The sequence below is a fragment of the Nonomuraea sp. NPDC051191 genome, assembly GCF_044455665.1.
Lineage (GTDB): Bacteria > Actinomycetota > Actinomycetes > Streptosporangiales > Streptosporangiaceae > Nonomuraea.
Map to the genome: position 1 here is coordinate 1 of NZ_JBITEZ010000025.1, position 112,385 is coordinate 112,385.

A 112,385-nucleotide genomic window follows, 5' to 3' on the forward strand; every position below is an offset into this window, starting at 1 on the left:
GCGGGGGCGGTGGCGATGAGCTGGCCCTGCTGGTAGATGTCGTAGGCCGCGACGCCGATGTTGTCGGTGGCGGGCGGCCAGTCGAGCTTCAGGCTGTTGTGGGTGATCTCGCCGCACACCGGTTGGCCGGGCGCGCTCGGCTTCTCGGTGTCGCCCGGTCCGCTGACGCGCAGCCGGTCGAGGTTGGGGCCGCCGTTCGCGGTGGTCGCGGTGGCCCGTACGGTGTTGGCGCCCGCGTTCAGGGTGGCGTTGAGCGTGACCTCGTTCCAGGTGGTCCAGGCGCCGGTGCCGGGGAAGGAGCGGGTGGTCGCCGAGCCGTTCACGGAGATGCTCATCGGCCGGTCGATCGTGGTGCCGTTGGCGTAGCGGAAGGTCAGGCTCTGCGGGCCGGTCGCCGCCGCGCTGACCTGGAACTCGACGTACGAGCCTGTCGCGTTGTCGTAGTTGACGAACCCGGAGCCGGTGTATCCGGCGTGGTTGGACTCCACCACGCCCTGGACGATCGTGGCCGTCTCGGCCTGGTGGTCGGTGAAGCCGCTGACCTGGACGTCGGCGTCCAGGTAGTCCCAGTTGGGGTTGCCGCCGGCGGTGGCGGCGGTGGCCCTGATCGTGTTGGGCCCCGCCTTGACCTGGGCGGCGAGGGTGACCGTGGCCCAGGTGTCCCAGTTCGCGGTCGGGGCGAACGCCCGGGACGCGGCCACCACCGAGCCGTTGACCGCGAGGTCGCTGGGCCGGTCGGCGCTGGTGCCGTTGGCGTAGCGCAGGGCCAGCGTGGCGGTCCCGGCGGCGGGCGCGTCGACGGTCCACTCGGTGTAGGCGCCGGCGACGTTGTCGCCGTTCACGAAGCCGCTGCCGGAGTACCCGGTGTGGTTGGACTCGACGGCCCCCTGCGAGACCGTCGCGTTCTCGGCCTCGTACCGGGTGGGGGCGGCGTCGGCTGGGCCGGCGGGTACGGCCAGCATGCCCGCGACCAGCGCGAGGACGCACAACCGGGACTTCCACAGGTTCATCGGGTGGCTCCTGGGGGGTGAGCGGCTTTTCATCGTGTTCCCACAGGGAGTCACACGCGTCAACAGATTATCGATCTTGGAACGATCCAAGTTTAGGAAACTTTCCTAACTCGGCCCTCCGGAGACATCGGAGGTGCGACCGGCTGTGGACAGACATCTGCCGGAGATGTATGCCTGGAGAAGGTGTGAGGTCGGACCTGTGATCGTCGCCGTTCGGCGGGAGGTTGAGATCGTGCCGCTCAGAAACCGACATCAGCGGTCGCCGCCCGCCGCCGCTGGACAGGCGGCCGACGGGCGCGACCGGGTCAAGGCGATCACCTCGCCGGTCAACAGCGCGTCCGTCGCCTTCCACGCCACGACGGGCTTCACCGTCACCGGGCCCGTCCCGGACCACGACGGTCCCGGCGTGGACCGCGTCGTCTTCGAGCTCCGGCTCCCGCCCCGATGACCCGCCGTTCATGAGATCGCGCATGCGAAGGCCGATGGCGGGGCAGGAGGGACGGTCTCCCCGACCGGAGAGGACCGGATGCGCGACACAGCGGCGGAATGCGAGCGGGTGGCCAGGAAGGCGCTCGGCCTGACCGACCTGCGGCCCGGCCAGCTACGGGCGATGACGGCCCTGGCCGAGGGCCGGGACACACTGGTGGTGATGCCGACCGGAAGCGGCAAGTCGGCCGTCTACCAGGTGCCGGCGCTGCTCCTGAGCGGCCCGACCCTGGTGGTCTCGCCGCTCGTCGCCCTGCAACGCGACCAGGTCGAGGCCCTGCGCGACCGCGACGAGGAGGCCGTCAGTCTCAACGCGGGGACGCGCGCGAGCGAGCGGTCGGAGCTGTTCCAGGCGCTGCGGGCGGGGGAGACGGAGTTCCTGTTCTGCGCGCCGGAGCAGCTCGCCCGTCCCGACGTCCTGAGCGAGCTGGCCGCCGCCGCCCCTTCGCTCATGGTGGTGGACGAGGCCCACTGCGTCTCGGCCTGGGGGCACGACTTCCGCCCCGACTATCTGCGGCTCGGCTCGGTGGCCGACGCGCTCGGCCGTCCGGTCGTCGCGGCCCTGACGGCGACCGCCGCGCCGCCGGTACGGGCGGAGATCGCCGAGCGGCTGGGCATGCGCGCGCCGGTGGAGATCGTCCAGGGGTTCGACCGGCCCGGCATCTCGCTGGAGGTGCGCCGGGCGCTGGACGACCCGGCGGACGACATCGTCGCGACCGTCGTGGCGGCGCAGAAGCCCGGCATCGTCTACACGACCTCGCGCAGGCAGACCGGCCGCCTGAGCGGGCTGCTGGCCGAGGCCGGCGTCCGGGCCGCCGCCTACCACGCCGGCCTGCGCAGGGCCGAGCGGGACGAGGTGCACGGCCGGTTCATGGCCGGTGACCTGGACGTCGTGGTCGCGACCAACGCCTTCGGCATGGGCATCGACAAACCGGACGTACGTTTCGTCCTGCACGCCGAGATCCCCGGCTCGCCGGACGCGTACTACCAGGAGATCGGCCGGGCGGGCAGGGACGGCGAGCCGGCCGCGGCCGTGCTCTTCTACCGGCCCGAGGACCTGGGGGTGCAGCGGTTCTTCACCGGCGGCGTGCCCGACGAGGAGAAGCTGGCGCGGGTCGCCGAGGCGGTCGCGGAGTCCGGCCCCGGCAGTGAACGCAAGGCGCTGGCGGAACGCGCCGGGCTGTCGGCGCGCCGCCTGACGGCCCTGCTGGACCTGCTGGAGAGAGCGGGCGCGGTACGGCTCGGCACCCGCAGGGTCGATCCCGTGCCCGGCCTCGACCCGCGGGCGGCGGCGAGCCGCGCCAGGGAACTGGCCGAGCGCCGCCGGGACGTCGACCGCAGCCGCCTGGAGATGATGCGCCGCTACGCCGAGACCACCGACTGCCGCCGGCGTTTCCTGCTCGGCTACTTCGGCGAGGAGCTCGCCGAGAACTGCGGCAACTGCGACAACTGCCGCGCCGGGACCGCCGGGCAGGCGCCCCAGGAGACCGGCCCCTTCCCGCTGCACGCCCGGGTGGAACACCGCGCGTGGGGGCCGGGCCAGGTCATCCAGCGCGGCGAGGACCGCCTGACGGTCCTGTTCGAGGACGCCGGATACCGGGAACTCCAGCTCGACCTGGTCCTCGAAGAGGGCCTCCTGACGGACTCCCCGCCGACGAAGGGACGCTGAGGCCATCCCCGGCGCCCCGGCGCCCCGGACCGCCGGGTCAGCGGCGCGGCGCGGGCCCCCGGTCGCCCGGCTCCGGGCGGACGGGCCGGGGGAAACGCTGGATCAAGCGGCGCTGCCACGGGGTCTCCACCGCCCGGGGGTGGTGGTGCTCGCGCGTCCAGGCGACGGCGTCGGCCGGATCGATGCCGGCCAGGACGGCGAGGCAGGCGACGACCGTGCCGGTGCGGCCCACGCCGCCCCCGCACGCCACCTCCACCGCCGTGCCCTCCCGCGCCCGCCGGTGCAGGTCGCGGATCGCCTCCACGGCGGCGTCCCGGTCGCGGGGCAGCAGGAAGTCGGGCCACTCGATCCACGCGTGCGGCCAGCGCAGCCCGTCCTCATGACGGCGGGCCAGCCGCGCCGACCCGAGGTAGAGGCCGAAGCCGGGCGCCGGGCCCTCGGGCAGCGGGTGGCGCAGGCCCCGGCCGCGGACCCAGGAGCCGTCCGGGAGCCGGAAGGAGCCCAGGAGCGGCGGCTCGCCGGTCACGCTCTCCGTCGGACCTGCCAAGGGAACCTCCTCGTGATCTCGGGGGCCGCCCTGATCTCAGCCCGCGGTCCCGCAGAATACCTTGACGGCCATGCCCATGATCTCCGCCGTGGACGGGTTCCTGGTCGAGGGGTTGAGCGACAGGGTCAGCGACTTGCCCGAGTCCGAGCGGAACGCGAACGTCAGGTACCCGATCAGCTCCCCGCTGTGCCCCCACACCGTGCCGCACGGCAGCGCGTACGCCTGGAGCCCGAGCCCGTAGCCGAACCCGGCGCCCGTCTCGACGGTCGTGCGCATGGCCTTCAGCGACGCGGCGCTGGTCAACTTGCCGCCCAGCAGGGCGGACATGAACCACTCCAGGTCCGCGGCGGTCGAGATCATCTCTCCCGCGGCCCAGTCCAGCGAGGGGTTCATGCGGGTGGCGTCCACGAGGGCGGGCATCGGCTCGTACCCCTTGGCGTGCGGGGACGGTACCCCCGCCCGGTCGCCGGGGACCAGCGTGTGGCGCAGCCCCAGCGGGCGCAGGATCCGGCGGGTGACCTCCTCGCCGTACGGGCGGCCGGTCAGCTTCTCCACCAGCAGGCCGAGCACCACGTAGTTGGTGTTGGAGTAGTGCCACTTGCCGTCGTCGGGGAGCTTCTTGGCGAAGGCCACCTTGAGCAGCTCGGCCGGCCGGTAGGAGCGGAAGCGGGCCTCGCCGCGCCAGCGGTTGGTGGAGTAGCCGGGCTCGCTCATGTAGTCGTACAGGTGGCTGGTGTGGTCGAGGAGGCTGCGGACCGTGATCCGGCCGCCGCCGGGGACCAGGCCGGGCAGGTGGGCGTCGATCGGGTCGTCCAGCTTCAGCTTGCCCTCGTCCACGAGCTGGAGCACCACCGTGGCGACGAAGGTCTTGGTCACGCTGCCGATCCGGAAGTAGCCGTTGGGCGAGGGGCGTCCGCCGCGCTCGACGTCGCGGACGCCCGCCGAGCCCGACCAGGTGCGGCCGCCGTCGGTGACCCGCGCCAGGGCGGCCGTCGCGCCCTGTCCCGTCACGATCCTCTCCAGCTCGGGGCCCACTCCGGCGCCCTGGCTCCCCGCCGCCATCGTCACCGCCACCAGCACGTTCATCATCGTCTGCATCATGCGGTCAACGTTAGGAAGATCGGCTCCACGGCGGAATGCGGTGCTCCGCCCAGTCCCCCTGCGGAAAACCACAGCCCCGCGCCGCGCAGGGGGGTTGTCCCTACCACCGGTTGGCGTGCTGGCGTACTGACCCGGCCGGATTCTTCGCAGATAGCGTCATTTCATACGAATCGCCCACTGAAATGGATATATCCGTTGTTCGGTAATAAATCCCTGCGTCGTGTCGTGACCCGTTCCGCTGTCGTCGTCGTGGCGGGCGCCGCCTGTCTCGCCGCCACCGCCGGCAGCGCCGGAGCGATCATCAACGGGACGAAGGCCACGGAGGCGTACCCGTTCATGGCCTCGATCCCGATCTCGGCCCCGGCCATGGGGCTCACGGACGGCGTGTGCGGAGCGGCGCTGATCGCCCCGCAGTGGGTGGTGACCGCGGCCCACTGCCTGGACATGGAGATCGGGTCGATCCCGAAGGGGACCGTCCGCGTCGGGAGCGACCGGCGGACGTCCGGCGGAGAGGTGCGCGGGATCGCCCAGGCCGTGCTCCACCCCCGCTACTCCCAGCACACGCCCAACAGGAACGACATCGCCCTGATCCGCCTGGACCGCCCGGTCGGCCAGCGGCCCGTCCCGATCGCCGCGCAGCCGGGACGGCCCGGCACCCCGACCCGGATCATCGGCTTCGGCGTCACCGTGGCCGAGCACGATCCGGCCCGCTGGAAGATGTCCCCGCGGCTCAACGAGCTGGACACGCGCAGGGGCGCGAAGTCCGAGTGCGGGCCCGGGTTCGCGGGCGGCACCCGGCTGTGCACGGTCAGCCGGGTGCCCAAGGCCATGGCGTGCAACGGCGACTCCGGCTCCCCGCAGCTGCGCCGGGGCCGGGGAGACCGGTGGGAGCTCATCGGCGTCACCTCGGGCCCCGGCGCCAAGAGCCCGTCCTGCGCGGAAGGTCCTGGGCTGTACACCAACGTGCCGGCGTACGCGGAGTGGATCAGCAGGACGATGCGCACGTACAGCTGACGCGACGGGTTCGCCCGGCGGTTGAGGGTTGCCCGCCCGCCCGTCCAGCGTCGTCCGCGGCGCTCGGGCGAAAGCTTCCGGGAACGGTTCAACGACAGCCTTGAAGTCATGAGTGCTGACCACGACGAACAGCCCGGCGGCCGCCGGCCCGCCACCGCCCCTCCGACAGGGCACGTCGCCGCCGGCTGGGGGGAGTTGCTGGGACGGGAGCATCTGGGGGCCGCGGTCGTGCTGGCCGGGGGCGTGCTCGCCGGGGCGATCAACATCTACCTGGCGGCGAGCCTGCTGCCGACCGCGGTGGCCGAGCTCGGCGGGGCGAGCTTCTACGCCTGGAACATGACGGTCTATCTGGTCGCCATGGTGATCGCGACGATGCTCACCGCCCGGTCGCTGTCGACGTGGGGGAACGTCGGCTCCTACCTCGCCGGGTTCGCCACGTTCACCGTGGGCTCGCTGGCCTGCGCGGTGAGCCCGGCGATGGCGGTGCTGCTGGTGTCCCGGGGGGTCCAGGGGCTCGGCGCCGGGCTGCTGTCGGGGCTCGGGTTCGCCGTCATCCGGTCGGCGCTGCCGTCCCGGCTCTGGACGCGCGGCACCGCCCTCATGTCGGCGATGTACGGCGTCGGCAACTTCGCCGGCCCGGCGCTCGGCGGGCTGTTCGCCCAGTTCGGGGCGTGGCGGCCGGCGTTCGCGGCGATGGCGGTGATCGGGGTCGGCTGCGGCGCGATCGTCCCCCGCGCCATGCCGCGCGACGGGCGCGGGGAGCGCGGCGAGCGCGGGGCGCCGGGTGCGGTGCCGGTGGCGTCGTTGGTGCTGGTGACGGCGGCCGCCGGGGCGGTCAGCGTGGCGGCGGTCGTGGCCGGGACGCCCGCCAAGGCCGCCGTCCTCGCCCTGGCGCTGCTGTTCGCGGGCGGGTTCGTCGTCCATGAGCGGCGCAGCGGGCGCCGGGTCTTCCCGGAGGCGACGTACCGGCGGGGATCGTCGCTGAAGTGGGCCTACCTGACGATCGGGGTGCTGACCTTCGGGGTCGCGGTCGAGTCGTTCCTGCCGCTGTTCGGGCAGCGGCTGGCCGGGCTGCCGCCGCTGGTGGCCGGGTTCTTCGCCGCGGCCGTCTCGCTCGGCTGGTCGACGACCCAGATCGGCAGCTCGTCCGTGACCGGGCGGCGCGCCGTGCGGCGGCTGCGGGTGCTCGGCCCGATGCTGCTCGCGGCCGGACTCCTCGTCCAGGGGCTGGTGCAGCGTGCGGACACGCCGGGATGGCTGGTGCTGGTCTGGGTGCCGGTGCTGTTCGCCGCCGGGGCTGGGATCGGCCTCGCCTACCCGCACCTGTCCGTGGCCGTGATGACCAGCACGCGGGATCCGGAGGAGGGCGGGCGGGCCGCCGCGGCGATCGCCACCGTGACCAGCCTGTCGATCGCGTTCGGCACGGCGGTCGCCGGGATCCTGGTCAACCTCGGCGGCGCCTCGATGCTCGACTCCGCCCGGTACGTGCTGTTCGGCTTCGCGGCCGTCTGCGCCACCGGCGCCCTCACCGCCCGCGCGGCCGGCCGTACGGACCGGGCGCAGCCGTAGGACGGGGCCACGCGGCCGGGACGGTGGACTCTCCCCCCGTGGGAGGCGTCATGCTGCTCGCGGGGCACGGACCGGCCGGCGGCCCCGCGCACGCTGATCGACCCGGCCACCGAGGAGAGCGACGCATGACCATCGTGGAAGGCATCGAGGCTCGCGGCCTGGAGCACTGCGAGACGACGGCACTGGGAGTGCTGCTGCGGCACCAGGGGCTCGACCTGTCCGAGCCCATGCTGTTCGGGCTCGGCTCGGGCCTGTCCTTCGTCTACTGGGACGCCAAGGGCATGGACTTCCCGTTCATGGGCGGCCGGGTCAAGCCGTTCGAGCTCACCAGGAACCTGGCCGGCAGGCTCGGGCTGACCCTGCGCGTGGAGGAGACCGGCTCGGCCCGCAAGGCATGGGAGAACGTGGCCGCCCGCATCGACGACGGCCTGCCGGTCGGCCTCCAGCTCGACTGCCACCACCTGGAGTACTTCGGCACGAAGGTGCACTTCGGCGGCCACGTCGTCGCCATGTACGGCTACGACGAGCGGCAGGCGTACCTGGTGGACACCGCGCAGCAGGGCGGCGCCGTGCGTACGAGCCGGGACAGCCTGGCGGCGGCGCGGTCCGAACGCGGCCCGATGACCGCCAGGAACCGTTCCTTCACCCTCGCCCTGCCGGACGGCCCGCCCGCCTGGCGGGAGCGGGCCGTCCCGGCGATCAGGACGTGCGCCGAGGCGTTCCTCGCCGCGCCCATCGCCAACCTGGGCCACCGCGGCATCGACAAGGCCGCCCGCCTGGTGCCCACCTGGCTGTCCCGCGCCGGCGAGCCCGCGCGGGACCTGCCGCAGGCCGCGCTCCTCATGGAGAAGGGCGGCACCGGCGGCGGCCTGTTCCGCGCCCTGTACCGGGACTTCCTCGCCGAGTGCGCCACGTTCGTCGACGACGACCGCCTGCGCGCCGGCCACCGCCTGTACGCCGAGGCCGCCGCCCTGTGGACGGACGTGTCCGCCCTGGTCGCCAAGGCCGGGGAGGGGCGCGACGCGGCGTACCTGGAGCAGGCCGGGGCCGTCCTGCGCGACCTCGCGCGCATCGAGCGGGACGCCATGCTGGCACTGCGCGAGCTGTGACCCCGGACCGCTAGAGCGTCGCGCGATCGACGGCGGTGAAACGGTCGGCGCCCAGCGACAGATCCAGGGACGCGAGGTCGGTGAGCACGGCGTCGGCCGCGCGCCGGCCGGAGACCAGCGCCCCCTGGAGGGAGCCGGTGTCGCGGTGGTCGCCGCACACGTACAGCCCGGCGCGCAGCCGTACCGGCTTGCGCAGCGGGTACGGCGGCCGCATCGCCGGCAGCGCCGCGGGCACCTGGTACGTCGCCACGTGCTCCCAGCCGGAGGTGTCGCCGTAGATCTCGGTCAGGCGCCGGCGCACCGGACGTTCGTCGTCGGCCACCCCCAGGACCGACGTGGACACCAGCGCCCGCCCGTCGGCGGAGTACCCGGGGGCCGCGTCCGTGAGGACCAGGGTGTCGGCGACGGCCCCGGTGGCGTCGATGACCTGGATCGGCTCGCGCATGGGGGAGCGGGGCGCGGCGTGGTAGAAGGTGGTCACCGCACGCATCTCCGGCGTGTCGATCTCCCTCAGCAGGCGGCCCGCGGCCGGCGGGTCGGCGGCCACCACCACCGCGCGGCCCCCGACCGTGGAGCCGTCCGCGAGCCGCACGCCGCCGGAGGTGACCTCGGTGACGCGCGCGCCGAACGTGACGGCGCCCGGCGGCAGCCGGAGGGCGAGCTGGCGCGGGATCTGCCCCATGCCGAGGGCGGGCAGCGCGATGGTCCCGCGCGCGAACGACCGCCAGAACAGGTGGAAGATCCGGCTGGAGGTCTCCAGATCGCGTTCCAGGAGCACCCCGGCCAGGAAGGGACGCATCAGGCAGTCGATCATCCGCTCGGACATGCCCCAGGCACGCAGCTCGTCGTCGGTACGCCGGTCCGGCCCGCCGCGCAGCCTGGACGCCGGCAGGACCAGGTCGCGGGCCGTGATCGCGGCGAGCACGGCGTCGTCGCGCGGCGTGCCGAGGCCGGTCAGCAGCCCGCTCAGCGCGTGCAGCGGGTGCCGCCACGGCAGCATCACCCTGGCCCGCGCCCTCGTCCCCTGGACGATCAGGCCTGAGGCGAACGGGCGCAGGTCGAGCGCGTCCAGGTCGAGCACCTGGCGGGCCTCGGGATAGGCGGTGTTGAACACCTGGAAGCCGCGGTCCAGCCGGAAGCCGTCCACGACGTCGGTGCGCACCCGGCCGCCCACCCCGTCGGACGCCTCCAGCACCCGTACCGGCACGCCCGCCTCGTGCAGCCGCACCGCGCAGGCCAGCCCTGCCATCCCGGCCCCCACGACGATGACGGCCCCCGACGTTCCCCGTTCGTTGTCCATGTCAGGACCCCTACCCACGACTCCGCAGGTCAGACGACCGGCCGCCGGTCAGGGCGGGGAAGGCCCTACGCCCAGCCGTAGACCGACCTGACGGCCGCGGCGACCTCGTTGACCAGCGCCGTGTCGTTGCCGTTGGACAGGACGGCGTAGCCCGCGCCCAGCTCCGGATAGCCCTTGAAGACCGACTTGAAGCCGTAGTTCGAGCCGTCGTGGGTGTAGGAGAAGTTCTGGGTGCCGGAGCCGGCGATGAACAGCCCGCGTCCCATCCCGGGCTGCGGGCCCTGGGTGAGCAGCGTACGCACGGACGCGCGGCTGAGCGGGCCGGCGATGTCGCCGGTGGCGGTCCAGGCCCGGTTGAGGTACGACATCAGGCGGCACAGGTCGAGCACGTTCGTGTACAGGCCGGCGGCGGCCGACTCGGGGTAGCGGTTGTGGCCGCCCGGGATCACCGTCCCGGTGGAGGTGTGGCCGGAGGCGAGCTCGAAGGCGGGGGAGAGCGCGTACGAGCTGCCCGCCATCCCCAGCGGGGCGAACACCTCCTGGCTCATGTAGTCGGCCAGCGACGTGCCGGTCAGCTCCTCCACCATGCGCTGCAGCAGCACGTACCCGGCTCCGGAGTAGTGGTACTCGGCGCCCGGTTCCGTGGACAGCTCGATCTTGGGGGAGTTGCCCTCGCCGTTCATGACCTGGAGCAGCGACGGGACCGTGGCGGAGGCGCCGTACCCGGCGAAGCCGCCGCCGGAGGAGTCGAAGCCGGAGCAGGCCCCGGCGGGCGAGGTGGAGCCGCGCCCGACGATCCCGGCCCGGTGCGTCAGGAGCTGCTCGACGGTCGGCTCCGCCGTCGGCGAGACGCAGGAGCGGGCCGGCAGCGTCCAGCCGAGATGCGGGCGGACGTCGGCGGTCAGCGCGATCTTGCGGACCTGGAGCAGCCGCAGCACGCCCACCGCGGTCACGGCCTTGCTGATGGAGGCGGCCTGGAACGCGCTCTCCGGATGCGCGGCCGCGGCGCCGCCGGCCGCGAGCCGCCCGTAGCCGGCAGACCAGGCGATCTTGTTGCCGACGACCACCGCGACCGCCAGGCCCGGCGTCTTGTACGCGCTCATCCGCTGCCAGACGGTCGAGCCGCCGACCGCGTTCTCGAACTGCCGCACCCGGTCGGTGGGCAGCGCGGGCGCCTTGCCCCGGGAGCACAGCGCCCATCCGCCGCCGGGCGCGAAGGCCAGGTTGTGCAGCTGCCAGCCGCCGCCGGCCACGGTCTTCATCTGCTTGAAGCAGGCGTCGGGGATGCTGCGGGCGTAGAACTCGTCCTGCGCGACCAGGGCCCAGCCGCCCGCCTTCGGGAAGGCGACGCGGGTCAGCCGGCGGCCGCCCTGGGTCAGGTTGCGCATCATCTGGTAGCACTCGTCGTCGACGCCGTTGGCCTGGAAGGCGTTCGCGGCGACGACCACCCAGCGGTCGCCGCCGGCGGGCGGGAAGGCCACGTCCACGACCTGCTGCCCGGCGGTGTAGAACGCCTTGATCCGGCTGAGGCAGGCCGCGGGCAGGCCGCGCGCCGACACGCCCTTGTCGGTGGTGATCACCCAGCGGTCGCCGCCCTCCGGGGGGAAGGCGACGGCGTTGACCTTCCGGCCCGCCTTGAGCAGCGCCCCCAGCTCCGTGAAGCAGGCGTCGGGGATGCCGCGGGCGAAGTACCGCCCGTCCTGCGTGACCATGACCCACCCGCCGGACGGGGTGAAGGCGAGCGCCGTGACGCCGTAGGGAGCCAGCTCGGCCAGCTTGGCGTGCGCCTCGGCGGTCAGGCCCGCGTCCGCGGACGGGTAGGCCGCCGCCAGGGCGGGCGTGGCCGGCACCGCGACCGGCACTGTGGCGGCCGCCAGTCCGGCGACACCGGTCAGGGTGAGAAAACGTCTCCTGTCCACAGGGCTCCTCGGTCAAGGCGGGGGAATCACGGCGATCTTGGCAGAGATGACCGGCCAGGGCCAACCGCGACCGGTCCTGGCGCGGGCCGGGGGTGTATCTAGGTCCACCCCGGCTCGGGGGCCAGATGCAGTGAACGGGTTCGTGCCGGGCGACATCGTGGTCCCGTATCTACCGATTCGACGAAAATGTGAGCACACATGCTGAGGACAGAACGCGGGACGGCCCGTGGCATCGCGGCGCCGACCGGGGTGTTCGTCGCGGTCGCCTTCGTGGCGGCGGGTCTGCTGGGCGTGGCGCAGGCGGGCACGCCGATCCCGCCCGAGGTCATCCAGCTGACCCAGTTCGGCCCGGCCCTGGCCGTGGCGGTCGTCGCCCTGCTGTGGCCGCGCACCGCCCGTGAGACCCTGGCCGGGGCCGTGGGCTGGGTCGACCGGACGGCCCTGTCCGGGGCGCAGGGCACGTCCGGGGCCGCCGGGCGCGCCGGGTGGGGTGCTGCCACCGGGGTGGCGTTGCTGGTCACGGCACCGCTGATCATCGCGGCGGCCGTCGGCGCGCACGGCCTGCTGACCGGCGACCCGCGGTTCACCGCTCCGGGGGCGCTGAACAACCCGTTCGCGCTGATCGTGGTCGCGCAACTCGTCGGGGCGTGCGCCGAGGAGATCGGCTGGCGGTGCCTGCTGCAGCCGCTGCTGCGCCGCCGGACCGGCCCGCTGACGGCGTCGGTCGTGGTGGGCCTGTTGTGGGGGGCGTGGCACGTCCCGGTGTTCGGCCAGGCGCCGGCGTACGCGGCCGCGTTCCTGGTGGCGACGGTGGCGATGTCGGTCGTGATGGGGCTGGCCGTCGAGCGGGTACGCGCCCACCGGCTGCTGCTGACCGGCGGCTTCCACACGCTGATCAACCTCGGCCTGCTGCTGTTCATGGACGAGGAGGCGGGCGCGGTCACGCCGATCATGTTGTTCGCCGCGTCGTGCCTGCTGGCGGCGGTGCTCTGGGTGTGGAGGGCACCGGCTAGAATCCACGTCCGATGAGGGCGAAGGAGAGGCTGGTCGCCGTGGCGCGCTGCCAGCTCGCGGGGCTGCTCGCCGTGGCGGGGTCGGCGGTGGGGTCGCTCGTCGTCCTGGCCCTCCTTCTGCTGCCGGTCGGCGTCGGCTTCTGGCTGCTCGTCCCCGGGGCGACGACGCTGCGGTCGCTGTCGGACCGCTCGCGCGAGCGCGCCACCCGGTGGACGGGCACCCGCATCACCCCGCCCGAGCCCTACGCCGGCGATCACTCATGGAGCAGGCGCAGGCGGGCGGGGGCGATCCTGGCCGCCGAGGGTTTCTGGCGGGACCTGGCCTGGGCCTGGCTGGAGCCGTGGGTCGGCGGCTTCCTCGTCGGCGTCCCGCTGGGCTTCCTCTGGTACGGCGGGTTCGGCGCGCTGGTCCAGCCGTTCGTGTGGCCGCTGCTCGGCCCCGACAACTGGTACGCGTTCGTCCCGGTGGAGGACACGCCGACCATGCTGGCGGCCCTCGTGCTGGGGGTCGCCTTCATGGCCGCCGGGCTGCTGCTGGCCCCGCCGATCCTGCGCCTGCACGGCCGCTGGACCCGGCGGCTGCTGTCGGTGCCCCGCCGTACGGAGATGGTCCGGCGGATCGCCCACCTGACCGACACCCGGGCCGAGGTGCTCGACGTGCAGGCAGCCGAGCTGCGCCGCATCGAGCGCGACCTGCACGACGGCGCCCAGGCCCGGCTGGTGTCCCTCGGCCTGACCCTCGACAGCGCCACCCGGCTCCTCGACAGCGACCCGGCCGCCGCCCGCAAGCTGCTGCTGGAGGTGGCCGAGACCTCCGCCCGCGCCCTGGAGGACCTGCGCAACCTGGTGCACGGCATCCACCCGCCGGTCCTCGCCGACCGGGGGCTCGGCGACGCCGTCAGGTCGCTGGCGCTGGACAGCTTCCTCGACGTCGGCGTGGACGTCCGGCTGAGCGGCCGGCTGCCCTCGCCGGTGGAGTCGGCGGCCTACTTCGCGGTCGGCGAACTGCTCGCCAACGCGGCCAAGCACGCCGCCGCGCGGGAGGTCGCCATCGTCCTCGACCACGACGGCGGGCGCCTGCGCGTCACCGTCACCGACGACGGCCGGGGCGGCGCCGACCCCGCGAAGGGCACCGGGTTGCGCGGGCTCCGCCGCCGTCTGGAATCCTTCGACGGCGTCCTCACCCTGCACAGCCCGCCCGGCGGGCCGACCACTGCCACCCTGGAGATCCCGTGCGCGTTGTCCTCGCCGAAGACCTCTTCCTGCTGAGGGACGGGCTGACCAGGACTCTGCGCGAACACGGCTGCGACGTGGTGGCGTCGGTCGACAACGGCCCGTCCCTGCTGCGGGCGCTGCTGGAGGACGAGCCGGACGTCGCCGTGGTGGACGTACGGCTCCCGCCCACCTACACCGACGAGGGCCTGCAGGCCGCCCTGGAGGCGCGCCGCCGGCGTCCCGGCCTGCCCGTCCTGGTCCTGTCCCAGTACGTCGACCAGCTCTACGCCAACGAGCTGCTGGCGACCGGCGACGGCGCCGTGGGCTACCTGCTCAAGGACCGGGTCACCGACACCGCCCAGTTCGTCGACGCGGTCCGCCGGGTCGCGGCGGGCGGGACGGTGATGGACCCGCAGGTCATCACCAAGCTGCTGACCCGCAGCCAGGCGCGCGGCATGATCGACAGCCTGACCCCGCGCGAGCTGGACGTGCTGGAGATGATGGCCGAGGGCCGGTCCAACGTCGCCATCGCCGCGACCCTGCACTTCAGCGAGAGCGCGGTCGCCAAGCACACCGCGAACATCTTCGCCAAGCTCCGCATCGCCCCCTCGGCCGACGACAACCGCCGCGTCCTGGCCGTCCTCGCCTACCTCAAACGCTGACTTTGACTTCGAGCGCGCTCGAATTCCTAGCGTCGCGTCCATGACGACGACGCTGATCACAGGGGCCAACAAGGGGCTCGGGTTCGAGACCGCCCGGCGGCTCGTCGCGGCGGGGCACACCGTCTACGTCGCGAGCCGGGACGCCGGACGCGGACGGACGGCCGCCGAACGGCTGGGCGCGCGGGCGGTGCCGCTGGACGTCACCGACGACGCGTCCGTGACGGCGGCGGCACGGGCCGTCGAGGCGGACGGCGGGCTGGACGTGCTGGTCAACAACGCCGGCATCCAGGTGGAGATGGAGGACGGCCACGTGGTGGCCGGCGCGGCGGAGCTGACCGCCGAGATGATGCGGCGCACGTTCGAGACGAACGTCTTCGGCATGGTCCGGGTGCTGCACGCGTTCCTGCCGTTGTTGCGGCGATCCGGCGCGCCGGTCGTCGTCAACGTCAGCAGCGGCCTGGCCTCCCTGTCCCGGATGGCCGACCCCGGCAGGGTCGGCCACGACTACCGGGGCGTGGCGTACCCGGCGTCGAAAGCGGCCGTTAACATGATCACCGTTCAGTACGCGAAGGCGTTCCCCGAGATGCGGATCAACGCGGTCGAACCCGGCTTCACCCGGACCGACCTGAACGGCAACAGCGGCCACCAGACCGTCGGGCAGGGCGCCGAGATCATCGTCCGCATGGCCCAGGTGGGCCCCGACGGCCCCACCGGCGGCTACTTCGACGCCGAGGGCCCCCTCACCTGGTGACCGACGCCCTCCGCGCCTCGGGGGTGATCCCGGCAGGCGCGGAGGGGACGGCGGTCAGTCCTTGATGACCGCGTCGCGGGGGCCGCCGTAGTAGGGGTTCTTGTCCAGGCGCTCCTCCGTCACGAGCAGCTGGATCACCCCCTTGGCGTTCTGCTCCGCCTCCCAGACGACCCAGTGGTCGCCGACGGGCGTGCTCTGGGTGTGGTCGATGGCGAACCCTCCCGGGTTGCCGGGCGGGACGGTGATGACCGCGAAGATCACCTTCCGGCCGAGCTTCCTCAGCTCGGGCAGCACCTCGCCGACGGTCTTCTCGTCCACCCGCAGACCGCCCAGCTCGCGGGTGCTCACGCCGCGGAACTCCGGCTCCTCCTGCTTCACCGTGGGGAGGGGCACGGGCTCGCAGGGCGCCACCGGGCCCTCCATCAGATACGTGCTGGTCAGGCCGCCCTTTCCGCTGAGGGTCCAGACGAACGTCTGCCCCGGGCCGAACAGCTTGGTGTTGATGCGCATCTGCACGCCCTCGGACTCGCCCGGGATGTTCTCCGGCAGGCTGTAGATGCCGCGCGGGATGTTCTCCACGTCCTTGCCGCGCGGCCGGCGGCACGTCATGCCCTTGGGCACGTAGTCCACCAGCGCGGGCACGCCCAGCTCCCTCAGCCGCTTCTCCAGCCCGGGAGCGTCGTCGAAGTCGCGGATCTGGATCGTCACCATCCCCTCGTCCAGGTTGACGGCCCACGAGCTGGGCGCGCCGTCCTCCAGCACGATCGGGACCGTCACCACACCCGCGGCCAGCGCGACCGCGGCGACCAGCCCGAACGCCAGGCGCCCGGGCCGGACGCCGCGCCGCGCCCGCCGGGCCGAGCCCGGCGCTGTTCCCGGCGCTGTTCCCGGCGCTGTGCCCGGCTCTTCGGCGGTGATCGCGGCCAGCAGCGCCCGCGCCCCCGCGCCGGACGGCTCGCCTCCCCGCTCACCGGGCGCGACCCGGGCCAGCCTCCCGATCGCCTCGATCCCGTCCAGGTTCCGCTCGGTGTTCTCAGCGTTCTCGGCGTTCTTCACAGCGCTCCTCCCAACGGCCTCTCCGCCGGGACCAGCCGGCTCTCTGCGGTGACGTGCACGCCCGCCGACGCCAGGGCGCGCGACAGGCGCTTGCGGGCGCGGTGCAGCCTGATGCGTACGGCGTTGCGCGACAGGCCCAGCGCCTTCGCGATCTCTTCGCGCTCCAGCCCCTCCCACGCGACCAGGGACAACAACTCCCGGTCGTCCTCGGACAGGCTCCTGAACGCCCGGCCGATCGCGTCCAGCTCGACCTGGCTGTCGGGCGAGTGGCCGTACAGGTCGGCCAGTTCGGCGTCGAGCTCGGCCGTGCGCTCCCTGCGGCGGTTGTCGCCCCGGAAATGGTTGGCCAGGACCTTGCGCGCCACGCCGTACAGCCAGAGGGTGGCCTCAGGGCCCTCGGGCAGCTCGTCCACCCGGCGCCAGGCGACGGTGAAGGTCTCCGCCACCACGTCGGCGGCGTCCTGAGGCGAGTCGCACCGGCGTACGGCGTAGGCGGTGATCTGGCCGTAGGCCCGGTTGTAGGCGGCCTCGAACTTGGCCGACCGCTCGTCATCCACGGGCGGTTCCCATGGCGAATCTCCTCATCGAATCATTTGCTCGGACACCTCTGCCTATGTGCGCGCATGCGCCATCATTTCGCCCTGAATCGCGGCGAACTTCGAGGGTCCCGAGCAAGGAGACGTGAGGTCAGTCGCCGGTCACCGGGTTCTTCGGCACGCGCTTCTCGGACACCAGCAGCCGTACCGCGCCCTGCCGGTACGGCTCGGCGGCCCAGACCACCCAGTGGCCGCCCACCTTCGCCGACTGCCCGCGCGGGTCCACCGAGAAGCCGTCCCCGCCGGGAGCGGGTTCGATGATCTGGAACGTCACCTCCAGGCCCCGCCTGCGCGTCTCGGCCAGCACCTCGGCGACCGGGCGGCCGTCCACGACGTAACCCTCCAGGGCCTCGCCCTTCCGGCCGGCGTCCGCGTTGTTCTGGTACAGCTCGCCGGGCCTGGCGGGGCGGCCCAGGTAGAGCACGCCCTTGCCGCCGAAGTCCTTGGAGACGGTGACGGTGAGCGCGCAGCCGGGCCGTCCGGGGGTGCAGCCCTCCGGGCGCAGGGTGCCGCCGATGCGGTCGCTCTCGGTCGTGCCGCTGAAGCCGAGCCGGAAGACCTCGCCGACCGCCGTGGGGGAGGCGGGCCGCAGGTCGAGGGCGACGTCCAGGCCCATCGCCCGGAACGCCTCGCTGTAGAGGGCGTGGTCGGCGAACAGGTCCTTGATCGTGGCCACGTACTCGTCGCCGCGCAGTTCGATGCCGATGGCGGAGTTGGCGTACGCGGTGGGGCGGGCGCCGGGGCCGGCCAGCACCGGGCCCAGGACGGCCGCGGCGGCGAGCGCGGCGGCGGCGAGCAGCCCGCCGAACAGGAGCCGCCCCCGACGCCCGCGCCGGGATGCGGGGAAGGCGCCGTGACGGCGGTCCTCCTGCTCGGCCGGCGTGGCCGGCGTGGCCAGCGCGGCCAGGAAGCGGTCCTCCTGCGCGGCCAGGGCCTCCGCGGTGGGCGCGGGCACCTCCGAGCGGAGGCGTCCGAGCTCGGTCATCTCATTCATGGACGGGCTCCTCGCTGACGACGGCCATCGGGTTGACTCCTCCGAGCTCTCCGCGCAACTTCTCCCTGGCCCGGTTGATGCGAGAACGCACGGTTCCGACCCGTACGTCCAGCGCCTCGGCGACCTCGGGGTACGTCAGCCCGGCCCACGCCACCAGCAGCAGCGCGTCACGGTGACCTCCGGGCAGCGTCGCCAGCGCCCCGGCCAGGCGGCGGCGGGCCGCCTCGGCGCTCACCCGGTCGTCGCTGCGGTCGGTGAAGGAGGCCGTCACCGGGTCCGTGCCGGTGCGTTCGAGCACGCGCAACTGGTGCACTTCGGTACGCACATGGCGGCTCATCAGATTGGTGGCGATCCCGTACAACCAGGGACGGGCGTGCGGACGGGACAGGTCGTAGCGGCCACGCTGCCTGAACGCCGTCAGGAACGTCTCCGCCACCACGTCGTCCGCGGCGTCCGCCCCCAGCCTTCTGGTGACGTACCGGGTGATGCCGGAGGCGTGCCGGCGGAACAGCTCCGCGAAGGCCTCCGGCTCGTGCAGGGAGCGTTGGACATGGGAGGCGTCATCACCTTCCGGATGGTTCGGGGCGCTCACTTTGTGGCCTTTCGGCGATGAATCAGGACAACAGTTGTTGCCTGGCCGGCCGCGAGCGGTTCCCGGCGACCGCGTACGGAACGCCCCTCATCCTCCCGGGAGGCGGTCAGCCGCCGTCGAGGGCCTGGTGGTCGACCTTGCCGTTGGGCAGGCGCGGCAGGGAGTCCAGCCGCTGGAACACCGTCGGGACGGCCACGATCGGCAACCGGTCCAGCAGGTGCGCGCGCAGCGCCCGGCGGTCGATCCGGTCCTGGTCGGTGACGAGGTAGCCCTTGAGCCGCACGGGGCCGGAGCCGGTCCGCGCGACCCCGACGGCGGCGGCCAGCACGCCGGGGAAGCCCGCCATGGCGTGCTCGATCTCCGCGCGTTCCACCCGCGCGCCGCCCAGCTTGAGCTGGTGGTCGGCGCGGCCGTGGAACAGCAGCTCCCCGTCCGGACGCCGGGAGACCAGGTCGCCGGTGCGGTAGGCGTCCCCGAGGCCCTCGGCCAGGCCGGGGCCGGAGATCAGCAGCTCGCCGACGCCGTCCGGGCCGGGGTCGGCGATGGTCACGCGCGCCCCCGGGACCGGGCGGCCGATCGGCACCCGGGCCGCCTGCGCGTCCTCGGGGACGCAGCGGTGGACCGTGCTCCAGACCGTGCACTCGGTGGGGCCGTACTCGTTGTGCAGGGCCGTGCCGGGCAGCGCGGCGTAGTGCTCCCCGACCAGCGCGGGCGGGCACGTCTCGCCCGCGACGATCACCGTGCCGAGCGACCCGAACGCGTCTGCCAGGCCGTTGCGGAGCGCCAGCCCGTAGAACGACGGCACCATGAGCAGGTGCGACGGCCGGTGCTCGACGGCGAAGCGCGCGGCGGCGGCCAGGTCGGACGGGCGCTGGCTCGGGATGACCAGCCTGCCGCCGCAGGCCAGCGTCCAGTAGATCCCGGCGACCGAGCTGTCGAACGAGATGGACGAGCAGAGCAGGAACCCGGTGACCGGCGACGCGTAGTGGGCCAGCCGGGCCGAGGTCGACCAGGCCAAGGCGGCGCGCGAGACGGTGACGGGCTTCGGCGTGCCCGTCGAGCCGCTGGTGAAGCAGGTGTAGGCGAGCCGCGCCGAGGTGGCGGGCACCGGCCCGTCCGGCAGGTCCGTACGGGCCATCTCGACGCGGAGGGCCGGGCCGGTCAGCGGGACGATCATGTCCGGCTCGATGAGCGCGATCCGCGCCCCGCACGCCTGCGCGACGTCCTGCTGCCGCTGGAAGGGGAAGGCGGCGTCGATGGCCACGTAACGGCCGCCGGCCCGCAGGACGGCGAGCATGCCGATGACCGCCCACCGGGACAGGTGCGCATGGATCACCACCGGCTCGTCGGGCCGCAGGCCCGCCTCCAGCAGCACCCGCGCGAGCCCGGCGCTGCGCCGGTCCAGGTCCCGGTAGGACAGCTCGCCCTCGCGGTCGGCGATCGCGGTGTGCTCGCGGCCCAGGTGGGGTTCGATGAGCTCAAGCATCGGCCAGCCGCTCCAGCACGCGCAGGAACCCGGCGACCTTCTCCTCCACCCAGTCCAGGCCGAACATCCCGGCCTCGTAGGCGACGACGCCGACCACCTCCTCGTCCACCCGCATCGACCACAGCAGGTGCACGGGCATCACGGGAGCGGGCTGCCGCTCCTCCGGCACCGGCGTCAGCAGCAGCGCCGGGTCCTCGGCGGTGGGGGCGAACGGCGTCCTCGGGATGAGCTGGAACACCGGGAAGGTGCGCTCGACGACCTCCGACGGGTCGAACACCACGGCCGCCAGCTCCGGCGCCTCGGGCAGCACCCGCAGCAGCGGCACGTCGTGCCGGTAGGCCGCCCGGCACGCCTCGTCGGCCCGGCGGCTCAGCTCGTCCAGGTCGGCGGGGTCGTCGGTGGTGATCCGCAGCCACAACAGGTTGAGCATGAACCCGGCCGTGTACCACTCCGACGGCTTGCGCCCGGCGGTGATGACCGGCACGACGGCGTCGCCGTGCCCCGCCCAGACCGACGCGGTGAACGCCGTCAGCAGGAGGGTGAACGGCGTGGTCCGGCGGCGGCGGGCCGCCCGGCCCAGGCGCAGCCACAGCGGGCCGGGCACGGTGAAGCGGCACGTCCGCTGGTCGCCGCGCCTGCCGGGCGTCGGCACCGGCATGGCGAGCTCCGCCACGCCGTCCAGCCGGTCCCTCCAGTACGGCAGCGCGTCGGCGATCGTCCTCTCCCAGGACGGCGAGAAATCGTCGGCGGCGACCTCGGCGTACCCCAGGACCCCGGAACCCGGCGGCGGGCCGCCGCGCAGGCGGGCGGTGTAGGCGTCGGACAGGTCGCGCGCCAGCAGCGGCAGCGACCAGGCGTCGGAGGTGAGGTGGTGGGCGACGATCACCAGCAGGCTCGTGCCGTCCTCGCACCGGCCCAGGTGCACCCACAGCAACGGCGGCTCCTCCGGCGGGTACGCCGAGCCGGTGGCCATCGCGAGGAAGGCGTCCTCGTCGTCCACGTCGTGCACCAGCAGGCGCCCCGGGACGCTTTCGTGCACCCGCGCCCGGACGCCGCCGTCCGGATCGCGCGACACGGTCGTGCGCAGGGCGTCGTGCCTGGCCACGACGTCGTCCACGGCCCGGCGCAGCACATCGGCGTCCACCTCGTGCGCCACGCGGTAGGCCGCCCGGACGATGAACGTCGAGTTGACCACGCTCCCCGGCACGGCCTCCTCCAGCCCGAGCAGCAACCGCTGGGCGTAGGTGAACGGGATCTCTGTCGTCATTGGCCTCTCCTGGGCGTCCCCGAGATGATCAGCTTCTTGAAGCCGGTGAGGAAGGTCGATCGCACCCGGACCGGTTCGCCGACCACCTCGACGTCGGCGAAGGTCGCGAACAGCGTCGCGAAGAACAGCCGCAGCGTCAGCCGGGCCAGGTGGGATCCGATGCAGTAGTGATGTCCGCTGCCGAAGGCGAGGTGGCGGTTGGGCGTACGGGCCGGGTCGAAGGTGTCCGGGTCGGCGAAGACGGCGGGGTCGCGGTTGGCCGAGCCGATCCAGGCGACCACGGGCTCGCCCGCCGGGAGGTCCACGCCGGACAGCCGCACCGGCCGGGTGGTGTGCCGCATGAAGTGGCTGCCGGGCGACGCCCAGCGCAGCGCCTCCTCGACCCCGTCGCGCAGCAGCTCAGGACGGCCGGCCCAGGCGCGGTAGCCGCCGCCGCGGGCCAGCTCGAACACCGTGGAGCTGACCACGTTCGGCAGGGTGACGCTCGCCCCGAGCAGCAGGCTGTAGCAGTTGGAGACGGCCGTGCCGGGGTTCATCCGGCCGCCGTCCGGCGACAACATCAGGCTGATCAGGTCCTCGCCGGGGGTGCGGGCGCGTTCCCGTACCAGGTGCAGGAAGTAGGCGAAGAGCTCGCGGTGCGCCCGGCGCAGCGTCCCGGACGCGTCGCCGGCGACCTGGTAGTCGGGGTCGTCCTCGGCGCTGGCCGCCATGACCAGGGTGAGCAGGCGTGGCCGGTCCTCGTCCGGCAGCCCCAGCAGCGGCCCGGCCAGCGCCAGCGGCAGTCCCCGGACGGCGGCGGCCAGGTCGAACTCCGGCCCGTCCAGGCCGGGCGCGAGCAGCCCGGTGATCGCGGTGATGACGGACGGCTCGTAGGCCGCGGCCGAGCGCAGGTCCATGACCTTCCGCAGCGGGGCGCGCATCCGGTCGTGCTCGGGCGGGTCGGTGGCGGCGAGCTGCCGTCCGGCCGCCGGGTCGTCGCGGCCCAGCAGGTTGAGCAGGGTGCCGCGCTCGCTGGTGAAGCACGTGTGGTCGCGCAGGACGCGGTCCACGTCGGCGTACCGGGTGACCGACCAGAAGCCCCGGTCGTGCCGGTGCACCGGGTCGTTCTCGCGCAACCACCGCCAGGTCCGGTGCTGCCCGCCCGCCTCGAACAGGGCGGGGTCGGCGAGGTCACGCATGGTCGAGGGGGGCCGGCGAGCCGATCACCTCGGCGAGCTCGGCGATGGTCGGCGACAGGAACAGCGTCCAGGCGGGCACCTCGAACCCGAACTCGCGGTCGATCGCGAACTGCACGTCGGCCGCCAGCAGGGAGTCGCCGCCCAGCTCGAAGAAGTCGTCCTCGATGCCGACGGGCGCGACGCGCAGTTTGGCCGACCACAGGCCGGCCAGCCGCCGTTCGATGTCGGTGCGCGGAGCCTCGTACGCCGATTCCAGTTCGAGGTCGTCCCGTGACGTGACAGTGGTCATCCCAACTCCGTGGTGAGGTGAACGCGAGGGCCCGGCCAGCCTGCCCCGCCGCTGTTGAGTCCTCGTTGAGGATGCGTTGATCACCCTCGCCCAGGTTCGGGAGATCGGCCGGACGGTGCGGCGACGGGCCGAATCTCCTCCTGATGAGGTCGCCGACGTGGAAGCAGGCGTCCCTCACCCTCGGCTCCCTGTGGAGCGCCGGCACCCACCAGATGCAGGCGGACGCCTACGCCGGTCGGCCGCGGGCCGGCGCGCTCGTGGTGGCGCGCCTGTGTGAAACGGCGTGAGCGGCACGCGATTGACGCAACCTGCGGAACTTGACGGCGCCCGCAATTTCGTTTCATAGTGAGCCGGTCACCTATTTACGTATTCCCGGAGGTTCGCAGCGACAATAATGTTAGCGATAACAGAGCAACTTCCTTTCCGTCCCTGACGGTTCGTCGCAGGTCAATGGGCATAGGGCTGTCCGCGTCCGCGCAGCGGCCGATCGCCTGTTTCCGTGCGTCGAATTACCTCGGCACCCCCTGAAAGGCAGCGGTTCATTGATGATGTCCCGGTCCGGATCAAGCATTCTCAAAAAGGCGGGAGCGGCCGTCGCGCTCGTCGCCGGGCTGCTCGCCGTCGCCCCCGCGGCGTCGCAGGCCGCCACCCAGCAGTCGTGCGACATCTACGCCGCCGGCGGCACCCCCTGCGTCGCGGCGCACAGCACCACCCGCGCCCTGTACGCCGCCTACAACGGCCCCCTCTACCAGGTGCGCCGCTCCTCCGACAACGCCACCCGCGACGTCGGCCTCCTCGGCGCGGGCGGCTACGCCGACGCCGCCGCCCAGGACGCCTTCTGCGCCGGCACGACCTGCCTCATCACCGTCCTCTACGACCAGTCCGGACGGGGCAACCACCTCACCCAGGCGCCCCCCGGCGGGTTCCCCGGCCCGGCGCCCGGCGGGTACGACAACCTCGCGATCGCCACCGCCGCCCCGACCATGATCAACGGCCACAAGGCGTACGGCGTCCGGGTCACCCCCGGCACCGGCTACCGGAACAACACCACCAACGGCGTCGCCAAGGGCGACCAGCCCGAAGGCATGTACGCCGTCTTCGACGGCACCCACCACAACGGCGGCTGCTGCTTCGACTACGGCAACGCCGAGACCAACAGCCGCGACAACGGCAACGGCACGATGGAGGCCATCTACTTCGGCGACATCAAGGTCTGGGGCTACGGCACCGGCAACGGCCCCTGGGTCATGGCCGACCTGGAGAACGGCCTGTTCTCCGGCGTGAACCCGGGCTACAACGCGAACGACCCCAGCGTCAGCCACCGCTACCTGACCGCCGTCGTCAAGGGCGAGCCGAACCACTGGGCGATCCGCGCCGGGAACGCCCAGTCCGGCGGCCTGTCCACCTACTACGACGGCCCGCGCCCCAACGCCCCCGGCTACAACCCCATGAAGAAGGAGGGCGCGATCATCCTCGGCATCGGCGGCGACAACAGCAACGGCTCCGCCGGCACCTTCTACGAGGGCGTGATGACCTCCGGCTACCCCTCGAACGCCACCGAGAACGCCGTGCAGGCGGCCATCGTCGCCGCCGGTTACACCACGACGGGCGGCGGCGCGGACGGGACGCTCACCCCCGGCGCGTCCGTCTCGCTGCGCGCGACCACGGCCTGCTGCACCACCCGCTACCTGCGCCACCAGAACGACCAGGTCGTCACGTCGGTGATCGGCTCCGGCAGCTCGTCGCTGGACAGGAGCGACGCCACGTGGATCGTCCGCGCCGGGCTGGCCGGGAGCTCGTGCCTGTCGTTCGAGTCGCGCAACTACCCGGGCGACTACCTGCGGCACCAGAACTACCAGCTCCACCGGCAGCACAACGACGGCAGCGCGCTGTTCGCCGCCGACGCCACCTTCTGCCCGCAGGCGGGGAAGAGCGGCCAGGGCACGTCGTTCGCCTCCGCCAACTTCCCCGACCGGTTCCTGCGCCACTACGACAACACCGTCTACATCGCGAGCAACGGCGGCTCGCACGCCTTCGACAGCGCCACCTCCTGGGCGGCCGACGTGAGCTGGGCCGTCAGCCCGCCCTGGGCGTGACGGGCCCCGAGCCGTCCCCGGCCCGCGACCGGGGGCGGCTCACCGCATGTCGGCCGGACGGGCCCGCCCGTCGAAGGGGAAACGGGCGCGGAAGTCGATCTCGGCCTCGGCCATCGACATGAACGTGACGCCCTTGTGTCCGCGCATGTGCGCGATGAGCCGCTCCAGCATCAGCAGCACCTGGGGACGCCCGCTGACGTCGGGGTGCAGCGTGATGGGGAAGACCGCGTAGTCCAGCTCGCGATAGACCCAGTCGAACTGGTCGCGCCACTGCTGTTCGAGGTCGCGCGGGTTGACGAAGCCGTGGCTGTTCGGCGAGCTCTTGATGAACATCATCGGCGGCAGGTCGTCCAGGTACCAGTTCGCCGAGAACTCCACCAGGTCCACCTCCTCGCCGGGCACCAGCGGCTTCATCCAGGTCGAGGCGGCCTGCTCGTAGTCGATGCGCGTCCAGCGCTCGCCCTTGCGGGCGTAGAAGGGCTGGAAGTCGCGGTAGGACTGCGAGTGGTCGTAGCCGAAGCCGTAGCGCAGCAGCAACTCGGCGGTCCGCGCGGACATCTCCCACCACGGCGCCACATAGCCGCGGGGCCGGACGCCGAGCACCTGGTCCAGCACCTCCAGGCTGCGCGCCAGGACGTCCTCCTCCTGCTGGGCGGACATCGAGACCGGGTTCTCGTGCATGTAGCCGTGCGCGCCGACGTCGTGCCCGGCCTCGACGATCCGCCGCATCTGGTCGGGGAACGACTCCGCCGAATGTCCAGGGACGAACCAGCTCGTCCGGATTCCCTCGCGGGCGAACAGGCGCAGCAGCCTCGGGGTCCCGACCTCGGCGGCGAACACGCCCCGCTGGATGTCGTTCGGTGAGTCCTGGCCGCCGTACGAGCCGATCCAGCCCGCCACGGCGTCCACGTCCACGCCGAAGCACACGTTGATGGCTTTCTTCATGGACCAGGACGTACCCCCGGCGTGACGGCCGGGCAACCGGGTTCGTCGGATCTTGGGTAGATCCTTCACGGGTGCCCTGACCTGGTCTGGTTCGCCTACAGTTACGGCGTGAACATCTGCGTCTTCTGCTCCGCCGCCGACCTCGACGAGCGTTACACCCGTCCCGCCCGCGAGTTCGCCGAGCTCATCGGCAAGGGCGGCCACACCCTGGTGTGGGGCGGCTCCGACACCGGCCTGATGAAGGTCATGGCCGACGGCGTGCAGGAGGCCGGCGGCCGCCTGGTGGGCGTCTCGGTCGAGTTCCTGGCGCACAAGGCCCGGCCGGGCGCCGACGAGATGCTGGTCACCCGCGACCTGGCCGAGCGCAAGGCGCAACTGCTGTCCCGCGCCGACGGCTTCGTGATCATGGTGGGCGGCAGCGGGACGCTCGACGAGGCCACCGAGATCCTGGAGCTGCGCAAGCACGGCCTGCACGCCAAGCCGGTCGTGTTGCTGAACACCGCGGGCTTCTACGACGGGCTGAAGCAGCAGTTCCAGCGCATGGAGGCGGAGGGCTTCCTGCCGCTGCCCCTCACCGAGCTGGTGTTCTTCGCCGAGGAGGGCGTCGGGGCCATCGCCTACCTGGAGGAACAGTCGGGCCTGATCCCGCCGGGCGACCGGGGCTGACCGGCCCGGCGGGGGGCGTTCAGGGACGATCGCGCGCGGGTAGGGGGGGAGGAGGCTGTGGCCGTCGGGGGAGGTCACGATGGGGGCTGACGGCGAGCCCGCAGGCAGCGGGCTGGCGTTCGAAGTGCTGGACCCGGCGCCGGTGGGCGTGGCGGTCGCGCGCGGCCCCGACCACCGCCTGGTCTACACCAACGCCGCCTACCGCTCCCTGTTCGCCGACAGCCGCACTGGGATGCCGATCGAGGAGGCGTTCGCGGAGTTCGTCGAGGTGCACTTCCGCGCCCAGTTCGACCGGGTCTACGCCACCGGCGAGCCGTTCGTCACCACGGCCGAGCCGGAGTACGTCGTCGGCGGGCTGGAAGGCACCGAGAAGCGGTTCTTCACCTCCAGCCTGTCGCGCGTCGTCTTCGGCCCCGGCGACTACGGCGTGCTGGAAGTGGTGATGGAGGTGACCGACCAGGTCACCGCCGCGCGGCGGATCGAGGCCATCGCCGAGGAACGCCGCCGCATCCTGCGCCGCTACGAGAGCCTGATGAAGGTCAGCGCGCAGATCATCTGGGTGACCACCCGCGACGGCTACGTGCACGAGCCCAGCCCGACCTGGGAGCGGGTCACCGGGCAGCCGTGGGAGGAGCACCGCGGCCAGGGCTGGCTCAAGATGGTCCATCCCGACGACCGCCAGGACACGATCAGGTCGTGGGCCCGGGCGGTCAGCAGGGCCATCGACACCTGGGAGCACGTCTACCGGCTGCACACCGCCGACGGCTCCTACCGGCACTTCCAGATGCGCGCCGTGCCCATCTGCGAGAACGGCCAGATCGTGGAGTGGGTGGGGTCGTGCACCGACATCGAGGAGCAGTGGCAGGAGCAGCGCCGGCAGCGCCTGCTCGACAACGCCGCGGCGGCCACGGCCCAGGCCACCAGCCTGGAGGAGATGCTCGGCGCGCTGTCCGACGTCATCGTGCCCGAGCTGGCCGACGGCTGCGGCGTCTACCTCGTCACCGACCTCACCGGCGAGCGGCACGGCGGGGCGCCGTTCGTCGTCGAGCGGCTGGTCACCGCGGTCCGTCGCGGCCTGGTGCCGCTGTCGCCGTACAGCGAGGAGCAGCTCGACGACGACAACGCCTTCGTGACGGCGGTACGCCGGCGGCGGCCCATGCTGCAGACGTTCCCGGCCGGGTCGCCGCCGCCCGGCCTGGCCCCCGCGAGCACGCGCGAGTGGCTGGCGGCCAGCGACGCCAACAGCCTGCTGATCCTTCCGGTCGTGGTCGACGGCACGGTCCCCGCCGTGGTCGGGGTGGTGACGTGCGGCGAACGCGCCGCGATCAGCCGGGCCGACATCTCGCTGCTGACCAACATGTTCGGCCACGCCCACGACGCCCTGAGCCGGGCCATCCGCTTCCAGCGCACCCAGCAGGTCGCGCTGGCCCTGCAGTACAGCCTGCTCGCCGAGCCGCCGCGGCTGCCGGGCCTGCGGATCGTGGCCCGCTACCGGGCCAGCCCGAGCGCCGCCGAGGTGGGCGGCGACTGGTACGACTGCTTCGTCCTGCCCGACGGCGTCCCGGCGCTGGTCATCGGCGACGTGGCGGGGCACGACCTGTCGGCGGCCGTCCTGATGAGCCAGTTGCGCAACATGCTGCGGGCGCTGGCGATGGACCGCTGCGAGCCGCCCGGCGAGATCCTGACCCGGCTCAACGTCGCGATGGAGTCGTTGTCCTCCGACGTCACGGCCACGTGCGTGTTCGCCCGCGTGGAGGAGTGCGAGGGCGGCCACCGGCTGCGGTTCGCGGTGGCCGGCCATCCGCCGCCCCTGCTGGTCACCGCCCAGGGCCACGGACGCTTCCTGGAGGGCGCGGTCAGCCCGCTGCTCGGCTTCCCCGACGACGAGACCCGCGCCTCCCAGACGGAACCGCTCCCGCCGGGCGGCACGGTGCTGCTCTACACCGACGGCCTCATCGAGCGGTCGGGCGAGCATCTCGACCTCGGCCTGGAGCGGCTGCGCCGGGTGGCGGAGTCGCTCGCCGCCGAACCGCTGGACAGCTTCTGCGACCAGGTGCTCAGCGGCCTGCCCAGCACCGGGCTCGACGACATCGCCATCATCGCCCTCCGGCTCCCGCCCGCCTCGCAGGAGTGATCAGCCGGGCAGCAGGCCCGTGACCGTGCACAGGCTGCGCAGCGCGGCGTGGGTGTTGAGGGCCCGCCCGTAGTCCCCGGCCAGCAGGGCGGCGGCGGCCTCGCGTCCCATGGCCTGGACGGCGGGGTCGCGCGCGGCCACGGCGTACCGGGCGCTCCGGGCCACGCCGACGACGATGCCGGTGGAGTCCAGGACGCGGAACACCGGCTCGGCGCCGGCCCGGTCGGCGGCCGCGCAGGCGCGTACGGGCGGCACCGGACCCTCGGAGGCCACGCTCAGCTCGCGGACCACGGCCGCCCGGTCGACCGGCAGTGGCTTGTCGCCGGCGGTGGACAACGCGGTGATGGCCAGCTGGCCGAACAGCAGCGAGCCGAGCACGGTGGGGACGAGCGAGAGCACGGCGCCGAAGGGCCGCCCGGCGGCGCCGTTCCATGGACGCGCACCCCAGGGACGTGCCTTCCGGGGAAGGGGACCCGCGTCGGACAGCGCCTGCACGCCGCCGCGCAGCACACTGCCCAGCCACGCCACGGCGGGGCCCACCAGCATCAGCACGGCGAACCCGATCGTGAAGAACGGCCCGTTCCGGGACAGTAGACGCGGCAGCGGGGCCATGCAGGACGAGAGCTGCCCGGGACCGCACGCCGCGATGACCAGGTGGACCAGGACCAGCGGTACGAGGCCGAGCACGATCAGCAGCATGAGGACCCCGGCGCCCGCCACGACCGGCGCCGTGCCGCCGCGCCCTCCGGCGGCCACGCCGAAGCAGAACGACCCGGCCAGGACCACGGCCGTCGCCACGATGAGCAGCGGGGCGAAGAGAGCCGCCGCGCTCGCCATGGGCACGTCCCCGGTGAGCGGCACGCCGCCGAAGGTCGAGCGCAGCCGGCCGTAGAAGGGGACCATCACCCCCGAGTACGCCAGGACGATCGCCAGCGCGGTGACGTTGACCGCAGGCAGCGGCATGCGCGGCGCCGCCAGGCGGCTGGGCGGCGCGTCCCGCCAGACGGCCGCGAGAGGCCGGGGTGGCAGCCCGCGGCGCGCCGCCCAGCCGGTCACCGCGACGGCGCAGGCCAGCACGACGCAGAGCTGCAACGTCGGGTTGACCGCGGTGGTGAACAGGCTGAACCAGAGGATGTTCCAGTCGGCCGAGCTGCCGGTCATGTTCGTGATGACGTCGAACCAGAAGCTCAACCACGTCCCGAAGATCAACGCCGACAGCGCCGAGCCGGCCAACGCGGCCGTGCGGACCCGCCGGGCCAGCGGCAGCCACACGGACGCGCACAGCAGCGCCCACCTGAGCATGAGCTGGAACAGGACGGCGAGCAGCAATGCCAGCACGGCCGCGATCACGGGCGACCTGGCGAGGATCGCGGCCCACGAGCCGTGGGCGGTCGCCAGCGGCGGCGCGACGAGCTGGCCGGCCAGCACCCCCGCCGTCAGGGCCGTCGCGGCGAGCAGCGTGGACGGCGGCCGCGTGTGCGTGGCCTGCGCCAGCAGCCCGGCCCGCCACACGGTGCCCGCGACCGCGCCGGTGGCCAGCGCCCCGAACAGCACCCCGACCGCCAGGCGCTCCGGAGTGAACAGGGAGACCCCGGACGCCGGGAACAGCAGGCTCATCAGGTGGACGCACGGCGTGTAGCCGAGCCCGAGCAGCACGCCGACGGCCGCCGACTCCACCACGCCGACCCGGAAGAGCAGCGGCGCGCCGCGGATGACGCCCGCCCGCTCGTCGTCGCCGGGATGGAACGACAACGGCTCCCACCGGCGCCGCCCGCTCGTCGGCCGCGACGGGCGCAGCGTGTCCAGGAGCAGCCGCTCGCCGCCCGGCGTGGCGCTGCCGCGCAGGTCGGCGTAGTACTCCCTGGTCCTGAGCACCGCGGTGCGGGTGAACCACAGGAGAGCGAGCACCGCCGCCACCCGCCACGGCAGGACGGCGCGCAGGCCGGGCTCGACGGCCGAGAGCAGCAGCAGGGGCAGGGCGACGACCAGCACGTACGCCCACCAGATCGCGAAGGCGAACGTCGTCAGGCCGACGTCCTTGTTGCGCAGATGGGCCAGCTCGTGGGCGAGGACGGCGTCGAGCTGCCCGGAGTCGGCGTCGGCCGCGCGCAGCAGCCCGAGGTCGAGGATGATCCGGTACCGGGGGCGACGGCCGAAGGCCCGGCCGCTCGCGCTCGCGCGCAGGGTCGCCACGTACACCTCGGTCCCCGGGGCCAGGGCCCGTACGGTGTCCTCGACGCGGCGCACCACGGCGGCCATGCCCTCGTCCACGGCGAGCCGGGCCAGCGGCCGTGGGCGGGAGCGCATGACCAGGCGCGGGTGGAGGAGGTGGATCACGACGGTCACGGCGAGCAGCACGGCCACCATGCCGATCACCGTCCACCCGGCACGGACCGACGCGTGCTGGAGGCACCCGAGGTAGTCCCGGACCAGGTCGCCGTCCGGCACGCGTCCCGCGCCGGAGTTCGCGGCCAGGGCGCAGGCGCGCGGGCCGAGGTCGGTCCTGGCGGTGAAGTACCGGTCGAGCAGCACCAGGTACAGGTGGACGGCGCTGGTGACGGCGACCACGATCATGAGCAGGAAACGCGCCGTGGTCGCCGCGGGGAGCGCGAACGGGTCCAGTCTCGGCGGCGACGGCGGCACCGGCGGACCGGCCGGCGCCGCGCCGTCCTGGCGCGGCCCGCTGGTGGTGGGCACGGTCAGGGCCGCGGGTCGATGAGGGCCGCGGCGAGCAGCGTGCTCACCCGCTGGGCGGCCTCCTCGGACATCCCCGCCGCCCGGACGATCTCCGCCGCCTGGGCGCCGATGGCCGCCGCGTCCACCGCGCTGACCCTGGGCAACGGCGTGCGCTCGGCCTGCGGGGCGACGGCCGAGGTCAGAGCCCTGCGACGGCGGCGCTCCCGCCACCGGCCGCGCAGCCGGTCGACCCGCTCGGTCGCCATGCCCGTCAGCACCTCGCAGGCCACGCCGTTGAGCAGGGTCAGGACCACGCCGAGGACGAGTTGCATGCCCTCGCCCGCGTCGAAGCCGGTGGGCTGGTCGCGTTCGCGTCCTCGCAGCACGGCGCGGACCGCGCGTCTGCGCGCGATCGGGTTGCCGAAGAAGTCCGCGCAGGCCAGAGGCAGGAACCGCGCGTCCTCGGGGGCCACGTCGAGCAGGATCGTCCGGGCGGCCTCCTCGATGGTCGGCGCCGTGGGACCTGAGCCGCCGGTTTCCAGGGGGCCGGTTTCTGGGGAGCCTGGTTCGGGCATGTCTCCTCGCCTGACTTGAACTGAGTCCCCGAATCACCCCTATGAGAGCATGTCCGCCGCTCTGCTGATACCTGACTGCGGAATGCGATCGACCTCTTTCGCAGAGGCGTCTCATCGCGGCCGCCGGGGGCCTTTTGCGCTGCGAGTGAAGGGCGGGGGCCCGGCCGGGGCGGGTGGGCCAGGATGGTGGGCATGCGGACACTTGTTCTGGGTGGCACGAGATTTCTGTCCAGGGAGATCGCGCGACAGGCACGCGATCGCGGGCACGAGGTGGTGTGCGCGGCGCGCGGCCTGGCCGGTGATCCGCCGCCGGGGGTGGAGTTCGTCCGGGTCGACCGGGCCGAGGACGGCGGGCTCGCGCCCGTGAAGGGCGCGTTCGACCTGGTCATCGACGTCGCCAGGCATCCGAGCCAGGTCCGGCGCGCGGTCACGGAGCTGGCGGGCCGGGCCGGTCACTGGACGTTCGTGTCGACGTGCAGCGTCTACGCCGACGCGACCCGGGTCACCCAGGTCCTCCACGACCCGCTGCCCGGCGACGCCGACGAGGGCGACCCGGAGAACTACGGCCCGGCCAAGGTGGCGTGCGAGCAGATCGTCGGTGCCGACGCGCTCCACGTGCGGGCCGGGCTGATCGTCGGCCCCGAGGACCTGTCCGACCGGTTCACCTACTGGGTCGAGCGGCTGGCGCGCGGCGGGCCCGTGCTGGCCCCCGGCTCGCCCGGCGACCTGGTCCAGTTCGTCGACGTGCGCGATCTCGCCGCCTGGACGCTCGACGCGGCCCAGGCCGGGCTCACCGGGCCGTACGACGGGATCTCCATGCCGTTCGGCAGGGGGGAGATGCTGGCGCGGATCGCCGAGGGGCTGGAGGTCGAGCCGGAGCTCGTCTGGGCCGGTCAGGAGTTCCTCACCGAGCACAAGGTCGAGCCGTGGATGGGGCCGCGTTCGCTGCCGCTGTGGCTGCCGCTGCCGGAGTACGCCGGGTTCATGACCCGGGACACCTCCGCCACGGTGGCCGCCGGGCTGCGCATCCGTCCGGTGGCCGACACGGCCCGCGACACACTCGCCTGGCTGCGCGACTCCGGCCACACGGTGACCCGCTCCGGCCTCACGGCCGAGGAGGAGGCCGGCCTGCTCCGCCTGCTCGCCTGAGCCCATCCGTCCCCGCCGCCCGCCCGGACGTCGGGGACGGGGCGTCAGACGGTGGCCTCCTGGTGGTAGACCGAGTGCCAGACCTCGTTCCTGATGCGGGCGAACTCCGGCGACAGCCGGATCTCCTCCGTGCGCGGATAGGGCAGATCCACCTCGATGACGCGGTGGATCCGGCCCGGCCGGGCGGCCATGACGACGACCTTGTTGGCGAGGTAGACCGCCTCGTCCACGTCGTGGGTGATGAACATGACCGTGCGCCGTTCCCTGCTCCAGGTGTCGAGGAGCTGGTCCTGCAACTGCACCCGGGTGAGGGCGTCGAGCGCGCCGAACGGCTCGTCCATGAGCAGGACCTGCGGGCCCACCGCGTACGCGCGGGCGATGGCGCAGCGCTGCTTCATGCCGCCGGACAACGTCTTGGGCAGGGCGTCGGCGAAGTCCGTCAGGCCCACCAGCTCGATGGCGTGCTCGGCCCGCCGCCTGCGCTCGTCGGCGGGCAGGCCGGCCAGCTTCAGGCCGAACTCGACGTTCTTGCGCACGGTCAGCCACGGGAACAGCGCGTACTGCTGGAAGATCACGCCGCGCTCGGGGCCGGGGCCGGTCACCGGGACGCCGTCGAGCAGGATGCGCCCGGCGCCCGGCTCGGTCAGGCCCGCGGCCATGCTCATCAGCGTGCTCTTGCCGCATCCCGACGGGCCCACGACGGTGACGAACTCGCGGTCGGCGATGTCGAGGTCGACCCGGTCGAGGGCGACGAACTCGGTGTCCTTGAGCGGGAAGGTCTTCGAGACGGCCTCGAAGGAGATCTTGGGGGTCATCGGCGCTCCTGCCATCCGGTCAAACGGCGCTCGGCGAGCAGCAGCAGCCGGTCCATGACCAGGCCGAGCACGCCGATGCTGATCAGCCCGACGAAGATCGTGGGCAGGTCGTAGTAGAGCTGCGCCTGCTGCATGCGGTAGCCCAGGCCCTCCTGGGCGGCGATCAGCTCGGCGGCGACCAGGGTGCCCCAGGCCGCGCCCAGCCCGATCCGCATGCCGACGATGATGAACGGCGTGGACGCCGGGACGATCACCTTCAGGAAGATCGTCCGGTCGCCCGCGCCCAGCACCCTGGCCGCGTTGATCAGGGTGCGGTCGACGTCCAGGACGCCCTGGAAGGTGGAGACCACGCTCGACAGGAACGCCGCCAGGAAGATCACGAAGATCTTCGGCGTCTCGCCGATGCCCATCAGCACGATGGCCAGCGGGATGATCGCCAGCGGCGGGATCGTACGGAAGAACTGCACGTACGGTTCGATCAGCGCGCGGGCGGTGGCGTACCAGCCCATGAGGAAGCCGATCGGGACGGCCAGCGCCGTGCCGAGCGCGAAGCCGGTGAACACGCGGCGCAGGCTGGCCAGCAGGTCGGTGGGGAGGGTGCCGTCGGAGACGAGCTCGGCGGCGCGGGCCGCCACGTCGGCCGGGCTGGACAGGCCCTGGATGCCGGCCAGGGACAGCCCGCTCCAGACGGCCAGGCCCGCCACGACGGCGGCCGCGTTGAGCACGAGCGTGCGACGGGGTCGCGCCAGGCGCCGCCTGCGGGCCGGGGGAGGATCGGTCACGGTCACGGCGGTCATGGTTCGGGGCTCGTCATCGTCGGGGGTCCTTCCGGGTGGTGCATGCGTGTCTGGGGCTTCCGTGGAAAAGCAGGTGCGGGCGGGGTGAAGGGGCGGGTGAGGTGAGCGGCGGGTGGGGTGAGGGTGGGGTGACGGTCAGGGGGTCAGGGGGCGGAGGTGGGCGGGGATCGAGGGTTCCTCGTGGACGAGGAGGGCGATCGCTCCCATGGCGGAGGCGTTCACCCCCAGGTCCGCCTGCGCGACCGCGATCTCCCGAGGGGCGCGCGGCAGCGCCAGCCGCGAGACCGCGTCCCGGATCGGGTCGAGGACGAGGCTGCCCAGCCCGGCCAGCTCACCCCCCACCACGATCAGCGCGGGGTCGAGCTGGGCGACGGTGCCGGCCAGCACGCGGCCCAGGTCGGCCGCCGCCGAGACGATGACCTCGCACACCGCCGGCACGCGGTCCTGGGCGGCCGCGACCAGCGCGTCCAGGCCGGACAGCCGCACCCCGCGGGCGGCGCACGCCCTGAGCAGGCCCTGCCCGCCGATACCGCCCTCCAGGCAGCCGCGGCTGCCGCAGTGGCAGGGCTCGCCGCCGGGGTCGAGGGAGACGTGGCCGATCTCGCCGCTGGCCCCGTGCGCGCCGCGCAGCAGCCGGCCGGCGACGATGAATCCGCCGCCGACGCCGACCGACCAGCGTACGTAGACCATGTCGCGCACCGAGCGGCCGACGCCCCACGTGGCCTCGGCCAGCGCGGCGAGCCTGGCGTTGTTGTCCACGGCCACCCGCACGCCGAACTCCTCGGCGACCCGCCGGGCCACCGGCAGGTAGGAGGCCGGGAGCGTCGGCGGGATGCCCGGGACGTCGACCGGCGCCGGCGCGGGGCTCTCGTCCACGACGCCGACCAGGCCGAGGCCGACGGCCTCCAGCGCGCCCAGGCCGATGCCGCGCTCGGCGGCGATCTCCCGGGTCAGCCGGATCGCCGCCTCGGCCTCCTCCAGCGGGGCCGCGTCCTCCGGCAGGGACGCGGAGGCGGTGGCCACCACCTGGTGGGCGGCGTTGGCCACGGCCAGCCGGACCCGTCCGCGGCCGAGGTCGAGGCCGAGGAGCAGGCCGGCGGCCGGGTTGAGCGAGACGAAGGCGGCGGGCCTGCCGCGTCCGCGCGGCTCGGCGGGCACCGAGTCCGTCTCGATCACCGCACCGCGGTCCATCAGGTCGGAGATGATCGCGAACAGCGTGCTGCGGGACAGGCCGGTGCGCTCGGTGAGCTGGGCCCGGCTCAGCGCGCCCGCCGCGCGCAGCGTGGCGAGCACGGCGTCCTCGTGCACCAGCCGCAGCCGCTGCAGCGCGTCAGTGGGTGACGACATGGGACCATGATGGTGGGCAAGGCATTGCGGTCAACTCTCCGTCCGGATCATCCGGCGGCGGCCGACGCGTACAGGTCGGCGGTGAAGTACGTGGACGGTTCGGGCGACTCGGTCAGCTTGCCCATGGTGACGAACAGGTCGGCCAGGCCCTTGTACCAGCCGGCCGCGGTGCCGTCCTTGGCCAGCTTGACCAGTTCGGCGGTCGGCAGGATCTTCGTCACCGCCGAGGCGCCCTTGAACTGCTGCGGCGGCGCCTTGAGGAAGGCGGCGGTCAGCGTCTCGGCCTCGGCCGCGTGCCCGGCGACCCAGTCGTTGGCCTCCTGGAGCACCTTCAGCACCTTGGTGACGGTGGCCGCGTCGCCGGAGACCAGCTCGTTGCGGGCGACGAACGAGCTGGGGAAGCTCAGCTTGGGGTAGAAGTCCTCGCTCTTGGTCAGCTCGACCAGCTCCGGCACGTTCTTCTTGATGGTGTCGATCAGCGGGTACCAGATGGCCGCCGCGTCGATCTGCTTGGCGCTGAACGCGGTCACGACCGTGCTCGGGTCCATGTTGACCTTCTGCACGTCCTTGCCGGACAGGCCGGCCTCCTTCAGGGCCAGCTCAAGGATCATGTCGCCGGACGTGCCCTCGGGCACGCCCACCTTCTTGCCCTTCAGGTCCTTGACGGAGGTGATGCCCGACTCCGGGTAGGTGATCACCCGGTCGGCCATGCCGAGCATGTTCGGCGCGATGATCTTGGCCTTGCCGCTGGCCGGGAGCCAGGTCGCGCCGGAGCCGATGTAGCCGAAGTCGATGTCGCCGGAGCCGAGCGCCTGGATCTGCAGCGGGCCGTTGGTGAACACCTTCAGGTCGGGCTCCAGCCCCCGCTTGGCCCACAGGCCCTGCTGGTCGGCCGCGGCGAGCGCGGCGGCGCCGGAGAAGTCGGCGATGTAGCCGAAGCGCACGCTCTTGGCTTCGGGGCCGTCGCCGGAGGAGGAGCCGCAGGCGGCGGCGGGGAGGAGGACGGCCAGCGCCGCGAGGGCGCTGACCAGGGTGCGAGGACGCCTCATCGGGGGGTCCTTTCTCGTCTCACGGAGGGATCGGGGGGTGACGGCGGCCTCATGCGACCTCGTCGGCGACGCCGTCCACGTCGGGGGCGCGGCCCTCGCCGATGTCGGCCATGTAGCTCATCCAGGTGTAGGCCGGGTCGCCGCGGCGCAGCAGTTCCCGGTACAGGCGTACGGTCAGCTCGCGCCGGACCGCCGCGTAGGCGGGCGCGGGGTAGACGTTGTGCAGTTCGTGCGGGTCGGCGTCCAGGTCGTAGAGCTCGTGCACGCCTTCCGGGTTGAAGACCAGCTTGTGGCGGCGGTCCCGGATCATGCGCTGGGAGTAGGGGAAGTGGTGGCCGTGGAACTCGGCGACCACCGAGTCCCGGCCCTCGGCGGGCTCGCCGCGCAGCAGCGGGAGCAGGCTCTCGCCGTCGCAGGGCTCCTGCGGCGGCAGCCCGGCCAGGTCCAGGATGGTGGGGTTGAGGTCGATCAGGGTGGCGAACGCGTCCACGGTCTTCGCGGGCGCGCCGGGCACCCGGACGATGCCGGGGATGCGGTAGATGTCCTCGTACATGGCCGGGCCCTTGTCGTTCAGCCGGTGGGCGCCGGTGAACTCGCCGTGGTCGGCGGTGAAGACGACCGTGGTGTCGTCCCAGAGGGACAGCTCGCGCAGCGCCGTCAGGAGCCGGCCGATCTGGTCGTCGATCATCGTCACGTAGCCCCAGTAGACGGCGATCAGCTTGCGCCAGGCGTCGGCGTCGAAGCTGTCGGCCGACCAGTACTCGGAGTAGCGTCGCTGCACCTCGGGCTTGCCGGCGAAGGTCTCGGCCATCGAGGCGGGCAGCGGCACGAGGTCCGGGTCGTACATGTCGTAGTAGCGGTCGGGGATGAGGTACGGCAGGTGGGGGCCGTACCAGTGGCAGGACAGCAGGAACGGGCGGCCGGTGCGGCGGAAGTCCGCGGCGTAGCGTTCCAGCAGCTCCAGGGTGCGGTCGGCGAGGAACGCCTCGATCGTGGCCTCGGCCGGCTGCCGGAGCCTGCCGGCGATGAGATGGCCGCGGCCGGTGCCGTTGGGGGCCTTGCCGAAGATCGGGCTGTCCACCGCGAAGGGGGGATGGCCGTGCTCCTTCAGCCAGCTTTCGTAGGAGGGGTGGTCGAAGGGGTTCAGCGCCCCGGGCAGGTGCTCGCCGTCCATGCCGTGGAACTCGGGCCCGCGTTCGCGGCCGATGTGCCACTTGCCGACGTGGCCCAGGTTGTAGCCGGCGGCCCGCAGCGGCGCGGCGAGGGTCGGCTGGTCGTCGGCGACCTCGTCCCGGCCGCCGCCGTTGCGCTCGGGGTTGACCAGCAGGCCGTGCCGGAACGGGTGCAGCCCCGTGAACAGCGACGCGCGGGCCGGGGTGCAGATCGCGGTCGGCGTGTAGAACCGGTCGAAGCGCGTGCCCTCCGCCGCCAGGCCGTCGAGCGCGGGGGTGCGGACGACGGGGTTGCCGTAGCAGCCGAGCGTGTCCACCCGATGCTGGTCGGTCATCAGGAACAGGACGTTGCGGGGACTGGTCACTCGCTCTCCGATCGCTAATTTTTCTTGAGGGTTTACGTTAAAGAAGGATCATGAGCTTCGCAAGGGGGTGATAGGGGAGAGATGTCGGTTTTTATTTCCGGTCTCTTGACGTAAATCGGTGAGGGTGATCACACTTTGCGATATCCCCCGCCTCCCGAAGGAGTCCGATGCGTCGACATCTCCTGACCGCCGCGCTCGCGGCAGCGCTCGTGGTCCCGGCTCTTGGGCCCGCTCCGAGCGCCTACGCCGCCGACGAGCCCGTCAACCTGGCCCTCGCGGGCACCGCCACCGCCTCCAGCGTCGAACTGGACCGCGCCGACTTCGCCGCCGCGCACGTCAACGACGGCGACACCGCCACCCGCTGGTCCTCCAAGTACGCCGACGACAACTGGGTCCAGGTACGCCTGGACGCGCCGGCCAAGGTCGACCACGTGACGTTGCGCTGGCCGAACGCCTGTGCCCGCGACTTCGTCCTGCAGACCTCCGCCGACGGCGTGACCTGGACCGACGTGGCCTCGCTGCAACGCGACACCTGCCCGCGCACCGACGTCATCGACGTGGCCTCGCAGACCCCGGTGTCCTATGTCCGGATGCAGGGCAGGAAGCGCTGGGCCGCCTTCGGCTACTCGATCTCGGAGTTCGAGATCTGGGACCGGCCGCCCGCGCCGCCCCGGCCCGTCCTGGGCCTGCTGCCGAAGCCGGTGGCGCTCCAGGAGCAGGGCGGGACGCCGTACACGCTGCACAGGAACACCCGGGTCGTCGCGGCCGGGCAGGACGCGCGGGCGCCCGCCGAATACCTGGCCAGGGCGCTGCGCCCGGCCACCGGCTACCGCCTGCCGGTCGTCGCCGCAGGGGACGGCCCCGCGCCGATCGTCGTCGAGGTCGGCCCCGGCAAGGGCCCGGCCGGGCACGAGGACGAGGGCTACCGGCTCACCGTCGCCCCCGGCCGGATCGCCCTGACCGCGAGCACGGCCGCCGGCGCGCTCAACGGCGTCCAGACGCTGCGCCAGCTCTTCCCGCAGTGGGTCGAGTCCGACTCCGTCGTGCCCGCCTCGTGGACGGCGCCCGCGGTGACGATCAACGACTACCCGCGCTTCGCGCACCGGGGCATGATGCTCGACGTCGCGCGCAGCTTCTACCCGGTGGCGGAGGTGAAGTCCGCGATCGACGCCGCCGCCCAGTTCAAGATCAACCGGCTGCACCTGCACCTCACCGACGACCAGGGCTGGCGCATCGCCGTCGGCGACCCGGCCACCAACCCCTCGGGCATCGACTACGGCCTGCTCACCCGGGTCGGCGGCGCCACCGCGATGACCGACCGGGGCACCGAACCGGGCATCACCGGCTTCTACACCAAGGCCGACTACACCGAGATCGTGCGGTACGCGGGCGAGAACGGCATGACCGTCATCCCCGAGATCGACCTGCCCGGTCACGTCAACTCGGCGCTGCACTCCGTCCCGCAGCTCAACACGGCGGGCGCGCAGCCGCGGCTCCAGCCGGGGGAGACCACCGTCCCGCACAACGGCACCGGCGCGGTCGGCTACTCCTCGCTGGACGCCGCCGCCCCCGTCACCTACGAGTTCGCCCGGCACGTGCTCGCCGAGATCGCCGCGATGACGCCGGGCCCGTACCTGCACATCGGCGGGGACGAGGCGCACGTCACCCCGCACGCCGACTACGTCAAGATGGTGGACGCGTTCACCGCCGCGGTGAAGGGCCTCGGCAAGACCGTCGTCGGCTGGAACGAGTACGCCGGAACCGCCCTGCCCCAGGGCGATGCCGTCGTGCAGTTCTGGAACGGCAACCTGGCCGCCGTCGCCAAGGCGGTCAACGAGCGCGGGGCCAAGGCGATCCTGTCCCCGGCGGCCAACACGTACGTCCCGCAGAAGCAGGACCCCCGTCAGCCGCAGGGCGGCACGTGGGCGTGCGGCGGGGTCTGCGGGCTGGACCGCCACTACAACTGGGACCCCGGCACGTACGTGCCCGGCGTCGCCGAGTCGTCCGTGCTGGGCGTGGAGTCGGCGATGTGGGGCGAGTTCATCAGGCGGCTCGGCCAGGCGCAGTACTACTCCTTCCCGCGCCTGATCGCGACGGCCGAGGTCGGCTGGACCCCGCAGGACCAGCGTGACTACGCCGGATTCAGCACCAGGTTGTCGGCGGTCGGCGGCCGGCTGACGGTCGCGGGGACCAACTTCTTCCCCACCGCCGACGTCCCGTGGCGGCTGCAGGTCCTCGGCCGGCCCGTCACCGTCCGTGCCGGACGTCCGGCGGGGGCCACCTGGACGGTCACCGCGCCAGGCCACGCCGCGGACGGGCTCAAGGCGTCGATCGCCTGGAGCGACGGGGTGACGGAGGAGGTCACGCTGACCACGCCACGCGTGGCGAGCATCTCGGACATGCGGGTCAACGACGCCTTCACGGCCCGGTCGGACCGGTCGTTCGCCGGGCCCGGCACGTACAGCGGCACCTTGACCGTGCGCCCGACCGGTCTCGCGCCGGTGCAGGGTGCTCTGACGGTCACCGTGAAGGACTGACCCGCGCCCTGGTCGATCGGCTCCCGTCCGGCCTTCAGCGGGACGGGAGCCGGCGGCCGGTGAAGGCCAGGAGGCGGCGGTGGGCGGGGTCGCCGGGGTCGGCCGGGACTTCGGGGCCGAACATGCCGGGCCGCCGGAAGGCGCCGAAATCCATGGCGAGCATGACCGTGAGCAGTTCGCCGCACGCGTCGTCGTCCACGAGCGTCTCCTGACCGGTGGCCAGGGCAAGGTCGGCGCCGTGGACGAGCACCTCGGTGAGGTGCACGAGCGCGGCCATCCGCGCGGGCAGCTCGCCGAAGCCCAGGCGGACCGTTCCGTCCAGGGCGCCGGGGCGGTGCCAGGCGTCGCGGTCGAGGCGGGCGGCGAGGGCGAAGGCCGCCCGCGGGTCGCCGCCGAGCCAGTCGTCCTCGTGCGCCGCGCCGGCGTCGGTGCCGGTGAGCTCGGCGGCGAAGATGCGCATGCCGCCGACCAGGTGGTTCAGCTCGGTCCGCACGTCCCAGGCCGGGCAGAGGGCGGGGGCGGCGAGCCGGTCGCCGGTGAGGCCCTCGACGATGACGCCGGTCATGTCGAGGGCGCGGTCGATCTGCTCGATCACGGAGGTCATCGTGCTCTCCTTCAGGTGCGTCGCCCCACCGCTAAAGCAGGATGTGGCTGCGTTTACGGCGAGGACTCTAGGGCGCGAGAAGCCGCAAACGCAAGTCATGGCTGCGTTAAGGTGAGGGCATGGAAGAGCGACAGCCCGCCAGGCGTCCCGGCGGGCGCAGCGCCCGCGTCCGCGCCGCGGTGCACCAGGCCGTCACCGACCTGATCGCCGAACGCGGCTACGGCAACTACACCGTCGGCGACGTCGCGGCGCGCGCGGGCGTGGCCGACACCAGCGTCTACCGGCGCTGGGGCACGATCGAGGCCCTGACCATCGACGTCGCGATCACCTGGCTCACCACCACCTCGCCCGTCCCCGACACCGGCAGCCTGGACGGCGACCTGCGCGCCTACGCGGCCAACGTGGCCAGGGACGTCACCGGCCCCGACGGCCTGGCCCTGCTGCGCCTGGTCATCGCCCTGTCGTCGGCGGGCGACGACGGTCTGCGGGCCCGCGCGGCGTTCCTCGCCGAGCGTTCCCGCCAGCTCCAGGTCATGCTCGACCGGGCCCGCGACCGGGGCGAGCACCCTCCGGAGGTCCTCGACGTGGTCGACCACATCCTGGCCCCGATGTACCTCCGCGTCCTGTTCGGAGCCGCCCCGCTGACCCCCGAGTACGTCGACGGCCTGGCCGATCGCCTGCTCGCACGCACGGCGTACGGTCCTTGACCGTGTCGACGAGGTCGAGCACGGCACCGCGCGGTGGAGGTACTGCTTCCCCCGGCCGGCGGCGACCGGCGAGGGCGAGGCGGTCGTGGGCGCGGTGCACCGACGGGCCTCGGACTTGTGGCGGGGGTGTGAAGGTCGGGGGCGGGTACCGTGCAGACCGCCCTACGGGAGGGGGAACCCGCCTAACGTCCCGAAATATGAGGACAGTGGATGTTCTGGTGGTGGGTGCCGGGCTTGCCGGGTTGAGCACGGCCCGGCTGCTCGCCCTGCGAGGGCTGGACGTCATGGTCGTCGACCGCCGCAGGTCGCTGTCGGCCGGCATCCGCACCACCGGGATCTTCGTCCGCCGCACGCTCGACGACTTCGACCTGCCGGACCACCTCCTCGGGCCCGGCGTCCGGGACGTGCTGCTGCACCCGCCGTCGCGGCGTTCGCCGATCCACCTCACCAGCGACAGGGACGAGTTCCGGGTGGCCGACATGGCGGCCGTCCACGAGCACGCCCGCCGCGCGGCCGAGTCGGCCGGGGCACGGGTCCTGCTGGGCACGCGGTACGCGGGCACGTCGGCGGGCCTCGTCCGCCTGGAAGCCTCGGGGCAGGGGGTGCGCGAGGTGAGGGCCAGGTTCGTGGTGGGGGCGGACGGTGCGCGGTCGCGGGTGGCCCGTGATCTCGGCCTGGACGTCAACCGGCGCTTCCTCGTCGGCGCGGAGATCGTCCATCCGGTCGCGCCGGGCCCGGCGGTCCCGGTGTTCCACTGCGTGCTGGACCCCCGGGTGGCTCCGGGTTACCTCGGATGGGTGGTGGACGACGGGCGGCACGCGCACGTGGGCGTCGCCGGGGAACCGGGGGCGATGCGGGCCGGCGTCCGGCGTCTGCTGGACGCCTTCGCCGCCGGCGCGCCCGGCCGCGACGCGCCGCCCACCGGGCCGGTCGAGCGGCGGGGCGGCCCGATCCCGGTCGGAGGCGTGCTGCGGCGGCTGGCCTGCCCGGCCGGGCTGCTGGTCGGGGACGCGGCGGGCGCGGTGTCGCCGCTGACGGCCGGCGGGCTGGACCCCTGCCTGCGGATGTCCGAACCGGCCGCGGCGGTGATCGCCGAGTATCTGCGCACCGGCGATCAAGGGGTGCTCAGGCAGTACGACGGGGCCGCGCTGCGGGCCCGGTTCCGTGGGCGGTTGCTGCTGCGGCGGGTGTTCGCGGGCATCCGGTCGCCGCTCGCGGCGGAGGCGGCGGTGGCCGCCCTGCGCAGCCGCGCCGGCCGCGCGCTGGCGGCGCGGATCCTGTTCGGCGACGGGTCCTTCCCCGAGATCGAGCCCCGGTTCACGGCGAGAACGGCCGCGCGCGAGTGACCGCGAAGTGGCGCGCCGGGAGCGGCAACGGGGGCGGGAACGGGGGGCGACCCCGTGCGGAGGCACGGGGTCGCGGAGATCGAACGGCTACGGCTTGGTGTAGCCGCCCGTGTAGGCGCCGGATCCGCTGTACGCGTACACGCGGACGCGGTAGGTGCCCGCCGTCCCGTTGTAGGTCAGGGTCTCGTCGGGCCCGCTGCTGGTGCTGCTGGCCACCGTGGTCCAGCCGAGGATGCCCTGCTTCTGCAGGTACAGGTCGAAGTCCACGCCGGCGGGCCCGTCGAGGCACGCGCGCTGCGTCCCGGCGGCGGCCGTGTACCCGGAGCTGTTCGGGTAGTACACGTTCTGCCCGCTGGTCAGGTTGCCGGAGAACGGCGTCTGGTAGCCGGTGCAGTTCCCGGGCGTGGTCCCGACCGTGATGCTCTTGCTGGTGGCGTTCGTGGCCCCGCCGTTGTCGGTCACGGTGAGGGTCACGTTGTACGTGCCCGCGGCGGCGTAGGTGTGCGACACGGTCGCGCCGCTGCCGGTGGCGCCGTCGCCGAAGCTCCACGCGTAGGAGGCGACGGTCCCGTCCGGGTCGCTGGAGCCGGAGCCGTTGAACGAGCACACCCGCGTGGTGTTGTCGCACGACTGGGTGAAGCTCGCCACCGGAGGCTGGTTGCCACCGGTCGTCGGCGGGTACTGGCTGGAGTCGTGCACGTCGAGCAGGGGCTCCTTGACCCCGTCGGTGGCGTCGTCGGTCCAGTTCAGGTTGCCGGTGTTCTTGAGCTTGTCCCGTACGGCCAGCGCCCCGGCCCGGGTGGTGGGCTTGTTCGCGCCGCTGGTCAGCACGGCCGCCGCGCCCGCGACGTGCGGGCTGGCCATGGAGGTGCCGCTGATGGTGTTGTAGCCGCCGTTCATCCACGTGGAGTAGATGCAGGTGCCCGGGGCCGCGACCTCGACGGTGGTGCCGTAGTTGGAGTACCAGGCGAGTGTGTCGTCGGTGTCGGTGGCGCCGTCGGTGCGGCACGGCACGGTGATCGTCCCGACGAGACCGCCGGGCTGGCCGTCGAAGTCGGTCACGGCCGAGACGGTGACGACGTCGGGGTGGTTGGCCGGGAAGAAGCCGGAGGCGTCGGCCGTGCTGTTGCCCGCGGCCACGACGACGACGATGCCCGCGTTGGTGGCGTTCGTGATCGCGTTGCTGATCGCGGAGCTGCTGCAGCCCTGGCAGCCGAGGCTCAGGTTGATGACCTCGATCGTGCTCGCCCTGGCCACGACCCAGTCGAGGCCCGCGGCGATGCCGGCCAGCGTGCCGGAGCCCGCCGAGTTGAGCACCTTGACGGCGTGGATGCGGGCGCCGGGGGCGACGCCGACCGCGCCGATCGCGTTGTCGATGGCGCCGATCGTGCCGGCCACGTGGCTGCCGTGCCCGTTGTCGTCGTCGCCGGTGCCCGAGCAGACGCCGCTGGTGCAGTTGGTGCTGGCCACCACGTTCAGGTCGGGGTGGTCGAGGTCGACGCCGGTGTCCACGACCGCCGCGTCCACGTCCACGCGGGCGTCGTCGGTGCCGTCGATGTCGAGGTTGATGTTCTGGTCGGCGTAGATGCGCTTGATGCCGCTGGGTACGGTCTGCGCGAAGGCGTGCACCTCCTGGTCGGGCTCGACGGTGAGCACGCCGGGCTCGCTCTTCAGCTTGGCGGCCTCGTCGGGGGTGAGAAGGGCCGTGTAGCCGTGGAAGGCGTACCGGTAGGTTCCCACCAGTACGCCCTTGTGCGCCGTGACCTGCTGCTGCGCCTCGTTCGCCACCTGCGCGCGCGACACGCCCGAGAGCTGGACGATGTAGCGCTGCTGGTCGGCGGCGGCCGGGGAGTTGGCCTCGGCGGCGGTGGCCCAGCCGGACAGTGCCAGGCAGACGCCGGAGGCCAGGGCTAACAGGGTTGAGATTCGACGCATGGAAAACGCCTTTCTCCGGGGGTGACATGAGCTGCGCTCATGCGGCTTGTGAGCGGAACATCGCATATGACAGTGAGTCAGGCAATACTGAAATATCTGTCATAGATCACATCGGTCTGGGTCGTTCCGACGAAGAATCGGGCCAGGCATAGTGGCAGTGGACGAACCGGGTTGTTCCCGTCGGCTCTAGGGTCGGGCGGAGTCGAGCCAGGGGGGACACCGGTGCCGGAGCTGGAGGAGATCGGTGCGTGGCTGCGTCACCGGCTGGCGGGGCTGCTCGCCGAGAACGAGGTGCCCGGGGCCGCCGTGGCGGTCGCCGCGGGCGGGGAGACGGTCGAGGTCGCGGCCGGGACGCTGAGCACGGCCACGGGCGTCGAGGCCACCACCGGCTCCCTGTTCCAGATCGGCTCGATCACCAAGGTGCTGACCGCGACGCTGGCCATGCAACTGGCCGACGAGGGGCGGCTCGACCTCGACGCGCCCGTGCGCGCCCACCTCCCGGAGTTCCGGATCGGCGACGAGCGGGCCGCGCGGCGGATCACCACCCGGCAGCTCATGTGCCACGTCTCCGGCTTCGAGGGGGACGTCTTCACCGACACCGGCAAGGGCGACGACTGCGTCGAACGCTTCCTGGACGCCCTGCACGAAGTGCCGCAGCTGTTCGAGCCCGGCGAGATGTTCTCCTACAACAACGCCGGCTACTGCGTGCTGGGCCGGATCATCGAGGTCGTCCGGGGCAAGCCGTTCGACGCGTGCCTGCGGGACCACCTGTTCACGCCCCTCGGCATGACCCACGCCGCCAACGACCCCTACGAGGCGATCGTCCACCGTACGGCGGTGGGACACGTCCAGCGCACGCCGGACGGCCCGTACGAGCCGACCCCGGTGTGGGCGCTGGCCCGCTCGAACGCGCCCGCCGGGTCGATGCTGGCGATGCGCCCGCGCGACCTGCTGGCCTTCGCCCGGATGCACCTGGCCGGCGGCACCGGCCCGGACGGCGTCCGCCTGCTGAGCGCGGAGAGCGTCAGGGCGATGCGCCGGCCGCAGGTCACGCTGCCCGACATCGGCCAGGGCACGGCCTGGGGCCTGGGGTGGGAGCTGTTCGACCTGCCCGGCGGCACGGTCTTCGGCCATGACGGCAGCACCGTCGGCCAGTCGGCGTGCCTGCGCGTCGTGCCGGGCCGCGACGTCGCCGTGGTGATCGTCGCCAACGGCGGCCGGTCGCGGCCGGTGTTCGCCGAGATCGCCGGGCGCGTGCTGGACGAGCTGGGCGGGGTCCGGCTGCCCGCGCCCCCGGCGCCCCGCGCGGTCTCCGTGCCGCCCGCCGACGCCGCCCGCTATGTCGGCACGTACACGTCGAGCACCTGCGAGACCGAGGTGAGCCTCGACGAGACCGGGCGGCTGTGGCTGCGGCGGACGCCCGTCGGGATCACCGCCGAGCTGGACGAGGTGCCGTACCGCACCGAGCTGGCCGCCTGGCGCGGGGACGTCGTGCTCCCGCTCGAACCCGAGCGCGGCGTGCACGCGCCGATCGCCTTCCTCGGCGACGACGGCACCGGCCGCGCCCTGTACCTGCATGACGGCCGCGCCGACCGCCGCGCGTCCGCCTGAACCACCCGAACCGGAAGGGCCTGCCCGCGCCACCCGCGCCGGGCGGGCCCTTCCCATGCCCGCCACCCGCCGATCAGTTGGTACGCCCGGACGAACCCGGTCCGCAACGTTCGATGACCGCGACGAACACCGCCGGGGGCGCGGGTCCCACTATCGTCGGATGGATTTGGAGAGCGATCGCGTGCTGGCGATCCGGGACCTGTCGGTCGAGATCCGGCGCGGCGACAGGGTCGTCCGCCCGGTCTCGGACGTCAGTCTGGCGCTGAACCGCGGCGAGACCCTGGGGATCGTCGGCGAGACCGGGTCCGGCAAGTCCATGACCGGTCTCGCGATCATGGGCATGCTGCCGGCCGGCGGCCGGGTGACCAGCGGCTCGATCGACTTCGGCGGCGAGGAGCTGGTCGGCCTGCCCGCCGCGCGCTACCGGGCGCTGCGCGGCAACGAGATCGCGATGGTGTTCCAGGACTCGCTGACCGCGCTGAACCCGACCCGGCGCGTCGGCGAACAGGTCGCCGAGCCGGTACGGCTGCACCAGGGCGCCTCCAGGCGGGCCGCCCGCGAACGCGCCGCAGAGGTGCTCGCCCTGGTCGGCCTGCCCCGCCCGGCCGAGCGCATGGACGACTACCCGCACCAGCTCTCGGGCGGCATGCGGCAGCGCGTGATGATCGCGATGGCGCTGGCGTGCGAGCCGCGGGTCGTCATCGCCGACGAGCCGACCACGGCCCTGGACGTCACCATCCAGGCCGAGATCCTCGACCTCCTGGACGACCTGCGCTCCCGGCTCGGCATGTCGATGATCCTCATCACCCACGACATGGGCGTCATCGCCCGGCACGCCGACCGCGTCGGCGTCATGTACGCCGGCCGCCTGGCCGAGACCGCCCCCACCCCCGTGCTCTTCGGCCGGACCCGGCACCGCTACACGCACGCGCTGCTGTCCTCGATCCCCTCGCTCACCCACGACAGGGACGAGCGGCTGTTCAGCATCCCCGGCGCGCCGCCCGACCTGACCGCGGCCGGGCCCGGCTGCCCGTTCGCGCCGCGCTGCGACGCCGCCACCGACCGGTGCCGCGAGGAGCGTCCGGCCCCCTCGGCGGAGGACGGCGGGCACGTCCACGCCTGCCACCACCCGGCCTCCGGACCGGCCGAGCGGGTCCAGGCCCGGTTCGTCACCCGCCCGGCGGGGTCGCAGGGGCGGGCGGAGGACCCGCGGTTGCGCGTCGTCGACCTCAGGCGCGAGTACCCGGTCGGCGGCAGGGGCCTGTTCGGCGGGCGCCGCACCCTGAAGGCGGTCTCGGGCGTCAGCTTCGAGGTGGCGGCGGGGGAGACGTTCGGGCTGGTCGGCGAGTCGGGCTGCGGGAAGTCCACCCTCGGCAGGATGCTCGTCGCCCTCGACCGGCCCACCTCCGGCGAAGTGATCTTCGACGGCGAGCCGGTCAGCCGGATGAGCGCGCGGGCGCTCGGGCCGCGCCGCGGCCGGCTGCAGATGATGTTCCAGGACTCCGGCGCCGCCCTCGACCCCCGCATGCGCATCGGCACGATCCTGCGCGAGCCGATGGCGATCCAGGGCTCGGGCGACCGCGCCCACCGCACGGCCCGCGCCCGCGAGCTGCTGCGGGACGTCGGGCTGCCCGGCAGCGTCATGGACCGCTACCCCCACGAGCTGTCCGGCGGGCAGCGGCAGCGGGTGAACCTGGCCCGCGCCCTGGCCCTCGACCCGGCGGTGCTGGTCGCCGACGAGCCGGTCAGCGCCCTCGACGTCTCCATCCGCTCCCAGGTGCTCAACCTCATGCGCGGCATCCAGATCGAGCGCGGCCTCAGCAGCGTGGTGATCTCGCACGACCTGGCCGTCGTGCGCTACCTGGCCGACCGGGTCGGCGTCATGTACCTGGGCAAACTGGTCGAGACCGGTACCACCGAAGAGGTGTACGGCGCTCCCGCCCACCCCTACACCGCCGGCCTGCTCGCCGCCGTCCCCGACGCGGACCCCGAGGCCCCGCAGCCGCGCGGCGCCCGCGTACGCGGCGAGCTGCCGAGCCCGATCGACCCGCCCAGCGGCTGCCGCTTCCGCACCCGCTGCGCCCTGGCCGACGACGTGTGCGCGCAGGCCGAACCCCTCCCACGGCAGGTCACCGGCACCCATCAGGTCGCCTGCCACCACCCGCTCCAGCCGCTCGAACCCGCGGCCACCTCGCTGAAGGGAGCCTCCCGGTCATGACCTGGTACGTCGTCCGGCGGCTGGCGATCTCGGTCGTCGTCCTGCTCGGGATCTCCGCGGTGGTCTTCCTGCTGCTGCACCTCGTCTCCGACAGCCCCGGCCGGGTCGTCCTCGGGCAGCGCGCCTCGCCCGAGGCGGTCGCCGACTTCAACCGGCAGCACGGGTTCGACCGCCCGGTCCTCGCCCAGTACGTCGGCTACCTGGGCCAGCTGGCCCACGGCGACCTGGGCAGGTCGTACAAGCTGAACGAGAACGTGGCGACCCTGCTCGGGCAGAACGCCGGCCGCAGCGCGATGCTCTCGGCGGCCGGGCTGGCGCTGGCGCTGGTGATCGCCGTGCCGCTCGGCGTGCTCCAGGCGGTCAGGCGCAACAGCGTCGCCGACCGGCTCCTCACGGCCGCCTCGTACGTGCTCTACGCGACGCCGTCGTTCCTGCTCGGGCTGATCCTGATCGCCGTGTTCAGCCAGGCGCTCCCGTTCTTCCCGGCCGAGGCGTCCCAGTCGCACTCGCCGTGGGTCGTCTTCACCGATCCGCGGGCCATGGCGCTGCCGGTCATCACGCTCGCCGCGGCCAGCGTGGCGGTGTTCGCGCAGTACCAGCGCTCCTCGGCGCTGGACCAGCTCGGTCTGGACTACATCAGGGTGGCGCGCGCCAAGGGCCTGCCGGAGCGGCTGGTCCTGCTCCGCCACCTGCTGCGCAACGCCTGCCTGCCGCTGGTCACGCTGGTCGGCACGCTGATCCCCACGCTGCTGGCGGGCAACCTGATCGTCGAGTCGCTGTTCAACTATCCCGGCCTCGGCCTGCTGTTCCTCAACAGCCTGCAACGCGAGGACTATCCGGTGCTGCTCGCCTACACCCTCGTCGGCGGCGTCCTGACCGTGGCCGGCAACTTCGTCGCCGACCTCGTGGTCGCCGCCGCCGACCGCCGAATCGAGCTGAGCAAATGACCACCCAGAACGTGGACGCGCGGCCCGAGGCCGAGACACCCTCCGCGCGGCGCCGGCTCCCGGTGCTGCGCGGGCTCCGGCGCAGCCCGCTCGGCCTGGCCGGCGGCCTGCTCCTGCTGCTGATCGCCGGGTTCTGCTTCCTGGGGCCGCTGATCTACCGCACCAACCAGATCGACGTGGACCTGGTCAACGCCGCCCTGCCCCCCGGCCCCGGGCATCCGCTCGGCACGGACGCCAACGGCTTCGACGTGCTCGGCCGGCTGATGGCCGGCGGCCGCCTGTCGCTCCAGATCGGCCTGCTCGCCGCCCTGTTCGCCACCGCGATCGGCACCCTGTACGGCGCGGTCGCCGGGCTGGCCGGAGGCGTGGTGGACGGCTTCCTGATGCGGCTGGTCGACGTCATGCTGTCGGTGCCGTTCCTGTTCTTCGTGCTGATCCTGTCGGCCCGCTTCCACGCCGACGCCCTGTCGCTGAGCCTGGTCATCGGCGGCTTCTCCTGGCTGGTCTCCGCCCGGCTGGTCCGCGGCGAGGTGCTGACGCTGCGGGTGCGGGAGTTCGTGCTGGCCGCGCGGGTGATGGGCGCCTCCCGCCGGCGGCTCATCCTCACCCACCTGATCCCGAACGCGCTCGGCGTGATCATCGTCAACATCACGTTCCAGGTCGCCGACGCGATCCTCGTCGTGGCGGCGCTGGGCTTCCTGGGGTTCGGCCTGACGTACCCGACCGAGGACTGGGGCAGCCAGCTCGCCGGCGGCGTCGCCTACATCTCGGCCGACTACTGGTGGCTGATCTACCCGGTCGGGGGCTGCATCATCCTGACCGTGCTGGCGCTCAACCTGCTCGCCGACGCCCTGCGCGACGCCGTCGGGCGGCGGGCCGACTGATGCGTTTCGTCCCCCGCGAGGCCGCGGCCCCTACGGCCCCTTCGCTCTTCTCCACCCCCACATTCTTCTCCACCCCCACATGTAGGAGCCCGCAATGACGCACGTGTCCGGAAAGCCGCGAGCACGCCTGGCGGTGGCGCTCGCCGCCGCGGTGGCGGTGCTGGCCACAGCGTGCACCGGCGGCGGAGGCGCCGCCAAGGACGCCGCCGCCGGCTACGCCAGCCAGCCGGCGCAGTCGGGCAAGCCCAAGGACGGCGGCACGGTCACGGTCGCGCTGACCCCCGGCCTCAGCCCGAACTACATCTACCCCTACCCGCCGGCCGCCGCCAACGGGACCGTCATCGCCCGCGGCCTGATGTGGCGCTCCCTCTACCGGCCCAGCGGCGAGGGCGACCAGGTGGCCGACGCCGAGCTGAGCCTGGCCGAGCCGCCCGACTACAGCCCCGACCGCAAGACCGTGACCATCAGGATGAAGGACTACAAGTGGTCCGACGGCACCCCGGTCACCGCCGATGACGTCGTGTTCTCCCTGACGCTGCTCAAGGCGGCGCTCGCGGAGAGCCCGGCCAACTGGAGCTTCTACACCCCGGGCCAGTTCCCCGACGGGGTCACCGCCAAGGCCGCCGCGCCCGGCACGCTGACCCTCGAACTGGAGACGGCCTACAACCCGTCGTACCTGATGTCGATGCTGACGCTGCTGTACGTGATGCCGTCCAAGGCGTGGGACATCGACCGCGCCGGCGGACCGCACCTCGACTACACCGAGCCGAAGAACGCCAAGGCGATCTACAAGTACCTGACGAAGGAGTCGGAGTCGCAGTCCACGTTCGCCACGAACCCGCTGTGGCAGGTGGTCAACGGCCCGTTCCGGCTCAAGAGCTTCGACCCGACGACCGGCTCGTTCTCGCTGGCGCCGAACGAGTCCTACAGCGGGCCGGGTGAGTCGCGGCTGGACCAGGTCGACTTCAAGGCCTTCACCTCGGCCGCCGCGGTGCTCAACCAGTTCAAGGCGGGCAACCTGACCGTCGGCACGCTGGACTCCAGCTTCATCACCCAGATCGGCGCGCTGAAGGCCAAGGGGTTCAACGTCTACGGCGCGCCCGCGCCCGCCCGGTTCGACTCGCTGACCATCAACTTCGGCAACACGGCGAACGGCTTCGACAAGATCATCGCCCAGCCGTACGTCCGGCAGGCGTTCCAGCGCCTGATCGACCAGCCGGGCTACATCGCCGGCCGGGGCATCTACAACGGCGCCGGCTCGCCCAACTACAGCACGGCGGGCAGCGGCTCGCCGTACCCGCCGGCGTTCGGGGACGCGCCGCCGTACCCGCACGACCCGGCGGCGGCGGCCAAGCTGCTCACCGACAACGGCTGGCAGGTGGTCCCGAACGGCTCCACCACCTGCGTGCGGCCCGGCACCGGGACGGGCGAGTGCGGCGCCGGCATCCCGCGCGGCCAGAAGATCAGCTTCACCCTGGCCTCGGCGAACACCCCCGCCTACGTCGGCGCCCGGGACGTCGCCTTCGCCTCGGCGGCCAAGAAGCTCGGCATCGAGGTCAAGATCGTCACCAAGTCCCTCACCTACATGTACGCCAACTACGGCAACACCTTCGCCCCCGCCACCAAGAACGAATGGGCGATGCAGGACTACGGCCCGCTCTACCTGGCGGCCGGCTACCCCAGCAGCAACACGGTGTACAACGCCAAGGGCAGCTTCAACCTGGGCAGCTACCGCGACGACGAGGTGGACCGGCTCATCGACGCCTCGACCTTCGGGGCCGACGCCAAGGCCCTGTCGGCCGAGGTGACCAGGATCGCCGAGGAGCTTCCCGTGCTGTTCTTCCCGACCCCGCACACCCTGGTGGTGTGGAAGGACACACTGTCCGGCCCGCAGTCGTCGTTCCGCGCCCTGCTCAGCTACCTGTACACGCCCGAGCTCTGGTACTACCACGCATGATCCAGGACGCCTTCGCCCGGCCGCTGCGCCACCTCGACCCGGCCGCCGCCTCCCTCGCGGACGACCGTACGCTGCGCGAGCTGGTCGGCGACGCCAGGGTGGTGGCCGTCGGCGAGGGGGCGCACAACGTCACCGAGTTCCACCGGCTCAAGGACCGGCTGTTCCGCGTCCTCGTGCGCGAGCTGGGGTTCTCGGCGTTCGTGATGGAGTCCGGCTTCGCCGAGGGCCTGACCGTGGACGCCTGGGTCCACGGCGGGCCGGGGGAGGCCGCGGCGGTCGCCCGCGACGGCATCACCTACCGGTTCGGCGAGTGCGAGCCGGTGCGCCGGCACCTGCGCTGGATGCGCCGCCGCAACTCCGGCGGCCCGGCGAAGGTCTCCTTCTACGGCATGGACCTGCCCGGCTCGTCCACCTCGCCCGGCCCGGCGGTGCGCGCGTGCCTGGACCGCATGCCGGCCGGGCCGGGCGACGAGGAGCTGCTGCTCCTGAGCGACCTGGGCGGCCGTACCGAGGCGGCGGTCCGGTACGCGGCCATGCCCGCCGCCGGTCGCGCCCGGCTCCTCGCGGGGCTGCGCGAGCTGGCCGGGCGCGCGCTCCTGCTGGACGACCCGGTGCTGCGCCGGTGCGCGGCCTCCCTCCAGGCGTTCGCCGACGAGGCCGAGGGCGACGTGCGGCCGGACGCGCCCTGGCCCCGGGACCGGTTCATGGCCGAGACCGTGGAATGGGTGCTCGAACGGGAGGAGCGGATCGTCGTCAGCGCGCACAACTCCCACGTCCGGCGCTCGCCCTTCCACGGCCGGCCGACGCTGGGCGGCCTGCTCGCCGAGTCCCTGGGAACCGGCCTGGTCGTCGTCGGCGCGACCTACGGCCGCGGCCCGGAGGTCCGTTTCACGCAGCGCTCCCCGCGCCCGTTCGACTGCGACGTCTCGCTGCAGACCCGGACGACCCTGCCGCCGAACTGCGTCGAGGCGTCGCTGGACCGTCTCGGGCCGCCGGTGACCGTGGTCGACCTGCGCCGCGCGCCGGCCGAGCTGTTCGACGGGATCGACGGCACGCTCGCGAGCGGCGGCCTCGACCCCGTGGACGACTTCCCGGCCGCCTACGACGCCCTCGTCCACGTCCGCCGGGTCACCCGGGTCCCCGGCGCGTTCGAACGGCTCCAGGCCGAGTTCGCCGCCGCCGCCCCGCCGGCCGCCCCGCCCGCCCCTCCGGAACAGCCCGCCTCTCCACAACAGCAGCCCGTCCGTTCCCGACCGTCGGAGGCACCGTGACTCTTCCCTACCCGCCCGCGCGCACCGTCGAGGTCGTCGAGGATGTCGCGGGCGTCCGCGTGCCCGATCCGTACCGGTGGCTGGAGGAGGAGACGCCCGAGGTGCGGCGGTGGCAGCAGCGGCAGGCCGACCTGGCCGCCGCCGTCGCCCACGACGGCCAGGACCCGGCCGCCGTCCGGGACCTGATCCGGGCCTACGACAGCGGCTCCCGCCCCACCCTGCCCAGGTACGCGGCCGGCCGCTGGTTCCGCCCGGTCACCCCGCCGGGTGGGACGGCGTCCGCCGTGGTCGTCGCCGACCGGCCCTACGGCCCCGGGCGGACGGTGGCCGACCTGGCCGGGTTCGGCGGCCAGGAGGGCCCGGCGGTGCTGTCCTGGCTGGCGCCCTCCCCGGACGGCCGCGTCCTGGCCCTCGGCGTGTGCGTCGACGGCAGCGAGCACAACACCGTCCGGCTCGTCGAGGTGGACACCGGCCGGCTGCTCGACGCGCCCGGTCAGCTCCTGCACAGCGCCTGGGCCGGCGGCGTCTCCTGGACGCCCGACAGCGGCGGCTTCACCTTCTTCGCGCTCACCGGCCCGCCCGAGGAGTTCCGGCAGGCGGTCTTCTCCCACCGGCTCGGGACGCCGGGGGAGACCGTCGTGGAGCCGGTCCCGGTCCCGGCGGGCTCGCGCGAGTACACGCTCGTCCAGTACTCGCCGGACGGCAGGTGGGCGGTGGCCGCGCACCGGGTGGGCAGTCCGATCCCGTGCGCGGTCCGCGACCTGTCCGAGCCCGGCGCGGCCTGGCGTCCCTTCGTCACCCGCTGCGCCGGCACGGTCGCCGGCCACATCGTCGGCGACCGCTACGTGGCCGTCACCGACGTCGGCGCGCCGCGCGGACGGGTGGTCGCCATCCCGCTCGACGCCGCCGACCCGGACGACCCCTCGGGATGGGCCGAGCTGGTCCCCGAGGGCGACACCGTGCTGCGCTCCCTCACACCGGTCGGCGAGCACCTGTACCTCAGCGAGTTCGACCGGACGTTCGCCCGCGTCCGGATCATCGACCGCGCGGGCCGCGTCGCCGGGGAGGTGCCCCTGCCCGGCCGGGGCGCGCTCGCCGCCCCCTTCTTCGCGCTGACCGCCCTGGCCACCGGCGTCCCCGCGGCCGACTTCGTCTTCGCCTTCTCCACCCTGACCAGCTCCTGGGGCGTCTACCGGCACCGCCCCGGCGAGAGCGCGCCGGAGACCCTGTCGGCCCCGGCGGTCGTCCTCGACGCCGAGGTGACGGCCGGGCAGGCGGTGGCGGCCGACGGGGTCGCGGTGCCGTACCACGTGGTGCGCCCGGCGGGCCTGGACCCGGCGCGGCCCGCGCCGACGCTCGTCTCGGCGTACGGGGCGGCCAACGTGCCCCTGCTTCCCCAGTACCAGCCCGACCTGGCCGCGTTCGTCGCCGCCGGGGGCGTGCTGGTGCAGGCGTACCTGCGCGGGGGCGGCGAGTTCGGCGGGGACTGGTACCTGGCCGCGCACCGGGAACGGCGGCACGTCCGCGACTCCGACCTCGTGGCGGTCGCCGAGCACCTGATCGCCGACGGGGTGAGCGCCGCCGACCGGCTCGCGCTGACCGGTGGCTCCGACGGCGGGCTCATGTGCGGGATCGCCGTCACCACCCGGCCCGAGCTGTGGCGGGCCGTCCTGCCGCGGGCGCCGCTGCTGGACCTGATCGGCGGCGTCCGCGACCCGTACCTCGACTTCGTCATCCGCAAGGCGTGGGCCGACCCGGACGACCCCGAGCAGGTCCGGCGGCTGCTGCGGATGTCGCCGTACGAGCTGGTGCGCCCCGGCGTCTTCCCCGCGGTCTACATCCAGGCGGGGGCGGCCGACCCGCGCTGCCGGCCCTGGCACGCGCGCAAGTTCGCCGCCCGCCTCCAGGCGGCCCAGCAGGGCGACGAGCCGATCCTGCTGCACGTCTTCGACGACGCCGGGCACGGCGCGGCCACCCCTCACGACGTTGCGGTCGCGCAGGACGCCGAGTGGCTGGCCTTCCTCATCGGGACGCTCGGCCTGCGCGGCGGCGGGGTCAGTCGTCCGGGGCCGACCTGATCGACATCAGGCGCAGTTGCAGCATGGCCGACAGGCGCGCGTCCGGGGAGCCGAGGTCGAGGCGGCCGACCTCGGCGGCGCGCCGCAGCCGGTAGCGGAACGTGTTGGGATGCACGAACATCGCGGCGGCGGCCACCGAGACGTCGCCGAAGGCGTCGAGCCAGGCGCCCAGCGTCTCGACCAGGCTCGTCTGGTGCTCCTTGTCGTAGGCGACGATCCGGGCGATCGCCCCGCTGGGCACGTCGCCGCGCGGCACGAGGTCGGCCAGCTCCAGCAGCAGCGCGTCCACGTGCACGTCGTCCAGGCGGGCCGCCTGCCGGCCGCCGACGCCCGACCGCAGCACGCGCAGCGCCCGGTCCGCGCCCGAACGTGAGCGGGCCAGCGCCGAGCCGTCCCCGGCCAGCCGCCCGACGCCGACCAGCGGGCGCAGGCGGGAGCCGACCCGGGCCAGGAACTCGGTGGCCACCAGGACCGCGCGCTCCTCGGCGTCCTGCCGGTTCTGCGGCAGCGGCAGGATGCCGTAGGCGACGTCGCCGACCAGCGCGGCGGCGGCCCGCGGGTGTACGGCGGACAGGTGCATGGCGAAGGCGTCGGCCAGCCGCCTGCGCTCGGCGGCGAGCTGCGCGGGCAGCGGGCTCTCGCCCGCCGGGCCCACGACGGTGAGCGCCAGGACGACCGCCGGCTCGTCCTTCAGGCCGAGGCGGCGCGCGGCCTCCAGGGAGCCGGGCCCGCTCTCCAGCGCGGTGCCCAGCAGCTCGGCCCGCAGCCGCCGTTCCATGTCGGCGTCGGCACGCTGCCACACCATGTGCATCGCGACCAGCTTGGACGCCTCGTAGAGCGCCTGGCTGCGCTCCTCGCCCAGCGGCCCGGGGACGATGACCCAGATCGTGCCGAGGATCTCGTCGCCGGCGCGCACCGCGATCGCCGTCCGGGGCAGCGCGGGCGGTTGGAGCGTTCCGCCGGGGTCGGGCAGGGGGGCCACGAAGACGGGCCGGTCGCTGCGGTAGATCGCCTGGAACACGCCGCGTTCCTCCAGGATGCGGGTGTACTGCTCGGGGACCTGGCGGCCGAGGATCGTGCGCACGCGGGAGGTGTCGGTGTCCTCCTGGCGGCTGGAGAAGGCCAGCAGCCGCGAGTTGCGGTCCTCGATGGTGACCGGCGCGTCGAGCAGCGCGGCGATGGCGTTGGCGACGGCGAACAGGTCGCCGGACCGGATCGGTCCCGAGGCGTGCGCGTCGGGGTCGAGCCGGCCCCCCTCGGACGTCAGCTCGCGCAGCATGCCCGCCAGATGCGTCCAGGACGCGCCGCGGGCGAAGGCCAGCACGGTCACGCCCGCCCGGGCCGCCGCCGCGACGAGCCGTTCGTCGGCGACGACGGGCGCGCGGACCACCAGCGCGGCGGCGCCGTGCCGGCCGAGCCGGGTCACGACCCGCTCGACGTCGGCCGGGTCGTGCAGGCCGACGCCGAGGACCAGGGCGTTTGCGGGCAGCTCGGGTTCGTCGAGCGGGTCGTGGATGACGACGCCGCCGATGTCCTGGCCGAGCGCGGCGTCGCCGCAGACGACGTGGAGCAGGGTGGTACCGAGTTCCTCCAGGACGCGGCCCAGGCTGGCACGCGGGAGGCCGGTCATGGGGACGAGCACGCTCCCGAAGCTAGCGCCGCCCCGGTGGCACGTCGTTCGTCCGGCATGACGAAATGCTACCGGCTGATCCGTCGAAACGGACGAACCGGTCAGGACGGCATCGGCACCCAGGTCTTCGCGACGGTGACCTCCTCCAGGACCTCCGGGATGGGGGCGACGCCGATCCCCGGGCCGGTCGGCACCGCGAGGTGCCCGTCCACCAGGCGGAACGGCGGCGTCAGGTCGGTCCGGTAGTAGCGGTCGGACGCCGAGGTGTCGCCCGGCAGCAGGAACCCGGGCAGCGCGGCGAGCGCCACGTTGGCGGCCCGCCCCACGCCGGTCTCCAGCATGCCGCCGCACCACACCGGGACGTCGTGCGCGGCGCAGACGTCGTGGATCCGCCTGGCCTCCAGATGGCCGCCGACCCGGCCCGGCTTGATGTTCACCACCTGGCAGGCCCCGAGCGCGATCGCGTCGGCGGCGGCGCGGGCCGAGACGATCGACTCATCCAGGCAGATCGGCGTCGTGATGCGCTCGGCCAGCCGGGCGTGCCCGATCAGGTCGTCCTGCGCGAACGGCTGCTCGATCAGCAGCAGGCCGAACGGGTCCAGCCCGGCCAGGTGCCGCAGGTCGCCGCGCCCGTACGCGGTGTTGGCGTCCACCTGGAGCGGGACGTCGCCGAACCGCTCGCGCACGGCCCGGACCGGCTCGACGTCCCAGCCCGGTTCGATCTTCAGCTTGATCCGCAGGTAGCCCGCGTCCAGGTACTCGGCGACGGCGTCGAGCAGCGCCGGGATCGACCCGGTGATGCCCACCGACACCCCGCACGGCACGCTGTCGCGCACCGCCCCGAGCGCGTGGGCCAGCGGGACGCCGCGGGCGCGCAGGTCGGCGTCCAGGACGGCGGTCTCCAGCGCGGCTTTGGCCATCCGGTGCCCCTTGAACGCGGCCAGCGCCGGGGCGACCTTGTGCGCGTCCAGGTCCGCCACGCCGCCCAGCGCCGGGACCAGGAAGCGGGTCAGCACGTCGGCCGCGGCGTGGGTGTACTCCGAGGAGTACAGGGGGGCCGTGCCCGCGCCGCACTCGCCCCAGCCCTCGGCCTCGTCGGTGACGACGCGCACCAGCACCGCCTGCCGTACCGTCTCGGTGCCGAACGACGTGCGGAACGGCGTCACGAGCGGCATCTCCACCGTGCGGACCTCGACTGCGGTGATCTTCATTCCGTCTCCTGCCTGTCCACGATGTACCAGCCTGTACGGTCGAAGCCGCGCACCCGGGCGCCCCCGTCGAGCAGCTCGCCCAGCACGTCCCGCAGCGCCCTGCGCCAGTCGGCGGCGCGGGCCGGGTCGCTCTCGCGCATCGCCTCGACGTCGCCGGGCACGCCGACCAGGACGGTGGGCGTGCCGGCGTACCGGGTCAGCGGCCCGCCCGCCGCGGACGCCTCCAGCGCCACGGCCGCGCCCGCCGTCCGGGCCGCCGCCGCGTCCGTCCGGGCCGGACGGCCCGCGCAGGCCGCCTCGACGGCGGGCGTCTCCAGTCGCCAGCTGACCAGGACGCGGTCGGTGTCGTCGGCGCGGTTGATGTCGTCGTCCATGGGGCCGTAGAAGTTCGGCAGGTACTCGGACGGGGTGGCGCCCAGCTTGGCCAGGTTGAAGTAGGCGTTGCGGCGTACCAGGGGGTCGTAGGTCCAGCAGATCTCGCCGATGCCGCGCCGCATCGCCCAGGCGCGCTGGTGCAGCTTCAGCGCGAAGCCGACGTTGCGGCCCTGCATGCCCGCCAGCACGCCGGCGATGTGACTGTGCAGGGCGGCGCGGGCCGGCGGGGAGAAGAAGCCGAAGCAGGCGCCCACCATCCGGCCGCCGTCGAACGCGCCGCTCACGTAGCTGCCCGCCTTCGACATCGCGCGCAGCAGGTCGGCCGTCACCGGCGGGTTGTTCTCGCCGGTGCGCCAGATGTGCTCGTACAGGCGGCGGACGGCTTCCAGCTCGCCGACGCTGTCCAGGGGGCGGATGTCGATGCCCGCGCCGTCGGCGGCGGCCTGCGCCGCGGCGCACGCGGCCTCGACGGGCCGGGAGTCGCGACGGTCGCGGATGAGATCAGTCACGCCGGTCATGGTCGCAGCCGCTCTCGTCCCGTAGCTGGTCGGCGAGCACCGGGCGGCGGCGCCGGATTCGTCCGGCCGGACAAGGGGGGGTCACCGCTACGCGGTCAGCAGATCGGCGACCAGGGCGGTCAGCAGGCGGGTGCGGCCCGGCAGTTCGGCGACCAGAACGTGTTCGTCGTCGGCGTGGGCGCCGCCGCCGACCGCGCCCAGGCCGTCCAGGGTGGGTGTGCCGGCCCCGGCGGTGAAGTTGCCGTCGGAGGCCCCGCCGACGGCGACCGAGGCCGGCGGCCCGATCCCGAGGGCCTCGGCGAGCCGGCACGCCCGCTCGAACAGGTCCTTCGACGCCGACGCCGGGAGCGGCGGCCGGTTCGGCCCGCCGCCGACCGTGACGCCCGCGCCGGGCAGCACCGGCCGCAGCCCCCGCATCGCCGCGTCCACCCGGTCCTGCTCGGCGGCGTCCCTGACCCGTACGTCCACGTCGAACCGGGCCCGCGCCGGCACGGTGTTCACCGTGGTGCCCGACTCCAGGCGGGTCGGGGTGACGGTCGTGCCCAGCGCGGGATCGGCCAGCGCCGCCACGGCCGCGATCTGGTGGGTCACCTCGACCGTCGCGTTCACGCCGCGTTCGGGATCCAGCCCGGCGTGCGCGGCCCGGCCCCGCACCAGCACCTCGTACCGGGAGACGCCCTTGCGCTCGGTCTTCAGCGCCCCGCCCGGCCCGGCGGCCTCCAGCACCAGCGCCGCCGCGCACCCGCGCGCCTCCTCCTCGACCAGCTCCCGCGAGGTGGGGGAGCCGGGCTCCTCGTCGCCGGTGACGAGCAGGGTCACGCCGTCCAGGTCGTCCAGCGCCGCCAGCGCGTGGAAGGCCATCACCAGCCCGGCCTTCATGTCGAAGCACCCCGGCCCGCGCAGCACGCCGTCGCGCACCTCGAACGGGTGCCGCTCCAGCGAGCCGACCGGCCACACCGTGTCGTGGTGGCCGAGCAGCAGCACCCGCGGCTCGCCGCCGAACCGCCAGCGCAGGTGGGTGCGCCCGCCGATGACGACGCGCTCGGCCGCGGCCCCCAGGCGGGCGGCGCCGACGTCGGCGACGGTCGTGGCGCTGCGGGCGACCGCGGCCAGGTCGCCCGACGGGGACTCGCAGCGTACGAGCCGCTCGATGTCGTCGATCATCGCGGCCTCGCGGGCCCGGTCGGACGTGGTACGGCGTGGTGTCATGATGGCAGCCTCCGGTCGGACGGACCGCCCATCATCGTGAACCACGACGCGGACGGGCCTGTCGCACCGGCCAACATCGGCCCGCCCCGTTGGGCCCCGCCGACGACCGCCCCCCGACGACCGCCCGGCTACGTGAGGTCGGCGAAGCGCTCGACGTCCTCCGTACGGCCGGAGACGATGATCACGTCGCCGTAGCCCAGCTCGGTGTCGGAACCGGCGTAGGTGAACTCCTCCTCCGCGCTCTTGACCGCCACCACGGTGACGCCGTGCTTGCGGCGCAGGTTGGAACGGCCGAGCGGCACCCCGATGTACTCCTTGGGCGGCCGGGTCTTGGCCATCGCGAAGTTCTCGTCCACCTGCATGAAGTCCAGCATGCGGCCGGTCACCATGTGGGCCACCCGCTCGCCCATGTCGTGCTCGGGGAAGACGACGTGATGGGCGCCGATCCGCGCCAGGATCCGGCCGTGCTGGCGGCTGACGGCCTTGGCCCAGATGTCGTCGATCTCCAGCTCGATCAGCAGCGACGTGGTCAGGATGCTGGCCTCCAGGTCGCCGCCGATGGCCACGACCGCCCGGTAGAAGTCGGGCACGCCGAGCTGGCGCAACGTCTCCAGGTCGGTGGAGTCGGCGGTGGCGATGTGGGTGATCTGCCCGGCCAGGCTCTGGGCGACCTTGGGCCGGTTGTCGATGGCCAGGACCTCGGTGCCGCGCCGGGTGAGCTCCAGGGCGAGCGAGGTGCCGAACCGGCCCAGGCCGATGACCACGACGGGGTCTGTCTTCTTGTCAGCCAACGATGACACGTTCCTCGGGTAGTTCGTACCGACGGGTGCGCTCCTTCAGGGCGAGCGCGGAACCCAGTGTGAGCGGGCCGATGCGCCCGATGAACATCAGCGCGACCAGCAGCACCTGTCCGGCCGGCGTGGCCTGGGAGGTAATGCCGGTGGACAGCCCATTCGTGCCGAACGCCGAGACGACCTCGAACAGCACCTGGTCCAGGCTGTGGGGAGTGATGGCGAGCAGCAGGTAGGTCGAGACGGCGACCAGGACGACGCCGATCATCGTGATCGAGATGACCTGACGCTGCGCGGACTCGGCCAGGCGCCGGTGGCCGATGTTCACCCGAGGCTCTCCCCGCAGTTCGGCCCAGATGATGAACACCAGCAGCCCGAACGTGGTGACCTTGATGCCGCCCGCCGTGCCGGCGCTGCCGCCGCCGATGAACATCAGCAGGTCGGTGGCGAGCAGGCTGCTCGGGTAGAGCTGGCCGATGTCCAGGCTGTTGAACCCGCCCGAACGCGGCATGACCCCGGTGAAGAACGCGGCCAGCAGCTTGCCGGAGTCGTCGAGCCCGCCGAGCGTCCTGGGGTTGCGCCACTCGGTCACCAGGAAGATCAGTGTGCCCACCGCGAGCAGGACGAGCGTCACCCCGACGGTCACCCGGGTGAGCACCGACCAGCGGCTGGGCCGGCGCCAGGCGCGGGCCAGCTCGAACACCACCGGGAAGCCCAGCCCGCCCACGACCACCGCCAGCGCGATCGGCAGGCAGATCCACGCGTCGCTGACGAAGCGCATCATGTTGTCCGGCCACAGCGCGAACCCGGCGTTGTTGAACGCCGACACCGCGTGGAACCAGCCCAGGTACATCGCGCGGCCCAGCGGCTCGCCGTAGCCCGTGACGAAGCGCGCGGTGAGCAGCGCGGCGACGATCAGCTCGGACACGAGGCTGAAGATGACCACGTTACGCACCACGCGCCGCACGTCGGACATGCTCAGCGTCTTCGTCTCGGCCTGGGCGAACATGCGGGCGCGCAGCCCCAGCCGGCCCGCCACCAGGACGGTGAACAGCGTGGCCATCGTCATGATGCCCAGGCCGCCCACCTGGACCAGCCCGGCGATCACCACCTCCCCGGCCACCGACCAGTGCGTGGCGGTGTCCACCACGACCAGGCCCGTCACGCAGACCGCGGACGTCGCGGTGAACAGCGCGGTCAGCCAGCCGGCCGGCTCGCCGTCGGCCGTGGCCATCGGCGAGGTCAGCAGGGCCGTGCCGGTCAGGATGAAGGCGGCGAACCCGGTGGCGATGACCTGCGCCGGGTGGTGGAACCGGGACAGGAAGACGCCCGTCAGCCGCTGATGTCTCATGACGCGTTCCCTCCGGCCGCGGCCGCGCGGGGGGCATGATGTGAGGCGAGCACGATCAGACCGTAGACCACCCGGCCACTGCTGCCGCAAACGCGTCCGGAGCCGGGACGGGGATCGTGTCGCGCCGGGGCGCTGCGGCTAAAAATGCGACAAAAACGATTCGGCATCGGGAAAGCCGTGCAGGTCACGTCAGTAGAGTGACAGTCACGTAGGTGATCACGAACGGGGCGCGATCGGCATGCTGGGGGAGGACACGCCGTACCCGATGCTGGTCGCCGACGCCTCGGGCGCCGTCGAGCGGGCGAACGCCGCCGCCCGGTCGCTGCTGGGCGGCGTGGCGCGGATCGGGCCGGAGTGGCTCGCCCGCGCCCACCACGAACTCTGCGCCCGCCTGGCCGCCCCGCCCGGCGCCGGAAGCACGCCCGACGCCGAGGGCGAGCCCCGGCCCGTCCGGGGGCCGGTCGGGGAGCGGGTGTTCGAAGCTCATCCCGTGCACGCCGGCCGCGACCGCGTCACCTGGTGGCTGGTCGACGTCACCGAACGGGAGCACGCCATGGAGGTGCTGCGGGCCGAGCGGGACTCGGCCGCGTCCATGGTGGCGGCCGCCACCGAGCTGCTGTCCTCGCTCAACCTCGACCGCTGCCTGGAGGCGGTCGCCCGCCTGGCCGTGACGCACCTCGCCGAAGCCGCCCGGGTCGTCGTCCCGCTGGGCCGCCGGTACGAGGTCGCCTACTACGACGCCGGCGGCGAGGCCGTGCGCAGGAACCTGGACCTCGATCCGCGGGACCTGCCGGGCCTGGCCGAGGCGCTGCGGGCCTTCCCGCCGGTGCCCGCCCGCTGGGTCGACCCCGAGCGGGCGCCCGGCTGGGTGCTGGGCGAGGGGCACGACGGGATCCGTTCGGTGGTGGTGATCTCGCTGCCCGGCTACGGCCTGCCCGCCGGCGCGCTGATCCTGCTGCGCGGCTCGACCGGCTTCTCCCCGGCCGAGGAGGTGTTCGCGCGGCTGTTCGTGGCCCGCGCCGGCATGGCGATCTCCATCGCCCGCGTGTACGCCGAGCAGGGGGCCGTCACCGAGACGCTGATGGCCGACCTGCTGCCGCCGATGACGCCGTACCTGGACGTCGCCGACGTGGCGGCCCGCTACCGGGCGGCGGGCCACGGCGCGCTGGTCGGCGGCGACTTCTACGACGTGCACCCGGTCGCCGGTTCCGGCGGGACGGCGCTGGTGGTCCTCGGCGACGTCTCCGGCAAGGGGCTGGAGGCCGCCGTGCTCACCGGCAAGATCCGCAACACGCTGCGCGCCCTGCTGCCGCTGGCCGACGACCACCAGCGCGTGCTGGAACGGCTCAACGAGGTGCTGCTCGCCGAGTCCAGCCCGCGGTACGTCACGCTCGTGCTGGCCGGGGTCGGGCGCCGCGGCCCGCGGCTGGAGCTGCGGCTGACCAGTGCCGGGCATCCGCCGCCGATGATCGTGCGCAACGACGGCCGGGTCGAGGACGCCCTCACCCGCGGCACCCTGATCGGCCTGCTGGAGGAGATCACCAGCGTGACCGAGACGGTGCTCCTGGACCCCGGCGAGACCTGCCTGCTCTACAGCGACGGCGTCATCGAGGCCAGGGGCGGCCCGCTGGGCGACGAGCTGTTCGGCGACGACCGGCTGCGGGAGGAGCTGCGGCAGTGCGCCGGCATGCCAGCCGCGGCCCTGGCCGAACGCGTCCAGATGCTCGCCTCGCAGTGGGCCGGCGAGCGGGAGCGCGACGATATCGCCATCGTCGCCATCGGCGCGCCGCGCGAGGCGCCCGACGGCCCGCCCGACGGCCAGGACGGCGGTCCTCCGGCGTGAAGAACGAGATCGAGCGCTGCGTCGAGACGCTGCGGGCGGCGGCGACGGCCGGCGACGAGTACGCCGCGATCGACGCCGCGCGGGCCGCCCTCGACGCCGGCGTGCCCCTGGAGACCCTGCTCATCGACGTCGTCGCCGTCGCGCAGGCCCGCGTGGGCCTGGACTGGGCGGCCAACCGGCTCACCGTCGCCCAGGAGCACACGGCGACCGCGGTCCACGAGCGGGTGCTCGCCGTGCTGGCCCACGAGCCGGCCGTGCGCGGCCACCGTTCCGGGCCGGACAGGGGGCGGTTGAGCGTGGCGTGCGTGGACGGCGAGTGGCACACCTTCCCGGCCCGGCTGCTGGCCGAGGTGCTGCGGCTGCGCGGCTGGCAGGTGGACTACCTGGGCGCGCACGTCCCCACCGCGCACCTGGTCGTGCACGTGCACAGGACCGCGCCGGTCGCGGTCGCGCTGTCGAGCTCGATCGCCACCCGGCTGCCCGCCGCGCACGCCACCATCAGCGCCTGCCAGGCGGCGGGCACGCCCGTGCTCGCCGGTGGCGCCGCCTTCGGGCCCGACGGCCGCTACGCCCGCCTGCTCGGGGCCGACGCCTGGGCGCCGGACGCGCGGGCCGCCGCCGACCTGCTCGACGCCGGGCCGCCGCCGCGCCGGGCCATGACGGGGCTGGGCGCCGGACGGCGGCCGCACCTGGCCGGCCCCGAGTACACCGCGCTCACCGAACGGGCGCAGGAGCTGGTCAGAGGCGTCATGGACGAGCTGGACGAGCACGCGCCCGTCGCCGAGGGCCAGGAACCGACCGGGCACACCGCCGAGGACGTCGCGTACGTCGTCGACTACCTCAAGGCCGCCGCGTACGTCAACGACCCCGGCCTGTTCACGTCCTTCACCGGCTGGATGGCGCACGTGCTGACCGCGCGCGGCGTGCCGGTGCGCGTCCTGGCCGTCACCCTGGACGCGCTGGACGTCCGTCTGAGGGACCTGCCGCTCACCCGCGAGCTCATCGTCCGGGCCCGCGCCGCGCTGCCGGACGGGCCCCGCTGACCGTTCCCGCCGGTCAGTCGCGCTCCTGCCACGTGCACAGGCAGGCGTGGTTGCCCTCGGGGTCGGCCAGCACCCAGAACTGCGGCGCCTCCTCCTCGTGGACCAGCCGGCCGCCCGCCGCCACCGCCGCGTCGATCCGGGGACGGACCTGCGCGGGTTCCACCCACACGTCGAGGTGCCAGCGCTGACGGGGCTCCTCGTCACCGGACTGCTGGAACCACACGGTGGGCAGCGCGCCGGCCGGGTCGCGCAGGCCGCCCCCCGCGTCGGGCTCCATCGCCAGCACCGCCGCCCAGAACGGCCGGATCGAGTCCCGGGCGGGGGTGTCGAGGCCGAGGTCGAGCACGGAGACGGCCGCGGAGTCCAGGCCGACCCCCGCCTCGGCCGCCAGGGCCGAGACCGCGCGCGCCAGCCGCACGTCGCGGCCGGTGACCCCGCCCGTGTCGTGGCTGGTCAGCCGGACGTCGACATGGGTGTACCGCAGGTCGAGGTCGGGATGGTGGTCCATCTCCTCGGCCACCGCCCCGATGGCGTCGACGAGCGCGAGCCCGGCCGCGAACGTCCCGGTGCGGAGGCGGGTGTGCAGGGCGCCGAGCAGGTACGCCCACCCGGCCAGCCCCTCCTGTGCGATCTGCGGTCCGGTCAGCTTGGTCATGAGGTCATCTTCGCAGGCGCCGGCGAAGGCTTTCCGCGTCCCGTTCCGCGAGGACGGCAGGCGGCGCGACCGTCTCCGTCAAGCGACAGACAGCCCGCGCACGCTCGGCTACCGTCCGGAGTATGGCGAACGACGGCGAGCAGGAAGAGCTCCCGATCTGCGGCACCTGCATGGGCGCGGGCGGCGAGTGGATCGACCGGAACGGCGAGTCGGAGCAGCAGTCCACCTGGAGGTCGTGCAAGTCGTGCAGCGGGACGGGCCGTAGGTGACGGACCCGATCACCTGCCCCGAATGCGAGGGCACCCGCGGCATACTGCTCGGGGACCTGTTCCTCACCTGCACGTTCTGCGGCGGCCTCGGCCGGGTGGGCGGCGCCGACGAGCCCGCCGAGCGGGGCGGCAGGCCCCCCGGCGGGCCGCCGCCGGCCTGGGAGCACAGGGTGTGGTCCGACCCGTGGATCGCCGAGCAGCTCGGCTGCCGCTTCTGCCTCGGCTCGAAGACGGTGACACACATCAAGGCGGGCATGCTGGTGACCCTGCCGTGCAGGTGCGCCGACGACTGACCCCACCTCGTCCCACAGGGACGGGCGGCGGCGCTAGTCGAGGCAGAACTCGTTGCCCTCGGGGTCGGTCATCACGATGTGACCGCCGCCGAACGGGGGCACCGGCTCGTGCCGCCGCACCCGCGTCGCGCCGAGCCCGACCAGCCGCTCACACTCTGCCTCCAGCGCCGCCATGCGCTCCTCGCCGCGCAGCCCGGGAGCCGCCCGGACGTCGAGGTGCACGCGGTTCTTGGCGGCCTTGCCCTCCGGCACCCGCTGGAAGAACACCCGGGGGCCGTGCCCGTCGGGGTCCTCGATGGCCGACCTGGTGTCACGCTCCTCCTCGGGGACGCCGACCCGGGCGAGGAAGTCGTCCCACGCGGCCAGCGGGTCGGCGCCCTCGGGCAGCTCGACCCCGGGCGGGCCGGGATGGACGTAGCCCAGCGCGTCGCGCCAGAACGTGGACAGCGCCTTGGGATCGTGGGCGTCGAAGGTGATCTGGACGTGGCGGCTCATGTGACCTCACTCCGTTCGGTGCGGCAAGCTTTTCCGGGAACACTGTGCCAGCACCGGCCGACAGAACCGGTCCGCTGTCAGCCCAGCGTCGCGGCCTCTTCGCGCAGCCACTCGACCAGGGTCGGCACCAGCGGGTGGTCGCGCCGCCGGGCGGTGGCGACCCCGATGTAGCGCACGGGACGCGGCGGGTTCAGCGGCACGACGGCCAGGCCGGGCGTCCCGCGCGCCAGGCAGATGGACGGCACCAGGCTGACGCCGAGCCCGGCCGCCGTGAGCGCCTGCGCCAGGTGGTAGTCGCTGGTGGAGCCGCTGACCCGCAGCTCGAACCCGGCCGCCGCCGCGTAGCCGCGCAGGAACGCCTCCGTCTTGGAGCAGCCGATCACCCACGGCTGCTCGGCCAGCTCGGTCAGGTCCAGCGACGCCCGCCCGGCCAGCGGATGGGCGGCCGGCAGCGCGACCGACAGCGGGTCCTCGGCCAGCGGCGTCCAGCTCAGGCCCGTACGGTCGCCGGGCAGCACCGGCAGCGGCCCGGCGAAGTGGTAGGCGACGGCCAGGTCCGCCTCGCCCCGCCGGACCAGCGGCAGGCTGTCCTCCGGCTCCCGCTCGACCACGTTCGTCTCGACCTGCGGATGGGCGGCGACGAACCGCGCCAGCACGCCGGGCAGCAGCGCGCGGCCCCCGCTGGTGAACGTGGCCACGGTCAGCCGTCCGCGCCCGGAGGCCAGCTCGTCGATCCGCTCCCGGGCGTGCCGCAGCTCGGCCGCGATCGTCTCGGCCGTCTCCACCAGCAGCCGGCCCGGCTCGGTGAGGGCCACGCCACGGGTGCTGCGGGTGACGACGGCGGTGCCGAGCTGCCGTTCCAGCGCGGCGATCTGCTGCGAGACGGCGGACGGCGTGAGCAGCAGCGCGGCCGCCGCCCGGTTGAAGCTGCCGTGCGCGGCCACCTCCCGCAGCACCCTGAGCCGATGGGCGTCGATCAACAGTTCTCCTTAACACGAGGCCGGCAAGTCACCACTACCACTGCTGACCCCGTCCGGGCCAGTCTTGGCGGCATGCGACAGATCTGCGTCATCGGCGGCAACCGCTACTTCGGCCGCCGCCTGATCCGCCTGCTGCTCGACGGCGGCGACCACGTGACCGTGGTCAACCGGGGCTCGGCCGCGCCGCCGTCCGGCGCCGAGCACGTCGTCGCCGACCGGGCGGACGCGGCGGCCCTCGCCCGCGCCCTGGCCGGGCGGACCTTCGACGCCGTCGTGGACCAGGTCTGCTACACGCCGCTGCACGCCGACGTCGCCCGCCGCGTCTTCGCCGGGCGCGCCGCCCGGTACGTGATGACCTCCACCATGGAGGTCTACGACCCGGCCACCTCGCCGTCCCTCCGGCCGCCGGCCGTGGCGCCGGTCGGCGAGGAGGTCGTCGAGGCCGCGTCCTGGCCGGTGGACCCGGGCCTGCCGTGGGGGTCGCCGGACGAGCTGTCCCGGCTGCTCGGCGAGGCGGGCGCGTACGCGGAGGGCAAGCGGCAGGCCGAGGCGGTGTTCGCCCGGGACCCGGCCTTCCCGTTCGTCGCCGTGCGCAGCGCCCACGTCCTGGGCGGCGGGGACGCCGACTTCACCGGGCGCCTGCGCCACTACGTGGACCGCGTACGCGCCGGGCTGCCGGTCGCCGTGCACCGCGACCCGGCGCCGACGTCGTTCGTCCACCACGCGGAGATCGCCGCGTTCCTGCACTGGACGGCCACGGGGACCGACGTCACCGGCGCGCTCAACGCCGCCTCCCACGGTTCGCCGACCGTCACCGGCCTGTGCGCGGAGATCGCCGCCGTCACCGGCTCGCCGGTCCCCGCCTACCGCGTCGTGGACGGCGGCGAACCGGCCTCGCCGTTCTCCTTCGACCGCTCCTACGCCCTCGACAACGGCCGGGCCGCCGCGCTCGGCTTCCCGTTCACCGACGTCACGACGTGGCTGCCGGAAGCCGTCACCGCCCTCCTCCCGCTACCGACCTCCTCCTGAAGCCGCCCTCCTCCCCGAAAGCCGAACAACCATGATCACCCGCCGCATCGGAACCGCCGAGGTCAGCGCCGTCGGCCTCGGCGCCATGCCGCTGTCCATCGAGGACCGCCCCGACCGCGCCCGCGCGATCGCCACCGTGCACGCCGCCCTCGACGCGGGCATCACCCTGATCGACACGGCCGACTCCTACCACTGGCACGCCGGCGAACGCGGCCACAACGAGGAGCTCATCGCCGAGGCCCTGGCCGCCCGGCCCGGCGACGCCTCCGGTGTGCTGGTCGCCACCAAGGGCGGGCGCGGCCGTCCCGGCGACGGCGCCTGGACGGTCGACGGCCGTCCCGACCACCTCAGGGCCGCCTGCGAGGGCTCCCTGCGCCGCCTGGGCGTCGAGGCGATCGGCCTCTACCAGCTGCACAAGCCGGACCCGGCCGTCCCGTGGGCGGAGTCGGTGGGCGCGCTGCGCGACCTCCTCGACGCGGGGCTCATCCGCGCGGCCGGCGTCTCCAACGTGACCTGCGAGCAGATCCACGAGGCCAGGGCCGTCCTCGGCGACTCCCTCGTCTCGGTTCAGAACCGCTACAGCCCCCGGCACCGCGACAGCCTGCCCGAACTGCGGTTGTGTGACCGCCTCGGCATCGCCTTCCTGCCGTGGAGCCCCCTCGGCGGCATCGCCCGCAGCTCCCTGGACGGCCCCGGCGCCGCCCCGCCGCGCACCCCCTTCCACGAGGTGGCCGAGGAACGCGGCGTCACCCCGCAACAGGTCTGCCTGGCCTGGCACCTGGCCCACTCCGAGCACGTCGTCCCCATTCCGGGCGCCAGCCGTCCGGAGTCGGTCCGGGCGTCGGCGCGGGCGGCGGCCCTGACCCTGACGCGGGACGAGCTGCGACGGCTCGGACCGACCGGCGATGCGGCGGATGCGTAGTCGCCTGACTACCCTGCGCTTGCATGGCGGCGCCGTGGTGTGCTGACCTGGCCGCGTGAGCTCATGCCAAGACCGCGTGGTCCACGAGGTGCGCACCCTGATGGACCGCGGCATCGCCGCCGAGCACCTCGGCGCCGCCGTGTCCGCCGCCATCGCCCCGCTGCTCCGGCACGACGCGCTGCGCCTGGTCGGCACCAGCCCGGCGACCGGGCTCGGGCAGGGCTCGTTCAGCTTCTGGCATCAGTACGAACGCGAGCTCGCCGTCTCCCTGCTCGCCCACCGCCGCGCCCACGGCGACCCCTGCCGGCCCGCGTCCCTGGCCCGGCTGCGGGTGCCGGTCGCGGTGGCAGGGGCCGAGGAGGGGGCGCGGCGGGCGTTCGCGGCCTGCGGCGCCTCCTGCGAGCTGCGGCTGCTGTTGCGTGACGCGCGCGGCGGCGTCTGGGGCCTGCTCGGGCTGGTACGCGCCTGCGACGCCCCGCCGTTCACCGAGGACGACCTGCGCCGGGCGACGCTGCTCGCCCCCGCCCTGATGACCGTGCTGCGCGGGTACGTCACCGCCGCCCCGCTCGCCCCCACCGTGCCCGCCCTGCCCGCCGGGGTGATCGTCGTCGGCCCCGACCGCGAGATCCGCGCCGTGACGCCGCAGGCCCGGGTGTGGCTCGACTGGCTGCGCCGCCCCGACCGGCACGGCGTGCACGCGTGGCTCGCCGACACGTTCGTCACCGCCCTGGCCGCCGACGCCGCCGAGCACGCGCGCGGCGCGGACGCCGCCCGGCCGATCATCTGCGCCCCCGCCGCCCGCTACGGCCGCTGGCTCGCGGTCGAGGCCCAGGCCCTGGACGCGGAGGGCACGGGCGACGTGGCCGTGGTGATCCAGTCGGCCGTGGGCGGGTTGATGCTGCCCTCGTTCTGCGACTGGTACGCCCTCACCCCACGCGAGCGCGGCGTCCTGGACCTGCTGTGCGGGGGAGCGGCGCCGAAGCAGATCGCCCGGCTGCTCGACCTGTCCGGACACACCGTGCACGACCACCTCAAAGCGGTTTTCCGCAAGACCGGTGCGAGCGGCCGCGACGAGCTCATGGCCGCCTTCACCACCTGAACGCCATCCCCAACACTGGGGGGCTGTCCGGGCCGCCGCCCCACCCGACCATGAAGGAGTACGCAGCACTATCAGGGGAGGCACCCGTGACCCAGATCTCAACCCCCGCCCGCCGTCAGGTCGAGCGCTTCCTGGAGTTCTCCGACCACGTCGGAGGCCTGGAGGAGGCCGACGTGCTGGCGCTCCTCCGCGACCACGGCATCACCACGCTGGAGGCGCTCGTCGCCAAGGCGGTCAGGGCGCCGCGCTCGGCCCAGCCCGTGCCGATGGACCCGGCCCGGGCGCTGACCCGGCCCAAGCCCGCGCCCGCGCGGCCGGTCACCCACCCCGCGCCCGCCATGGCGGTGGTCGTGGACGGCGTCGAACATGACCCGGCCGACCTGACGCGCTTCGACGGCCGCCCGCTGACCTACCTCTACCACCCCGAGCGCCTGACCGCGCTCACCGACGACACCGCGCTCAACGGCGCCCTGTGGGCCTCGGCGCAGCTGCGGGACCCGCGCCCGGCCACGCAGGGCGAGGTGCAGATGTTCGAGCACGTGGAGTACGCCGGCGACTGGCTCTGGTGCCCCGCCCGCCGGGGCCTGAACGACCTGACCGACGTCTACCACGGCCCGCTGCACCTGCACGACTGGAACGACGTCATCAGCTCCATGGGCGGCACGAACTGCACGGTCCGCTACTACGAGCACATCAACTTCGGCGGCAGCTCCATCCTCGTCGCCCCCTTCTCCGACATCCCGACCCTCGTCCCCAGCGGCTGGAACGACCGGATCTCCTCGGTCTGGAACCACGGCTGACCTCTTCCTCCACCGGTTCGTCCACCGGCCCTCCCCGGTGGACGGCGACGCCGCGCACCCGTCTCGTCGGCGGGTGCGCGGCGCCGTCGCGGGTCAGGCGGCCCGGGTGCGGTGCGAGCGGAGCGCGGCCAGGACGCCGGCGGGGTTGACGATGCCGTAGCCGTAGTCATGGTCGAAGCCGACCGTGCTGCGGTCCTCGGCGGTGCGGTTGAGCAGCGTGCGAAGCTGCGCGGGCGAGATCCTGGTCGACGGGTGGCGGGTGCGCAGGGCGGCGATGACGCCGGCGACGACGGGACAGGAGGTGGACGTGCCGGTGTCGGGGGTGCCGGGCCCACTGGCCTCGGAGCCGGTGTAGTGGGTGTAGGCGGCCAGGTCGGGCTTGTGGTCGCCGAGCCGGGCAGGCCCCTGTGAGGAGTAGCCGACGCGCTCGCCGTGGGTGTCGACCCCGGCCACCGTGACCACCTTCGGATGGCCGTTGCCGCCCACGATGTCGGTGTACCCGCAGCTCGCCGCCGGGCAGTCGCGTCCGCAGTTGCCCGCCGCGAACACGATGTCGGCCCCGGCGTGCTCCAGGCTGGAGATCATGACGTTGAACGGGTGCGACGGGTTGTCGGAGTAGTTGCCGGGGTGGCCGGGCGGGAAGTCCTGCTCCGGGTTGTACAGGCCCCAGCTGTTGCTGACGACCAGCGAGCGCGACTCGGCCGGCATCGCCTCCAGGAGCCCGCGCAGATGGGTGTAGGCGGCCACGGCGTCGGACAGCATGCCCTCGACCGTGCCCTTCCTGCTCTGCAGGACGGCGACGTCGAGCAGCGTCGAGCGCGGGGCGGCGATCTGGGTGTTGAACGCGCACAGGCTGCCGTGCTCCACCGGGTAGCGCCCCGGCGTGGGCGTGACGCCCGGCGGGGCCCAGCTGCGCCCGGCGTCGAGGGTGACCTGACGGCCGAGCTTGGTGCTCACGTGGTCGGCGTTGACGCCGCCGTCCACGACCGCCAGGGTGACGCCGTGGCCGTCGTAGCCGGCCGCGCGCAGGTCGGAGGCGTGCAGCAGCCGTTCGACGTCGTGCCAGTCGCCGACCGGGCCGGTGTCGGCGCAGGTGAGGTTGGGGTGGATGGCGGGGTCGGCGAACACGCCGACGATCTCACGTACGGACGACGACAGCAGCGCCAGCCTGGACGTGAGGTCGTCGTCGGAGAGCTCGCCGCGCACGAGCACGCTGGCGTGCTCGGCCGACAGGGAGAAGCCCAGCGGCCGGCTGAGCGACGACAGGCCGCCTGAGGGCGAGGCGGGCAGCGGACGCGGCAGGGCCAGCGGGGCGAACGCCTGGTCCAGGACGATTCCCGGCAGGTCACCTGCCACGTCGGCGACCGTGGCGGTGACGCCGGGGTCGAGGACGGCTTCGACGGTTTCACGGGCGGGGCGGAGCTGGATCAGGACACGCAACGCTCCACCTCCTCTCCGGGGACGGGGATGGGACACTCGTTGCTTCCCCTTGTAAATACCCGCTGTAGTGAATTAACTACTTACAGTAGTGTCAGCACTTCATCGCCCCGGAGGTCACCTCTTTGTCGCCGTCCTGGGCCGTCGTCGGGGTCCGGCGGGTCGCGGTCTGGGCGAGGAGCGCGCCGGACAGCACGATCACGCCGCCGGCGATCTGGAAGCCGTCCAGGCCCTCGCCGAGCAGCCCCCAGGCCGCCACCGCCCCGCCGATGACCTCCAGCGACGCCACCGTGGCGCCCACCGCGGCCGACAGCCGCCGCACCGCGTTCACCCCCAGGATGTAGGCGACCACGCTGGCGACCACCACCATCCACAGGAAGGCCAGCGGCACGGGCAGCGTCAGGGCCCCGGGCGCGGGCGTGGCCGACTCCGTGAACGCCGCCCATCGCAGCTCCCACGGGCGGGCGACCGGGACGAGCACCAGGGCCGCGCCCGCCATGCCCCAGGCGACGAGCCCGAGCGGATCGACGTCGTCCCCGAAGCTGTCGTTCATCAGGAAATATCCGGCGGAGCACGCCGCGGCCAGCAGGCCCAGGGCCAGGCCGAGCGCGTCCAGCCGGAGGTCGTGCCACACCTCGGCGACGATCCCGAGGCCGGCCAGGGCGACGAGCGCCCCGGCGTAGGCCGCCCGTGGGAGCCGGATCTTGCGTATCAGCCGCACCCAGGCCGCCACCATCACCGGGGCCACGTAGACCAGCAGCAGGGCGACCCCCACCGGCAGACGGGTGATCGCGGCGAAGTACAGCGACTGCACCCCGGCCACCGCCATGACCGCGTACAGGGCGAAGAACGGCCACCTGGACCGCGGGATGCGCAACGCGCCCGGCCTGACCACGGCCAGCACGGCCAGCAGCAGGAGCCCCGCCGCCGTCATCCGCGCCCACACGGCCTCGATCGGCGTCAGCCCCGCCGCGACGAGGTACCTGGCCATCGGCCCCGAGAACGCGAAACACGCCGAGGACCCGAACGCGAGGGCCGGCCCCGCATACCTCATGCCGCACCACCAAGATCGTCACGACCGCCAGGAAGTCACGACCCTGACACGTCCCGCGGCGCGGGGGCAACGCGATTACCGCCCCCCGGACGCCCTCTAGCATTCCCCTGTGACCACCTACGACGACCACGACGCGTTCGAGTACCTGAACTTCTCGGCCCTGCCGCAACGCCAGCAGCGCATCCTGGCCACGATCCGCGACTGGGTGGTCAGGCACGGATACCCGCCGAGCACCCGCGAGCTCGGCCAGGCGGTCGGGCTGCGCTCGCCCTCGTCGGTCTCCAGACACCTGAGGAGCCTGGAGGAGAAGGGCTTCCTCAGCCGCGGCACGACGATGACCCGCCCGATCGACGTGCGGCTGTTCCTGCGGCCGCCGTCGCCGGAGCCGTCCGGCGAGCTGGTGAGCGTCCCCGTGGTCGGCGACATCGCCGCGGGCGCCCCCATCCTCGCCGACGAGCACCTCGACGACACCCTGACCCTGCCCCGCGACCTCACCGGCCGCGGCACCGTGTTCGGCCTGCGGGTGCGGGGCGACTCGATGGTCGACGCGGCCATCTGCGACGGCGACATCGTCGTGGTCCGGCAGCAGCCCGAGGCGCACTCCGGGCAGATCGTCGCCGCGATGATCGACGGCGAGGCCACCGTGAAGGTCTACCGGCGGCGCGGCGGGCACGTCCGGCTCGAACCGCGCAACCCCCGCTACGACGTCATCGACGGCGACCGGGCCGTGGTGCTGGGGATCGTGGTCTCGGTGATCCGCAGCGTGTGACCCCCGCCTCGGGCGTCAGGGCCTGGGGGCCCAGAAACGCTCGTGGTTGGCGGTGGTGGAGATCGTGCGGGTGTCGGCGCGGTCGAGGTAGAGGGCGCCGTTCAGGTGGTCGGTCTCGTGCTGGGCGATGCGCGCCGGCCAGCCGGACAGCTCCGTCTCGTACGGGCGGCCGTCCCCGTCCAGGGCCGACAGCCGCACCCGCGCGTGCCGGGGGACGACGGCGGTCAGCCCCTCCACGCTGAGGCACCCCTCGTGGAACGCCCGGTAACCGGCTCCGACGGGCGTGACGACCGGGTTGACCAGCTCCAGAGGCGGCTGCGGGGCACGCTCGCGCTCGGCGGCGTGGTCGGGCGGCAGCTCGGCGGGGTCCTCGATGACCGCCAGCGCGAGCGGGATGCCGACCTGCGGCGCGGCCAGGCCCACGCCGACGCCCGGCAGGTGCCGGAACATCGCGTCCAGCAGCTCGCGCAGGAGGGCGTCGGAGAGCTGGCCGTCGTACGGCTCGGCCGTCCGGCGCAGCACGGGGTCGCCGACCTGGGTGACCGACCAGGGCCTGGGGGCGGCGAGGAGGGCGTGCACCCGCTCGGTCAGCTCCTCGGCGCCCACGCCGTTCAGGTGTCTCATGGGGGTCCTTCCGCTCGACGGTCGTTCGCTCAGCAGACGGTAGAGCATGGGCGGTGACCCGGTTTCGGCGGGTAAAGAGGGCTAGAAGCAATCATAGAGTAGTTGATCCACTGCTATGGGTAATGATCGTTGCGGATGATCACGTAACGTCGCCGGGAGGCACCCATGTGCATGAGAACGATCGCCGTCTTCGGCCTGACCACGGTGGGGCTGCTGACAGCGGTGGCACCGGCGACGGCCGAGGACGGCAGCGCCGCCGCCGCGCCATGCGTCGCCGCCCGGATCGAGGTCGCCAGTGGCTCCCCGGCCGGGGCGAGCGCCCTGCTCGACACCTCGGCGGTGCGGACGTTCCTGCAAGGGCTCGTCCGTCCGGCGGACCGGCCGGGGGCGCAGCCGCTCCCGGAGGACACGTCGTTCGCCGCGGCCGCCGAGTTCCCGGGCCTCCTCGACGCGCTCCTGCTGGACGTGGATGACTACGTGTTCCTGCTGGACGCGCAGGAGGACGTCCAACCGGCCAGGACGGGCGGCGACCCGGGCGACGTCGCGCCGGCCACGAGCGGCGCGGACAGTGACGCGCTGGCCAGGCGGATCCTGGAGGCGCTCGTCGCCGACGCCCTGAGATGCACCCCGCCCGCCGCCCCACCGGCCACCGACCCCGCAGCCACCTCCGCAGCCACTTCCTCGGTCGCCACCTCCTCTGCCGCAGACTCCGCCGACGCCGGCTCGTCGGACATCGGCTTCTCGGACGTCGGCTGGTCGGCCGATCCGGAGGCGACGTCCCTCCTGGACTCCGAGGGAGCCACGGCGGTGCTCGAAGCGCTGATGAACCGGCCCGAGTCCTGCGTCACCGACGGCACCTCGACCATCCGCTCCTCCGACACCGGCAGGTCGATCGCGGCCGACTCGTCCCAGGTGTCGCTGCTCGACGCGCTCGGCGTCCGAAGGATGCTGGACGTCCTGGTGGGCAGGCCGTCGGCGTGCGCCACCGAGGACGTGCCCCTGTCGGCGGCGACCACCGAGCAGGACCGGCCGAAGTCGCTCCTGGACGGCTTCGGCCTCGGCGCCCTGTTCTCCAAACTCCTCGGCTGACAGTCCCCTGAGGGCTGACCCACCACTGCGGCGGGTCGGTTCTCAGGTGGGCGTGTCGGTGACGGCCCGGGATTTTCTGGTTGTTCGCGAGAGGGGCCGGGTGGGTGATCGCGTGGTAGGTTGCGGGCGAGCCTTGATCCTTTGGGGAGAAGGGGGCTGCGGCCGTGACAGGCACCAGCGACGAGACCGTCCGACCGACGGCGTGGGAAGCGGCGTGGGAGGTGCTGGCCCCCGTCACGGACATGGTCACCCCGATGGCCGTACGCGTCGCGGCCACCCTGCGCCTGACCGATCTGATGGGCGGCGACGAGCTGCCCGTCGAGGAGCTGGCCCGCCGTACCGGCACCGACGCCGACGCGCTGGGGCGGCTGCTGCGCCACCTCGCCTGCCGCGGCGTCTACGCCGAACGAGAACCCGGCGTGTTCGCGGTCAACGAGCCCGCCGCGCTGCTGGCCTCCGGCCACCCCTCCATGATGCGGGACCGGCTCGACCTGGACGGCTTCGGCGGGCAGATGGACGTCGCGTTCACCGGCCTGCTGCACACCGTCCGCACCGGGGAACCGGCGTGGGAGACCGTGTTCGGCGTCCCGATCTGGAACCATCTCGCCGCCCATCGGGAGGTGGGCGAGTCGTTCGACGCCCTCATGGCCGCCGGGGCCGGCGACCTCACCGACGTGGCCGAGGGGTACGACTGGTCCGGCGTACGGCACGTCATCGACGTCGGCGGCGGCACCGGCGCCCTGATCGCCGAGCTCCTGAAGGCCCACTCCGGGCTCCGGGCCACGCTCGTCGACCTGCCGGACACGCTGGAACGCGGCCGGCGGTCCCTGACCGGGCTCGGGCTGGACGAGCGGTGCGCGTTCGCCCCGCAGAGCTTCTTCGAGCCGCTGCCCGAGGGCGGCGACGTCTACGTGCTCAGGCGCGTGATCCACGACTGGAGCGACGACGAGGCCGTACGCGTCCTGCGGCGCTGCGCCGACGCGGCTGGGCCGCACGGGCGGATCGTGGTGATCGAGTCCCGGGGCGGCTCCGGCGACGATCCGGCCATGTTCGCCGAGATGAACCTGCGCATGCTGGTCCTCAGCGGCGGCCGGGAACGAACGGTCGACGACTACGCCGCGCTCGCCGAGAGGGCGGGGCTCGACGTGGCGGAGGTGCGTCACACCCCGCTCGGCAACGTCATCCTCGACTGCGTCCCCGGGCCCGGCTGACCGGGCGCACCCACCTGGGCTCTCCGTCACCTCCGGCGCGATGGGACACTTGATCATCTGTATGCGAAGGAGACCGCAGTGACCACCATCGAATGGGCCGAGCTGTCCGCCGCGCACCTGCCGGCGATCACCGCCCTGGCCGGCAGGTGCGCGGCGCGCGACGGTGGGCTCCCGGCGACCGCGTCGCCGTCCTTCCTGGAACGCAGGTACACCGGGGGCCCGGCGGTGGGCGCGTTCGCGGAAGGCGAGCTGGTGGCCTGCGGGGCGGTGCGGCCGGTGGGCGAGACGACGGCGGCGACCGGCCTGGTCGACCCCGGCCACCGCGGCCGCGGGCTCGGGTCCGGCCTGCTCGACCGGCTGGCCGTGAAGCCGGGGGCCGGGCGGCTGGAGACCGAGTCGCTGACCCCGCAGGCGCACGCGCTGTTCCTGGCGCGCGGGTTCCGTCAGGCGTTCGCCGAGGACGTCTTCCGGCGCGACCTGACCGTGCCGTTGCCGTCCGTGCCGATGCCGCCGGAGGTGGCGGTCGAGGAGTGGTCCCCGGACAGCGAAGGGGCCTTCTACCAGGCGTACGCGGCGTCCTTCGCGGATCGTCCCGGCTTTCCCGGGTGGTCGCGGGAGCAGTGGGTCGACTGGCTGGTGGACGACGGGTTCCTGCCGGGCTGCTCGCTGGTGGCGCGTGAAGCGGGCGTCGCCGTCGGCTTCGTGACGTGCGCGGACGAGTTCCTGGTCCAGGTGGGCGCCGTGCCCGGGTGGCGGCGGCGCGGGCTGGCGCGGGCACTGGCCGTCGCGGCGCTCGGCCGTATGCGTGACGGCGGGGCCGTCCAGGTCTTCCTGGACGTCAACGTCAACAACCCGGCCTCTGCCGCCCTCTTCCAAGGTCTCGGGTTCGAGAAGATCGCTCGCCGCGCCCGCTACGAGTAGGCCCCTCTCAGCCGGGCGTGGCGGTCGTGAGGCTCCGATGCGGGCCTTAACCGGACGTTAGGGTTCTCGCAGTTCGTCGCTATCGTGCCGGCGGCCACTGTGGGAGGCGTCAGGACGACGACCACGCAACGGAGGGTTTTCCGCATGCGCAAGCCTATGATCATCGCTGGACTGGCCACGGCCACCGTGCTCGCCGCGGGCGCCGGCACGGCCTTCGCCACCGCCTCCACCCCCACATCCGGCCCCACATCCGGCCCCACGTCCGGCCCCACGTCCGGCCCCACGTCCGCCGCCACGTCGGCCCCGGCTCCGGCGGTCCCCCAGGAGCAGGCCGAGAAGACGGCGCTGGAGAAGGTGCCGGGCGGCAAGGTCACCTCGGCCGAGCTGGAGAACGAGGACGAGGGCCAGGTCTGGGAGATCGACATCGACGCCGCCGACGGCATCGAGCACGAGATCACCGTGGACGCCACCAAGGGCACCGTCCTCGCCGAGGAAACGGACGACGACGCCGACGACCACGCCGACGATCGCACGGACGCCCAGCAGGGCGACCAGAAGAACGCCCAGACCGCCGACAGCGACGACGAGGCCGAGGACGACCAGGCGGACGACCAGGCGGAGGACCAGGCGGGCGACCAGAACGACGACCACGGCGGCGACAAGGCCGGCGCCAAGAGCGACGACCAGGGCGACGACCAGGGCAGCGACCAGGGCGACGACCACGGCGACGACGACTGAGGGACACCCGCCTGGCGGTAGCCCCCGACCGGGGTGCCGTCAGGGAGCGCGCGAGTCTGGAGGCGGCATCGACACCGGTGCCGCCTCCAGGCGCGTCGGGGGCCGGTCAGACGGTGGCGCTGACGCCGATGTCGTGAAAGCGGCCCAGGAGGCCCGCACCAGCGAGCGCGGCGGCCATCACACCGGCGAACACGGGCTCTCCGGGGGGCGACGGGCTGAGCGGGGCAAGGTCTCGGGCGACGGCCCGGGTGCGAGGCGAGGGTCAGGTGCGAGGGGCGTACATGATGACGAGGACGCCGACCAGGCAGATCAGGGCGCCGATGACGTCCCAGCGGTCGGGACGGAAGCCGTCGGCGACCATGCCCCACACCAGGGACCCGGCGACGAAGACGCCGCCGTACGCGGCCAGGATGCGGCCGAAGTTGGCGTCCGGCTGGAGGGTGGCGACGAAGCCGTAGAGGCCGAGGGCGACGACGCCGCCGCCGATCCACAGCAGGCCGCGTTGCTCGCGCACACCCTGCCAGATCAGCCACGCGCCGCCGATCTCGGCGAGCGCGGCCAAGGCGAACAGCAGCAGTGAGCGGATCATCGTCATGACGGTCAGTACATCGTATCCGCGAGGGCGGTGGCGGGGAGGGGGCAGTCGGGGCAGGTGCAGCCGGTCAGGCTGTCGCAGCCGGCGGCGACCACCTGGGTCAGCGACTCCCGGACGGTGGTCAGGTCCGCGATCTTCGCGTCGATCTCGTCGATCTTTGCCTGGGCCTGGGCGCGCAGGTCGGGCGTGGGGTGGCGGCGGCCGGTGTCGATCAGGGCGGCGACCTCGTCCAGGGTGAAGCCGAGCCGCTGGGCGGCCTTGATCACGGTGAGCAGGGCGACGGTCCCGGGCGGGTACGCGCGGTGCCCGCCCGGGCTGCGCCGCGGCTCGGCGAGCAGGCCGCGGCGCTCGTAGTACCGCAGGGTCTGGATGTTGACCCCGGCCTGCTCGGCGACCTGCCCGCTGCGCAGGTACGGCTCCTCCGGCTCGGGGCTCACGCGTGCCGCCCGGCGGCTCTGGGCTGGAGAGCGTCCAGGACGTCGGTGTGCCGCGTGCATGTGGACGGCGTCCGGTCCTGGGAACCCTGGTGAAGGGGGAGGCCTGTGGTCATGTCATGACGGTAACCCCGTACCTGGGTACCGGATTCAAGGGGCGGCGGGAACTTGTAGGGTGGTAGGGGGATAGGGCCGGACAAATGGGAGGCAAGGGTGCGCGAGTTCCGCTCCTGCCTTCACTTCGCCCGCGAGTGGCACGCCCGCCCGCTGCGTCCGCTGGAGTTCCGTCCGGTCGGCACGAACGGCTATGTCAGCACGTGGGGCGTGATCCCGGGCATCCGCCCGCCGCAGGCCCACTGAGAGCCCTCCGCCAGGCGGCGGCCCGCACAGCCGGAGACCGCTGAAAGCCGCGCACCACGCAAAGGCCTGCGCGGCGCCCTGCAAGCCCTCCATCAAGCGAAACGCCGCACAGCGGCCGGAAGTGCTGCGCCGTGCGGAGGCTTCGCCGTGCGGCTGAAGGTTGTGTGAAGGTTCCGCATGGCTGGGGGCGGTGTAGTCGTTGGCCCGAATTGTTCTTATTGTTCTGGAGTTCTTCCTTCATGTCGCGGATCATCACCGCCCTCCGCTCCGACGCGGTCGGCGGCGTGCTGCTCATCGTCGCCGCCCTGGCCGCGCTGGCCTGGGCCAACTCGCCTCTCGCCGACTCCTACGAGGCCCTGCGCACGTGGTCGTTCGGCCCGTCCGGGCTGGACCTGCGGCTGAGCGCGCAGGCGTGGGCCGCCGACGGGCTGCTGGCGGTGTTCTTCTTCATTGTCGGCAACGAGCTCAAGCAGGAGCTCGTGCACGGCGAGCTGCGCGACCCGCGCCGCGCCGCGCTGCCCGTCGTGGCCGCGCTCGGCGGTGTGGTGATCCCCGCGCTGTTGTTCCTGGCGGTGAACGTCGCCGCGCCGGGAGAGGCGGTCAACGGCTGGGGGGTGCCGATGGCCACCGACATCGCCTTCGCGCTCGCCGTCCTGGCCGTCGTGGGCCGCGGCCTGCCCACGCCGCTGCGGACGTTCCTGCTGACGCTGGCGACCGTGGACGACGTGTGCGCGGTCGTCGTCATCGCCGTCGGCTACACCTCGGGCCTCAATCTCGCCGCCCTGGCCGGAGCCACCGCCGGGCTGTGCGTGTGGGCGTACCTGCAGCACGGGCGGGGCCGCGCGGTCACCGCCGTGCGCCGCGCGCTGCCCGCGTGGCTGCTGTACGGGCCGCTCGCCGTGCTGATCTGGGCGCTGACGCACGCCTGCGGGGTGCACGCGACCATCGCCGGCGTGGCGATGGGCCTGCTGATGCGCACCCGGCCGCGCGCCGGCGAGCAGGAGCCGCCCTCCCAGCGCGCCGAGCACGCGCTGCGGCCGTTCTGCGCCGGGGTGGTGCTGCCGGTGTTCGCGCTGCTGTCGGCCGGGATCTCCCTGTCGGGGGCGGACGGCTTCTGGGCGGGGACCGTGACCTGGGGCGTGCTGGCCGGGCTGGTGGCGGGGAAGCCGCTGGGCATCGTCGGCGCGGCGTGGCTCACCGCGCGCCTCACCAGCGCCCACCTCAACCCGCGGCTGAGCTGGAGCGACATCGCCGGTGTGGGCGTCCTGGGCGGGATCGGGTTCACCGTCTCGCTGCTGATCGCCGAGCTCTCCTACACCGGCCCGGCGCACCTGACCCAGGCCAAGGGCGCGATCCTGCTGGCCTCGGCGGCGGCGTCCGTGCTGGCCGCCCTGATCCTCGGCGCCCGCGGCCGCCGACGCCGGGCGGCCGCAGGCGGGCTGACCGGACAGGCCGGAGGCGCGTTGACCGGATAGGCCGGAGGCGCGTTGACCGGAGTGGCCGGAGGCGGGCTGACCTGGGCAGGACGGAACGGGTTAACCGGACAGCGCGGCGGTGAGGCGGGCCGCCAGGGTCGCGACCGCCGCGCGCAGCTCGGGCCCGCCCTCGACGCGGAAGGCGAACGGCACGGCCGGCAACCACTCCTGGGCGTACATGGCCGGGTTGCCCGTGCTCCCGACCAGCACGCAGCCCTCCCCGTACGGTTCGAGCCGCCCCATGGGCGGGCGGACCCAGGGCGCGACCTCGGCCAGGGGCGCGTCGAAGACCACGCGGGTGGAGTACGCCCATCCGGTGCCCAGGTTCTCCTCCAGCGCCGCCACCGGGTCGAGGCCGTCGGGCGGCCGGAAGCCGAGGGTGCCCTGACGTACGGTTCGGACGCGGTCCACCCGGTAGGTGCGGATCGCGCCGGCGCGGTGGGAGTGGCACAGCAGGTACCAGCGCCCGTACCGGACGACGACCGCCCAGGGATCGACCTCGGCCTCCCACTCCTTGCCCGACCCGCTGCGATAGGTGATGTGCACCCGCCGCCGGGCCGCGGACGCGGCGACGAGCGCGCTGGTCACGGCGATGCCGGGACGGGCCGCGTACCGGTCGGGGGCGGCGGAGGCGTGCTCGCGCAGCGCGGCGGCCTGCCGTCCGACGCCTTCCGGCAGGGCCCGGATGACCTTGGACAGGGCGGCGCCCACCAGGTCGTCGGCGTCGGCGGCGGCTGGCTGGCCGTCGAGCACCGCCATGACCAGGCCGAGCGCCTCGGGCTCGGTGAAGGCGACCGGCGGCAGTCTGGTGCCGCGCCCGAGCCGGTAGCCGCCGTAGGGGCCTCTGGCCGACTCGACGGGGATGCCCGCCTCCCGCAGGATCCCGACGTACCGGCGGGCGGCGCGTTCGGTCACGCCCAGGGACGCGGCCAGCTCGCCGGCCGTCACGCCCGGACGCCGCTGAAGGACCTCCAGGGCGCGCAGGGCCCGCGCGGTGGGGCTGAGTTCGGCCGGCATCCGAGCAGACTAGAACGGTCAGGGCGAGATCCGGAAGTAGAACGTCCGGAACACCCCCTAACGTGGGCCGCCATGACCGACTTCCAGGAAGACGTGCACGTCGAAGGCGTGCACCTGCGGAAGGCCACCTTCGCGCGGGTGGGCCTCCATGACGCCCGCGTACGCGCGGCCGACCTGTCCGGCCTGCGGCTGAGCGGCGTCGAGCTCGTCGACGTGGAGATCAGCGGCGAGCTGCGGAACGTCGTGGTGAACGGCGTGGACATCGTCCCCCTCGTCGAGGCCGAGCTGAACCGCCGCATGCCCGAGCGCGCCCGGATGCGCCCCGAGGACCCCGAGGGGTTCGCCGAGGCGTGGGCGATCCTGCGACGGCTGTGGGCGGGCACCCTCGCCCGCGCCGCGACGTTCCCGGAGGCGCGGCTGCACCGGAGCGTCGACGGCGAATGGGCCTTCATCCAGACGCTGCGGCACCTCAACTTCGCCTCGGCCGCCTGGGTCGGCCGGATGATCGTGGGCGACGTCTCGCCGTGGCACCCGCTCGACCTGCCCTGGGACGAGGCGCCCGGCTGGGACGGCGTCCCGTGGGACCGCGAGGCACAGCCCTCGCTGGAGGAGGTGCTGGCGGTCCGCCGCGCCCGTCAGGCGATGGTCGGCCAGGTCGTCGCCTCGCTCACGGCCGAGCGGCTCGCCGCGGACGTCACCCGCGACGAGCCCGGCTGGCCGCGGCTGACCGGATTCCCCCTCAAGGAGTGCCTGTACATCGTCCTGCACGAGGAATGGGAACACCGGCTCTACGCGGAACGCGACCTGAACGCACTACAGAAAGAGGACTGACATGGACATCCTGCTCATCGGCGGCCTGTGGCTCGACGCCTCCGCCTGGGACGAGGTGGCGTCCGCGATCGAGGCGCTCGGCCACCGTCCCGTGCCGGTCGCGCTCCCCGGCCAGGGGGACGGAGCCGCCCCGGCCACGCTCGCCGACCAGGTGGCCGCGGTGCTCACCGCCGTGGACGCGGCGCACGGCAGGCCCCTGGTGGCCGGTCATTCCGCGGCCTGCACCCTGGCCTGGCTGGCCGCCGACGCGCGGCCGGACAAGGTGGGCAAGGTCGCCTTCATCGGTGGTTTCCCCGCCGCCGACGGCGCCGCCTACGCCGACTTCTTCGAGATCGCGGACGGCGTCATGCCGTTCCCCGGGTGGGAGCCGTTCGAGGGGCCGGACGCGGCCGACCTCGACGAGGAGGCTCGGCGGAGCTTCGCCGCCGCCGCGGTCCCCGTCCCGGAGGGGGTGGCCAAGGGCGTGGTGCGGCTGACGGACGAGCGGCGGTTCGAGGTGCCGGCCGTTGTCGTGTGCCCGGAGTTCACCCCCGCCCAGGCGCGGGAGTGGATCGACGGGGGCGACGTCCCCGAGCTGGCCCGGGTCAAGCACCTCGACCTCGTCGACCTCGACTCGGGGCACTGGCCCATGATCACCGAGCCGGCCGCCCTGGCCCGGCTCCTGACCGAGGCGGCCGGCTGAACTCTCGCCGGGGGTCAGTGGCGTGAGGTGAGGATCTGGGAGAGGACCTCGTGCACGTGGGTGTTGGGGTGCTTGCCGGTGAACTGCTCGGCCAGCGGGCCCACGGCGGTCACGGGGACGTCGGCGCCGGTGTGGCCGCCGGTGGTCCAGTCCATGACGAACTGCAGCTTGCTGCCCTTGACGGGGAACGGGCCGTCCTCGGTCGAGGGGGCGGTGCCGCTCTCGTCGCCGGTGGAGGTGTCCTCGACGGTCAGGCCGCCGCACTCGTGGTCGCCGGTGATGACCAGCAGCGTGTCGGGGTTGGCGTCCACGTAGGCGCGGGCGACCTTGACGGCGTTCTCCAGCGACTCCAGCGCCTGAAGGGTGCGCGGGGCGTTGTTCTCGTGCGCGAACTCGTCGATGCCCTCCTCCTCGACCAGCAGGAAGAAGCCCTTCTTGTTGGTGGAGAGGGTGTCGAGCGCCTTCTTGGTCATGGTGGCCAGGTCGACGGCGGGGGAGTAGACGTCGCCCTCGCCCTCGGCGCGCTGCTGGAACATCTCCTCGTTGCCGAACAGGCCGAGCAGCTTGCCGCGGCGGGCGGAGTCGAGCTGCTGGGCGTTGGAGACGTACTGGTAGCCGTCGGCCTTCGCCTGGTCGACGAGGTTGCCCTTGGTGCCCTTGCTGGCCTCGGTCGGGTCCTCGGCGGGCTTGTCGGGCCAGGCGCCGGGGGTGCCGGCGGGCAGCCACCAGTCCTCGCCGCCGCCCAGGATGACGTCCGGCTTGCTCACGGCCAGGTACTGGCGGGCGATCTCGTCCTGGGCCGAGCGGTTGGCGGTCTGGGCGAAGAACGCGGCGGGGCTGGCGTCGGTGACCTGGGCGGTGGTGACCAGCCCGGTGGACTTGCCGGCCTGCTTGGCCTGCTGCCCGAGGGTGGGCAGCGGCTTGCCGTCCACGTCGACGCTGATGGCGCCGTTGTAGGTCTTGACGCCGGTGGCCCAGGCGGTGGCGGCCGCGGCGGAGTCGGTGATGGCCGTCTTGGGGTCGTGCGGGCTGGTGGTGAGCTGGCCGGAGACCGGGAGCTGGTCCATGGTGAGCTGGCCGTCGAGGCCGGCCAGGTAGAGGCGGGCGGCCTCGCGATGGGCGGCCGCCATCCCGTCGCCGTTGATGAAGATCACGCTACGGGCGCGGCCCCTGCCACTGCTGGACGCGTCGGCGGACAGGACCGGGCTGACGGCGACGACCGCGAGAGCGGCGGCGAGCGCGGTGGTGGCCGAGGCGGTCAGGCGCCGCTTGGACGAGGAATGCATGACGCCCCCATATGGAACGAATCGGGCAGAGAAGTACTTTGCGGGACACGATCCTGTACGTCTCGCCGGACATCTTTCCGTCCAAGTGATGTCCATGCGGTGAACATGTCCGAGCCGTACGGGACGGCCGGCCGGCTTGGCGACACGGTAACCGTTCATGTCCGAGGGCTTGACCCCGGGATGACGCGTCCGGACGCGACCAGTTCATAGCCTGGTGCAATGGCAAGGCTGACATGGACGGCCAAGTCGGTCCTGGTCACCGTGCTCGTGCTGGTCGCCGGGGCCGCCGCCGCGGCCGGGGCCGTGTTCCTGAGCATGAGCAGCGAGGACGGTTCCGCCCCCGAGCCGGTCGTCGCGTGGCTGCGGGGCTCGGGCTCGACCTCGCAGAAGGGCGCCATGGACGCCTGGATCGGCGAGTTCCACCGCGTCCACCCCGAACTGCGCGTCACCTACGAACCCAACGGCTCCGACCGCGGCATCGAGGACTTCATCGCGGGACGCAGCGCGTTCGCCGGTTCGGACGTGCCGATGACCCCGTGGGAGCAGGCGCGCGCCGACCGGCGGTGCGGCGGCCCGGCCGAGCACCTGCCGATGGTCGTCTCCCCGGTCGCGGTGGCCTACAACGTGGCCGCCGTGCCCGCCCTGCGCCTGTCGCCCGCGACCCTGACCGGAATCTTCACCGGGCGCATCACCAAGTGGAACGCCCGCGAGATCGCCGCCGACAACCCCGGCGAGGGCCTGCCGGGCACCCGCATCCACGTCTTCCACCGCTCCGGCCAGTCCGGCACCACGCAGAACCTGACCGAGTTCCTGCGGGCGACCGGCGGCTGGCCGCACCAGCCGTCCAGGACGTGGACCGGCGTCGGCCAGGGCGTGACCAGCTCCAGCGGGATGACGCAGGTCCTCCAGCACACCGGGGACTCGATCGGGTACGTCGAGTACGGCTTCGCCAGCAGCGCCCTGCTGAACACCGCGGACGTGCGCAACGCCGCCGGCCAGTTCGTCACGCTGTCGCCCGAGAGCGCCAGCAAGGCCCTTCAGGGCGCCACGGTCGCGAACCTCCCGAACGGGCTGGTGCTGTCCTTCGACCACCTGCGGGCGGTCCCCGGCGCCTACCCGATCGTCCAGGTCACGTACGAGATCATCTGCGCGGGCCGGGCGGACCCGCTGGTGCGCACCTTCCTCGACTACACCGCCGGCGACGCCGGCCAGTCCTACCTGGCCCTGTACGGCTACGCCCCCCTGCCGCACGACCTGCTCGCCCAGGTGCGCGGACGCCTGGGGGCCACGAGCTGAACGGGCCGCCGCCTCGGGGCGAATTCCAGGAGTGGCGGGCGCCGGCACGATTAGCCCGCCCGCGTCCGGTGAAGAGAGGATGCCATGAACGCGAACATCCGGTCGCGGGCCGCATGACCGGTCCGGACGACGAGCATCCCACGGTCCTCGCCCCCCTGGCGGCCGCGGAGCACAGCGAACTGCTCGACACCACCCCCGGGTTGTGGGTGGACGACAGCGACGACGACGATCCGGTGCTGGTGCGCGCCGACGGCCGTCCGGTCGACACCTGGCGGCAGCACTATCCCTACGACGAGCGCCTGTCCCGGGAGACGTACGAGCGGGACAAGCGGCTGCTGCAGATCGAGCTGCTCAAGCTCCAGTACTGGATCAAGGGCACCGGCCGCCGGCTGGTGGTGCTGTTCGAGGGGCGCGACGCGGCCGGCAAGGGCGGCACGATCAAACGTTTCATGGAGCACCTCAACCCGCGTGGGGCCACGGTGGTCGCGCTGGAGAAGCCGAGCGAGCGCGAGCGCGGCCAGTGGTACTTCCAGCGGTACATCGCCCACCTGCCGGCCAACGGGGAGATCGTGCTGTTCGACCGCTCCTGGTACAACCGGGCGGGGGTCGAGCGGGTCATGGGCTTCTGCGACGTGCACGAGTACCTGGAGTTCATGGAACAGGTGCCCCGGCTGGAGAACCTGCTGGTGGACTCGGGGCTGCACCTGGTCAAGCTCTGGTTCTCGGTCTCGCGGGCCGAGCAGCGCACCCGGTTCATCATCCGTCAGGTGGACCCCGTACGGCAGTGGAAGTTGTCGCCGATGGACCTGGCCTCTCTCCGCAAATGGGACGAGTACACCCAGGCCAAGGAGGACATGTTCCTGCACACCGACACCGAGTCGGCGCCCTGGACGGTCATCAAGAGCAACGACAAGAAACGCGCCCGGCTGGAGGCGATGCGCCACGTGCTCAGTCTCTTCGACTACGACGAGAAGGACGCCGAGGTCGTCGGCGTGCCCGACCCGCGCATCGTGATCTCGGCGGGGGACATCTTCGACGAGGATCACGTCGCCTACCAGGGCACCGACCCGTGACCGCCGGCCGCCCGCCGCGGCCGGCGGCCCGTGGTCAGGGGGCCCTCGCCGCCCCCTGACCGGTTGGGGGCGCGTCGTCAGGCGGGCAGGACGTTCTGGGGGAACTCGCCCTCGTAGTTGCCCGGGTTCTCGAAGACGAACACGATGTAGGTCTCGAACCCGTCGGGGCCCTGGCCCGCGACGCGGGCCGCGCCGACCCTCCTGGTGTCCTTCCAGACGAGCTGGCTGAAGTGGCCGGTCCTGGCCGGGTCGCCGGGCGGGTTGGCCCAGTTGTAGTCCGCGATCTCGTCGTACCAGGCGGTCACCGCGTCGGCGGCGGTCTTCGGCGTGGTGCCGGAGGTCATGCCCCAGAAGATGTTCTCGCCCGTGGTGTCGCGCAGGCCGTCGTGGCCGGCCGACAGCTTCGCGTACTCGGAGCGGGAGGACGCGCGCTCCTTGGCGTACGCGACGAGCTTGGCGTCCATCTCCATGGGGGGCGCGTGGTGCTTGGCGCGGTAGGCGTTGGCCTCGTTCAGTGCCTCGGCCAGGAAGCTGTCGCTGGTCGCGTCCGGAAGGGCGGGACGGGTTCCGGCCATCTCGATCACCTCGTCGTGAACGGGAGAAGTGGGGACCACCGAAGCCTGCGCCCGCGCCGGGCGCCGGTCAACGTCCGGATGCGGCCACGGGCCCGGGGGGAAAGGGCCCTCGCATTTGCCGCATGAATTCCTGCCATTGATTCGTGAATCATTTCCGACGTGCTAGATTCGGGAGGCTTAAATGCTCGGGTAAGCATGAATTCCTGCCCATTGGAGAATGATGAAATCGCTGGTCGTCGAACGTATCGATATATTCGTCGTGGAATTGCCGTCCATCCGTTCGTTCAGCATTTCAGGAGGAAACGTCACCACCGAGGGGCGGCCCGCCGAGCGGGTTCTCGTCAAGGTGACGGCGGGCGGGGTGACCGGCTGGGGCGAGGCCACCCCGACGCCCGCCTGGACGTACGAGACCGTGGAGACGATCTCGACGACGATCGCCGGCTACCTGGCCCCCGCCCTTCTCGGCCGCCCCGCCTGGGACCTGGACGGCGCCTGCGCGGCCTACGAGAAGGTGATCAACCGCGGGCTGACGATCGGGTCGCCCATCGCCAAGTCCGCGCTCGACATCGCACTGCACGACCTGCTCGGCCGGGCCCTCGGCGTGCCCGTCGGCGTGCTGTGGGGCCAGCGCCGTCTCGACCGGATCACGCTGGGCTGGATCGTGGCCGGTCAGACGCCCGGTGAGGTGCGGCAGGCGGTCGAGGAGGGGCGGGCGGAGGGCTACCGGGCGTTCAAGGTCAAAGTCGGCCTGCATGACGAGGCGACGGACCTGGCCGTCGTCGCGGCCGTCAGGGAGGCGGCCCCCGACGCGCCCCTGTGGGTCGACGCCAACCAGGGCTACACCGTGGACGGCGCGCTGCGCATGGCACGACGGCTCGCCGACTTCGACGTGACGGCTTTCGAGCAGCCGTTGCCCGCCAACGACGTCACCGGGCTGCGCCGCCTGCGCGACCACAGCCCGCTCCCGGTCGCGCTGGACGAGAGCCTGCGCCACCCCTCCGACCTGGCCACGTTCGTCAAGCTCGACGCCGTCGACATCGCCATCGCCAAGGTGCAGCGGTCGGGCGGGCTGACGTTGTCGCGCCGGCTCTGCCAGTTCGCCGAGGACGCCGGGCTGCGCATCATGGGCTCGGGGCTGACGGACACCGACCTGGGGTTCGCCGCCTCGCTGCACCTGTTCGCGGCCTTCGGCGTGGACACCCCGGTAGACCTCAACGGCCGTCAGTTCGTGCGCTCGGCGTACGTCGGCGGCCGGACGGTGGAGGTCTCGGACGGGACGGCCCTGGTGCCCACCGGCCCCGGCCTCGGCGTCGAGGTGGACGAGGACGCCGTCCGCGCCCTGTCCACGGCTCACTGGTCCGTCTGACGCGCGGAATCCGGGGCCGGGACGCGTGTCCCGGCCCCGGACGGCGTCTCAGCGCAGCCAGTCGTCCAGGTGCGCGGCGACGAACTCGTCGTCCACCAGCCACGGATAGGCCGCGCTCACCCGCGCGATCTCCGCCGCCTGCCCCGGCGACAGCCCCTCACCCGGGTCCAGGCACCAGGTCCCGGCCAGCAGGCCCTGGCGGCGCAGCACCTCGTGCACCCCGGCGATGCAGCCGTGGAACCCGCCCGCCACGTCGAACACCGCGCCGTTGGCGTCGGTGAGGTCGCCGGCGCGGGCCAGCAGGGAACGCAGGACCTCGTCGTCCCCCGCCCACGCCCGGCGGACCTCCTCGAACATGAGCACCGCCGCCCGCGTCCACACCGCCCACTGGCCGAGCAGCCCGCCGACGATCCGGCGGCCCGCGACGGGGGCGAGCAGGTCGGCCAGGATGTTGTCGTCGTTGCCGGTGTAGAGCGCGAGGTCGTCGCGGCCCGACGCCGCCACCGCCCTGACCACGTCCACCGTGCGATACCGGTCGAAGGGCGCCATCTTGATCGCCACCACCGACTCCTGCTCGCTCAGCGACCTCCAGAACGACGGGCCGAGCCGCCGCCCGCCCACCGCCTCCTGCAGGTAGAAGCCGATCACCGGCAGCACCTCGCCGACCGCTCTGGCCCGCGCCAGCAGCTCCGGCTCGCCCGCCCCGGGCACCTGGGGCGACAGCAGCACGGCGTGGTAGCCCAGCGAGGCCGCGAGCTCCGCCTCCGCCACGGCCTGGGCGGTGTCGCCGCACGCGCCCGCGACCATGACGAACGGCCGCCCCGCCTCCTCGCCCACGACCTCGGCGGCGAGCTCCAGCACCGGCCGCAGCAGCCCGGCCCGGCGGATCTCGAACTGCGTCGTGTGCACCGCCACGGCCGCGCCGCCCGCGCCCGAGGCCAGGTAGTAGCGGGTGAGCGCGCGCTGGCGGCGCTCGTCCAGGGCGCGCCCGGCGGTCAGCGCCAGCGGATGGGCGGGGATGACCGTCCCCTCCCGCAGCAGGCCGATCGACATCTCAGAACCTCCCGTCGCGTACCGCGAACTTGGTCGGCTTGCCCGACAGGGGCAGCCCGCGCGACAGCCAGGCGGCCTGCCACGCGATCAGGGTGTCCAGCGGCACGTCCGGGTAGCCGAACAGGCCGTGGCAGCGCGAGGCGTCGTTGAGCAGCGCGGTGCCGCTCTCGACGCCGGTGAAGGACGCCCGCGTCCCCATCGCGGCGGCCAGCCGGGCCGCCGTGCGGCGCACCGAGGCGGTCTCCGGGCCGGTCAGGTTCAGGACGAACGCCTCCGGGGCGCGTGCGTGGCGCAACGACCGCAGCGCGACCTCGTTCGCGTACCCCTGCCACACGACGTTGACGTGCCCGGTGGTGAGGTCGACCGGCTCGTCCGCCGCCACGGTGGCCGCGAGGTCGGCCAGCACGCCGTAGCGCAGGTCCACGGCGTAGTTCAGGCGCAGGATCGCGACCCTGGCGCCGTACGCGGCGGCGGCGTGCTCGAAGACGCGTTCCCGGCCGAGGCAGCTCATCGCGTACTCGCCCACCGGGTCCGGCCGGTCCTCCTCCGCGCTGCCGCCGCCGGCCACGTCCACCAGCGGGTACACGTTGCCGGTGGAGAACACCGCGATCGCGGAGTCGCGGTAGCGCCGGGCCACGGCGGCCGGCAGCGCCGCGTTGACCGCCCACGCCTGGTACGGCGCCGCCGACGTGCCGAACTTGGCGCCCGCCATGAACACGACGTTGGCCGCGTCGGGCAGCCCGGCCAGGTCGCCGCCCGACATCAGGTCGTGGGCCACCACCTCGACCCCCTCGTCGGCCAGCGCGCGCGCCGCCCGGGCGTCCGACCAGCGGGACACCGCGTACACACGGGCCGAGCCGCGGCCCGCCGCCTCCAGGGCGCGCCGGGCCAGCCGGACCAGGCTCGGCCCCATCTTGCCGCCCGCGCCGAGCACGACGAGGTCGCCGTCCAGCCCGGCGACGTCGGCGGTCAGCGCGGCCGACGGGGTGGACAGCCGGTCCTCCAGCTCCTGCTCAGAGGTGAACACGGGCGGCTCCTTCGGGTCGCCGGTAGGCCACGCCCAGCCGGTCCAGCAGAGGTAGGTGGTCGGCCAGCCGCCGGGTGAAGCCGTCCAGGTCGCGGCCCGCCGACCAGGCCGCCTCGGCCACGGCGCACAGGCGCGGGAAGGCGTTGTAGTCGAAGCGTTCCCTGGTGGGCAGGTACTCGCCCCACAGCTGGGCCTGCATGCCGAGGACGGACTCGCCGGCGTCGTAGCCGTAGACCGTCTCCAGGGGGAGCGGCCCGGCGATGCTGACCGGCTCGCCCGGGGCGTCGGACTCGGCGTAGTCGAGGTAGGTGTGCGTGTGCGGCGCGGCGACCACGTCGTGCCCGGCGCGCAGGGCCGCCTCGACCCGGTCCACGCCCCGCCAGGCCATGATCACCATGTCCTCGGGCGGGTCGTGGTCGAGCATGTCGTCCCAGGCCACCGCGCGGCGGCCGAGCCCGCGCAGGTGATCGGCGAGCAGCCGGCCCCACCAGCCGAGCAGGGCCCGCGGCCCGTCGAGCCCGGCCTCGGCGACCCGCCGCGCGGCCTCGGAGTCGGCCGCCCACTCCTCGCCGCGCACCTCGTCCCCGCCGATGTGCACGTACCTGGACGGGAACACGTCGCACAGCTCGTCGAGCACGTCGCGGGCGAACCCGGCGGCCCGGTCGCCCACGTTGAGCACGTGCGAGGAGATGCCCCACTCCGTACGCACCCGGACGGGCGTCCCGGAGGAGTGGCCCAGCCACGGGAGGGCGGCGATGGCGGCCTGCGAGTGGCCGGGGAACTCGATCTCGGGGACCACGGTCACCCCGCGCGCCGCCGCGTACTCCACCAGGTCGCGCAGCTCCCGCTGGGTGTAGAAGCCGCCGTGCGGGGTGCCGTCGGACCGGCCCTCGCGGGCGTGCCCGGCGGGCGACCCGGCGCGGCGGGACCCGACCTCGGTCAGCCGCGGGTGCCCGCGCACCTCGAACCGCCAGCCCTGGTCGTCGGTCAGGTGCAGGTGCAGCACGTTGAACTTGTGCAGCGCCAGCAGGTCGACGTACGAGCGCAGGAAGGACACCGGGCGCCACCAGCGGGCCACGTCGATCATCACGCCGCGCCAGGCGTACCTGGGCACGTCGCGCACGGTCCCGCAGGGCACGCCGTCCGGGCCGTCGAGCTGGCGCAACGTCTGCACGCCCCAGCGCAGCCCGGCGACGTCCGCCGCGGAGATCACGGCCCGTTCCGGGGTGACGGCCAGGGTGTAGCCCTCCGCGCCGAGCGACGGGTCGGACACCAGGCGCAGCTCGATCCCGCCGGAGGCGTCGCCGCCCGCGGCCGGGCCGAGCAGCTCCCTGGCCAGGGCGGCGTGCGGCCCGCGTACGGGCGCGCGCACGCCCGGCTGGAACGTTCCCTCCTCCGGACGCGCCGAGGCGGCCAGGGGGATCATCGTCCCAGCACCGTTCGGAAGGCGGCCAGGGCCTCGCCGACGGGCGCCGCGTCGGGGTACCAGGCGCGTTCCCACTCCAGCGCCAGGAAGCCCGCGTACCCGATCCGGTCCAGCTCGGCCAGCACGGCGGGCACGCCCACCGCGCCCTTGCCCGGCAGCACGGGCGCGAGGTCGGCGGGCGAGGCGGCGTCCTTGATCTGCACGTGCCGCAGGTACGGCGCCAGCGCGTCCGCCGTGGCCGCGGCGCTCTCGCCCGCCCGCCACGGGTTGACCACGTCCCACAGCGCGCCGACGCGCGGCGAGCCGACCCCGGCCAGCACCCCGGCGATCGCCTCGCCCGTCAGGAACACGTCGTGCGTCTCCAGCAGCACGTCCACGCCGTTGTCGGGGAGCCGCCCGGCCACGTCCGCGAGCCTCCGAGTCGCGGTGGCGGCCGGGTCGTCCTGCCCTTCGACGCCGCCGAAGACCCGCACGTACGGCGAGCCGAGCGCCTCGGCGATCTCGACGTGGCGCAGCACCTCGGCCACCGGGTCGCCGTCCGGCCGGGCCACGCGGGTGTAGGAGCACACGGCGACGATCCCGATCCCGGCCGCGGCGAACGTCCGGGCGATCGAGCGCAGCTCGGCGTCGGGGGTGTCCGGCGCGACGATCTCACCTTCGGCGCAGCGCAGCTCGACGGCGGCGCAGCCGTACCGGGCGGCGGTGGCGACGACCTCCTCGGCCGGTGCGCCCGGCATGCCGAGCGTGCTGAACGCGAGCGGGTTCATGACTGTCCCTTCACTGTGACGGTGGAACCCCGGCGGGCGGACTCGTAGACGGCCAGGGCGACGTCGAGGACCGACAGGGCGTACTCGGGGGTGACCTCGGGGGCGGTCCGGCCGGCGCAGGCCCGCGCGAAGTCGGCGAGCTGCGCGGCGAAGGCGGTGGCCATCTCGCCGATGCCGGGCGCGGCGACCTGGGTGGCGACGCCGCCCCGGAAGGACCAGACGCCCTCGCCGCGGCTGATGCGCACCGCGCCCTCGCCGCACACGATCTCCGCCTCGTCGGTGAACGGCAGGCCGGTGCCGGTGACGGAGATCGTCGAACGGGTGCCGTCGGCGTGCCGGGCCAGGGCGACCGCCTCGGTCTCCACCGACCCGCCGGCGGGCCCGGCGACGTGCGCGGTCACCTCGACGATCGGCGAGCCGACGAGCATCTGGAGCTTGTCGATGCTGTGCGTGCCGACGTTGAGCACGATGCCGCCGCCGGCCATGTCGGCGTCGAGGAACCAGCGGGGGCGCGAGGGGTCGGCGTAGTCGGCGGTGCGCCGTTCGGCGGCCACCACGACCTGGCCGAGCTCGCCGGAGGAGAGGAAGCCGGCCGCCGCGCGCAGCATCGGCACGAAGCGCAGGACGTGCCCGACCGCGAACACGACGCCGGCCGCCCGGCACGCCTCGATCATGCGGACGGCGTCCTCGCGCGTGGTGGCGATCGGCTTCTCCACGAGCACGTGCAGCCCGGCCGCGGCGGCGTCGAGGGTGATCGGGGCGTGCAGGGCGTGCGGCACGGTGATCACGACCGCGTCGAGGCCGCCCGCGTCGAGCATCGCCCGGTGGTCGGTGAAGACGCGGGCGCCGGCTTCGGCGGCCAGCTTCTCGGCCGCCTCGGCCCGCACGTCGCACACCGCGGCGACCTTCACCTGCCCGGCGCTCTGGCGGGCGGCGGCCACGTGGAACTCCGCGATGGTGCCCGCGCCGATGACGCCCAGGCGCAGCCCGGATGTTGTGGTCACGATTTCCTTTCCGAATCGGACGAAGGGCCTGATCTCAGCCCTTGAGACCCGCGGACATGGTTCCGCGGACGAAGTAACGCTGGGCCAGCACGAACACGATCAGCATCGGCAGCAGGCTCATCATCGCCGCGGCCGTCACGAGCTGGTCGTTGCCGACGAACTGCCCTTTCAGGCTCAGCACGCCGACCGGCAGCGTGTAGTTCTCCGGCGAGGTGAGGTAGATCGTGGGCTCCAGCACGGCCTTCCACGACGTGGTGAAGGTGAAGACCGCGAGCGTGGCCAGGGCGGGCTTGGCCAGCGGCAGGTGGATGCGCCAGAAGACCTGCCAGGGGTTGGCGCCGTCGAGGCCGGCCGCCTCCTCGAAGTCCTTGGGGATGCCGAGGAACGTCTGCCGCATCAGGAAGATCCCGATCGGCGTGGCCAGCCAGTACGGCACGATGAGCGGCAACATCGAGTCCAGCCAGCCCAGCGAGCGGAACAGCAGGAAGTTCGGGACGATCGTGATGACCGTCGGCAACATCATCGTGCCCAGGGCCATCGTCAGCAGCGCCTGCTTGCCCGGCAGCCGCATCCTGGCCAGCGAGTGCCCGACCATGGCGCTGGTCAGCACGTTCCCGGCGACCGCGAGCACCGCGATCACCAGGCTGTTGAGCAGGTAGAGCCCGAACGGCGTGCGCCGCCACACCTCGGCGTAGTTGTCCCACTGGACCGGGTCGGGGAGCCACGCGGGAGGCACCTGGATGTACTGGGCGAAGCTCTTGAGCGAGTTGCCGAGCGCCGCGACGAACGGCAGCAACATGACCGCCGCCCCCGCCAGCACCAGCACGTACGAGACGGTCTTACGCATAGTGCACCCACCTGCGCTGGAGCCGGAACTGCACCAGGGTCAGCGCGAGCACCAGCACGAACAGCACCCACGCCACGGCCGAGGCGTAGCCCATCTGGAAGAACTGGAAACCCTGCCGGTAGAGGTAGAGCACGGTCAGCTCGCTCGCGCCGTGCGGCCCGCCGTCCGTCATCACGAAGACCTGCTCGAACGACTGCAGCGTCTCGATGGAGGTGAGCACCAGCACCAGGAACGTGGTGCCGGAGATGCCCGGCAGGGTGATGTACCGGAACCGGTTCCAGGCCGACGCGCCGTCGATCTTCGCCGCCTCGTAGCGCTCCTCGGGGATGGCCTGCAGGCCCGCCAGGAAGAGCACCGCCATGTAGCCGACGCCCTTCCAGACGGCGACCGCCGCCAGCGTGGGGATCACCAGCGCGGGGTCTTGCAACCAGTTCTCGGCCGGCAGCCCGAGGAGGCCGAGCACCTGGTTGGCGATGCCGGTCTGCGGGTTGAAGACCGCGTCGGCCACGTAGGCGACGACCACCCACGAGGAGACGACCGGGACGAAGTAGGCCGCGCGGAACAGCGCCATGCCGCGCAGCCGCTGGTTGAGCGCGACCGCCAGGGCCAGGGCCAGCGCCGTCTGCGCCGGGACGAACAGCACCGCGAAGTAGGCGGTGTTGCCCAGGGTGCGCCAGAAGACCGGGTCGCCGAACAGGCGGGTGAAGTTGCCGAACCCGACGAACCTCGGCGGGGACATCAGGTCGTACTCGGTCATGCTGAAGAACAGCGAGGCCAGCAGCGGCCAGGCGGCCAGCGCGACCAGGTGGAGCAGGTAGGGCGAGGCGAACGCGAAGGCCCAGGCCCGCTCGCCCGAGCGCCGCCGCCGGGCGGGCGGCCGCGGTCCGGCGGCCACCTGCCCGGAGCGCCTGGTGAGCACCGTCACTGCGTCTTCCCGGCGTAGAAGCGGTCGATGACCTCCTGGGCCTCCTTCTGCCCGGTCTGGAGCGCGGTGGCGACCGGCGTGGCGTTCGACAGCGCCTCGTTCATGCGCTTGGCCAGGGCCTCGGTGTACTCCGACCACACGGCGTTGGTGCCGAGGTCGGTGGCCGCGTCGAGCGACTCCAGGAAGACCGGGCCGCGGTCGGCGGGCAGGGCCGTGGAGGCGACCTTCTTGTTGATCGGGATCGCCTCGCCGAGCTCGGCCCACTTGCGCTGCGGGCCCTCGCCGGAGAAGAAGGTGATCCACTTCCACGCGGCGTCGGCCTGCGCGGGGGAGGCGGCCTTGCTGACCACCCACGAGTTGACGATCGCGACGTTGCCGCGCCCGGCCGGGCCCTTCGGCAGCGGCGCCACGCCGAAGTCGACGCCGGCGCTCACCGCGGGCAGCGTACGGGCGTAGATGCCGTACGACATGGCCACCCGGCCGGTCGCGAACAGCGTGTGCACGACGCCCTTGCCCATGGCCTCGGTGGTCACGTAGTCGGGGGCGAAGCCGTCCTTGCCCATGGCGGCCAGCATCCAGTCGAGGCCGGCCGTGGACTGCGGGCTGTCGACGACGACCTTGCGGCCCCCTTCGGTGACGAAGTCCCCGCCGAACGCCTTGACGATGGGCCACCAGCTCTCGGTGAACCCCGGCGAGTACGCGCGGAAGCCGTAGGTGTCGGGCTTGCCGTCGCCGTTGGCGTCCTTGGTGAGCTTCTTGGCCGCGGCGGCCAGGTCGTCGTAGGTCCACTCGGCCGTCGGCTCGGCGACCTTGGCCTCGGCGAACATCTTCTTGTTGTAGAAGAGCACCGGGGTCTGGGCGCCCTGCGGGAAGCCGAAGACCCGGCCCTCCGCGTCGCGGTTCAGGTCGATGCCGGAGTAGTCGGCGGCGTTGACGGTCTTGACCCGGTCGCTCAGGTCGGCCAGCGCGCCGCGGGCGGCGAACTCCTGCACGAGCACGCCGTCCGAGAGCCACAGCTGGGGCGCCTGGCCGCCGGCGATCTGCGTCCTGAGCCGTTCGAAGAACTTGACGTACGGCGCGACCTCCAGCTGCACCTTGATCGACGGGTTGGCGGCCGTGAACTCCTGGACGAGCTGCCGCATGGTCGTGTCGGCCGGGTCGCCCGCGGCGGCGTAGAAGCCGAGCTTCAGGGTGACGGCGCCGGAGTCGTCGGCCGAGCCGCCGCACGACGCCGTGCCGGCCACGGTGAGGACGGCCACCGCGGCAGCGGCGAGCACGCGCACTCTCATTGGGTCCTCCAACAGGAACGAAGAGGGGGGAAGGGGGGTGAGGGGGACGCCGGCGTCACGTCGGGACGCGGACCTCGACCAGGCTGCCGGAGGCGGCTCCGCAGGAGGCGCGGACGGCCAGGCGGGGCTGCAGCACGACCCGGCAGACCGGGGCGGCGGCGCCGAGCTCGATCCGGCGCAGCAGCAGCTCGGTCGCCATGCGGCCGACCTCCGCCTTGGGCGGCGAGACCGCGGTGAGCGGCACCTCCGACAGGTCGGCGACCTCGTCGTCGTAGGCGACGACGGCGATGTCGTCGGGCACGGTCAGGCCGACCCGGCGCAGGTAGGGCAGGAGCGCGGTGGCCTCGCGGTCGCCGAGGCACACCACCGCGCGCACCTTCTCGGTGACCAGCGTGTTGGCGTAGGCCAGCATGTCGGGGCCGGTCCAGACGGGCTGCCTGGCCACGGCCTCCGGGATCTCCGGAAGCCCGAGGTCGGCGACGGCCTGGCGGTATCCCGCGAAGACCTGCTCGGAGCTGGCGGTGCCGAGCCGGCCGAGGTAGCCGATCCGGCTGCGGCCGAGCCCGCTCAGGTGCTGCACGGCGGCGTAGCCGCCGCCGTGCACGTCGGTGCAGACGTAGGAGGTCGGGTCGGCCGGGCGGGGGTCGGCCGGCCGGCGCTCCACCAGGACGTACGGCACCGGCAGCCCGCGCAGGCGGGCCAGGTGGGCGTCGGGGTCGGCGGTGAGGTGCAGGTTGGGCACCAGCAGCAGCCCGGCCACGCCGACGTCGACGAGCTGCTGGATCTGCCCGGCCTCGACGTCGGGGTCGTAGTTGGAGCAGGCCAGCACGAGCTGCACGCCGGCGGCGGTGGCCGCCCGCTCGATGCCCTGGACGACCTGCGGGAAGTAGTAGGTGTTCGACGGGACGAGCGCGCCGATGAGACGCGGCCTGGCCCCCGGGGTGACGGAGCTGGTGACGAAGGTGCCCGACCCCTGCCGGCGGCGGACGAGCCCCTCCTCGACCAGGAGGTCGACCGCGCGGCGCACGGTGTTGACCCCGACCGAGTAGGTCTGCGCCAGCTCGGACTCGGTCGGCAGCCTGCCGCCGACCGGCCAGCGGCCCTGCACGATCTCCTGCCGCAGGCGTGCCGCGAGGGTGCGGAATCGCCTTCCCCTGGGGAGGGAATTCATTCCTTCAGGTGGCTCCATAACGGGATTCTTCTCGTCATTCTGAAGTAATGTCAACCCTAAATTCACTCCGTTATCAGCGGCATATTAGGAATGAATTCCATCCTTTCGGGGGTCACCAGCGGGCCGTGGCGTCCTTGTCGCGGTCGTAGGCGGCGGCCCAGTAGTGGCCCGCGGCGGTCAGGCGGTGACCGGCGAAGCCGACCTCGCCGGTCGGCTGCTTCAGCGCCTCCGACGTCGCGGTGGCCCAGCCGTCGGCGCCCGCGGTGACCGTCACGTAGCGGCCGGCGGAGAAGGTGAACCGCCCGCGCACCGTGGCCGCCACCGGCTGCCCGCTCTCCTTGTCCACCACGCGCAGCCGTACGCGGGCCGCGCCGCCCTCCACGGTCACCGACATCGACTCCACGACCATGGGACGCAGGGCCGTCGCGCCGGTCGTCACGGTGACCGGGGCGGAGGGCGGCCCGCGGTGCCCGGCCACGTCCACCGGGACGATCCGGTAGTGGTAGGCGGTGCCGGGCAGCAGGCCGGTGTCGGTGTGGGTGAGGCCGCGCGCCTTCCCGGCGAGCGTGCCGGGGCCGGGGGTGAAGTCCGGCTCGGTCGAGCGGTGCACCTCGTAGTGGGCGACCTCGGTGTCGTCGCGCGCCCGCCCGTACGTCAGGTCCACCGTGGCGTGGTCGAACGCGACGGCCCGCGGCGGCGACGCCACGCCCGTGGGCGGCCCGGAGTCGGCGGGCGGGTCGGGCCACTCGGCCGAGGGGCCCCAGACCGTGGGCAGCTCCCGGTAGGAGTCGTAGTGGTGCAGCGCGATCCCGGCGTAGGCCGGGCTGCCCGCGAACGCCTGGGAGACCTTGGCCAGCTCGGCCTCCAGCGCGTTCCTGCCCTCCTCGCGGAAGGTGATGCTGGACGGGTCGCCGCTGGTCGCGATGTCCAGCGTCTCCACGCCGACCACGACCGACAGCGGTTTGCCGATGCGCTCGGCGTAGGCCAGCTCGCCGGCCGCCTGCGCGATGATGCCGGCGCCGCCGTCCGCCTGGTCGCGGTAGTCCATGATCGCGATGTAGTCGCTGAGGTCCTGGACGTGCTCGGCCAGGGTGCGGGTGTTCCCGCCGTACGTGATGTCCGTGCAGCAGGCGGAGGTGTCCAGCCAGCGCGGCACGGCCGGGCCGAACAGCAGCGGCTGGCCGGAGGCGTCCCGGCGGGCGATCATCGCGCGCAGCGTGTCCAGCCACTGGATCTGCACGTCGGGCTTGCCGCTGGTGAACCACGGCAGGCTGTACGGCTCGATGTCGACGTTGATCCCGTCGAAGCGCTCGTCCGGCTTGGAGGACAGGTTGTAGTCGAGGACCCGCTCCATCTCCCCGACGGCGCGCTCGCGGTAGCGGGACAGCGCGCCCAGGTACGGCGGCCGGGTCCCGCCGGCCACGGTGGCGTGCACCTTCATGCCCCGGCCGTGCGCCCAGGCCACCAGGTCGCGCAGCTCCGGACGCGCGTCCTCCATCATGTCGCGCCCGGCGTAGGTGTCCACGCCCAGGTAGAGCGTCGATCCGGCGGGCAGGACGGTCTCCAGCAGGCGGCGCGAACCCGGGTTGAGCACCAGGTTGTAGGACGCCTTCTCCCAGATCCACATCGCCCGGTCCTGCCGGTGCGGCACCGCGCCGCGTCTCCGCGCCGCGCCCAGCGCCACGTACGTGGTGGACGACCTGGACACGTGGCCGCGCGCGTCGACCGCCTCCGCCTCCAGGCTCGCCATGACGTCGCCGTACCGCGCCGGGTTCACCAGCGTGACGTAGCGCCCTGCCGCGCCGGCGGCGCGCTGCCAGGGGCCGCCGTTGACGCGGACCCGGACCGTGCGCACGTCCGCGCCGGCCACGTCCACCCGGACCGGCGTGGGACGGGTGAGCCGGGCTCCGTCGGCGGGCTCGGCGATCGCCACGCGCGGGGCTCTGGCCCGCGGGTTGTCCACGCGCAGGGTCAGCGGGGGCGACCAGGCGCCGTAGCGGGTGTCGGCGGCCGTGGCCTTGGCGTAGACCTCGATCTCGCCGTCCAGGGCGCTGGTGTCGAGGTCGTAGGACCAGGTTCCGGTGTCGTCGGCGTCGGGGTCGGTGACCTTGGCCCGTTCTATGCGTTCGCCGTCCACCACGACCGACACGTCGTAGGCGGAGGTGAAGCGGCCGGTCAGCCGTACCAGGCCGGGGGCGGACTCGGAGGAGTCGATCACCACCGACGGCGGGTCCGCCGCGCTCGCCGCGACGGAGGGCGCCACGGCCAGTGGTACGGCGAGCACGAGCGCGCCCGAGATTCTCCACAACCCTGCAGGCATGAAGCCACCTCCATAGGAATGAATTAACGCCGGAAACGGAAATGTCCGGACATTGAATCCGTGAGATGGCGAAACGATAGCCCTGAATTTCCGGAAGAAGAATGGCATGAATTCCGGCTGTCGAACCGCCGCGCCTCAGGGTGCGCGTTGCAGGGGGCCTCGACGGACGGAGCCAGGGCCCAGGAATCCCTCTGGCGGGGGAGGGAGGTCACGCGTGAAGGGGAGGGTGGTGCGGCGGGGGATGCCTAGCGTGGCGGGCATGGTTGACTCACATCGTCCGCGGCGCTGGCCGGCGTACGGGCTGGCGGCGCTGATGCTCGGGTACGCGGCGGGCAAGGCCGTCTTCGCCGTGCAGGGCAGGCTCGGGTTCCCCGGTGGGCCGCCCGTGCCGGCGGCCGAGGCCGCGCGCTACTTCCTGGACCCGTCCCTGGCGCAGGGGTTCGCGGCGGCCTCCGGGGTGCTGGGGGCGTGCCTCGTCCTGGCCACGGTCACCGCCGTGGGCCGCCGGCTGCCGAGAGGCGTGGTGCTCGCCGCCCTGGCCGTGATGCTGGCGGCCCTCGGCGGGGGCGCGGGCATCATGATCCTGGACGGGTTCGTCGGCCTCGGCGTCGGCTGGCGCTGGTACCACGGGATCGTCGGGCTCGTCGTGCTCGGCCTGGCCACCGAGATGACCCGCTCCTACTGGACGGCCACCCGCCCGAGCACCCACTGACCCCGTAGCCCCCGTCAGCCTCGGGCGAACGCCGTCACCAGCTCCTCCGTGGTGAGGATGGCGTGGGCGAAGGTGGGGCCGTTCAGCTCGTGGGCGGCGTGCAACATCTCCGGCAGGTAGGCGGCGGTCGCGTCGCGCACGGGTTCGGATGGGCCCAGCTCTCGTAGTCGCCCGGCTCTCAGCGGCGGTGCGGGACGAACACCACCCGCACCCCGGCCGCCCGCGCCGCGGCGATCATCGCGCGCAGGTTGTCCAGCAGGCCGATCGCCTGCGCCACCGGCTCCAGCCGCGGCCACACCTTGCCGCCCTCGGAGATGAAGTCGTTGTACGGATCGGCCGGCAGCACCGCCGTGCGGCGCGGGTCGTAGGACTCGGTCATGGCTCGCCGCCGCTCAGTTGCCGGTGGTCAGGACCATGCGGAAGCGCGCCTGACCGGACAACATCCGCTGGTACGCCGTCGCGGCCTCCTCCAGCGGCACCTCCTCCGTCCAGGCCCGCACGCCGCTCAGGGCGGCGAACCTCATCGTGTCCTGGGTGTCCACGGCGATGCCGGAGGCGTGCCCGTAGACTCGGCGGGCGCCGCCGACGAGCTGGAGAGGCGTGACGGTGAGCGGTTCGGTGTCGATGCCTACGGTGATGAGCTCGCCGCGCCGGCCCAGCCCGTCGATCGTGCCGGACATCGCCGCCGAGCTGGTCACCGTCGCCAGCACCACCTTGGCCCCGCCGCGCGCCGCCAGCGCGTCGGCCGCCTTCTCGGCGGCGCCGTCGACGTAGTGGGCGGCGCCGAGCTCGCGTGCCAGCGGCTCCTTGTCGCCGCCGCGCGCGATCGCGACCGTCTCGAAGCCCATCTTGGCCGCGAACTGCACGCCCAGATGTCCCAGGCCGCCAAGCCCGAGGATCGCGACGGTGTCGCCCGGCCGCGCCGAGCTGCGCCGCAGCGCGTTGAACACGGTCACGCCCGCGCAGGCCAGGGGCGCCGCCTGCGCCGCCGTCAGCTCGCCGGGGATCGCGGCCAGGGCGACGGCCGGCACCACGACGGAGTCGGCGAACCCGCCGGGGTAGGCGGCGCCCGGCACCCGCAGCTCGGGGCAGAGCACGCCGTCGCCCTCCCGGCAGGCGTCGCAGTGGCCGCAGCTCCCGCCGTACCAGCCGACCGCCACCCGGTCGCCCACGGACCAGCCCGCGACGCCGTCGCCGATCGCGTCGACGCGTCCGGCGATCTCGTGCCCCGGCGTGACGGGGAAGGCGGTGCCCGGGATCGCGCCGCCGATGATCAGCGCGTCGGAGTGGCACACTCCGCACGCCTCGACGGTGATCCGCACCTGGCCGGGGCCCGGTTCGCGGGTCGGCGCCGCGGTCTGCGCCATGGCGCCGCCGGGCTCGGCGACCTGGATGGAACGGTGCAGGGCGGAAGACGGCATGGCGTCTCCTCTTTCTTCGTACGGGAAGCGGTGGCCTCACCGGGAGGCCCTCACAAGGCCACCTTTTCCACTTCCGCCTCGTTTACCCCACCGGCACGCCGAAGGTCCGGGACCCCGCGCGAGGTCCCGGACCTGTGGGGTGGCCGGTCAGCCCGCCGGGACGACCGGGACGCCGCCGAAGGTCACCACCAGGCGGCCGTCCGCGGCGAAGGACCAGTTCAGGGCGCCGCCGTAGGCGGAGCAGCGGGACCCGTTCGAGCCGGACCAGAACTGGTCGGACGCGTCGGCGTCACCGACGATCTTGTCGTTGGCGCCGCCGCCCGAGCGGCACGAGGTGTTGTCGCGGAACACCGAGGTGCCCGCGTCGAAGGAGAAGTTGCGCTCGGTGTTGTCGATGCTGACGTTCCCGGCGATCGTCATCGTGCCGGGGTTGCGGTTGTAGGTGAAGCCGTGCTTGCCGTTGCGGTAGGCGATGTTGCGCCGGACGACGTGGTTGACCTTGATGTCCTCGCCGCCCAGCTTGTAGCCGTTGCGGTCGCCGTTCCCGGCCTGGCTGCCGTCGCTGAGCGTGCCGTTGCCGTAGGACAGGGAGTCCTCGACGGTGACCGGGCCGATCGGGCCGGTGTCGGGCTTGGTGTAGAGGTCCCAGCCGTCGTCGATGTTGTTGCGGGACACCGCGTAGCGGAAGACGTTGCCGGGCCCGACGGTCAGCTTGGCGGCGAAGCCGTCGGCGTCCTCGCCGTCGGAGTCGGCGTTGTCGTGCGAGACCGTGCTCAGGATGAGGTTGCGGGACGGCCACCGGCTCTGCGGCGTGTCGGAGGCGATGCGGGAGAGCTGCAGCCCGGTGTCGCGGTTGAACCGGGTCTCCGAGCGTTCGACGATGTTGTCGCTGCCGCCGACGAAGATGCCGTTGTCGCCGGCGCGCTCGACGATGATGCCGTACAGGTGCCAGTACGAGCCGTTGACGGCGAGCCCCCGGTTGGCCGGGTCCTCGCTCTGGGCCGCGAAGTTCAGCACCGGCGTCTCGCCGGGGTAGGCCGACAGCTTCTTGCGGGCCGAGGCGGTGCCGTCGTTGCCCGGCGCGATGGTGACCGTCTGCGAGAAGGCGTACGTGCCGCCGCGCAGGTAGATCGTGCCGCCCGCCGCGACGCGGGTGATGGCGGAGGTGAGCGTCGTCGGGTCGGACCGGGTGCCGGTCGCGCCGTCCCTGCCGTTCGGGGAGACGTAAAGGGCGCCGGCGGGCGGGACGGTGGGCGTGACGGTCGGGGTCGGTGTGGGGGTCGGTGTGGGGGTGGTCGTGGGGCCGCCGCCCGCGGGCTTCAGGGTCCACTGCTTGGTGGCGGCCGAGTCGCAGGAGTTCTGCTGCAGCAGCGCGCCCGGGGTGGTGGAGTCGTCCTTGACGTTGAGGCACTTTCCGCCGTTGGCGTTGACGATCCGGTACGCGCTGCCGGCGGCGGCGAGCTGCCAGGTCTGGGAGGCGGCGCCCGTACAGGTCTCCTGCTGCACGGGCTTGCCCGCGCTGGTGGAGGCGTCGCGGACGCCGGCGCACCTGCCGCTGTGCGCGGCCTTGACCTGGTAGCCGCTCCCGGCGGCGGTGAGGGTGAAGACCTGCCCGGCGGACTCGGCGCAGGCGTTCTGCGCGAGCTGCACGCCGTCGCCGGTGCTCTGACCCGGTACGGTGGCGCACAGGCCGCTGCCGCCGTTGACCAGCGTGTAGTTCCCGCCGGCGGGGGCCGCCGACGCGGGCGTGTTCAGTACGGCGACCAGGCCGACCGCGGTGAGCAGGCCGGTGATCAGCACGACCGCCGGCCTTGTCGCCGAGGGTTGGTTCTTGCGCACGTCCAGCTCCGTTTCGATGGAGGAGTGGAAGGGGGGTGTGCCGCGCGAGCTGGTGCCAACCGGTTGCAGTAACAGTGGCTTCACGCCGATGAAAGGTCAACACATTCAGGTAAAACTGCAAACGCGCTCGGTGTTCTGCCTGGTGATGCCGCTATTTCTGCAACAACCGATTGCAGAAATCGTGCAATCAGCGTGCCCCGGACGTCAGCGGGTGAGGGGGAGCGGGCCGTGTTCGGGGGTGAAGAGCCGGTCGTCGAGATGGTCGACGGCGTACTCGATCGCGCCCGTCACCACGCACTCGTCGCCCAGCGTGGACGCCCGCACCTCCGGCATGCGCATGCACCGCCGCTCCAGCCGGTCGCGCAGCGGCCCGAGCAGCACGTCCGCCGACCGCGAGAACCCGCCGCCCAGCACCACGACCTGCGGATCGAGGACGAGCACCATGGCCGCCGTGCCCACGGCCAGGTCGTCGAGGTAGCGCCCGACGGCCTCCAGCGCGACCGGGTCGCCGTTCCTGGCGGCGGCCAGCGTGCAGCCGGCCGCGTCCTCCGGCGGCGTGCCCTCGGGGACGGCCGCGCACGTGTTGAGGTGCTCGGGGGCGTCGAACCAGCGGGACTCGGGCAGCATGGCGATCTCCCCGGCCGCCGCCCCGAACCCCCTGTGGACCTTGCCGCCGATGATCAGCCCGGCTCCCATGCGCCTGCCGACGTGCAGGAACACCACGTCCCTGGCGTCCTGGGCGACGCCCCGCCTGGTCTCGGCCATGGCCGCCAGGCGGCTGTCGTTCTCGATCAGCACCTGGCAGGGGAACATCTCGCGGATCCGGCCCGCCAGGTCGAGGTCGCGCCAGGAGGGGACGGCGGCCGAGTAGATGACCCGGCCCTCGACGTCGATCACGCCGATCGTGCCGACGGCGATCGTCCACAGGTCGGACACCGGGACGCGGCCGAGCGCCAGGCAGCCGGAGACGGCCCGCTCGATCGCGGCCAGGCGCTCCTCCAGCGGCGCGTCCGGCAGCACCGGCTGCCGGGTCTCGGCCAGGATCTCGCCGTCGAGGTCGGCCAGGGCGGCGCGCACGTTGTGGCCGCCCACGTCGACGCCCACCAGGTAGCCGCTGTCGGCGCGGAAGCGGTAGCGGCGGGCCGGCCGGCCCATCGAGCCGGGGCTCGGCGGGACCTCCTCCACCCAGCCCAGGTCCATCAGCTCGCCGGCGACCTCCTTCATGGACGGGCGCGACAACCCCGTACGCTCGGCCAGTGCCGACAGCGTGAGCGGCCCGGCCCGGCGCAGCGCCCGGATAGCGGTCAGCGAGTTGAGCTGTCGCAGCCGTGACAGGTCGCCGCCGCGTAGATCCGCCATCGCCGTCCTTAACGTAGGTCTCCTCTGTAAACACAGATTATCCCAGCGACCGTCCCTCAGGTGAACTCCCCGAAATTGGGCGTTGAACCTCAGAAATGCCGGTGCTATTAATGAAGGGCTCCTTCGTAAAGTCCGGCTCGCTCCGCCATCGTCTGGCAGTGAGGAGATTCACTTGAAGATCGTTCCCAGGCCGGTCAGGCACGGGACCAGGCGCGGGAGGTTCGTCCTCGACGCGAGCACGGCGCTCACCGCCGATCCGGCGCTCGCCGGGGTGGCCGCCTGGCTGCGGGCCGAGCTCAGCCAGGTCGCCGGAGGTGAGCTGCTGCCCGGCACGCCGGGCCCGGGGACGATCACCCTGGGGCTCGGCGAGGGCCTCGGGCCGGAGGCGTACCGGCTGAGCGTGGGCGACGACGGCGTGGCCATCGACGCGGGCGGGCCCGCCGGGGCCTTCTACGGCGCGCAGACCTTCCGCCAGCTCCTGCCCGCCGCCGCCTTCCGCCGGACGCCGGGCACGGAACCCCTCGTCGCGCCGGGCACGTACATCGAGGACGAACCGCGCTTCGGCTGGCGCGGCTGCCTCCTCGACGTCGCCCGGCATTTCATGACGAAGCACGACCTGCTGAGGTTCATCGATCTGATGGCCCTGCACAAGCTCAACGTCCTGCACCTGCACCTCACCGACGACCAGGGCTGGCGGCTGGAGATCCGCCGGTACCCCCGCCTGACCGAGGTCGGCGCGTGGCGCCGGGAGAGCCGGACCGGCTGGAACGGCGCCATGGACGGCCGCCCGCACGGCGGCTTCTACACCCAGGACGACATCAGGGAGATCGTCGCCTACGCCGCGGCCCGCCACGTCACCGTCGTGCCCGAGATCGACCTGCCCGGGCACACGCAGGCCGCCATCGCCGCCCACCCCGAGCTGGGCAACCTCGGCACGGCTCCGGAGGTCCGCACCACCTGGGGCGTCGGCCGCAACGTGCTCAACGCCGAGGACGCCACCATCGCCTTCTTCCGCGACGTCCTGGAGGAGGTGCTGGAGCTGTTCCCCAGCCCGTACGTGTGCGTGGGCGGCGACGAGTGCCGCAAGGACCAGTGGCGGGAGAGCCCGTCCGCCCAGCGCCGGATCCGGGAGCTGGGGCTGCGGGACGAGGAGGAGCTGCAGAGCTGGTTCATCCACCAGTTCGACGACTTCCTGACCGGACGCGGCCGCCGGCTGGTCGGCTGGGACGAGATCCTGGAGGGCGGCCTGGCGCCGGGGGCGGTGGTGGCGTCCTGGCGCGGCGAGCTCGGCGCGGTGGCCGCCGCCCGGCGCGGGCACGACGTCGTCAACTGCTCCAACACCCAGGTCTACCTCGACTACCGCCAAGGGGTCGGGGAGGACGAGCCGGTGCCGTTCGGGACCGTGCTCACCCTGGAGGACGTCTACGCCTTCGAGCCCGTCCCGCGGGAGCTGCGCGGTGACCCCGCCGCGGAACGGGTTCTGGGCGCGCAGTGCGGGGTCTGGACGGAGCTGATCGACTCCAACCGGCGCATCGACTACATGGTCTTCCCCCGGCTGGCGGCCTTCGCCGAGACCGTCTGGGCGACGGCCGCGCGCGACCTGGAGGACTTCCGCGCCCGGCTGGCGGCACACCTGCCGAGGCTGGAGGCGATCGGGGTGGAGTACCGGCGGGAGTCGGGGCCGCTGCCGTGGCAGACCCGGCCCGGCGTGCCGGGCCGCCCGGAGGACCCGAAGGAGTGGCAGGCCACCGTCGACGCCTGGACCAGCAACCTGCGGGACCTCGCATGACGCCCCTGGAGCCGTCGGCGGGCGGGCGGGTGCTGAGCTGGCCCGGCTGCGAGAACGTGCGGGACCTCGGCGGCCTGCCGACCACGGACGGCGGGCGCGTCCGCTGGGGCGCGCTGGTGCGCGGCGACCGGCCGAGGAGCACGGCCGTCCCGGCGCTGCGGGCCCACGGCGTGCGGCTCGTCGCCGACCTCCGGCTGGCCGCCGAGTGCCGGGCCGACCCGGGCCCCGCCGTGCCGGGCCGCCGCCACCTGCCCGTCCTGCGGGACGAGGACGACGTCCTGGAGGCGCTGGACGACACCCTGCCCGGCATCTACCGGGTGATCCTCGACCGGGGCGCCCGCCGGTTCGCCGCCGTCCTGTCGGCCGTCGCCCACGCGCCGGCCGGAGGCGTCCTGCTGCACTGCCATTCCGGAAAGGACCGCACCGGGCTCGCGGTGGCGCTGGCCCTCTCGCTGGCCGGCGTCTCCCGTCAGGACATCGCCGCCGACTACGCCGTCACGGCCGTCTGCCTGCGCCTCGACGACCACCTCGCCGCTCTGGACGACGACGCCGTACGGGACAGGTCGTTGCGCCTGTTCGCCGAGGTCACCGCGGACACCATGCTCGCCGCCCTGACCCACCTGGACGGCCGGCACGGCGGCGCGGAGGCGTACCTGCTGGCCGGCGGCCTGCCACCGGCCGACCTCGCCCTGATCAGGGCCCGCCTGGTGGAACGGTAGGCGTCACCCCGCACGGCCCCAGAAGTCGTACGGGTCCCGGCCCGGGCGGAAGCCGTGCGCCCGGGCCAGCTCCGCCGCCTCCCGGAACCGGCGCGCGACGACGGACGGCTCGTGGGCGTCGCTGCCGAACGTCACGGCCTGGCCGCCCTCCTCGCGCCACCACCGCAGCAGCGTCGCGTCCAGCGGCACGACCGTGTTGATCTCCAGCGCCCGGCCCGACCCGGCGGTCACCCGCAGCGCGTGCCGGAACTCCTCCTCGAAGTCGGCCGGGTCGAACGGCCCGGCCGCCCGCGGCCAGTACCGCACCGGGTAGTCGACGTGGGCCAGCACGGCGAACACGTCGCTGCCCGCCACGACCTCGGGGATCTCGGCCAGGTAGTCCCGGACGACCTCGGCGGCGGCGCGGCGGGCGTACAGGCCGGGCGGCTCGCGGAAGCCGTCGCCGGCGGGCAGGCAGTGCAGGGAGCCGAGCACCCGGTCGAACCGCCCGGCGGCCAGCACGCGGGCGACTCCCTCGGCGTGCCGGTGCGGCTCGCCCACCTCCAGGCCGCTCAGGATCCGCAGCCCGGGGAAGCGTTCGCGGCACCGCTCGACCGCCTCCAGGTAACCGGCGGCGTCGAAGGCCGGGGGAGTGAGGTGCCCGTCCGGTGTGGTCAGCGCGAGCAGG

Annotated in this window: 103 protein-coding genes (1 of these 103 running past the window's edge); 47 read left to right on the forward strand and 56 right to left on the reverse strand. The window is 73.4% G+C overall.

From position 1 onward, the window contains the following. Positions 1-1,010: carbohydrate-binding protein (locus tag ACIA8R_RS46950; protein WP_397044376.1), on the reverse strand; the 1,010-nt coding region annotated here is incomplete at its 3' end. Positions 1,011-1,242: 232 nt separating this feature from the next. Between ACIA8R_RS46950 and ACIA8R_RS46955 the strand changes: the two genes are divergently transcribed. Together ACIA8R_RS46955 and ACIA8R_RS46960 are read left to right on the forward strand one after the other, a co-directional pair. Then, positions 1,243-1,458 carry a hypothetical protein gene (locus ACIA8R_RS46955; protein WP_364096956.1) on the forward strand — a complete coding sequence of 72 codons (216 nt, stop codon included), beginning with the start codon at positions 1,243-1,245 and terminating at the stop codon, positions 1,456-1,458. A 78-nt stretch (positions 1,459-1,536) separates the two neighbouring features. Further along, positions 1,537-3,165 (forward strand): RecQ family ATP-dependent DNA helicase, encoded by a 1,629-nt coding sequence (locus ACIA8R_RS46960; RefSeq protein WP_364096953.1) that lies wholly within the window; start codon positions 1,537-1,539, stop codon positions 3,163-3,165. Positions 3,166-3,202: 37 nt separating this feature from the next. On the opposite strand, the gene ACIA8R_RS46965 is transcribed toward ACIA8R_RS46960, so the two are convergent. Further along, positions 3,203-3,712 (reverse strand): protein-tyrosine phosphatase family protein, encoded by a 510-nt coding sequence (locus ACIA8R_RS46965; RefSeq protein ID WP_397044378.1) that lies wholly within the window; start codon positions 3,710-3,712, stop codon positions 3,203-3,205. A 36-nt stretch (positions 3,713-3,748) separates the two neighbouring features. Beyond that, positions 3,749-4,813, reverse strand: a complete 1,065-nt coding sequence (locus tag ACIA8R_RS46970) for a serine hydrolase domain-containing protein (protein ID WP_397044380.1) — start codon at positions 4,811-4,813, stop codon at positions 3,749-3,751. 225 nt (positions 4,814-5,038) lie between these two features. Between ACIA8R_RS46970 and ACIA8R_RS46975 the strand changes: the two genes are divergently transcribed. The 3 genes from ACIA8R_RS46975 to ACIA8R_RS46985 all read left to right on the forward strand — a co-directional run bounded on the left by ACIA8R_RS46975 (position 5,039) and on the right by ACIA8R_RS46985 (position 8,505). Further along, positions 5,039-5,827 (forward strand): S1 family peptidase, encoded by a 789-nt coding sequence (locus tag ACIA8R_RS46975; RefSeq protein WP_397044382.1) that lies wholly within the window; start codon positions 5,039-5,041, stop codon positions 5,825-5,827. A 108-nt stretch (positions 5,828-5,935) separates the two neighbouring features. Continuing rightward, the gene (locus ACIA8R_RS46980) at positions 5,936-7,396 is read left to right on the forward strand and encodes an MFS transporter (RefSeq protein WP_397044384.1); all 1,461 of its coding nucleotides are present in this window, start codon (positions 5,936-5,938) and stop codon (positions 7,394-7,396) included. Between the two features lie 125 nt (positions 7,397-7,521). After that, a complete protein-coding gene (locus ACIA8R_RS46985) occupies positions 7,522-8,505 on the forward strand; it encodes a BtrH N-terminal domain-containing protein (RefSeq protein ID WP_364096938.1) in 984 nt (327 codons plus the stop codon). 10 nt (positions 8,506-8,515) lie between these two features. Here ACIA8R_RS46985 and ACIA8R_RS46990 read toward each other — a convergent pair whose 3' ends face one another. Beyond that, entirely contained in the window at positions 8,516-9,805 is a 1,290-nt protein-coding gene (locus tag ACIA8R_RS46990) for an NAD(P)/FAD-dependent oxidoreductase (RefSeq protein ID WP_364096935.1), read from the reverse strand. A gap of 65 nt (positions 9,806-9,870) precedes the next feature. After that, entirely contained in the window at positions 9,871-11,724 is a 1,854-nt protein-coding gene (locus ACIA8R_RS46995; RefSeq protein ID WP_397044387.1) for a serine hydrolase, read from the reverse strand. Positions 11,725-11,922: 198 nt separating this feature from the next. Between ACIA8R_RS46995 and ACIA8R_RS47000 the strand changes: the two genes are divergently transcribed. The 4 genes from ACIA8R_RS47000 to ACIA8R_RS47015 are packed head-to-tail and all read left to right on the forward strand — an operon-like array spanning position 11,923 to position 15,365. Then, a complete protein-coding gene (locus tag ACIA8R_RS47000; protein WP_397044389.1) occupies positions 11,923-12,753 on the forward strand; it encodes a lysostaphin resistance A-like protein in 831 nt (276 codons plus the stop codon). Next, complete coding sequence (locus ACIA8R_RS47005) at positions 12,750-14,006, forward strand: sensor histidine kinase (RefSeq protein WP_397044391.1); 1,257 nt, start codon at positions 12,750-12,752, stop codon at positions 14,004-14,006. Before ACIA8R_RS47000 ends, ACIA8R_RS47005 begins: the two co-directional genes overlap by 4 nt. Then, the gene (locus ACIA8R_RS47010; RefSeq protein ID WP_357705684.1) at positions 13,970-14,614 is read left to right on the forward strand and encodes a response regulator transcription factor; all 645 of its coding nucleotides are present in this window, start codon (positions 13,970-13,972) and stop codon (positions 14,612-14,614) included. Before ACIA8R_RS47005 ends, ACIA8R_RS47010 begins: the two co-directional genes overlap by 37 nt. Positions 14,615-14,654: 40 nt before the next feature. Next, positions 14,655-15,365, forward strand: a complete 711-nt coding sequence (locus ACIA8R_RS47015; RefSeq protein WP_357705685.1) for an SDR family NAD(P)-dependent oxidoreductase — start codon at positions 14,655-14,657, stop codon at positions 15,363-15,365. Positions 15,366-15,419: 54 nt separating this feature from the next. Here the strand turns inward: ACIA8R_RS47015 and ACIA8R_RS47020 are convergent, their stop codons facing one another. The 8 genes from ACIA8R_RS47020 to ACIA8R_RS47055 all read right to left on the reverse strand — a co-directional run bounded on the left by ACIA8R_RS47020 (position 15,420) and on the right by ACIA8R_RS47055 (position 22,823). Continuing rightward, complete coding sequence (locus ACIA8R_RS47020) at positions 15,420-16,421, reverse strand: hypothetical protein (protein ID WP_397044393.1); 1,002 nt, start codon at positions 16,419-16,421, stop codon at positions 15,420-15,422. Beyond that, the gene (locus tag ACIA8R_RS47025; protein ID WP_397044395.1) at positions 16,418-16,978 is read right to left on the reverse strand and encodes an RNA polymerase sigma factor; all 561 of its coding nucleotides are present in this window, start codon (positions 16,976-16,978) and stop codon (positions 16,418-16,420) included. The genes ACIA8R_RS47020 and ACIA8R_RS47025 overlap by 4 nt, the downstream gene beginning before the upstream one ends. Positions 16,979-17,108: 130 nt before the next feature. Continuing rightward, entirely contained in the window at positions 17,109-18,011 is a 903-nt protein-coding gene (locus ACIA8R_RS47030) for a hypothetical protein (protein ID WP_397044397.1), read from the reverse strand. Beyond that, a complete protein-coding gene (locus tag ACIA8R_RS47035; protein WP_357705689.1) occupies positions 18,004-18,603 on the reverse strand; it encodes an RNA polymerase sigma factor in 600 nt (199 codons plus the stop codon). Before ACIA8R_RS47035 ends, ACIA8R_RS47030 begins: the two co-directional genes overlap by 8 nt. 106 nt (positions 18,604-18,709) lie before the next feature. Further along, positions 18,710-20,089: an amino acid adenylation domain-containing protein gene (locus ACIA8R_RS47040; RefSeq protein ID WP_397044399.1), complete on the reverse strand. Its 1,380-nt coding sequence runs from the start codon at positions 20,087-20,089 to the stop codon at positions 18,710-18,712. Next, on the reverse strand, positions 20,082-21,356 hold the full coding sequence (locus ACIA8R_RS47045) for a condensation domain-containing protein (protein WP_364096908.1): 1,275 nt from the start codon (positions 21,354-21,356) through the stop codon (positions 20,082-20,084). Before ACIA8R_RS47045 ends, ACIA8R_RS47040 begins: the two co-directional genes overlap by 8 nt. After that, positions 21,353-22,534, reverse strand: coding sequence for a cytochrome P450 (locus tag ACIA8R_RS47050; protein ID WP_364096905.1), 1,182 nt, complete (start codon positions 22,532-22,534; stop codon positions 21,353-21,355). Before ACIA8R_RS47050 ends, ACIA8R_RS47045 begins: the two co-directional genes overlap by 4 nt. After that, a complete protein-coding gene (locus ACIA8R_RS47055; protein WP_364096902.1) occupies positions 22,527-22,823 on the reverse strand; it encodes a phosphopantetheine-binding protein in 297 nt (98 codons plus the stop codon). The genes ACIA8R_RS47050 and ACIA8R_RS47055 overlap by 8 nt, the downstream gene beginning before the upstream one ends. Positions 22,824-22,966: 143 nt before the next feature. Here ACIA8R_RS47055 and ACIA8R_RS47060 point away from each other — a divergent pair, with 143 nt between their 5' ends. Both ACIA8R_RS47060 and ACIA8R_RS47065 read left to right on the forward strand, forming a co-directional pair. After that, positions 22,967-23,110, forward strand: coding sequence for a hypothetical protein (locus ACIA8R_RS47060; protein ID WP_364096899.1), 144 nt, complete (start codon positions 22,967-22,969; stop codon positions 23,108-23,110). A 258-nt stretch (positions 23,111-23,368) separates the two neighbouring features. Beyond that, entirely contained in the window at positions 23,369-24,919 is a 1,551-nt protein-coding gene (locus ACIA8R_RS47065) for an alpha-L-arabinofuranosidase B (protein WP_364096896.1), read from the forward strand. A gap of 39 nt (positions 24,920-24,958) precedes the next feature. Here the strand turns inward: ACIA8R_RS47065 and ACIA8R_RS47070 are convergent, their stop codons facing one another. After that, positions 24,959-25,864 (reverse strand): polysaccharide deacetylase, encoded by a 906-nt coding sequence (locus ACIA8R_RS47070; RefSeq protein ID WP_357705695.1) that lies wholly within the window; start codon positions 25,862-25,864, stop codon positions 24,959-24,961. A 108-nt stretch (positions 25,865-25,972) separates the two neighbouring features. Between ACIA8R_RS47070 and ACIA8R_RS47075 the strand changes: the two genes are divergently transcribed. Further along, positions 25,973-26,530 (forward strand): TIGR00730 family Rossman fold protein, encoded by a 558-nt coding sequence (locus tag ACIA8R_RS47075; protein WP_364096893.1) that lies wholly within the window; start codon positions 25,973-25,975, stop codon positions 26,528-26,530. A gap of 79 nt (positions 26,531-26,609) precedes the next feature. Beyond that, on the forward strand, positions 26,610-28,664 hold the full coding sequence (locus ACIA8R_RS47080; RefSeq protein WP_397044403.1) for a SpoIIE family protein phosphatase: 2,055 nt from the start codon (positions 26,610-26,612) through the stop codon (positions 28,662-28,664). Here ACIA8R_RS47080 and ACIA8R_RS47085 read toward each other — a convergent pair whose 3' ends face one another. Together ACIA8R_RS47085 and ACIA8R_RS47090 are read right to left on the reverse strand one after the other, a co-directional pair. After that, on the reverse strand, positions 28,665-31,361 hold the full coding sequence (locus ACIA8R_RS47085) for a M48 family metalloprotease (RefSeq protein WP_397044405.1): 2,697 nt from the start codon (positions 31,359-31,361) through the stop codon (positions 28,665-28,667). Positions 31,362-31,363: 2 nt separating this feature from the next. Beyond that, positions 31,364-31,915 (reverse strand): hypothetical protein, encoded by a 552-nt coding sequence (locus ACIA8R_RS47090; RefSeq protein WP_357705699.1) that lies wholly within the window; start codon positions 31,913-31,915, stop codon positions 31,364-31,366. A 192-nt stretch (positions 31,916-32,107) separates the two neighbouring features. On the opposite strand from ACIA8R_RS47090, the gene ACIA8R_RS47095 reads away from it, so the two are divergent. Then, positions 32,108-33,064: an NAD-dependent epimerase/dehydratase family protein gene (locus tag ACIA8R_RS47095; protein WP_397044407.1), complete on the forward strand. Its 957-nt coding sequence runs from the start codon at positions 32,108-32,110 to the stop codon at positions 33,062-33,064. A gap of 44 nt (positions 33,065-33,108) precedes the next feature. Here ACIA8R_RS47095 and ACIA8R_RS47100 read toward each other — a convergent pair whose 3' ends face one another. The 5 genes from ACIA8R_RS47100 to ACIA8R_RS47120 form a co-directional block, all read right to left on the reverse strand. Then, the gene (locus tag ACIA8R_RS47100) at positions 33,109-33,879 is read right to left on the reverse strand and encodes an ABC transporter ATP-binding protein (protein WP_357705701.1); all 771 of its coding nucleotides are present in this window, start codon (positions 33,877-33,879) and stop codon (positions 33,109-33,111) included. Next, positions 33,876-34,676 carry an ABC transporter permease gene (locus ACIA8R_RS47105; RefSeq protein WP_357705702.1) on the reverse strand — a complete coding sequence of 267 codons (801 nt, stop codon included), beginning with the start codon at positions 34,674-34,676 and terminating at the stop codon, positions 33,876-33,878. The genes ACIA8R_RS47100 and ACIA8R_RS47105 overlap by 4 nt, the downstream gene beginning before the upstream one ends. A 135-nt stretch (positions 34,677-34,811) precedes the next feature. After that, positions 34,812-36,023: an ROK family transcriptional regulator gene (locus ACIA8R_RS47110; RefSeq protein WP_357705703.1), complete on the reverse strand. Its 1,212-nt coding sequence runs from the start codon at positions 36,021-36,023 to the stop codon at positions 34,812-34,814. A gap of 47 nt (positions 36,024-36,070) precedes the next feature. Then, positions 36,071-37,072, reverse strand: coding sequence for an aliphatic sulfonate ABC transporter substrate-binding protein (locus ACIA8R_RS47115; RefSeq protein WP_397044410.1), 1,002 nt, complete (start codon positions 37,070-37,072; stop codon positions 36,071-36,073). A 49-nt stretch (positions 37,073-37,121) separates the two neighbouring features. Then, positions 37,122-38,609 (reverse strand): sulfatase-like hydrolase/transferase, encoded by a 1,488-nt coding sequence (locus ACIA8R_RS47120; RefSeq protein WP_397044412.1) that lies wholly within the window; start codon positions 38,607-38,609, stop codon positions 37,122-37,124. 167 nt (positions 38,610-38,776) lie between these two features. Here ACIA8R_RS47120 and ACIA8R_RS47125 point away from each other — a divergent pair, with 167 nt between their 5' ends. After that, positions 38,777-41,146, forward strand: a complete 2,370-nt coding sequence (locus tag ACIA8R_RS47125; RefSeq protein WP_397044414.1) for a family 20 glycosylhydrolase — start codon at positions 38,777-38,779, stop codon at positions 41,144-41,146. A gap of 34 nt (positions 41,147-41,180) precedes the next feature. Here ACIA8R_RS47125 and ACIA8R_RS47130 read toward each other — a convergent pair whose 3' ends face one another. Next, on the reverse strand, positions 41,181-41,750 hold the full coding sequence (locus ACIA8R_RS47130; RefSeq protein ID WP_397044415.1) for a TIGR03086 family metal-binding protein: 570 nt from the start codon (positions 41,748-41,750) through the stop codon (positions 41,181-41,183). Between the two features lie 119 nt (positions 41,751-41,869). On the opposite strand from ACIA8R_RS47130, the gene ACIA8R_RS47135 reads away from it, so the two are divergent. Next, positions 41,870-42,457 (forward strand): TetR/AcrR family transcriptional regulator, encoded by a 588-nt coding sequence (locus ACIA8R_RS47135; RefSeq protein ID WP_364096864.1) that lies wholly within the window; start codon positions 41,870-41,872, stop codon positions 42,455-42,457. A gap of 197 nt (positions 42,458-42,654) precedes the next feature. Then, positions 42,655-43,803, forward strand: a complete 1,149-nt coding sequence (locus ACIA8R_RS47140; RefSeq protein ID WP_364096861.1) for an NAD(P)/FAD-dependent oxidoreductase — start codon at positions 42,655-42,657, stop codon at positions 43,801-43,803. Positions 43,804-43,890: 87 nt separating this feature from the next. Here ACIA8R_RS47140 and ACIA8R_RS47145 read toward each other — a convergent pair whose 3' ends face one another. Beyond that, entirely contained in the window at positions 43,891-45,738 is a 1,848-nt protein-coding gene (locus ACIA8R_RS47145) for a S8 family serine peptidase (RefSeq protein WP_357710696.1), read from the reverse strand. Between the two features lie 222 nt (positions 45,739-45,960). On the opposite strand from ACIA8R_RS47145, the gene ACIA8R_RS47150 reads away from it, so the two are divergent. The 7 genes from ACIA8R_RS47150 (at position 45,961) to ACIA8R_RS47180 (ending at position 56,704) form a co-directional block, all read left to right on the forward strand. Then, complete coding sequence (locus ACIA8R_RS47150; protein ID WP_397044418.1) at positions 45,961-47,349, forward strand: serine hydrolase; 1,389 nt, start codon at positions 45,961-45,963, stop codon at positions 47,347-47,349. A 160-nt stretch (positions 47,350-47,509) separates the two neighbouring features. Further along, positions 47,510-49,567, forward strand: a complete 2,058-nt coding sequence (locus ACIA8R_RS47155) for a dipeptide ABC transporter ATP-binding protein (protein ID WP_397044420.1) — start codon at positions 47,510-47,512, stop codon at positions 49,565-49,567. Beyond that, positions 49,564-50,514, forward strand: a complete 951-nt coding sequence (locus ACIA8R_RS47160) for an ABC transporter permease (protein ID WP_397044422.1) — start codon at positions 49,564-49,566, stop codon at positions 50,512-50,514. The genes ACIA8R_RS47155 and ACIA8R_RS47160 overlap by 4 nt, the downstream gene beginning before the upstream one ends. Beyond that, the gene (locus tag ACIA8R_RS47165) at positions 50,511-51,398 is read left to right on the forward strand and encodes an ABC transporter permease (RefSeq protein WP_364096846.1); all 888 of its coding nucleotides are present in this window, start codon (positions 50,511-50,513) and stop codon (positions 51,396-51,398) included. Before ACIA8R_RS47160 ends, ACIA8R_RS47165 begins: the two co-directional genes overlap by 4 nt. Positions 51,399-51,492: 94 nt before the next feature. Further along, positions 51,493-53,355 carry an ABC transporter substrate-binding protein gene (locus ACIA8R_RS47170; protein ID WP_397044424.1) on the forward strand — a complete coding sequence of 621 codons (1,863 nt, stop codon included), beginning with the start codon at positions 51,493-51,495 and terminating at the stop codon, positions 53,353-53,355. Next, the gene (locus tag ACIA8R_RS47175) at positions 53,352-54,626 is read left to right on the forward strand and encodes an erythromycin esterase family protein (protein WP_397044426.1); all 1,275 of its coding nucleotides are present in this window, start codon (positions 53,352-53,354) and stop codon (positions 54,624-54,626) included. Before ACIA8R_RS47170 ends, ACIA8R_RS47175 begins: the two co-directional genes overlap by 4 nt. After that, positions 54,623-56,704 carry a prolyl oligopeptidase family serine peptidase gene (locus tag ACIA8R_RS47180; protein ID WP_397044428.1) on the forward strand — a complete coding sequence of 694 codons (2,082 nt, stop codon included), beginning with the start codon at positions 54,623-54,625 and terminating at the stop codon, positions 56,702-56,704. The genes ACIA8R_RS47175 and ACIA8R_RS47180 overlap by 4 nt, the downstream gene beginning before the upstream one ends. Here ACIA8R_RS47180 and ACIA8R_RS47185 read toward each other — a convergent pair. From ACIA8R_RS47185 to ACIA8R_RS47210, 6 genes are all read right to left on the reverse strand, one after another. Then, positions 56,682-58,346 (reverse strand): helix-turn-helix domain-containing protein, encoded by a 1,665-nt coding sequence (locus ACIA8R_RS47185; RefSeq protein WP_397044430.1) that lies wholly within the window; start codon positions 58,344-58,346, stop codon positions 56,682-56,684. The two genes, ACIA8R_RS47180 and ACIA8R_RS47185, sit on opposite strands and share 23 nt — an antisense overlap. Before the next feature lie 89 nt (positions 58,347-58,435). Further along, complete coding sequence (menC, locus tag ACIA8R_RS47190; RefSeq protein WP_357710672.1) at positions 58,436-59,545, reverse strand: o-succinylbenzoate synthase; 1,110 nt, start codon at positions 59,543-59,545, stop codon at positions 58,436-58,438. Then, a complete protein-coding gene (locus ACIA8R_RS47195; protein WP_397044432.1) occupies positions 59,542-60,429 on the reverse strand; it encodes a GNAT family N-acetyltransferase in 888 nt (295 codons plus the stop codon). The genes menC and ACIA8R_RS47195 overlap by 4 nt, the downstream gene beginning before the upstream one ends. A 96-nt stretch (positions 60,430-60,525) precedes the next feature. Beyond that, positions 60,526-61,647 carry a M20 family metallopeptidase gene (locus ACIA8R_RS47200; RefSeq protein WP_397044434.1) on the reverse strand — a complete coding sequence of 374 codons (1,122 nt, stop codon included), beginning with the start codon at positions 61,645-61,647 and terminating at the stop codon, positions 60,526-60,528. 128 nt (positions 61,648-61,775) lie between these two features. After that, positions 61,776-62,438 carry a TrkA family potassium uptake protein gene (locus ACIA8R_RS47205; RefSeq protein WP_357695428.1) on the reverse strand — a complete coding sequence of 221 codons (663 nt, stop codon included), beginning with the start codon at positions 62,436-62,438 and terminating at the stop codon, positions 61,776-61,778. Further along, complete coding sequence (locus tag ACIA8R_RS47210; RefSeq protein WP_397044436.1) at positions 62,431-63,789, reverse strand: TrkH family potassium uptake protein; 1,359 nt, start codon at positions 63,787-63,789, stop codon at positions 62,431-62,433. Before ACIA8R_RS47210 ends, ACIA8R_RS47205 begins: the two co-directional genes overlap by 8 nt. Before the next feature lie 238 nt (positions 63,790-64,027). Between ACIA8R_RS47210 and ACIA8R_RS47215 the strand changes: the two genes are divergently transcribed. Beyond that, entirely contained in the window at positions 64,028-65,632 is a 1,605-nt protein-coding gene (locus tag ACIA8R_RS47215; RefSeq protein WP_397044438.1) for a PP2C family protein-serine/threonine phosphatase, read from the forward strand. Beyond that, positions 65,629-66,675 (forward strand): B12-binding domain-containing protein, encoded by a 1,047-nt coding sequence (locus ACIA8R_RS47220; RefSeq protein WP_397044440.1) that lies wholly within the window; start codon positions 65,629-65,631, stop codon positions 66,673-66,675. Before ACIA8R_RS47215 ends, ACIA8R_RS47220 begins: the two co-directional genes overlap by 4 nt. Before the next feature lie 13 nt (positions 66,676-66,688). Here ACIA8R_RS47220 and ACIA8R_RS47225 read toward each other — a convergent pair whose 3' ends face one another. Further along, positions 66,689-67,330 (reverse strand): 4a-hydroxytetrahydrobiopterin dehydratase, encoded by a 642-nt coding sequence (locus ACIA8R_RS47225; RefSeq protein WP_364096813.1) that lies wholly within the window; start codon positions 67,328-67,330, stop codon positions 66,689-66,691. A 122-nt stretch (positions 67,331-67,452) separates the two neighbouring features. On the opposite strand from ACIA8R_RS47225, the gene ACIA8R_RS47230 reads away from it, so the two are divergent. Beyond that, on the forward strand, positions 67,453-67,599 hold the full coding sequence (locus ACIA8R_RS47230; RefSeq protein ID WP_397044442.1) for a hypothetical protein: 147 nt from the start codon (positions 67,453-67,455) through the stop codon (positions 67,597-67,599). Beyond that, positions 67,596-67,892 carry a hypothetical protein gene (locus ACIA8R_RS47235; protein WP_357695440.1) on the forward strand — a complete coding sequence of 99 codons (297 nt, stop codon included), beginning with the start codon at positions 67,596-67,598 and terminating at the stop codon, positions 67,890-67,892. The genes ACIA8R_RS47230 and ACIA8R_RS47235 overlap by 4 nt, the downstream gene beginning before the upstream one ends. Before the next feature lie 33 nt (positions 67,893-67,925). Here ACIA8R_RS47235 and ACIA8R_RS47240 read toward each other — a convergent pair whose 3' ends face one another. After that, positions 67,926-68,387, reverse strand: coding sequence for a VOC family protein (locus tag ACIA8R_RS47240; RefSeq protein ID WP_397044444.1), 462 nt, complete (start codon positions 68,385-68,387; stop codon positions 67,926-67,928). Positions 68,388-68,464: 77 nt separating this feature from the next. Next, positions 68,465-69,367 carry a LysR family transcriptional regulator gene (locus tag ACIA8R_RS47245; protein WP_357695444.1) on the reverse strand — a complete coding sequence of 301 codons (903 nt, stop codon included), beginning with the start codon at positions 69,365-69,367 and terminating at the stop codon, positions 68,465-68,467. A 72-nt stretch (positions 69,368-69,439) separates the two neighbouring features. Between ACIA8R_RS47245 and ACIA8R_RS47250 the strand changes: the two genes are divergently transcribed. From ACIA8R_RS47250 to ACIA8R_RS47265, 4 genes are all read left to right on the forward strand, one after another. Then, entirely contained in the window at positions 69,440-70,396 is a 957-nt protein-coding gene (locus ACIA8R_RS47250; RefSeq protein ID WP_397044447.1) for an NAD-dependent epimerase/dehydratase family protein, read from the forward strand. Positions 70,397-70,427: 31 nt separating this feature from the next. After that, entirely contained in the window at positions 70,428-71,318 is an 891-nt protein-coding gene (locus ACIA8R_RS47255; RefSeq protein WP_397044449.1) for an aldo/keto reductase, read from the forward strand. A 55-nt stretch (positions 71,319-71,373) separates the two neighbouring features. Beyond that, positions 71,374-72,417: a LuxR C-terminal-related transcriptional regulator gene (locus ACIA8R_RS47260; protein WP_397044451.1), complete on the forward strand. Its 1,044-nt coding sequence runs from the start codon at positions 71,374-71,376 to the stop codon at positions 72,415-72,417. A gap of 86 nt (positions 72,418-72,503) precedes the next feature. Continuing rightward, complete coding sequence (locus ACIA8R_RS47265; protein WP_357695452.1) at positions 72,504-73,217, forward strand: hypothetical protein; 714 nt, start codon at positions 72,504-72,506, stop codon at positions 73,215-73,217. Between the two features lie 93 nt (positions 73,218-73,310). On the opposite strand, the gene ACIA8R_RS47270 is transcribed toward ACIA8R_RS47265, so the two are convergent. Together ACIA8R_RS47270 and ACIA8R_RS47275 are read right to left on the reverse strand one after the other, a co-directional pair. Then, the gene (locus tag ACIA8R_RS47270; protein ID WP_397044453.1) at positions 73,311-74,657 is read right to left on the reverse strand and encodes a S8 family peptidase; all 1,347 of its coding nucleotides are present in this window, start codon (positions 74,655-74,657) and stop codon (positions 73,311-73,313) included. A 91-nt stretch (positions 74,658-74,748) separates the two neighbouring features. Next, positions 74,749-75,708 (reverse strand): EamA family transporter, encoded by a 960-nt coding sequence (locus tag ACIA8R_RS47275; protein WP_397044455.1) that lies wholly within the window; start codon positions 75,706-75,708, stop codon positions 74,749-74,751. A 109-nt stretch (positions 75,709-75,817) separates the two neighbouring features. On the opposite strand from ACIA8R_RS47275, the gene lexA reads away from it, so the two are divergent. Then, positions 75,818-76,477 (forward strand): transcriptional repressor LexA, encoded by a 660-nt coding sequence (gene lexA / locus ACIA8R_RS47280; RefSeq protein ID WP_357695458.1) that lies wholly within the window; start codon positions 75,818-75,820, stop codon positions 76,475-76,477. 15 nt (positions 76,478-76,492) lie between these two features. Here lexA and ACIA8R_RS47285 read toward each other — a convergent pair whose 3' ends face one another. Then, positions 76,493-77,101, reverse strand: coding sequence for a peptide deformylase (locus ACIA8R_RS47285; RefSeq protein WP_397044457.1), 609 nt, complete (start codon positions 77,099-77,101; stop codon positions 76,493-76,495). 171 nt (positions 77,102-77,272) lie between these two features. Here ACIA8R_RS47285 and ACIA8R_RS47290 point away from each other — a divergent pair, with 171 nt between their 5' ends. The 4 genes from ACIA8R_RS47290 (at position 77,273) to ACIA8R_RS47305 (ending at position 81,060) form a co-directional block, all read left to right on the forward strand. Next, a complete protein-coding gene (locus tag ACIA8R_RS47290; protein ID WP_397044459.1) occupies positions 77,273-78,190 on the forward strand; it encodes a hypothetical protein in 918 nt (305 codons plus the stop codon). 164 nt (positions 78,191-78,354) lie between these two features. Continuing rightward, entirely contained in the window at positions 78,355-79,401 is a 1,047-nt protein-coding gene (locus ACIA8R_RS47295; RefSeq protein WP_364096779.1) for a methyltransferase, read from the forward strand. A gap of 78 nt (positions 79,402-79,479) precedes the next feature. Continuing rightward, entirely contained in the window at positions 79,480-80,322 is an 843-nt protein-coding gene (locus ACIA8R_RS47300) for a GNAT family N-acetyltransferase (protein WP_397044461.1), read from the forward strand. 144 nt (positions 80,323-80,466) lie between these two features. Further along, positions 80,467-81,060, forward strand: coding sequence for a PepSY domain-containing protein (locus ACIA8R_RS47305; RefSeq protein ID WP_397044463.1), 594 nt, complete (start codon positions 80,467-80,469; stop codon positions 81,058-81,060). Positions 81,061-81,322: 262 nt separating this feature from the next. On the opposite strand, the gene ACIA8R_RS47310 is transcribed toward ACIA8R_RS47305, so the two are convergent. Further along, positions 81,323-81,655, reverse strand: a complete 333-nt coding sequence (locus tag ACIA8R_RS47310) for a YnfA family protein (protein ID WP_357695470.1) — start codon at positions 81,653-81,655, stop codon at positions 81,323-81,325. Between the two features lie 5 nt (positions 81,656-81,660). After that, positions 81,661-82,092 (reverse strand): MerR family transcriptional regulator, encoded by a 432-nt coding sequence (locus tag ACIA8R_RS47315; RefSeq protein WP_397044465.1) that lies wholly within the window; start codon positions 82,090-82,092, stop codon positions 81,661-81,663. Positions 82,093-82,302: 210 nt separating this feature from the next. Here ACIA8R_RS47315 and ACIA8R_RS47320 point away from each other — a divergent pair, with 210 nt between their 5' ends. Continuing rightward, the gene (locus tag ACIA8R_RS47320) at positions 82,303-82,449 is read left to right on the forward strand and encodes a hypothetical protein (RefSeq protein WP_397044467.1); all 147 of its coding nucleotides are present in this window, start codon (positions 82,303-82,305) and stop codon (positions 82,447-82,449) included. A 239-nt stretch (positions 82,450-82,688) separates the two neighbouring features. Next, the gene (nhaA, locus tag ACIA8R_RS47325) at positions 82,689-83,924 is read left to right on the forward strand and encodes a Na+/H+ antiporter NhaA (protein WP_397044469.1); all 1,236 of its coding nucleotides are present in this window, start codon (positions 82,689-82,691) and stop codon (positions 83,922-83,924) included. A 60-nt stretch (positions 83,925-83,984) separates the two neighbouring features. Here the strand turns inward: nhaA and ACIA8R_RS47330 are convergent, their stop codons facing one another. Next, positions 83,985-84,941: a helix-turn-helix transcriptional regulator gene (locus ACIA8R_RS47330; RefSeq protein WP_397044471.1), complete on the reverse strand. Its 957-nt coding sequence runs from the start codon at positions 84,939-84,941 to the stop codon at positions 83,985-83,987. Between the two features lie 72 nt (positions 84,942-85,013). On the opposite strand from ACIA8R_RS47330, the gene ACIA8R_RS47335 reads away from it, so the two are divergent. Together ACIA8R_RS47335 and ACIA8R_RS47340 are read left to right on the forward strand one after the other, a co-directional pair. Beyond that, positions 85,014-85,772 carry a DinB family protein gene (locus tag ACIA8R_RS47335; RefSeq protein ID WP_397044473.1) on the forward strand — a complete coding sequence of 253 codons (759 nt, stop codon included), beginning with the start codon at positions 85,014-85,016 and terminating at the stop codon, positions 85,770-85,772. A 1-nt stretch (position 85,773) separates the two neighbouring features. Continuing rightward, positions 85,774-86,454, forward strand: a complete 681-nt coding sequence (locus ACIA8R_RS47340; protein ID WP_397044475.1) for an alpha/beta fold hydrolase — start codon at positions 85,774-85,776, stop codon at positions 86,452-86,454. Positions 86,455-86,468: 14 nt separating this feature from the next. Here the strand turns inward: ACIA8R_RS47340 and ACIA8R_RS47345 are convergent, their stop codons facing one another. After that, positions 86,469-87,740 carry an alkaline phosphatase gene (locus tag ACIA8R_RS47345; RefSeq protein WP_397044477.1) on the reverse strand — a complete coding sequence of 424 codons (1,272 nt, stop codon included), beginning with the start codon at positions 87,738-87,740 and terminating at the stop codon, positions 86,469-86,471. Between the two features lie 219 nt (positions 87,741-87,959). On the opposite strand from ACIA8R_RS47345, the gene pstS reads away from it, so the two are divergent. Both pstS and ppk2 read left to right on the forward strand, forming a co-directional pair. Beyond that, positions 87,960-89,036 (forward strand): phosphate ABC transporter substrate-binding protein PstS, encoded by a 1,077-nt coding sequence (pstS, locus tag ACIA8R_RS47350; protein ID WP_364096747.1) that lies wholly within the window; start codon positions 87,960-87,962, stop codon positions 89,034-89,036. A 113-nt stretch (positions 89,037-89,149) separates the two neighbouring features. Next, complete coding sequence (gene ppk2 / locus ACIA8R_RS47355) at positions 89,150-90,109, forward strand: polyphosphate kinase 2 (protein ID WP_357695488.1); 960 nt, start codon at positions 89,150-89,152, stop codon at positions 90,107-90,109. A 77-nt stretch (positions 90,110-90,186) separates the two neighbouring features. Here ppk2 and ACIA8R_RS47360 read toward each other — a convergent pair whose 3' ends face one another. Continuing rightward, positions 90,187-90,684, reverse strand: coding sequence for a CAP family protein (locus ACIA8R_RS47360; RefSeq protein WP_357695490.1), 498 nt, complete (start codon positions 90,682-90,684; stop codon positions 90,187-90,189). 217 nt (positions 90,685-90,901) lie between these two features. On the opposite strand from ACIA8R_RS47360, the gene ACIA8R_RS47365 reads away from it, so the two are divergent. Beyond that, the gene (locus ACIA8R_RS47365) at positions 90,902-92,050 is read left to right on the forward strand and encodes an enolase C-terminal domain-like protein (RefSeq protein WP_364096742.1); all 1,149 of its coding nucleotides are present in this window, start codon (positions 90,902-90,904) and stop codon (positions 92,048-92,050) included. A gap of 48 nt (positions 92,051-92,098) precedes the next feature. Here the strand turns inward: ACIA8R_RS47365 and ACIA8R_RS47370 are convergent, their stop codons facing one another. The 10 genes from ACIA8R_RS47370 to ACIA8R_RS47415 form a co-directional block, all read right to left on the reverse strand. Then, complete coding sequence (locus ACIA8R_RS47370; protein ID WP_397044480.1) at positions 92,099-93,103, reverse strand: dihydrodipicolinate synthase family protein; 1,005 nt, start codon at positions 93,101-93,103, stop codon at positions 92,099-92,101. Position 93,104: 1 nt separating this feature from the next. Next, positions 93,105-94,130 (reverse strand): NAD-dependent epimerase/dehydratase family protein, encoded by a 1,026-nt coding sequence (locus tag ACIA8R_RS47375; RefSeq protein ID WP_397044482.1) that lies wholly within the window; start codon positions 94,128-94,130, stop codon positions 93,105-93,107. Next, positions 94,117-95,556 (reverse strand): beta-N-acetylhexosaminidase, encoded by a 1,440-nt coding sequence (locus tag ACIA8R_RS47380; protein ID WP_397044484.1) that lies wholly within the window; start codon positions 95,554-95,556, stop codon positions 94,117-94,119. Before ACIA8R_RS47380 ends, ACIA8R_RS47375 begins: the two co-directional genes overlap by 14 nt. Further along, positions 95,553-96,323 carry a sugar phosphate isomerase/epimerase family protein gene (locus tag ACIA8R_RS47385; protein WP_357695500.1) on the reverse strand — a complete coding sequence of 257 codons (771 nt, stop codon included), beginning with the start codon at positions 96,321-96,323 and terminating at the stop codon, positions 95,553-95,555. Before ACIA8R_RS47385 ends, ACIA8R_RS47380 begins: the two co-directional genes overlap by 4 nt. Beyond that, a complete protein-coding gene (locus ACIA8R_RS47390) occupies positions 96,320-97,327 on the reverse strand; it encodes a Gfo/Idh/MocA family protein (RefSeq protein WP_397044486.1) in 1,008 nt (335 codons plus the stop codon). The genes ACIA8R_RS47385 and ACIA8R_RS47390 overlap by 4 nt, the downstream gene beginning before the upstream one ends. A 34-nt stretch (positions 97,328-97,361) precedes the next feature. Next, the gene (locus tag ACIA8R_RS47395) at positions 97,362-98,174 is read right to left on the reverse strand and encodes a carbohydrate ABC transporter permease (RefSeq protein WP_397044488.1); all 813 of its coding nucleotides are present in this window, start codon (positions 98,172-98,174) and stop codon (positions 97,362-97,364) included. Further along, the gene (locus ACIA8R_RS47400; protein WP_357695507.1) at positions 98,167-99,099 is read right to left on the reverse strand and encodes a sugar ABC transporter permease; all 933 of its coding nucleotides are present in this window, start codon (positions 99,097-99,099) and stop codon (positions 98,167-98,169) included. The genes ACIA8R_RS47395 and ACIA8R_RS47400 overlap by 8 nt, the downstream gene beginning before the upstream one ends. After that, on the reverse strand, positions 99,096-100,388 hold the full coding sequence (locus ACIA8R_RS47405) for an ABC transporter substrate-binding protein (protein ID WP_397044490.1): 1,293 nt from the start codon (positions 100,386-100,388) through the stop codon (positions 99,096-99,098). The genes ACIA8R_RS47400 and ACIA8R_RS47405 overlap by 4 nt, the downstream gene beginning before the upstream one ends. 55 nt (positions 100,389-100,443) lie before the next feature. Then, positions 100,444-101,559 carry a GntR family transcriptional regulator gene (locus ACIA8R_RS47410; RefSeq protein WP_357695511.1) on the reverse strand — a complete coding sequence of 372 codons (1,116 nt, stop codon included), beginning with the start codon at positions 101,557-101,559 and terminating at the stop codon, positions 100,444-100,446. Between the two features lie 112 nt (positions 101,560-101,671). Beyond that, entirely contained in the window at positions 101,672-103,879 is a 2,208-nt protein-coding gene (locus ACIA8R_RS47415) for a hypothetical protein (protein WP_397044492.1), read from the reverse strand. 259 nt (positions 103,880-104,138) lie between these two features. On the opposite strand from ACIA8R_RS47415, the gene ACIA8R_RS47420 reads away from it, so the two are divergent. After that, on the forward strand, positions 104,139-104,591 hold the full coding sequence (locus ACIA8R_RS47420) for a hypothetical protein (RefSeq protein WP_364096720.1): 453 nt from the start codon (positions 104,139-104,141) through the stop codon (positions 104,589-104,591). Positions 104,592-104,605: 14 nt separating this feature from the next. On the opposite strand, the gene ACIA8R_RS47425 is transcribed toward ACIA8R_RS47420, so the two are convergent. The 5 genes from ACIA8R_RS47425 to ACIA8R_RS47445 form a co-directional block, all read right to left on the reverse strand. Further along, a complete protein-coding gene (locus ACIA8R_RS47425; protein ID WP_397044494.1) occupies positions 104,606-104,731 on the reverse strand; it encodes a hypothetical protein in 126 nt (41 codons plus the stop codon). Positions 104,732-104,769: 38 nt separating this feature from the next. Then, positions 104,770-104,970, reverse strand: coding sequence for a hypothetical protein (locus tag ACIA8R_RS47430; protein WP_397044496.1), 201 nt, complete (start codon positions 104,968-104,970; stop codon positions 104,770-104,772). A 13-nt stretch (positions 104,971-104,983) separates the two neighbouring features. Next, positions 104,984-106,012 carry an alcohol dehydrogenase catalytic domain-containing protein gene (locus tag ACIA8R_RS47435; RefSeq protein ID WP_364096714.1) on the reverse strand — a complete coding sequence of 343 codons (1,029 nt, stop codon included), beginning with the start codon at positions 106,010-106,012 and terminating at the stop codon, positions 104,984-104,986. A 147-nt stretch (positions 106,013-106,159) separates the two neighbouring features. Further along, positions 106,160-107,851: an RICIN domain-containing protein gene (locus ACIA8R_RS47440; RefSeq protein WP_397044498.1), complete on the reverse strand. Its 1,692-nt coding sequence runs from the start codon at positions 107,849-107,851 to the stop codon at positions 106,160-106,162. A 204-nt stretch (positions 107,852-108,055) separates the two neighbouring features. After that, positions 108,056-109,210, reverse strand: coding sequence for an ROK family protein (locus ACIA8R_RS47445; protein ID WP_364096708.1), 1,155 nt, complete (start codon positions 109,208-109,210; stop codon positions 108,056-108,058). 172 nt (positions 109,211-109,382) lie between these two features. On the opposite strand from ACIA8R_RS47445, the gene ACIA8R_RS47450 reads away from it, so the two are divergent. Further along, positions 109,383-110,999: a beta-N-acetylhexosaminidase gene (locus tag ACIA8R_RS47450; RefSeq protein ID WP_397044500.1), complete on the forward strand. Its 1,617-nt coding sequence runs from the start codon at positions 109,383-109,385 to the stop codon at positions 110,997-110,999. Further along, complete coding sequence (locus ACIA8R_RS47455) at positions 110,996-111,718, forward strand: tyrosine-protein phosphatase (RefSeq protein WP_397044502.1); 723 nt, start codon at positions 110,996-110,998, stop codon at positions 111,716-111,718. Before ACIA8R_RS47450 ends, ACIA8R_RS47455 begins: the two co-directional genes overlap by 4 nt. A gap of 3 nt (positions 111,719-111,721) precedes the next feature. Here ACIA8R_RS47455 and ACIA8R_RS47460 read toward each other — a convergent pair whose 3' ends face one another. After that, positions 111,722-112,385, reverse strand: partial view of a PHP domain-containing protein gene (locus ACIA8R_RS47460; protein ID WP_397044504.1) — the 3' portion only. Its footprint extends 179 nt past the window's final position; only the last 664 of its 843 coding nucleotides appear in the window; its start codon lies off the right edge, out of view; its stop codon occupies positions 111,722-111,724.

Excerpts from the sequence above, each read along its gene's own strand:
- ACIA8R_RS47090 (WP_357705699.1), bottom strand. The coding sequence starts at position 31,915 with ATGCCCGAACCAGGCTCCCCAGAAACCGGCCCCCTGGAAACCGGCGGC.
- ACIA8R_RS47255 (WP_397044449.1), top strand. The coding sequence starts at position 70,428 with ATGATCACCCGCCGCATCGGAACCGCCGAGGTCAGCGCCGTCGGCCTC.
- ACIA8R_RS47305 (WP_397044463.1), top strand. The coding sequence starts at position 80,467 with ATGCGCAAGCCTATGATCATCGCTGGACTGGCCACGGCCACCGTGCTC.
- ppk2 (WP_357695488.1), top strand. The coding sequence starts at position 89,150 with ATGACCGGTCCGGACGACGAGCATCCCACGGTCCTCGCCCCCCTGGCG.
- ACIA8R_RS47125 (WP_397044414.1), top strand. The coding sequence starts at position 38,777 with ATGCGTCGACATCTCCTGACCGCCGCGCTCGCGGCAGCGCTCGTGGTC.
- ACIA8R_RS47455 (WP_397044502.1), top strand. The coding sequence starts at position 110,996 with ATGACGCCCCTGGAGCCGTCGGCGGGCGGGCGGGTGCTGAGCTGGCCC.
- ACIA8R_RS47230 (WP_397044442.1), top strand. The coding sequence starts at position 67,453 with ATGGCGAACGACGGCGAGCAGGAAGAGCTCCCGATCTGCGGCACCTGC.
- ACIA8R_RS47110 (WP_357705703.1), bottom strand. The coding sequence starts at position 36,023 with ATGTCGTCACCCACTGACGCGCTGCAGCGGCTGCGGCTGGTGCACGAG.
- ACIA8R_RS47095 (WP_397044407.1), top strand. The coding sequence starts at position 32,108 with ATGCGGACACTTGTTCTGGGTGGCACGAGATTTCTGTCCAGGGAGATC.
- ACIA8R_RS47055 (WP_364096902.1), bottom strand. The coding sequence starts at position 22,823 with ATGACCACTGTCACGTCACGGGACGACCTCGAACTGGAATCGGCGTAC.
- ACIA8R_RS47140 (WP_364096861.1), top strand. The coding sequence starts at position 42,655 with ATGAGGACAGTGGATGTTCTGGTGGTGGGTGCCGGGCTTGCCGGGTTG.
- ACIA8R_RS47065 (WP_364096896.1), top strand. The coding sequence starts at position 23,369 with ATGATGTCCCGGTCCGGATCAAGCATTCTCAAAAAGGCGGGAGCGGCC.
- ACIA8R_RS47105 (WP_357705702.1), bottom strand. The coding sequence starts at position 34,676 with ATGACCGCCGTGACCGTGACCGATCCTCCCCCGGCCCGCAGGCGGCGC.
- ACIA8R_RS47165 (WP_364096846.1), top strand. The coding sequence starts at position 50,511 with ATGACCACCCAGAACGTGGACGCGCGGCCCGAGGCCGAGACACCCTCC.
- ACIA8R_RS47005 (WP_397044391.1), top strand. The coding sequence starts at position 12,750 with ATGAGGGCGAAGGAGAGGCTGGTCGCCGTGGCGCGCTGCCAGCTCGCG.
- ACIA8R_RS47210 (WP_397044436.1), bottom strand. The coding sequence starts at position 63,789 with ATGAGACATCAGCGGCTGACGGGCGTCTTCCTGTCCCGGTTCCACCAC.
- pstS (WP_364096747.1), top strand. The coding sequence starts at position 87,960 with ATGGCAAGGCTGACATGGACGGCCAAGTCGGTCCTGGTCACCGTGCTC.
- ACIA8R_RS47130 (WP_397044415.1), bottom strand. The coding sequence starts at position 41,750 with ATGACCTCCGTGATCGAGCAGATCGACCGCGCCCTCGACATGACCGGC.
- ACIA8R_RS47420 (WP_364096720.1), top strand. The coding sequence starts at position 104,139 with ATGGTTGACTCACATCGTCCGCGGCGCTGGCCGGCGTACGGGCTGGCG.
- ACIA8R_RS47070 (WP_357705695.1), bottom strand. The coding sequence starts at position 25,864 with ATGAAGAAAGCCATCAACGTGTGCTTCGGCGTGGACGTGGACGCCGTG.
- ACIA8R_RS47370 (WP_397044480.1), bottom strand. The coding sequence starts at position 93,103 with ATGTCGATCGGCCTGCTGCGGGAGGGGACGGTCATCCCCGCCCATCCG.
- ACIA8R_RS46970 (WP_397044380.1), bottom strand. The coding sequence starts at position 4,813 with ATGATGCAGACGATGATGAACGTGCTGGTGGCGGTGACGATGGCGGCG.
- ACIA8R_RS47345 (WP_397044477.1), bottom strand. The coding sequence starts at position 87,740 with ATGCATTCCTCGTCCAAGCGGCGCCTGACCGCCTCGGCCACCACCGCG.
- ACIA8R_RS47445 (WP_364096708.1), bottom strand. The coding sequence starts at position 109,210 with ATGGCGGATCTACGCGGCGGCGACCTGTCACGGCTGCGACAGCTCAAC.
- ACIA8R_RS47290 (WP_397044459.1), top strand. The coding sequence starts at position 77,273 with ATGAGAACGATCGCCGTCTTCGGCCTGACCACGGTGGGGCTGCTGACA.
- ACIA8R_RS47000 (WP_397044389.1), top strand. The coding sequence starts at position 11,923 with ATGCTGAGGACAGAACGCGGGACGGCCCGTGGCATCGCGGCGCCGACC.
- ACIA8R_RS47015 (WP_357705685.1), top strand. The coding sequence starts at position 14,655 with ATGACGACGACGCTGATCACAGGGGCCAACAAGGGGCTCGGGTTCGAG.
- ACIA8R_RS46960 (WP_364096953.1), top strand. The coding sequence starts at position 1,537 with ATGCGCGACACAGCGGCGGAATGCGAGCGGGTGGCCAGGAAGGCGCTC.
- ACIA8R_RS47410 (WP_357695511.1), bottom strand. The coding sequence starts at position 101,559 with ATGAATTCCCTCCCCAGGGGAAGGCGATTCCGCACCCTCGCGGCACGC.
- ACIA8R_RS47050 (WP_364096905.1), bottom strand. The coding sequence starts at position 22,534 with ATGCGTGACCTCGCCGACCCCGCCCTGTTCGAGGCGGGCGGGCAGCAC.
- ACIA8R_RS47240 (WP_397044444.1), bottom strand. The coding sequence starts at position 68,387 with ATGAGCCGCCACGTCCAGATCACCTTCGACGCCCACGATCCCAAGGCG.
- ACIA8R_RS47275 (WP_397044455.1), bottom strand. The coding sequence starts at position 75,708 with ATGAGGTATGCGGGGCCGGCCCTCGCGTTCGGGTCCTCGGCGTGTTTC.
- ACIA8R_RS47435 (WP_364096714.1), bottom strand. The coding sequence starts at position 106,012 with ATGCCGTCTTCCGCCCTGCACCGTTCCATCCAGGTCGCCGAGCCCGGC.
- nhaA (WP_397044469.1), top strand. The coding sequence starts at position 82,689 with ATGTCGCGGATCATCACCGCCCTCCGCTCCGACGCGGTCGGCGGCGTG.
- ACIA8R_RS47310 (WP_357695470.1), bottom strand. The coding sequence starts at position 81,655 with ATGACGATGATCCGCTCACTGCTGCTGTTCGCCTTGGCCGCGCTCGCC.
- ACIA8R_RS47285 (WP_397044457.1), bottom strand. The coding sequence starts at position 77,101 with ATGAGACACCTGAACGGCGTGGGCGCCGAGGAGCTGACCGAGCGGGTG.
- ACIA8R_RS47365 (WP_364096742.1), top strand. The coding sequence starts at position 90,902 with ATGATGAAATCGCTGGTCGTCGAACGTATCGATATATTCGTCGTGGAA.
- menC (WP_357710672.1), bottom strand. The coding sequence starts at position 59,545 with ATGAAGATCACCGCAGTCGAGGTCCGCACGGTGGAGATGCCGCTCGTG.
- ACIA8R_RS47225 (WP_364096813.1), bottom strand. The coding sequence starts at position 67,330 with ATGACCAAGCTGACCGGACCGCAGATCGCACAGGAGGGGCTGGCCGGG.
- ACIA8R_RS47145 (WP_357710696.1), bottom strand. The coding sequence starts at position 45,738 with ATGCGTCGAATCTCAACCCTGTTAGCCCTGGCCTCCGGCGTCTGCCTG.
- ACIA8R_RS47380 (WP_397044484.1), bottom strand. The coding sequence starts at position 95,556 with ATGATCCCCCTGGCCGCCTCGGCGCGTCCGGAGGAGGGAACGTTCCAG.
- ACIA8R_RS47415 (WP_397044492.1), bottom strand. The coding sequence starts at position 103,879 with ATGCCTGCAGGGTTGTGGAGAATCTCGGGCGCGCTCGTGCTCGCCGTA.
- ACIA8R_RS47250 (WP_397044447.1), top strand. The coding sequence starts at position 69,440 with ATGCGACAGATCTGCGTCATCGGCGGCAACCGCTACTTCGGCCGCCGC.
- ACIA8R_RS47395 (WP_397044488.1), bottom strand. The coding sequence starts at position 98,174 with ATGCGTAAGACCGTCTCGTACGTGCTGGTGCTGGCGGGGGCGGCGGTC.
- ACIA8R_RS47215 (WP_397044438.1), top strand. The coding sequence starts at position 64,028 with ATGCTGGGGGAGGACACGCCGTACCCGATGCTGGTCGCCGACGCCTCG.
- ACIA8R_RS46985 (WP_364096938.1), top strand. The coding sequence starts at position 7,522 with ATGACCATCGTGGAAGGCATCGAGGCTCGCGGCCTGGAGCACTGCGAG.
- ACIA8R_RS47115 (WP_397044410.1), bottom strand. The coding sequence starts at position 37,072 with ATGAGGCGTCCTCGCACCCTGGTCAGCGCCCTCGCGGCGCTGGCCGTC.
- ACIA8R_RS47135 (WP_364096864.1), top strand. The coding sequence starts at position 41,870 with ATGGAAGAGCGACAGCCCGCCAGGCGTCCCGGCGGGCGCAGCGCCCGC.
- ACIA8R_RS47080 (WP_397044403.1), top strand. The coding sequence starts at position 26,610 with ATGGGGGCTGACGGCGAGCCCGCAGGCAGCGGGCTGGCGTTCGAAGTG.
- ACIA8R_RS47200 (WP_397044434.1), bottom strand. The coding sequence starts at position 61,647 with ATGACACCACGCCGTACCACGTCCGACCGGGCCCGCGAGGCCGCGATG.
- ACIA8R_RS47360 (WP_357695490.1), bottom strand. The coding sequence starts at position 90,684 with ATGGCCGGAACCCGTCCCGCCCTTCCGGACGCGACCAGCGACAGCTTC.
- ACIA8R_RS46990 (WP_364096935.1), bottom strand. The coding sequence starts at position 9,805 with ATGGACAACGAACGGGGAACGTCGGGGGCCGTCATCGTCGTGGGGGCC.
- ACIA8R_RS47155 (WP_397044420.1), top strand. The coding sequence starts at position 47,510 with ATGGATTTGGAGAGCGATCGCGTGCTGGCGATCCGGGACCTGTCGGTC.
- ACIA8R_RS47340 (WP_397044475.1), top strand. The coding sequence starts at position 85,774 with ATGGACATCCTGCTCATCGGCGGCCTGTGGCTCGACGCCTCCGCCTGG.
- ACIA8R_RS47040 (WP_397044399.1), bottom strand. The coding sequence starts at position 20,089 with ATGCTTGAGCTCATCGAACCCCACCTGGGCCGCGAGCACACCGCGATC.
- ACIA8R_RS47100 (WP_357705701.1), bottom strand. The coding sequence starts at position 33,879 with ATGACCCCCAAGATCTCCTTCGAGGCCGTCTCGAAGACCTTCCCGCTC.
- ACIA8R_RS47060 (WP_364096899.1), top strand. The coding sequence starts at position 22,967 with ATGAGGTCGCCGACGTGGAAGCAGGCGTCCCTCACCCTCGGCTCCCTG.
- ACIA8R_RS47030 (WP_397044397.1), bottom strand. The coding sequence starts at position 18,011 with ATGAATGAGATGACCGAGCTCGGACGCCTCCGCTCGGAGGTGCCCGCG.
- ACIA8R_RS47170 (WP_397044424.1), top strand. The coding sequence starts at position 51,493 with ATGACGCACGTGTCCGGAAAGCCGCGAGCACGCCTGGCGGTGGCGCTC.
- ACIA8R_RS47175 (WP_397044426.1), top strand. The coding sequence starts at position 53,352 with ATGATCCAGGACGCCTTCGCCCGGCCGCTGCGCCACCTCGACCCGGCC.
- ACIA8R_RS47330 (WP_397044471.1), bottom strand. The coding sequence starts at position 84,941 with ATGCCGGCCGAACTCAGCCCCACCGCGCGGGCCCTGCGCGCCCTGGAG.
- ACIA8R_RS47405 (WP_397044490.1), bottom strand. The coding sequence starts at position 100,388 with ATGAGAGTGCGCGTGCTCGCCGCTGCCGCGGTGGCCGTCCTCACCGTG.
- ACIA8R_RS47430 (WP_397044496.1), bottom strand. The coding sequence starts at position 104,970 with ATGACCGAGTCCTACGACCCGCGCCGCACGGCGGTGCTGCCGGCCGAT.
- ACIA8R_RS47385 (WP_357695500.1), bottom strand. The coding sequence starts at position 96,323 with ATGAACCCGCTCGCGTTCAGCACGCTCGGCATGCCGGGCGCACCGGCC.
- ACIA8R_RS47160 (WP_397044422.1), top strand. The coding sequence starts at position 49,564 with ATGACCTGGTACGTCGTCCGGCGGCTGGCGATCTCGGTCGTCGTCCTG.
- ACIA8R_RS47335 (WP_397044473.1), top strand. The coding sequence starts at position 85,014 with ATGACCGACTTCCAGGAAGACGTGCACGTCGAAGGCGTGCACCTGCGG.
- ACIA8R_RS47045 (WP_364096908.1), bottom strand. The coding sequence starts at position 21,356 with ATGACGACAGAGATCCCGTTCACCTACGCCCAGCGGTTGCTGCTCGGG.
- ACIA8R_RS46980 (WP_397044384.1), top strand. The coding sequence starts at position 5,936 with ATGAGTGCTGACCACGACGAACAGCCCGGCGGCCGCCGGCCCGCCACC.